Below are 114,106 nucleotides of genomic sequence, written 5' to 3' on the forward strand. Positions count from 1 at the left end.
CCATTATCCTAAGAAAACCAGTCCGTGCTATACCATGTACTAAAATGACCCGTCAATTCAAAGTGCTTTAAATGTAGGTTGTGGAGATTTAATACACCATATTTAATTCAGTTCATGTTGAATCAGGATATGAAAAACATTTTTATCATTTACACCTCGCGAAGCAGCTTACATGAAAAAAAACTTGAGCTTAAATCTGGCTGACCAGCTGATCTTTTACTCAAAGTGTCATGGATGGAACATTTACCTACCCACATTTATGTTCTAAGAAATGTCTAAAAAATTACACTTCTGGTGTTTTATCTTTTGTTTATCGTGATGTACTTCTCTTCAGCAAAAACTAACTATATACTCTTCTTCCATAATTAGTTTTAAATTATAAGATTCATTAACTCTCTATTCGACTAAGTAAAAAATCCTGGAGAACCGCATGAGTGATTCACTTAAGGCATTAAACAATATTCGTACGCTGCGTGCTCAGGCCCGTGAGTTGCAGCTTTCAGACCTTGAAGAAATGCTGGAGAAGTTCAGTGTTGTTGTGTCTGAACGTCGTGAAGAAAGCCAGGCAAGTGAAGCAGCCGTTCGTGAAAAAGAAGAAAAACTGGCAAAGTATCGTGAGCTCCTTCTTAGCGATGGTATCGACCCAAATGAATTATTAGGTTCACTGCAGCCTTCAGGTAAAACACGTACCAAGCGTGCTCCTCGCCCAGCTAAATACAAATACATTGAAGATGGACAGGAAAAGCAGTGGACTGGTCAGGGGCGAACGCCGGCGGTGATCAAGGCCGCTCTGGACAGTGGTAAATCTCTCGAAGATTTCCTGATCTAAATTAATTCAATAGCTACACCACCAATCAGTATCAGCAAGCACTTAGGAAGTGGGCATATTCGCCCACTTCTCATGAGTATTCAGAGCTACCTTGCTAACTTGCATGCTTTCAATCAAACGCTTCTTACATTTTACGTTCTTATTAGGATAATTACCGTCTTTACTGTCAACCCATGACACTGTAATGTTCTGGAATAAATTGTACTAACTAACAATAATTGCAGAAATGTGTCGGTGATTCACCATGAATACTTTGCTCTCATCGCTAAGATTGCCTTCTCCATTTGAGCAGGTGAAATCTTTAAGCCCCCTGCAGGCAGATCTCATAAAGACGATTGCTTTAACTGCGATGTTAGCTGATCACATTAATACGATTCTGTTGAACGGCCGAAGCGCATTTTTATATGCTTTTGGCCATGCAGCATTCCCATTATTCACCATTCTGTGGGCGGTTAATTTACCGACAGACGCTGAAAAGCTGCGTAAAAGAGCTCAACGACTATGGCTGTGGGCCGTTGCTACTCAGCCTGTGTTCTGGCTGGCTTTTATGATGAATGGGCAATCATGGCTAGCTCTTAATATCCTTTTTGCGTACGCGGGGTGCACTCAACTCCTAAGTTGGTCAGCGCGCTGGGGAATGAGTGGAGTTATGGCAGGAATAGCCTTACTGCTGCTATTGGCGTGGCCACTTACGCCGGCTAGCTATGGCATTCCCGGTTTAGTCTTCTGCCTACTTTGTATGTTCGTGGGAAGTGTAATCGAAGCTGAAGGAAGTCGTTTAGTGCTCGCGCTTGTTTTTATGGCGATGGGATGGCTTAACATGCCACCTATCGTTACTGGTTGGTGGGAAGATGCCATCGTCTATGACTTTCTTCCCACTTTAGTGGTGCCCTTACTTGTCATTGGCGCCGTATCCGCACTACCTAGAGCTTCAGGAACACGGCTGTGGCCACGTCGCTTCTTCTACCATGCATATGCAGGACATCTTACTTTACTCGGAATATTAGCTGTTCTCCCCATGAACAGGTGAAATGATCCAATAGCAGTAGTTAGCAAATCTTTTACTAATCCGACAAACGGCCTCTTAGCGAGTTCAATCTATCGATAAGCACCCAGTTCAATGTATCGCGCAGCTGGAAGTTGGCGACTTCACTGATCGCTACCGATAAAGCCATGCACTGATCGCACAGCTCAGCATCGCTAACATCTTGCGGGTCATATTGGAAAACAGGAAAGCAGAGAGAAGTTTGGGTATCATTGCCCGTAACCATAGCGTTAGTTCCTCTAACGTGGTGGTGAGACGTCTCGCTGGTGTTGCATCACTGGCGAGGCGTCGACTTTTGAAGTCAGAAGTTGTCGTGTGGTAAAGTAACCCACATAAACTATGATGATTTTACCGGTGTACAATGTCAATCAAAAAACAACCATCTGAGCAATATCAGGTACGCCTTGCCAAAGAATTGAGAGAGCAGATCGAAAACGAAGCACGTAAGGATGGTGACTCAAGTATTGCTGCCTGGATTAAAAGAATCGTACGTAAAGAGCTCATTAGTCGAGGCATCGATCCGCAAGGATAAGTGCTTTGCTCTTCCTCGTTCATAAAACAATGCCGCAGTAAAAAGCAGTTTATAGTTACAACATTCATTGCACTACTAATAACACCACTCTCATCGAGTTCAGAGCCACCTTTAACCAACTAGCCACATTAATAGTCAATCATCTAAAGTTCTGTCTTTTCGCAATTCCAAATCTAACTGCTGATTTCTATTAAGAGAGCGATCCTCATGAACAACTTTAACGATTTCGTTCTGATAGGGACGTAACCCAATATTCATAGGCTTCTGATTATCCTGATTTTTACTCCGCTGATCCATACTTAGCACTGTTTCAAACTGAACCCGGCTCTCGTTAGCTCGATTTTCACTCGCCGCTTTTTCGATAGCCTTCTTCTCTTGCCTAATACGCGCTTGTTCCTCAGGTGAAAGTAGCGGAATAGGATCGGACGATTTCGAGTCTTCAGTGACGATAGTGTCCTTCCTAAGATCAACTTCTCCATTTAGCAATTTATCGAGTTGCCATGGTGTGCCCTCCCCTGATAAGCGAATCAAGATACCGCTGCTTGAATTCGCGATCGCTTGAGCAAAAGCTTCTTTGAATGTTGTAACTACAATGACTTTACCATCATTGCTTTTTTGTATGCCGGCAAAGCGCCCCGCTTTACGGCCGACGATTCTGGACTCATTTTCTAAACTGAGTTGATTCCCCTCTTGCTTCACTTGAATAAGCAATGCGCCAGCAGTGTGACCATTTTCATCCCAAAGAGGGAAAGCCATATGAGGTGCAGGATACTTTGCGGATGAGCGAACAAATTTCCCTTTGAAATCCCCTGTAATGCCCAATGACTTGAGCAATGATCTTCCCAGTCCGGTTTCAGCTGCCGGTAATGCATGTCCTAAAATGTCCGTACCGACATCACTAGCGCGATCATCCGTGGCTTGCAGAAGGTCATGCGCGCTCATTCGCTGGATTTGTTCATCAATAAACTTGACCCATTTATCTTTATTGTCGGTGTACACCTGCAGGTGCTCTCGTGGACGAGACGTAGCAACGTAAGCATTTTGTTTAGTGGCCAGCATAGCTCTTTTGCCGAATGTACCCTGCATCGCTATCGTATACCGTGGGCTTGCTCCCTGGCTGCCATGGGTAGTCACCGCATAAGCTAAATCGATACGCTGATCATGTAGGTCTTTGGCTGGATGAATCACACGTGATGCATTCCCGGATTTCAGAGTTAAGCTGCCATCTGTTCCAATTTTATCAAGTTCCCAAAGGCTGTTAGCAATGTAGCCTCGGTCAATATCCGTAGCAGCGAAACGAAGACGATCACCTTCACTCAAGGCAAGTTGTTTTGGTTTCCAAAGTGATATGTCGACAGTGCTATTTTCAAATACAGACAAGTGCCGTTGCTGATCACCTGACTGAAGTGTGACAGTGCCTTCTTTGTGGTGTATTTCGTGTATTTTCCAGAACTCGTTGTCGATGAAGGCATAGTTACTCAACTGCTTCTGCCAGCCTGTGGTCGCACGCAGGGTTTCCTTCCTCGTGGATACGGGTTCTAGAACCTGAAGTGTCACTTCATTTTTCCCCGTTTCACCGGCTTGATGTCGCATGTTATGGATGAGCTGATTAACAATTCTCCTGTCATCATTGGTCTGTACAACGATCAATGTATCCCGCTGCGCTCCTGCAGTGCGCCCGCTGTAATCACGCGCAATGGCTTCAAGAGGATCGTCTGGCGCATTTCCCGAAGACTTTTCATCCTTATATACGGGGCTCCTCTCCACCTCAGAAGGTTGTGTAATTTCCATAACCGATGCTGCAGGCTGCCAGGCGTCCTCTTTTCTTGGCACGGTAGACGGGCCTACGTTTTCCGCTTGCTGCAGCGCCATCCGATACTGTCCTGCGATCATGCTATACACCACACCGCGTAGTTTCGGTGTTTGTCGCACAATGTCCTTCATCACAGCGATGTCGATAGGGCTGCGCTGTTGCTGCATGCTGAATGGAACTCCAGATTCTGGTGAAGTCAGTTGGTCTTTATCACCAAGGCTTACTGCACGCCCTCCGCCTGCCGCTATCATCTGATAGGCTTCGGCCATATCCCGGTTACCAATCATCGAACTTTCATCGATCAAAAATACCCGTCCAGAGTACCGGTTAATCTGGCCATCATGATGTTTCTGACGCTCTTCAGACAAAAAAGAGGCAAGAGTTTGTGCTTTAACGCCCACTGCCTGCATTTCCAGTACGGCTCTATGAGTGGGTGCCAAACCGGTGATTTCAGGGCGGTCTTTACGTGGGAGGGTTTCGATGGCGCCTAATAGTGCTTTCAGCTGAGTAGTTTTGCCTACGCCAGCAGAGCCCTGTATAGCGATAAAGCGGTCGCGACTTTGAAGAACAAGCTCTGTTGATTTACGTTGTCCGGGAGTCAAACTATCCAACGCAGATTCAGGTATCTGGGCCAACAATGGCTTAACGGCTTCCTTACCTTCAACGATATGACGAATAATACTTCGTTCAAGCTCATAGCTTGCCCGCGGAACCAGTAAGTTACTCCCTACGCCCATTACAACCGGTAATTTAATCAGATCACCTACTGCTACCTGACGCTTTATCTCCCTCTGCATAAGTGAAACATCTTGTTCTGGAGCAATAAACGCTGAGGCTTCAAGTAATGCTGCAGAAGAAAAAACCATACCAGAGCGATGTTTTCCTTGAGCAATCTCTGCACCCAACCGTACTGCTTTTTGCGCCGGCGTATGCAAGGATGTTTGTTGTTTTTGAATGGCCTGACTGAGCTTGTCTTTGCCTGCGGTATCTTTTACCTGTGAGCTTGCCATCCGCCAAACTGGGCTGTTTGCCAACCGTGTTTCAGCACGTTCCTTATCCATGGCTGTGTATAGCGTTATATGTTCACCGCTTCGCGCGAGCTGGTTTAAAATCGCGTCATTCATATCACTGCGCGTTAGTGCAGCTAAAATATGGGCTGTATCACCCACGCTGCTACCGAGGCTTTCAACATAGCCATGTTTAAGTTTCAAAGCTTGATTGATTTTTAGCTTTGTCGTCGTCCGCCCAAGGCGTAGACTGATCTCCTTTTCGTTTAACGAACTGACTCTTACCTCATATCCCGCTTTCAGCTGTCCATTTGCTTCGCGACTGGTGACGTTGAGACGGTCACCCACTGCTACTGCGAGTTTCTCGACCTGGAATAGGCTCCAGCTGGCATCAAGCTGACTGATTTTGATGCCTTCACGATGACCTTTCTCACCGATCAGGGTTAGGCTATTGGTTTCAGCGCCTACACGATGAATAGTCCAGCGATCCGTCCTTTTTTGATCGCTATTCCAATGCTCAAGCACCATTCCTTCTTTATAATTTTCGCGTAATCGTCGAGTTTTATTGGTCAACCATACCGGTGATAGCCCATTAATGATTACCTCATTACCAAGGAGTCCACGCTGATGCAGAGCACTTCGGATCTCATTATTAAGGTGCTGTCTTTCACGCACACCATTAACCTGTGCAACCACTCTCTCGCCTGCTTCGCTACGCTTGACGTAATCTTCTGCTAATTTGCTAAACCTGACACGTTTATCAGGCTCCGTAATTAATCTGACATCGACCTTTCGATTGCCTTCCCAGCGATAGGAAGTGACCTTGGACGCCTTCAACGCATCGAGAGCATTACCTGTACCTTGTCGCTTGCCTGTGTCGAAGAAGATCAGCTGTGCTGACTGCTTCCGCGCTTCATCAAGTAACACGAGCGCATCTTTAAGGTTTAGCTTCTCAGCCTGTTCGATGATGATCGTGCTCTGTACCGGCGGAGCAAATCCAGTTCGCCATTCATTGCGCGATACGATTCGATCGCTTAGCTCCCGGTCTTGCTTCAGCCACTGCTCACTCTTATGATCGGCAGCTAGCACCCAAAACTGCCTGCCCATATCATTGGCCATCGAAGCCAGTTCAGAAACTTGTACCCGTATTGCTGTGGCACCGGCGCCATTTCCTTCGAGAATAGCCAGCGACGGACGATCTTTTCTCAAAGCTGAGACTGGTCGGCTCCATTTATCAGGTGACGATCGTGTTTCTGAAGTAAAGTTGACGACTCGATGCTTGCCCGCCAAATCTTGCGCCAAATGCCCAATAGTTAGCTCATTTAGCAGGTGGATATCCGACGTAAAAATACCTTTTTCTTTATCCAGCGGTATTAGCCGGTTTTGTTCAATCGCAACATCAATTCCAACACGGATCCTACGGAAAATACCCGGTTTTGCATCCAACTGAGCGGCCGTCTTTGCCACTAAATCAGAAAAAGTAAAACGTACTTTGTCGTCGCTCAGAATTGAAATGGCACGACTCACTGCATCACCAATGGTCAAGGGATGATCCACGGAAGGTGACACCCCACTCCCCGGTGACCGTTCTGTAACGGGCTGTTGCAACCATGACGGTTTTAAAGCATCTGCAAACAGTTGCGTTTCCATTTCATCACGGAGCTGCTTATCGTCCGCACTCTTTCGATAGGCATTGGCATCGAACTTATGAGTGATTAGACGCGACTGCCATTCGGCAAGTAACTGGGCAGGATCTACGACTTTTTTGTCTTTACGGGTATCGAGAGCCGCAATATCGCGAGACTTTAAGGAGGCATCCTTAGCCACTGCGTCATTGATAACCTGAGAGCGCTGAGAAAATGGTTCTGTAGGTACACCGACAAGTTCCCACAATCCATTCTTCCCTGACTCTTGGGTGTCATAACCCATCGCCTGAACAGAACGGCGCAGTGTCTGCCGATAGATATTGCCCAATACAATCTGATTCGCTAAAACGGCTTCCGAGAACCCACCACGGTTTTTGGTGTCGGAAGCTAGTGCGCGCCATCCGTTGTGTGTTTTTGTTGCGTTAGCAATTAACACGTGGGAATGCAGCTGAGGATCAAGATCACGAGAAGTATCGTGATTAAAAATCGCACCAATTACGTTGCCAGTTAGCTCGATTTTCGTGACACTGTCACGCGTTATGCGCGCGCTGGCCAAGTCTTGCACCTCTTTAAGAGCTATAGACACGGCTTTGTTATGCGCTTCAATCAATCTTCGATCGCCCCCTACCAGAGCCATGATAGAAATGCTCTTAGGCGCTGAAAACGTCAAATCATAACCGGCTCGATGTGTCTCCTTACCCTCAACCTTGCGAGATAGTGAGCTACCATCCGGGAGGCGCCCCAGCAGAATCTCGGTCAGCACTTTACTATCAACTGAACCCTGTAGACCCAACTCCTCAGCTCCTTTTCCTTCCCAGCGGGAATCCAGGTTACCGAGCAGGTAATAATTATCTTTGTCGCTGTAATAATGGGCAGCGCTCTTAGCCGACTTAACAGCACTGAAGGACATCACAGAGTGAAATCACCCAGGTCTTGGTCGCGTTCACCCCGACGGTGATTAATATTGACCTCTTCCTTCCGAACGGCATCACGTGTCTGCTGTTCGTCAACGTAGAGTTGATAATCGCTTTGCAGGATCTCAGTATCAGCAAGAATTAAAGGAGTTGGCACATCAGTGATTTTCAACTCCTCTGATCTGCCACCAGCAGGGGCTGTGGCATTTTCAGAGGTGGAAACTTGCTTACGGCCAGAAGATTGTGATGGTTTTCGATCGCTACTGTCAGAGACTGGCAATGCATTTCGTAAAGGATCATTAGATCCTGTGACATCGAGAGTGGTAGGAGAGGACGTCGTTACTGCAGTATGTCCGTCAAAAAGCGCGCGCCATTGAGACTCCTCTTCTACTCTCTTCACAATCTCAAGTTCAATTTGTTCGTCCAGACTCTCCTGCACTATTCGGGGAACAAACTCCTCGGCGACGGCTTTCCGAGAGACATACTTCAATGACATCTTGATCACCGGGTAGTCCCCAGGCAATGTTATATAACATCCAAGGTTGTCGAGCTTCATTACATCGGTATAACTGGCAACGCTGATGCGTTTTTCGTCCTTACCAAAGCTAACCCCATCACGAACTTCATCATTACCAAAGCTCGTTTGTTCGTTAAATCTCTTTAGAACGGTTTCGCCCAACTCCTTCTCAACAAACTTAGCTACCGCAGCACTAGGCGATCGGAAGAAAAACTTTGTGTTCATCAAGTCAAACATCGCTTCAGCTGCTTTAGGTCCGTAGATCTCTTCGAGCTGCGGATAGCTTTGAAACCCCAGACCAAAACAACCACCAAATTTCCTCATTTCAGCGATAGCGTCAGGGAGGGTGGTTAACTTGTGTAGTGACCGTAATTCGTCGATCCAAATCCAGACGCGTCGGTTGAGGTTTTCCCCCATCGACATGAGGTTGTTTGCAGCAATCGATAACCACATTGAGATAACCGGCTTGAGGGACTCGTGATATTGCTGATTAGACGTGATGAACAGCCAGCCATTTTTTCCGTCATCGTTTACTTCCTGCATCCATTTACGGATCGTAAATTTAGGCTTTCCGCTCTTCTCTATGCCCTGCAAATACCGTAACGCCTTTACATAATTGGTCAGCACACTGCGAATTGAGATAGCAGTCTTTTCAATCTTGCCGTCCACCAGCGTGGAAGCTGGCGTGCCAGCAAGCAACTCACGAAGCTGATCAAGATTTATCGCCAACAGCGTACGCAGAAGCTTGTTATAACTTCGGTTAGGATCATCGCGTAATCTGTTAGTGCCTTCAGCGAAAATCGTGCGGGAAGACCCTTGCCAAAAGGGGTCTTCAGATGCCCCCATCGGTATAAGCGTATTAGCCGCGGTCTCCAAATCAGATAACGCCGGGCACTCTTCCCACAAATCCCAATATGCGCATCGTTTGTCGAAGGGATTGAGCAACTCGTCGATCGCAGGATCATAAAATTCGCGAACAAATGTGCAGCCTTTGTCATAGAGAATAACCATGTCTCCGCGTTCACGGCACTGTTCAAGGAATTTGCGAATAAGTTGCGACTTACCAGTACCAACAGAGCCATGCATAGCGAAATTCTGGATTTCACTGCCCTTAATCATAGGCAGCTTATCAATTCGTATGTCGGAAGCATGGCCTCGCTTCTTCATGAGTCGAGCAATGGCTTGAGGTTCCTCAGATAAGATCCTACCCCCCGTAACTTCATCCTCACGTTGTTTCTTGCCTTTGTATCCCAGATACCAGAAAAAAAAGACGGCAAGGCTAATAACAGACACTAGCCCAATATTGAAACATATGAAGAGCTCTTGCCTAAGCAACTGGCCACAGTAGATGGTATAGGGATCATTTATTATCTGGTCGGTCGTATAACTAAGCTTCTTTCCATAATACTCCAAATGGTAAACAGGCTTTTTCACCATGTGGCTTTGCAGCGGATGTAGAGAAACTGAATACCAATAAAACAGACCATTCTTGATGTTTTGCAAAGTCATGCGAATAAAAAGCATAGATGTTGTGATAAAAAATAGAAAAATAACAAGATAATAAGTGAGAATATTGTTTATTTGGAGAAACATCCGCCAACGCATGAATGTGACTTGGCCACCCTGCGTCACGTCACGGGCCTTAAAGCTCATATTCTGCTCCTTCAGATACAATTGAATCCGCACATGCTGCTGCAGGTGCGGTAAACTTATACAAATAAAATCAATTCAGAATTAACGGGTGGCTTTTATCTTTACGCCAGTCATCCACAATGATTTTTAGCGCAGCCAGTTTGTAACGAGAAAGATCAATTCTGAGCAGAAAAGCTAAAATGCAAAATGAACAGATCTGGCTGATGCTAGCTATCAAGGGGGACATACCATTGAAGTATACTATTACAGGGATAATAATTAAGTTCAATATCAGCCATACCGCACTATAGCTAACTACTTTACGAATAACAAAACGTAACAGACAGGATTTCTGTCTAACAGGCACCGGCAAAGAAAGATAACTAACACGATAGTGTATTAGCGTACCTGCAATAAGCAAACTCGCAGTACAACTTACCATCAGTGCAAAATAAGCATCATTCTGCCAAATCTCATTTCTTGACATAACATCAGGAAGAATAGTGAACACTTGCACTAAATTAAGCATTATTAAAAGAAATACAGATGGCCAGATAACCAATCGCAACGATGGCACTACGAATTTTTCCGAGCTTAACGTTGAACGGATGAAAATAAGTTCTTCGTCTAAGTCCACTTGCAACATTTTAATCCTCCTTGCTATCACTTTTTATTTTTGACCTTTCACTGACGCCTAACTCGTCCCTTCCAAAAGAATTAACGCTAGCATTAGCCGTATCGTTTGTTGATTTAAACTTCTCATTGGATTTAATATACGCATCACGTTGTAACAAACTATCATGTTTTAGCTTGGAAGAATTAGCCGTGATTTTTTCTTTGATGAGGTCGGTTTTATTATTGCTTGACCTGACACTTTCAACAACTCTATTGATATTATCATCCCGAATATTTTCATTTCTTGATCGGGATTCAATTTCTTCTTGACCGAGCTCGTATAAAGCATCTGTATCATATGGTTTAGAAATCCCAATCATATTTTCACCTAGACTCAACCTCTGCTGTGTAAAATCACCTTCTACCCTTGCTCGCAGCTTCTCTTCCATAAATTGATTTGCTAGTTCTTCTCTTTCTCGACGATTTGAACCGTTTTGTGTATTTGTCAAAATACGCTCAGCATCATTTGGTCGCTGGCGTTCGACGTAATCAACAAACTCTTGGGAGTAATTACTTTGTGTATTGGCACTTAAAATCTCTGAAGCAGAGGCCATCTCGCTATATTCATGGCTACGACCTCGACTGGAGGTGTACTGCTGATACTGGCTATCCGCCTTACTGAGAGTAGCCCCTATCTGTTCAAGCTCAGAGTTAGCAGTGTTCTCGGAGAAGTTACCGCTGTGACTGGTACGGTATGCCTGTATTTGATCCATACCCTGTTTAAAGTCCATCGCATCCTGACTATTATGATCTGCAGTGTGGTCACGGTTTGACGCCATTCCATTACTTGTCGTATCACTAGCGCCATTGTCTGCTGTTCTATCAAGTCGGAGATGCACGTCCCCTTTGGCACTAGCTCCCGTTAAAAGCTGCCCTGCTTTCCCCAATACAGATTTGGAGCTATCCATCCCAATCGACATACCTGCACCGATAACTCCACGAATATTGGAACCCTTACTGTGCAATTCACCCCAAGCCTGCGACTCACTGATATTGTTGCGCTGCGCATAGCTTTTCGACGCCGAGAGCATCTGGTTGATTGCCTGGCTTTCTGAAGTCGTTTGCGAGTCATCAGCAGTGGATGACATGGTCGCGCTATTACCGTGCTGCTGAGAGTATTGTCTTGCCAGGTTATAGCCGCTGTTTACGCTCTGGTTGTACCCCTGTAAGGCATTTTCAGCCTGAACATCACTTTCGCGCGCGAGGCGCTGTGCGGCACTGCTGGCGGTTTTGCTGAAGTTGATATCTGTTGCCAGCTTGGACATGGCCGGCGCTGTGTTATAGACCGTGTTGCCGTCGCCGGTTATGGTTTTGGTCGCCCCACTACCGACCTGCGTGATCATCTGGCCCGAAGCAAAACTGCTATTGGTGTCCCACTTATGCCCCTGAACATTATCAGTCTGCATATTGTTAAATGCCCAGGTTCCATCCACCGCCTGCGAAGAGGACTGTGCAGAAGCGCTCTGTAGTGCTGAGCCTAAATAACTTCCCGCTTGAGACATCACTTTATGCAATCCAATGACAATGCCGGCAGCTAAAAAGGGAATGGATAATGCCAGCCACCCTGCGGTGGTACCGATATCCGAATACTGCTGCTGAACCAGAGATAGATTAGAGAGTGTGACAGGCAGATTGCTGGTTTGAGCTTGCAGATAATGATTCATCGCATCGTTGAGGATGGCGAATAACAGTGGCCAGCTCTGCAGATAGGCGATGGTGTAAACATACCCTTTCAGCACTTCGAGCGTCAGGGCACTGATTGTTGCCATCGCAATGACAATAGGAAACAAGCCAATCAGTACACCCGTTAACACCGTTTGCATGATGGGCAGCGTTTTCGTAGCAATATCTGCCGAGGTTGCCTGGCTCATACGTAGTTTTGCATAGGATGTTTCAGCAGACAGATTAACTAAACTCGCGGTGTCGCCGCTGCGTGAAGCAAAGCTGGGGATCCCCTTGCGCAATGCATTAAGCGTGACGTTCTTCTTCATGATGTCACTGGCACTTTGCCCTGCAGCATAGAAGTAGCCGTAACTATTGCCTAACAGCTCGCCAAATAGTGGTGCGGCATCCGCGCGGTGACCAAAAATCTGCCTGACATAATAGGCATACGTTATCCCACCCGGATTTGTATCAGTGGTGATCACTCGGTGAAGTTGTGCTGCTGCCCATTGGCAGGTCCGAAAGTCTCCTTGCTCATCATAAATACCTCGAAGGGGGCTGGGGGAGGAGAATATGAGCGCGTAGGGATCCGAGGCATTCATCAGCTCATGAAGCGTATATTTTTGATTGAGCAGGATGTCACCCACTACACAATTCTGCACATAATCGGAGAACATGCCGGTGATCTGTGGATTAGTAGAAAGGAAGTCGGTGCTTCGTCCCATAAGATGGGCTCCGAACAGCATGCCGGTCTTGCCATATGCCATTGCATCCGGCTGATGAAAGATGGCTTCATAGCCTACTACCAGCGCATGCCCAACTGAGGTAATCAGACTAAAAGGCATGGCGATGCCAACCGGTACGTTATCCACTTGGTAGACAACTGTTGGTTGTGACAAATCGATTATCTGTACGGGCCGTTTTACGCTGACAAGAATGCTGGTAATCAGTACCAGGGCACCAGCCCACTTCACAAACGTCAGCAGATCTTTGCCTCGCACGTACGTCATCGCTGCAACCATCACAGACATCGTAGCGGCCATTTTTAGAATAGATGCCCAATCTTCGGTCTGGAAGAAAGCCGCGACAGCATTCAGGGAACCCCGGAACCAACTGCCACCGGTGACGGTATAGATCGTATCCATACTCACCCCTTAAACCGGTAGTTGTCTTGGTAACGTGTCAGCAGATTGCTGGATACCTGTTGACGCATATAGCTCATCTGCCGATCAACCACCTGCAGCGCATCCTGTTGTATCTGCACCTGAGCCTGCATGATGGAAATATTCTGGCTAGCTGTATTTAGACTCTCCTGGAGGACTTCCATTGCAGGCTGAGGGTAATTGCTGCTCGCCAGCATCACCCGCGCCTGCTGAATCATCTCCTGCATGTACTGCATCAGAATGTCGTAGCTGATGTAGTCAGCTAACTGAATCAACAACGTGGTCGCCACCCCCAGGGACTGAGGATCAACCATGTATTTCAATACCGGTACTTTGGTTGCGGCAATAAAGCCTTTTTCTGCTTCGCTTAAGGGTGCGTCAGAAACCGCTTTGCTCTGGATGCTGGTCAGAAGCTTTCGTACCTGACCGTTAAGCGAATTGATTTCGCTGATGCTGACTTCTGCCAATACCGGTTTAAGGCATGCGTCGTTACTATCACAGTGGTAAATGCGTGCACGGCCACCGTTCATCATGGCGCGCAGAATATCCTGATTAGTCGTAAGTGGGGTCAGCGGCTGGATGTTGCCTTCTTGGTTAAAGATCAGCGTACCGGTCAAACTCATGGCGAATTCTTTCAGCTCACGGTTACCGTCAAACAACCGGTTCTTGCTCAGTGAAAGCCAGATCAAGTTCTTGTTTTTGAGCACCTGATCCTGCCACTTTTCGCCCGCGCGATCGGTAACGCTACCTAACTGACCGCCGACCGTACACCCCTGGCGGGATGCTGCCCAGTCAGCAAACATATTGCTTTCCCCGGCGATATCCTGACACACCTTCTGCTGTGACACTTGGGTACGTGGCCACAGTCCCCCCACAATGCCCTGAGCTGCCTGGCATGAAGACATATTGGCGCTATTGATATCTGAGGCCATCTTCTGGAGAAAGTCTTTCGCCTGCTTCAGCTCTGGGACCGTGGTCTGTAATGCCAGGTCGAAGAAATAACCTGCAGCATTACCCATTATCTGTTTAACGTAGCGCTGAAAATTTTCGCCATTAATGAATGAGAACGAGCCGAGGTAGGCATCAATCCCCCCGCAGCCCGCATTTATGTCAGGTAATGCCAGCGAAACCAGCTGGATCTGCCTGACCGAGCTGCGCATATACAACGATCCCCCACTGGCATAGCCCGCAGCCTGACCTTGCCACACATGAGGTGTAGTGGTGTTGCTCGCAAATCCCAACTTATTGAAGAAGTCGTTCATGTCGTTGTTCAGATCTGCGTACGCCAACGAAGAAAGCTGGCACATCAGCAATAAAAATGATGCTCCAACATGTGGTCTTCGGATATTCATCAGCGTAAACCTCCCTTGACCGCCACCTGAAGTACATCATCCAAGCGACTTAAAAAGCTCGATTGGTTGCCCTGCAGCAAGGGGAATGTGGTCAACGTGTTGACGTTAACCAGAAAGGTCGTGGGCGTTGCGATAGGTATAGATTGACCAAAAAAGCGCGCTAAAACTTCTGGCGTTGGGGTTAGGGGATACGGGAAGGTATGATCACCCTTACCATCCAGTGAGTATGAGAGAAGACTAATACCAATTCTGTTTGCCATCTCCTGAATCATTGGATCATATTGATGGCAGAAACTGCAGGTTGAGCTTAGAAAAACGACCACCTTCCAGTTATAAAGATTGATACGAGTTCCGTTACTCAACGTTAGCCAGCGGATGTGCGATGGTAACTGAAGCATGTGTATGTGCGTAGCTGCTTTATGAGCTTCCAGATCAGCGATATCCTGCCAAGTTGTTGCATGACAAATCACAGGTAACATCCAGTACAACGCCACTGCTTTTGCTGAAACATGCCTTTCCATCGTCATGCCATCCTTCCTTAGAAATTGGGTTTAAAGTCCGTTGCTACATAAAGAAATCGCTTTGCCAAATCGTCCTGTGAAATAAATCCATAGGCCAGCGGCCGAACATCGCTTGCTTTAGGATCCACCAGGATTAGCGCAGGAAAGAAAGAGACACCCAGACGCTCTGCCTGCCCCCGGTCGAGGCGCGTTTGCGGGAGTAAGTCGCTCACCCTGCCGTCTACTGATATGGGGATAAATGAAATGGCGTGAGCACGGGTGAACTCTTTGACGACACCCACAAGCTGAGCATCAACGGCTTCGTTACCGCGGTAGAACATGAGCACGCCGTAGCGTCTGGCGATCTCTCTAATGCCTTCAGCTTGTTGTTTCAGGTCGGCCGCCTGCTGTAACCTGGCTGTACCGTTGTAATGACTGTGCTTGAGGTTGTAATCGAGTTCGGGGTAAACCAGCATGCTTTGCTGAGCGACCATACTGAACTGACTGGCCTGAGTGGTCCAAAAATCCTGTAGACGTTTGAAGTGCGCGAAATGCTCGACCGTTGGCTCCATGATCGCCGTCGATAGCGCCTCTTTTGTCTGCTGCTGAAGCAATTCCATACGTTGTGAGGGCGATAATGGAGGCTGAGATGTTATGGCCGGCTCAGGTTCATCTTCAGCTAGTTGCAGTTCGTTGTACCAGTGCCATCCTTCAGATTCGGTGGGGTCAAATATAGGGCTCGCCATAGCAGGTAGCGGCATAACCAGTGCGATTAGTAGGGAGACTCTGTTCATCGACGAGCCTCGCTTAACCGACGCTGAATTTCTTCCCGGGCCTTCTCAATCAATTGATTGTCAGCGGGTATGTCACTACCCGAATCCAGATCCTGATAAAAGTTTTTGAAGTCCAGCGCATCAAACTTTATGCGCTGTAATTCATCTACGGTTATGCCGCGGCAATCGGGGTTCTTAGCACCGCCAAAACCAATGCCCAGCTGCCAATGTCTTCCCTGCTGCTGAATAATTTGCGCTAGTTTGGAATCGAACTGGCAGAAGCCTCGTTTTTTCTGCAGGCAAACGCCAAGCACTCTTTTGTCGCAGTACTCACCTACCTCTACAGTGAGTTTACGTTCGCGCGCCTGCCCTAGCGCCTTTTCAGCAGAACTGCAATGGGCCAGACCGGCATCACTCCCCCAACCGCTGCTCTTACAGCAGTCATTGAAACCGGCTGTCGCTTTACGACAGGACTGCTTCTGGCCGGAGAAAGCCTTAACATCGAGACTATTAAGCTCAGCCACATCTTCGCCAGCTGCAGCTACTGCGGCCAGTTGGGAAAGTGCCTTTTGAAAACTGTCGCTGTTACCTGCTTCGGTTTGTGCGCATGAACCGTCGCTACAGAAAAACTGCCCACCACATATCATGCCTTCTGAACTGATAATGGTTTCACAGGAGTAGATAACGTTTTCGTGCAGGCAAAGCCCTTCATCAAAGAATGAGCAAGTTTTTGTGGCAAGGGTACAGGCCGGATTATCAGAAAAAGATCCACAGCTCCCTTCACTGGCATTTTGAGTACGATAGGTGTTGGTGTACTGCCAGCAATCGCTAAAAATGTGGTATACCACCCCATCCAAAACCACATCACGATAGCCGCCAGCTTCTGAGCAAATACTACCCACTAGCCTGGTACCATGCTCCTGAGATAGTGCGCAAGGCTCACTCCAGTTGATCACCGGCTTACGAATAGTGCGCACCATATCCACAGCTACGGTAAAGCGGGCAATGATCCGTCCGTTGGCAATATGGCTTATCAAGCCTTCTCTACCCTGATTATGATGGCCATCAGTGTTGTACCTAACGAGAAGTGAGATCACCTGCCCTGCGTTAAGGTTTTGTACTGGAGTAATAAGTGCACCGGAGTAATTGACCTTGGTGCGAACGGTCTGCCCGAACACGTTGAGTGAATAATCTAATCGGTCGCCATGATATTTTGGGTCAGCAGGGAACAGAAACTCCCACTTGCCGACAGCCACACCGATCGTCCCGTTATTGGGCACGTGAAAATCATATTGTATCCAATAGTTATCGATGCGTTTCGCACTTACAGCTCGAGGATCAAGCTGCCACTCCGTTCGATAGTTTTCACTGGCCTCTTCAGTGGTTACATAAGCCGATCGCGTGCACGTACGCATCACGTTTACATCGCGATCGCACGTGTGACGACTAATGATGGTTCTGCGCATTTGCGAAGGCGTACACCCATCGAAGTCGCCGCCGGTGATGCCTTCAGCATCTCGCTGTTGATCAAAACCAGCAGAGATAAAGGGGGCTCCTACTGAGATGGGCTCTTTGGGGTTATTCAGAATAGAGGCGGTTATGGCTTGCCCTACCTCACTTTCCTGCAGCGCTCTATTGCCGGCATCATCCATATTATTGCCTGGCGCCGTAATTCCGCCGTAAAGCTGTCTCTCGGGTGGGTTGGGGGTGTAACCAGGTAAGATGGCGCCAGGTTGCATTCCTGAAATTGCTGTTGTTCCCTGCGCTTTTATATCGGAGGCAAAACGGCTACCGCTGTCGTAGTTGTCGTTAGCACAAAGCCCCAAGGGTAAAAAACTCAATAGCATCAAGAATCGCTGACTATGCATCATTGCGCCTCTCCTGCTTCACTCAGGATGGCTGAAGCAATCTCAGCGCAATCACCTTCTTCGGCAACTTTACGCAGCATCTGCTCAAGGCTGAAGTTGCCAGCAATGTGGTCATTATGTTCGCCACAGGTAACCACCAAGGCAGGTACCGCAGTGATTCCATACTGTCTGAACGCGGTCGGGTCGATCTGCACACCGCCGCGTTTGTCGTCTTTCACCAGGTCATACATGGCACTCGCCGTTTCTTTCAGCGAATTATTCACTAACCCGCGTACCGTTGCCGGCACTTGAAATCGCGACGAGTCCATGAGCAATGTTTTCAAGCCGGCAGCGGGAATAGAAAATGAGATGAAATAACGTGCCCTAGGCTTCGGCTTTGGTTCATCCAACGTCAGTCCCAAGCGCTGCGCCTGCATCTGAGCTATAAATCCCCGTTCACTCTGCCCCAGCCTATCCATGTACTCTGGTCCCACCATGAGTGAAGGAGACTGACTGAGAGCCTGATTACGTTGCTCAGTAAGCTGACCAATAAATGGCTGAAGACCAGCTTCAGCACCCGGCTCAGTTCCGCTTAGCATCACACCCATTACGACAGTGAAGATCCTTTTCATTTCGTGCTCCTTAGAAAACGCAGTTCCGTTTGCGCCACAGCAGATAACCAAAGTTCTTACGGCTATTAGGTGCATTGTGTCCCACCTCCCAGCGCATAACGGTGCGTCCAAAGGGATGGCATGCCGCTACGTCAGGAAACATGTTCACCATTTGATAGCGCCAGCGCTCTTTGGGAAGGATCGGAGATGGATACTCAAAACACACTGCGGTATCAACGCCGATGGTGTTCATCACCATCCCTTGCCGATGCAGCTTGTAGGCCATGCGCTCAGAGAGCAAAACGGATGACTGGAGTGGGCTGAACTCGTTCGATGTCCAGCCGGTAAATGGGTACATCGAACCCTGAGATCCGGCACACCAGAACAAAGCGTCAATGGGTTTGTGAAAGGCGCTGGCTATTGCATCTGCAGCGCAAGCACCTTGAGCGAGGACGTTGTTAAACAACATCGCTTCAGGCGTGAGGATCAGTGCCAGCGAGCTATCATTCCACATGGGATCAAGTTCAGAGAGATAGCCAATGTCCATATCACCTCCGCCCTGCTTACAGCTGGCCGATGTGAGAATGTTGATCCAATACATCAGCGGATATTTGTACCAGTGCACATGGTAGAAAGCGCCGGCGGCTGTTTTGTCGCTTTGCCCCGCAGTGCCGGTCCCAATGCGATTCCCTGCATCAATAGTGAACCCGCCGAGGTTTACCATGCAGTATGGCGAACGGGTAACGTCCGTCATCGCCACAGGCTCCCAGTAGCCAATCGCCATTCCTATACGGTAGAAAATCCCCATCGGGCATATCTGGATTGGGCTGGCAGGGTTGCTGGTATCGGGCGCTGAACCGGCAGAAACAGCAACGCTTCCGATCGAAATTGGGAAAATGCACTCCCAACAAACATCAGTGACAGGATTAACAAAACGCCCCTGACACTCAACATGTGCTCCACTCTCTGCAGCGCTGACGCTTCCGGCCGGGATGAACAGCAGCCCAATAAGCAAAAACATCTTCATTCACGCTGCTCCATGGCAAACTCATCGACCTTGAGGCGAAGTCCATCACTATCTGCAACCACCCGTGCAGGTACCGCTCTCAAACCAAATCGTTTACTCATAACCCCTTGCTGATCAAAATAAACACGCATGCTGAGCACTTTGCTGGCTTCGCGGGTATTACCTTTTACCAGGATAACTTTCGGCAAGGTTGTCGTTGGCGATTGGGCTTTTATCCAAAGTAGCTGTCGCGGATCATCAGCATTAATAAAGTACAGCGTTTGATTAAACGGTACGCTCGAGAGTGGATTAATTCGCTGCCCGGCGTGCGCGAAAATGCGACCACGGTGATCAGCGATATCACCTGAGACGGTGAATGTGGGATCAACGAACCAGGTGCGATCTTGTTCAGCCGTCACTAATTCATTGACTGGTGTGGGGCGCAGGCTGTTTGCAAGCATCTTCTGTTTAAACTCTTCCTGATGCCTGGCCAGTTCACCGTTCTCTTCCATCGCACGCAGTCGTGACTGGAATGTCTGCAATAAGTCGGGTTCATGAATAGGGTAAACATCTCCCCAAGTACCCAATTCCTTTGCATTGATTCCAGAACAAACCAGCACACTGGTCAGCAATAGGTTTCGTCTATTCATTGCTACTATCCCGCATGCGAGCCGCAATTGACTGCTGAATGGCTGGCGTAATGTCATCCGCGCCAGATATCACCGCCGGCTTTACCAGCACCAACGCATGATGGTTAAACTGATACTCACGCAGACTGTCTTCCAAAGCGCGATTGAAGCGTTTAGATACGTTCTCTTTCTGCTCTGAGCTCAGGGGGCGTTGTACGCTTTGATCGATAAAGGCATCCACCGTTCCTTTCATATCAAACACCACAAAATGAGGTTGGTTGAGCTGGATTAACAGCAAGGCGACCGCCGCATTCAATGTGATTAAAAATGTGCAGACCACTGCGACCGGTACGATACAACGGGCACGGCGTTTACTTCGTGCATGTGAAGGCTTTGCTTTAAAGCAATCATCGGCCAAGCCTGCAGGCAGGTTGGTGGCTACGCGCTCATATGCCATGATTGCAACTCCTCCATTTCATCAGGGAAGTTGCGACAGGCCAGCTCCCAAACCGCGTCATGAATATCTGCACCTTGCTCACGCCTTGCCTGGATATACTCATAATCCACGCCTTTTGAACTGAACATCGCGCGACTCAGCGGATCGACAAAAAGTCGATGATAGGAACAGGTGTCGTTAATGCGCAGCATGAAGGAGCTGAACCATTGGTCTTTGGCATCGCCAAAACGTGATATGACCTCACGCTGCATCTCTGTGAACTGATCGGGGCGATTTTGGTTGTACTGTTTGAATTCAGAGGTGTCCTGCTTCAGGACTACCTTGAAGGCAGAGTTCCCCCAAGCAGCTCGAGCGGCGGGACTTGCGTCATCCGCATCAAAGTCCTTAATGTTCTGACTGATGGTGATAAAAGATCCAAGATGACGACGCACAGTGCGATATCCAGTTTCAATGAAACCACCGACTTTGGCATTCTTGAAGTTGAGTAATTTCCAGCCTTCATCTATCGCGCAGCACTTTTTCTGACTGCGTGGACTGCGATACATCTTGTCTTCGATGTAGATAATTAGAGAAAACATCACTGCTGCAAGGAGCGCGGGCTTATCCTGTAACCCTCCCAGTTCCAGTACCACCAGCCTTGCATCTTCTTTTAGTGAGGGATCATCGCTATTGAAGTAATCGCCATAGATCCCCCACGTACAATATTTGCCGAGCAATTTAACGATCTCATCCATCCGGCCATAAATGCGTTCCGATCCTGAAGTTCGTGTAGCCTGACTGGCAGACTGAAGGTACTCAACTACATCATCAATTCGGGCACGGTTGCGCTTACTTTGCCAGGCAGCCAGCACCGCCTCGAGCAAAAGGTCCTCATGCACTTCATCAAGGCTTCCATTAGGGCTGGCGAGCACCGCCAGCTGGTCACGGATCCTTTCGCCGGATTCACTGATATCGCTGATGTTGGCAAAAGGGTTGAACTTCAGCGTACGGCCATCAAGATAAGTGCCGCCCATATTCTCGCAGAACGACTTATATCCATCGCCCATATCAAATACCCAAACGATCCCCTTGGCATCCAGCACACTTCGCAGAATCGGCTGCACGAGACCAGTCTTACCCGCACCTGACGTTCCGGTAACCGCCATGTTGTAATTGGTGTTCCCCATGCCGGTGCCATAGATATCGATGAATGCGAGCTGATTGCGATAAGAAGGCGCCAACAGACCGCCGCTGCATAAGCGATTGTCAGCAATGATCGGTGTCAGGTTAACGACTTGAGTGCTCTCTGCTCTGCAGGTCGCGCCTGTCATACGCAGGTCTTCCCATAAACCTTCAGCAGCCATGAAGGGAAACATCGCCAACCAATTGCGCATCTGCATATATTTTGAGGCAAACAGTGTCAGACCATTTTTCTTAAATGTGTTCACCACCTGTTGCTCGCAGACAAGGGCGGCTTCATCGTTATCATCACAAAACGTAGTAATGTTGAAGTAGAAGCGCACCAGACAGGTTTCATTGCTATTGAGCCGCTCGCGCACCTCTTTCCACTCTGCCGCGGTTCGTACTACGCCAGGGAAAAGCTTGGCGTAGGGGGAATTTGCCTTTTTGTCCGCATCCATATATTTCGCCGTCGCTTCACGCTGCGAGCTAACCTGCGCTTCAGCCATCATGGTGAAGGTGATAATAAAGGGCTGAGAAATGGTGAGGTCGGGATTCAGAAGATTGCTGATGTTGTCTCCGCCCTGCCAAAGCATGAACAGATCCGGTTCGTTTTCCATCATAAAACTCATTACGCGCGCTTTCGTTGGCGCCTGTCCTGGCGGGTTAAGGCCAACAAATATGCCATCAGGTGAAATGCGGAAATCGATCGTGCGGTCAACACACTGAGTATTAAGTTGTCCCCACCTATCAACATTCACATTCTCCCGATACAGCTGGCCTGTTTGAGGATTCACCAGTTCATTGATGAGCGTAATGAACGCATCTTGCTCCACCAAACGCGTAACGATTTTTGCTGAATCAAGCGTGGCGCGGATCACTTTGAGCAAATGGGACATCTCAGTAAGATGCGTCTGCCGATTACGCTTAGCCTTTTCACCAAAGGAGATAAAAAGCCGGTAATTACGAAGCGTCATCGGTAGGTTAGTAGGGCTATCGAATTGCGTCTGTGCTGCTCGCAGGTAATAAGCACGCGTTATGCGGTTAAAATTATCGGCCTCTTTGCCCTGCCAACGGAAATCGCGAATGCCCGCCTCAACCATGTCACCGACTGTCTGGCTGGACATCAGATGAAAGGTGATTGGCACATTTCGCGGTACTTTACTTTTAATAAGGTCTTCAAGAACTTGCACAATATGCTCATTGGCACCAATAAGCGGTTGCGCCTCCAGCATAAAACCGATCGTGTTTTGATTAATGAACATACCGGTATCCCGATCGTAATGACGGTACGGCAACAGACTACTGAGTTGAGGGAATTGCATCTCTCCCAGCACTTTGTTCGCTGCAGCAGCACCGTCAGGCATCGTAATGCCTGCAATCAAACGATTAATGGTATCGGTGATATTCATGGTCACCTCAATTAATCACTGCCGACAATTGCCAGCGAGGGTGAGAGGCAACTAAAGAGATGCGGCCTGGTTGATGCAATGCGTCATCGACATCGACATAGGGTGCAATCCACACATTGATGACTGAGGCAGGTGTCCTAATCGGAAGGACTTCACTTGCTGCCTCACACAACAATAGCCGGCAACGTTGATGTCGTGGCGATACTGTATCCAGCTTGCTCTGTGTGAGAGACACCCCTGCATTTGGTATAGCGGTGATCGGGGACAAAAATGATTTCCACTCACGTTTCTCATTATTGGATACTGCTGTCTTCACTTCCGCTCGCTTTGCAGGATCAACCAGGAGTGGCAATGCGGTTACAGCCGGCTTTACTGATGGACTCTCCGTTTCAGCACGAGCACGCTCGTTGGCCTGCTCCATCGTCATGCATGAATCGCTGGTTGAAGCATCACATTCGAATTCACTGTGCGTGCCCGCGCAGCCCGCAAGAAACATTACTGATGCACAGAGTGCCGATATGGCCAGCGCTCTCTTCGCATTCTCGATATTTTTTATGCCAATGACGTTGTCCCTTCTTCCCATTATTCATTCCCTCGACTTCTGTTTTGATGACGTTTTTATGGATTAACCAGCTCGCCTAACTTCATATTTCTGACGTCCTGCAGCGCCTTACGGCCGCTATCAGATAGAGTTTGTGAGATATCCGCTCGGGTGGTATTTCCGGCAACTTTAGCGGCTTGAATTTCCGCCAACGTCTGCAACTGGAATCCATCCTGAAATACCACTGTGACCTTATTTCCTGCACCGATGGGGATGACTTCGTGATACTGCTCGGCGCGTTTGATGTAATAGTCACTTAATGTTTGAGCAGCTTTACTTGCGCCGCCGCCCAAGCCTCCGCTCAAAACATCTGATGCACTCGTACTTGCCGTAGCGCCAAGCCCAACAGTCGGTGTTGAAACTTTTTCAATGCCAGTGCCAATACCATCCAGAAAACCCGCGGCGCCGGCCAGACCAAGAATTTTTCCGTTACGCATCACCACACGCCCTTTAATGCCGTTCTTACCCATAAAACTGACATGTCCTTTCACCGCCATATCGATATCGCCGCCCGGCAAGCTACAACTAAGACGGCGTGTGCGTACCTCTGCGCGCTCGCTGGAAACATCGCCATAACCTTCAGCGGTGACAAAGCAGCTACGAAGATCAGCAGTTTTATCGTTTGGCATGTGTACCAAGCCTGTTAAGCGAAATTGCATCGGTGCTGTATCCTGCTTCCCTGTCACTGCGGCGTTGGCATCAGCACCTTCAATAACCAGTGCATTGGCAAAGCTGCCGGAAAGGATGTATGGCAATGAGGGTGTAGATCTGGCCTGATAAACGAATGGAGTCGAGTCCATGCCTACGGTAGGGGCTGTTGGCACATATTGAGTTTGAATTGCATCCGGATCACTGAGCCCGGCGTAAGGATTAGCGGAATAAACACCCGATGTATTGAGGTTTTGCATTCCCGGCCTGGGTTCTCCTTCAGGTACACCCACGGGACCACTGAGCAATGTGTCCAATTGATTTTGAAGAAGTGCTTTTTCATCCTCGAGCGCTTTTATGCGTTCAAGATCTTCCCTACGCCCTTTGCTCAGCTGAAGAAGTTCCCGGCGAATACCATCAATCTCTTTGCTCATAGCAGCATTGTTAAGCTGATTTTGCATTACTGCACTGCGCTGTAATTTGTCACTAAAATCAGCGTCAACCACACCCGTGAGATCAGGAATGGGTTCTTTAGGTTCCGGCTTACGAGCGGGCTCCTTTTTGAAAGAGTAATTTGAAACCCACAACCCCGCGCTAACGAGCCCCACCGTACCTAAGCAGATAGCGACAGCCAGTGCGATTTGCCTCCTCTTGGCTACTGTGTTCACGTTAGCCATTGTTATCGCTCATGGATGTGACGACGATTAAGGTGACAGTACCGCCACCGATGAGTTCTTTACCTGCGGAGGTGAACATCACTGAGCGAACACCGCGTTCCCAATAATCTTGCTCTTGAAGTTGAACAGGGAACGACGTGGGATTATTAAGCTTCCAGTGAGTTACTTTGAGGTATGTACCCTGCCAAACTGCCGATGGCGTTGCTTGTAAATCTGCGGGTGTTTTGAGGAAAGCATCATGTGTGGTCACATTGGCATAACCTGGCGGTAATTTACCAACAAAGGCAGCTTGATTGAGGGCTATCAGCAGCTTTTCATAAGGCTGTGAAGTTTCCCATTCAGGTAATTGTGACTGTGATTTTCGCGCGGCACCAGCAAGTAGATAAGTTTGCCCCGCTAGCGCAGCAGGTGCGACCTGAAGTGAATACGTTTGACCTGATTCTGTCTCAAGAAATATGGTGAAGGGCTCGGTCTGAACCGTCGATATGAACGCCCCACCTGCATCACTGTTCCGCTTATCCATAAGCATTCCTTTGGTTGTCGTTACGCGGGTTATGCGGTCACCCGATATTTCAAAATAATTGGGGTTGGAGTTGCTGATCCGGACACTCATCTGCTTGCCAGGAGCAATAGCGATTTCAACCGGTTTTGCTGAAGAGGCATCGGCTGTGAACGCTAAGACATACAGCGAATACAGAAGGCTATTTTTCATTTTCGACCTCAGTAAAACTGGTGAGCCATGTATGGCCATCAACATGTTCATACCTGAGGGCAAAACGCTTAGGCTCGATGGAATTTTTACGGCTGCCTATCCACGTTGTGAGATCCCCACGGATATCTATCAGTCCCGCGTTGGGATACACACGAATAGATGTCGCTGAAAAGAGGGTATCAACATCGGTTTTAACGATGACTTCCGCCTCTCGAGCAAGCTTCAGTTTCATATCTGGTTGTGCGCCCGGCCGGACAAAAGAGAGCAGAAGTTGGTGCTGCATCTCAATAGTGCCCGGTGACACATTTAACCTAAGCGCAATAAGCGCTATGGCATACATTTCCAAATAACTCACGGATGCAAAATTATCCGCAATTGCAAACGGTGCTTTAAAGCCCATGGGAATAACTAGGGTCTTTTGTTCATGTCGTAAAGTGCGGTTGTCATAGATCAGCATCATAATTGCAGCCATCATCAGAACAAGAAACACCAACAAAATTAAATATCCGACGGCAATGATCTTGGTGGAAGAGTATTTAGCGGTATAACGCATCGGTTAATAGACCTCACTTTATCCATTGCCTAAAACTTGAGTCAGGCAAAATTTTGAATACCGTCTTTGAATTTAACCATGGCAAATACCAATACATTAGATTGTAGAGCCACATACTGCCTTTACCTCTTTTGGCAGAACGGATAACAAACCAGACGACAGCCGCCGAGATGATGCCGAAAAGATTTTTTTGCGACATCAGCCCCCATCCCACTAATAAAAGAACAGGAATAGCTTCATCAACGGGCATCCCAAAAAATCGGCTTTGTTCAGATAATGTTTTAGGGAAACGATATCTGTCTAGCTTGTTATCCATTTTTTAACCTATGACACCGAATGCAACATTGAGGTATACGACCAGAATTACAAAACCCAGGAGCATGAGTATGTTTTTAGTTTTCACATAAAGGAACATACCCATAAACACCTCACCGATTAGTATTGAGGTGGAAATAAATGAGCCCTGACCAAAAGTATCATTTACCACTTCCTTGCCGGACTCCAAAAGATCGTCCGCGTCAGACACGCCCATCAAAATTAGTGAGACAACAACTGCTGCAAGTATCACCTCTATACTTTTCGATATTTTGTCTGAATTTGTCTCTACACTCATTACTCTCTTGGAATTGAAACTTATTGCAGGTTGACGCCTAATTGAATCACTCATCACAATTTCCTTATGCGTAGCACGTCCGTTCCAGAATGAACTTTCGGACCAATCAATTGATATGGAGAACGCTAGTTACGAATTGATATAAAATCACCACACTTAACTCATCGTAATTACAGCCTCCTTGATTACAGCTGCATTTCCACATGGAATAGAGCTGGTGCTACGTATTATTCTTTTTCCTATGATGAGTGACAGCACACCTATTGAACAATTTATTTAAAACTTTGTTATAAGCCACAGAGTATTTTATCTTTCCTGGATATAAGAAACGGTGGCTGGTATAAACTTGTGAAGCTTAAGTTGTAAGGTCTTACTTAAAAGGGCATTGAAATCCTCAGCACAAAATTTTTCCATGACCACTGTCAGGACCTTTCCCAGATGTCTTGGCGTCACATTAAGGTTTTTAGCAACCTCCTCCCTTCTGTAACCCATGATGAGTGGCCATATAAGATCCCACTCCCTCAAGGTACAGACATCATAAGGTGACTTAATTTTTAAGTCAGCATCAGTTAATTTGACGGATTCGTATTTCCCTGGATACATGATTACCATCTCATATTCAGCGCAATGCCATAAAACGCCTTCAATTTTACTTGCGCCGTCCTGAAAGTATCTAAGGTTAATTCGACACAGTGACCTTTGTAATGTGGATGGTGATATCACAGGTAGGATAATACTTTCCTCCTGCCTTTTAACCTTTACTTCTGATTCAAGCTTGAAAATTTTTGACTTGTTCTGATTAAATGAAATGTGCAGTTGCTCAAGTTTTGTGCCTGACATAAGAGTACGTCTGCTTACCCCTAACCATTTACTAAACGCTTTATTTGTATATTGAATAGCACCTTGATTATCGCGGAAGCTCCATCCATCCCGGGAATCATCTACGATAAATTTGAAAAAAGCATTTAGATCTGCACTGCAATTATTCTGCAGTTGTAAGTGGGAAGTTTCTCCATGTGCTTTCATTTAATCCTCCTGGATTAATCGTGATTACATTCTTTGATTACATCTTCGCTAAGTAAGAATTATTTTCGACACGGTTATGAAAAATCATTAATTTGTGGATAAATACTATGTATTGATAGGATCTTACATGAAGTTTCTCAATAGCATTCGAGACTATGCTCAAACATTCAGCGATGTCATTTCAATCTTCATCATTTTGAAACAGCGCGCTAATTATGTTATTCGCCTCAGCTTCCGCATTTTCTTTGATCTTAGCCAAATCAAAAAGAACGTTATCACTGAGCCCTGGTAATAATTTAAGAGCTGCGAGAGACTTAGCTGAATAAAGTTTTGTTAACACACAGACACTTAGCAGCGTCTTATTGAATTCTGTTTGATCAAATGGCTCGCCATTTTCTTCACGCTGGAGTTGATACACGCGTAATCCAAGACCTGCGAGCATATTTGTGATACTTGATACATTGACTTCGTTTGCAGACGCGCCCTCCTTCTTACGCTGCTCTACTATTTCGAGGATTTTATCAAACAGTTCACTGTTTAAAAAAGTTTGTACTCTAGGCATATTATCCGTCCTTTATTAGTTGTTCTACTAATTTGTAGGACACAACTATTAGCATACTTAATTGCTGCCTACAATATACTCTGCGATAGATTACGTGCTTGTTAACATCATGCTAATTAAAGAAATAGTGCATTTGGAGACGGGGTATACTCTTTTAAGATTCTGTTAACACTCTTATAAGAGTATAAATTCACGCTCCGATTCTATAAAAAACAACTTACTCTTTCCATTGCATTGATTTTACAGGCCATGACTGCAAGATTACATCTTGCGAGGGGTGTGGTGCCCTTTTCACAAAGGGCAGGACATGTCCAATTGAGGTCGGATTAACTCGCGAATAAGAGTCAGCGCATAATTTTAAAAAAATGCACTGACCCAGTAATTAATCGGGCCGCGGCTTAGCCCGATTAACATATTAATTACAAGTATTCATGCTCAGCGAAGGAAACAGCATCATTTCCGGCAACGATTATGTGATCCAGCACCTTAATATCCAGTACTGCAAGCGTGGAAATAATACGTTGCGTCATTGTCATATCAGCGGCGGAGGGTTGTGCATTTCCGCTCGGGTGATTATGACTGATGATCACTGCATCAGCATTCAGCTTAAGGGCTTGCCTGGCGATCTCACGCGGATGAACATTTATCAACGTTAAGGTGCCGAGGAAAAGCTCGCTGTAGGAAATAAATTCCCGGTGCGCGTTGAGGTAAATAACGGAAAACACCTCCCTTTCCTGCGCGGCTAACTTCGTTTTAAGATACTCCTTTGCGATATGTGCAGACTTGAACTCAGTGCCTTTCTGATACTTGAATTCAATCACGCGATTAGCCTCCTGCATAACAGCTTGCATAGAAGCATTTTTGAATTTCCCATCATCGGCGATGGTATACAACTTACTGTAAAATCTTTTACCGCTCATAATGTCATTCCTTTTTTAATCGGCTGATTTAGCCGGGTTCCTTAGTCAATGGCGCGGAAAATCTGCACGGCTTCGGGTAACGTTAACGCGAAGTTTTTCAAGCAAACATACTTCTCATTGAGAGAGTGGATAATGGGATCATCTGCGTTATTCTCGTAGGCAATCCAGGCAACATGGTTGAATGCAAATAACATTGCCGTTATACCGACTGCCTGAGCAGTCATCTCGCCTTGATAATAATTTGATGAAATTTGGACGGTTATTCCCTCCTCTGTGAGAGGAAAGACATATCCGCTTAAAACAGTGTCGGTACCTGCCGCCATCACATGATGAAAGCGCCAGTAACCGCCTGACCAATTACGGGTATGTTGACGCATCCAGAAATAAAGATAATCCTGGGCCAACATATAATATTTCCCGTACATACCAGGGAAGAAACGCTCCTTCTCACTATCGTCAACTTGTTGGGTTATCAGTTGACCTAAAAAAGATGTTTCTTGAGTTTCGCTTGTCGCGGTTTTTCCGTTTGACTGTGACATGTCCTGACTCCTTTCTGTGTTAAGTGATGTTTCTTTGAGAACCTCGCCGCAACAGCAGAATTGACACGCGGGGAGCAGGCCCCGAACAAGGGGAAACGGCAAAGCCGCAGCCCGAAGGGACCGGGTGCAGCCGTTTAGCTTGCGACCCTTGTGCGAGGCCGCCCGTGTGTCATATTCCTGCGCGGTGAGGTACTCAGAGAAACGGCAACGCAGGTAGGTGAGGAGATGCACAGTCATTGAACGGCGAAGACGTTCAACCCTTAGCGGCCACGTCTGTTGGTGGCCAGTGAAAGCGCTGGCGCCAGCCAGCTGCAGGTATTGGCCTCAGCCATCAGACCCTAGCCAAAGGCCCGAAACGCATCTTTATGCGGTTCGGCGGAGCTGGCCGGCATAGCCGGTAAGCGGAGTTGGGCTGACGACCCCGCTTGCGGGGGAGCCGAAGGGGGCCATAAGGAAAGTGAAGTGGGTTAACGTCAGAGAGTTGTGAAGATTATTTTTTTAAAAAACGTTCAATGGCTGAAGAAAGCTTGGTGCTTACTAAATCACTGTCGTTTTTATGTTGCCATACTTGGTAGCTATGAATGACTTCACATATAACTAACACTGATCCTACCAACAGCGATATTCAGCCCCGGTAAAAATCTACCGCAGCAGTGACAACCGAATGACCAAATTTGTATTCATGTGAATCGATGACATCCATAAATACCAAGATCACCAAATAGAAAATGCAGTAGAGGTAGATATATCTTTTTGCAAAGGTGCGTAGCTTTATTAAAAGAGGAATGAGTGTGTTCATTGGCTTCCTTCCAAGATGACAACGTTTGATGACGGAATTCTTCATGAAGCGACATCACGCTCTTACTTAACAAGACGCTCTACAAGAAATGTCTGCTTGAAAGATTCCTGATCGATTTAAAGATTTCATAGCCTTTGCCGATATCACCTTGGTCCTCGCTTGTGATGCGTTCTGGGTTTAGCTCTGTTTGCTATTTCCCTCCGGACTGATTACAGGCCGCTACCCAAAAAGCCATGCCTTACTCTAAAGGGAACTCATGAGATTAAAATACGCAGCACTCTTACTCGCCGTTGCCATTACAGGCTGTGATAACAAAAAAGACGTGATCGGTTGTTCATCTGAAATGACCCAGTCAGCCCTCATGGATTTATTAAAAAAATCTGCTTATGAAGGGCTCTCTGAACAGGTCGACAAATATCCTGATGTCACTAACCAGACCAAACGCAGCGCGTTAGACAAGATCAAACTGGTCATCTCTGAAATCTCTACCACCTCAAGTGACACGGGCAGCACAATGAAAACCTGTGAAGGCACTGTGACGATGACCCTGCCCGCGAACGAATACGCTCAGCTTTCTGATGCTTACAGGAAGAATTTTAACCGTAATCTGGACAAGCAAATGGAAAGCCTGTCGCTGGATAACAATGCAAACGCCTTTTCAAAACGCATCTCCTACACTGCACAGGCGACCGATGATCAGAAAAACGTTTTTGTAAAAGCGTCCTCTGAAAATCCGATATCAGTGGGTGCAGCAGCACTGACATCGCTCTCTATCATCAACCCGATCGTTGAGCAGCAGAAAATCCAGCAGGCTAAAGATGCCCAGCAACGCCAGATTGAAGCGCAACAACAGGCACAGCTCCAGGCGCAGCAACAGGCGAAGTATGATGAGGATCAGCAAATTCAGAGACAGGCACAGCTTCAGGCGCAAGAAAAAGCTGAGCAGCAGGCGCAGCAAAACACGCCACAACAAGCCTACCAGCAAAACGCTGGCAGCGTTGATCAGTCCCGAATGGCTTTTGCGAATGCCGACTCTGATTTGAATACAGCCTGGAGCACGTTAACGCCGGCGAAGAAAAAAGAGTTACTGCCTTCTCAGCGTCAGTGGATCAAAACCAAGGATGCCATGTGCGGCAAAATTTCAATGCAGGGCACAGACGCTGAAGTAAAAAAAATGGTCGACTGCCAGACGCAGATGACCCTTTCAAGAATCACTTTCTTCAGAAACCAATAACTGAAGCACCCTGCAGGCTGGTGAGCCCCGCCACTTGGGTACCAGCAAGCTGCAGGGTTAATTCTGCCATTTCTGATCAAAATAATTTATAGGACATGAAATGATTCAGGTTCGTACGTTTAAAGTTGCAGTAATTGCCTCTTTATTTGCTTCTGTAATCTTACATACAGCCTCTGCAGATCCCGACAGGGACTTTTCTGAAGTCGATTGTAATGATACGAAAGTAAGAGGGATGCTCCTCGAAACTTACAATGATATTAAGAGCAATTCAGACGATCCCACAGTGATTGATATATGACCAAACAACCTTAGCAGGCGGCATGAATAAGCTGACCTGCCACGGGACCTATGAGTTTTCAGACGGTGATAAGATCAATATGACGTACAAACTCTATAAGAACAGCATCGGTCAGTTCATCAATATGTTTGAGCCTGACACTGATAGCTAACATTTTCCGCAGCCATTCCCAGGACAAACCGTTACGCCTCTTTCTCCCGGAATCTGCCTCAGAAAGTAAGGCTGATTTGGCCGATGCCATCAGACCCCTGCCGTCAAGCCCGAAACGCGTTCGAGCGGTTCAGCGAAGTTTTACCGGCATGTCGGTTAACGAAGTCGGCCTGCCGGGGAGCCGAAGGGGCCAAAAGTACTTTCAGAACATGACCGTATAGCAGATGTGATGTATCTCAATGATTTAAATAAGCATTAATCCGCGTTTTTATTCATTGTTCAGAAGAAAGAGAACCGGAGGTAGTCTGTTTTTCCTCTACCACCAGCAATGTATGGACGGAATTGTCATCTTTTAAGGAAACAGGACAGGGAAACAGAATGCAGTCGGTAGCGGATTCCTTATCAAAACTGACGGAGAGCATAAAATTCTGACGGCAGACCATGTGCTGGACCATTTGCAGGTTGATGATTGCTACTTCGCCCTGAATAACGTGCGATTTCCTCTCACCCAGACCCTGGTAAAAAGAAATTCTGCACGTGATTACGCTGTAATTACGCCGACCCTGGAAATCTTTTTGCATCCAAAAGACTTCATATATTTCACTGACGAAAAACATAAAGATCTTGAACCTACATCCTCAATGATTATTGCAGGCTACCCTTCCAGTAAAAACGGTCTTCATGCGGACAAACCAGACTCTGTTCAGCATGTTGTTAGCCTGCTATTCAATCACTTTGAATACGATAAGGAGACTGAAGAGCTTTACTTTCATTTCGACAGTCGGAAAAAAATGGTAATCCCCTCGATGTTCGAACCCCTCAGCTTCGCGCAATCACTGCCCTATCTGAACGGCATGAGTGGCGCGCCCGTGCTGCAGATTATGCAAAACGTCAACACAGACGCACTGACCTTAAGAGTCGTGGGCATTTTCAAAGAACATCACCGGAAAAAGAGAAGGTGCTCGTTGCAAGCGCATTCGGCAAATTCTCATCCGAACTCACTGCACTCAGTACATGAGTACTCCTCCGCTCACTATCGACTCCCCCTCAAACGTAATGTTAAGGACTTAACGCATGCCCATCACTACTATCGCGCTGATTGGTGCATCTGCCGCACTTTCAGCTGCCCTTTTCAAGGACAAAGACTCCCGTGTAAAGGATGTCATTGATTTTGCTAAATCCTCCCCGGAGGATTTCCAGTCATCCGCGCACTACAACATCATCCGTAATGACATTAACGCTTACATCACTGGGATCAAGGACCCTGAATTTCATCACATATTGTTAGATGCAATGGCTTGGGGAAATAAACCCATCGGTTATTTTGGCAGACTTGAAGGCCGCCTGGAGATAAGCGACACGGGGCAGTTAAAGATTAAAAAAATGACATGGCTCCAGTCTGTCATCACTGATTTCCACAGCAATACAGGCAGTACTTCTCAGATATTCTTGGCGATATTTATCGCGGTACTGACCTTATTATCCATGGAATTTGGAGCAGCAGAAGAACAATGGATGCAGGGTGCTTCTGTCATATTCTCAGCACTGGCAGGGTTCTTACTCTTCAACTGGTTCAGCACCATTGCCGTAACCTGGAAGCAGCATGCCCATAAGCATGACCTGGCAGAATATAATTCTGTGCTGAAAAGGTATGCAGAAGAAAAACAGAGAGCAAAGGATTCTACTGTGCAGCAGGCTGTTCCAGCTGAGACTAATGCCTCCGGGATGTAGACTCCACCTGACTGCAGGGGTAATCATGAATGCAGCAAGATTAAGAAGTAAATAGCAGCACCACTGACAGCGAGGGATGAGGTTAGAAGGAATAGAGAGAGAGATTCAGCACCTTTTTTTGACCATCTGTCTTGTCGTTACCACCAGACCCCAGCCGGAAACGCATCACTTCGCGATTACGCGGAGCTTGCCAGCCTGCCGGTTAGCGAAGTTGGGCTTGACGACCCGGCAACGCCGGGGAGCCGAAGGGGGCCAGCAGGCTGTTAATGTTTTGGGTTGTGAGAAAGACAAAACAATGAAAGTAGCTATATCACAGCATAAGGCTTATCAGCAGCAGAGAGACAAGAACATACGACAGCATCACGGAGAGAGAAAGCGCAGGCGAAGGGGATGCCTGCTGCAACAGCACCGTTTTTCCCCGGCCAGCAGGGCCTCCAATTTAACGCCACAGTAACCGGTAGCCCGTGACAACCAGCACGATGCCCAGCGCCTTAATTCTGTACGATAAGACTAAACATGTCTATTAAGCCTCATGTAACGCTGCACAAGGCTAAAAGAATTCTGGATAAAAAAGGTCATCAGAGAAAAGACTTTTAAGGAGACGATTAGCATACGCTCTTTGCTTGCTTCCAGCCTTCTCTCAGAGAGTTAATACGTGATGCATTCCATAGTTCGCTGATAGTCGTCATACATAGACGAACTTTTCATCGGCTGTACCGCCCAATGAAATCGCATCCCTTGACCAATCATGATTGCGCTGCGAATTTCGTTAATAGGCTCAAACACGTGATTCGACTTCTGAAACTCCATTTGTTTGTTTCGAAGTGGAGCTGCGCCATAGATATCTCTAAACTCGTGAATAAGCATCGCTTCAAATTCGGAATAAACCTTTGAGGCGTTTCTTGCCCGAGGGAAGCAGTAGCCGATGAGAAATTCCCGCTCGCCTTGCAGGTCCCCGAGATCCACTAGCCAGTTCTTGTGTTGAGTAATGCGTTGTTCAAAATTTCCTTCACCTATATACACCGTAGGGGAAATGCCGCGCGGGTATTGAATGGCAAATAGGCCATTTAGCCTGATGACATAAACGCACCGTTTAAGATCCTGCGGCTTTACACCTCTGCGTTGCAATTCAGGCAGAACATCCTTTCCCCATGTCTGACGGCAATTCCAGTTCAGCCAGTCCCACTCAATTTGTACAGTTGCCACTTCTTAACTCCTTGTCTTTATTCTTTAGTTATCGGCGCCTGGCGCTCACAGTGGACGTTGTAAGCGCTATTTAGAGTTAGCGGATATTTTTCCAGTTCCAGACAGGCGATACGATTCACATTGATAAACTCCTGCCAGCTGTACGTCTGCTGATAATTGAGCAGAAACTGCTTGTCGACCTGGCAAACGATCGGACGGGTGTCATAGATCGTACAAAGCCGATTCTGGTCATCGTAGTGACGGCAGGCACCGTCACCCCGGTCGAGAAACTGCGTTTCTTGCGCGAGTGAAACCAGGCGGCAGCAGGCACCGCATTGGTTACAGGGAAACGCTGGGGAGAGCGTCATAATGAATTCAGCCAGTTTCTGACCGAATCCGTGTTACCCGCCTCAAACGGTAGGGCAATGTTGCGTTGTTCTACCTCATTACGCAGAAGCAGCCCGCGTTCTATTTCGTTATTAACTGCTTCAAGCTGCAGCGAGAAGGACATAAGCTCACTGGCGTTTATGGCAAATTCCAGCGAGGTCAGTTCTAGTATAAAGCGGTCTAACTCAGTGTTAACCTGCCGGTAGTAGTCCTCGGCATGCTGATATTTGTCTTTGAACTTATCCAGAAATGCCCACAGCTTCTGCATCATTGGGCTGTATTCCAGGAAGTAGTTCATCACCACCGTCAGCAGGCCTGTGGACAGTACTCCGCAAAATGCCGCCAGTTCCGGGCCAAAGGGAAACATCATAATTTTGGCCAGCGATTCATTAATGACCACGCCTGCCGCTACCGCAACGCCTGCGACCAGCAGCTTGCTCACCGCTTTAGCCAGTTCTCCCGGAGCGAGGTTCTGCGGGTTGAAAACCATAATTTTGAACGCCTGGATGAGGTTATTCCACATCTCACGGATCAGGCGCACCATCATCTTCTGGGTGGTAAACAAGATATTGAACAGCGTGGTAGTAACGCTCGAAAGAATGCCCCCAATCACCCCGTCCCTGAAGGTTTCAATAAACGTTCTGAACTTCGCTTTAATGCGTGCCCAGATGGCCTTCAGCACATGTCCCATGTCACTCAGCAGGTCACTGGCAACAAAGTTCTCCCTTTGACGGGCAATCATCCCCGGCAGACGATCGCGAAACTCAAACCAAACCTCAGCCAGCACCAGTCCTAACATCTGGCGGGTGCCCATCCTCAGGCCATTGTTCATAGATGCTAACGCAACGCTTTTGGCAAATTTACTGCTGGTATAGTAAGCATGATTCACTGTGTCTTCGTACTGCTTGCGCGCTTTCTCATCGGCTTCGCGCATGCGGTCAAAATCGGCGCTGGCTTTGTTCTCAAGCGAAGTAAGACGCTTTTGTTCCTTATCCGTGAGCGATGGCTGGCTGCGCAACGCCGCAATTTCCTGCTGATTTGCGTAGTAGTCGGCACTCAACTTTTCCACGAAAGCATCCATTTTTTTGGCGCCTTTAGCTTTGTTGAGTGTCTCATTGGTATGGGTAAGGTTACTCGCATCATTTGCAAGATCAGGCCCGTTCAAATCAGACAGAACTCGGCCTGGATCGTCATGTACCTCTTTTGCGGCTTTAATATGGTCAAGGTTGGTCTTCGCGTTGTGCGCGAAGGTCTCACCGGTGTAGGTGTCTATCAGCGTGCCCGCTTCCCGCTTTGCTTTGCCTTCGCGGTTAATGGCAATGTAGTTCTCATGATGGTGATACGCCGTCGAATTGTAATCGCCGCGGTTCGCGTACTTCTCACGTTCTTTATCAGTTGCGTATACCTGATGACGAGCGTTATGGATCGTGTCGACGTCCCCGCCGACTTTATCTTTAATAAGTAGAAAATCGAGCCCAAAAGAGGTGGCGAGGCTCTTCACCACCGTCTGATGCAGCTCCTCACCCCAGTCGAACGTTTTAGTTACGGTTGTCATATGCGAATCCGGATCAGGCAAATTTGCCGGAGAAATCGGCATCTGCATCCCGCAGTGCTTTGTCCAGTGCTGCGGTGTTCAACACGTTAATGCCGTTTTCGTCGGTTTTAAGCTGGATGACTCCTTCCTCAATGACCGCTTTGCTTTTGACATCGGTTACTGGCTCAAACAGCGGGGTGGTGATGATACTGGTCATGATGGCAGCCAGCATGTAGCCATTCTGAATGAGGGCCACACACTCATCGCTCTCTTGCTCGGTAATATTCCCGGCATGACGAGCCATGACTCTGGCATGCATCGCTTTTAGCGGATCGAGATAGCGGGTGGTGAAAGTGCCATGCATCCGCTCAAGTGACTGGTAAATGGAGTCCACGTATTTATTGACACGATTGAGGTGCGCTTCCGCCTTGTCCATTTTATCGATAGCATCGTTAATTTGGCGTGATACTTCTTTGGCATTCTCCAGTGCTTTGGTCGCATGAGAATTATATGCCCAGCCTGCAATCAGTATCAGTGGTGCCACAACTGCGCCGCCAAGCACCATCGCGCCACCGGCCATTCCCCAACCGCCCGCTGCCAGCGAACCGCCGCCGATGGCAGCCATGGTGGCGTTGTATGCCGCCGCGCCAGAAAGCGCAGCTATAGGCGTACCGGTTGAAGCTGCAGCAAAGGCCATTACTCCGCTATAAACGGCAAATCCTGCCGCCGCCCCGGAAGCGCCTGCACCTACTACAGTACTGAGGTATTCGGTGGCAGAAATGGCAAGACGCTCAATGCTGTTAAGCTTGTGTTCAGGGATCTTTAGCTCAATCTCCTGATGGTTAGCTTTCGAAATAGCTTTCAGCAACTCTTTGGCAAGCAGGTGAAATTCTTTGAATTCGCTTCCGATTTGCAGCTCTTTTTTACCAAGCTTTTCAAGTTTAACGGAAGAAATCTCATTCGCTTTATCAAAAATCTCTTTGCGATTTTTGTAGCGACTTTCGGCGCGATTATGAACATCTTCCGCTTCCGATTTTTTCTGATAGCCATCATAGGCTTTTTTGCCGCCTAAGGCGGTAGCGATGGCAGCGCCACCAAGAATAATTAACGGTATTGGCATATTAAATCTTCCTAATGTTAAAACGTGAATTCCGGTACCCCGCCCCTTTTAAGGGCAGGAAAATTTGCGTGTGTTGCCTTCGTGCATGACCTTTTAGAGGCCTGCCTCCACCCCAGATTAGCAATCTGTTAATGTGCATATCGGCTCGTTGAGAAATACCATTAGTTAATAAAACTAAACAGACAGGTGAGTTTTCTGGGGTGTGATACCTAATTATTGGTGGGGTGCGTGAAGTTTGATTAATGGTGAGCAACCAGCATAAAGCGGGATGAACACCCCCGGCGTGGCACCAAAAGAACATCGGGGAATTATTAGATGTGGCGAACACGCGGGCCGTGGCCCGCTGCTCTGGTCCTTGCGTGCCAGTAAGCCGAAGCGTCCTGTTTGAGGGCTGAACGTCGCAGGGTGCAAAAAGCGCGTGAGTATCTTAGAGTAACGGAAGACGCTGTAGGAATTTGATGCTGAATAAGGAGCGGTATTGAAGCTTTTCGATTATCTGAAGATGGTGTGTCCGGACCTGACGCCAGAAAACACAAAAGTGCACCTGCCGCAGATGAACGAATACAGAGAGGATCCGCTGGTTAAATATAGGGAAGAGACGTTTGATGACTGGCAGTGCTGGCAAAAACGGCTGGAATTCAGCCGCCAGCATGTCGTTTCGCTAATAAGGGTGCCGGGCACAGAAACATGGCTGTTTGCCGGTGCTTTTCGTCAGGTTGGTAATGAGGGCAAGCAACCATATCCCGGCCGCAAGGAGCTGTATTACCACTACAACCTTCTGAAGATCCCTGAGACTGAAGAATACGCCGGGCGCATGTATGTCAGCTTTAAAAATTCCGCCCGCAAATTTATTCGTCTGGGGGAAAGTATTAAGGACGAACTGAGTGTCAGCGCAATCTCCCCCGTGCGACTGAGCTTTGGAGAATTCCCCGGCTACCGTAAAGTCGTTCTGAGCTTAAGCAGCATTGGTGCAATAGTCCGTCTTGGGAATCGGTTTTCATCATGGCAGACCGCCCTCTCTGTTGTTAAAGGCATTTACGTATTAACCGATCGAGACGGCGGTAAACTCTATGTGTGGAAAGCCGACGGTAACGAAGGTATCTGGGGCCGGTGGGAGTATTATTTTGGTTCAGGTCATGGCGGTAACGTCGGCCTCAAAGAGGCATTCGGGACCGAAGATCCTAACCGGCTCCAGAACATTACCTTCGCCATTCTCGAAATCATGGATCCCAATGCTGGAAAGGATGAAATTGACAGCAGGGAAACACATTGGAAGAAAATACTGCTATCACGTGAATTTGGTCACAACCGGAACTGATAAAAATGGCAGTGCGGCCATTAGCACTACGTGTTCTGCCCAAGCACCCAAAGGGTGCCCATAAGCTTAAAAGCGAGCAGAGCAAAAATAATTAGCCCCCTCAAGTCATAGCTTGCAAACCAGTCAACGTTACCTGAATGCATGTCCGAATCATTCAGTGCATTAATTACCCTATGCAGGGCGTCTATTCGCATAGCACAACTCCATAATGGAACATTCGATATACCTCCGGCCGAATTCAGCCGTTGATCACAGACTACCCTCATATTTTTTCGGCCGAAGCGATTTGCCGGAATGAATGACGTTTATTTTTGAGAATTTAACGCTGCCAGTTCAATTAATAATCGCCCTAATCAGGCATGATCGCCAAAGATGTCATTTACAGAAGGATAATGAGTCTCTACAGTCTTGAGACGAAATCGGTGTGAAAAATCTGTATCATTCGCTCAGCGTTTTGCCAGCTTTTTAAGCCTGTGGCTACGTTTGTCCATATCATTCTGATATTCCCTTTCGAGCTGGGCATGGATTTACGCATCCTCATGTGAAGCCGGTTTGACTATCGCTTTCCAGTGATAAATATCTTCACGACGGGGTTTCTACGCGCCATTAACTTCAGCGTCTAATTTCGCGCGTAAATCGTCGAAAATTTTTCGTTGTTCATGAGCCTTTCCTTATTCATCACTAACTCCTCAAGCAGCATCTTTTCGTTGCTTAGAGCCAGCTTAAATTCTGACAGTGCTTTCTGTTTGACACTGGCAACCGTCACATACCGGTCAAGTGCGGCCACGCCGTCCGCAACTGCACCAAGGTGCTGATAAAATTTTTTTGGGCGCAGCGGCCTTTTCCGGACGGGGCGGGTGTATCGCGGTGTCGTGACAAGCGCCGCTTTGACATGCGTATTGGCTTTATCGGGCGTAATGAACACTGTCTTCGCGGGAATGCGCAACACCAAGAAGCCTTCATCGACAGAAAATGCATCGCGAATACGATTACGCTCCTTCTGTTCCGGGACGAGTGCCATGCTACAACGTCAATCTCAATGACCTGCTGCCCATTGGCAAGGAAATCAAGCCGGTAGGACCACACCTTTACCTGCATCTCAAGCGTTAAGGCAGACGAATGAAATTTTCCGCTGTCAGGCTTGAGAACATAAGCCATGACTATCGCCTGAAGAAACTGATCTTATGCAGCGGACTCACACACGGCACAAAACGTTTTAAGCCCGTCATTATTCTCTGCCCGGACGTCACGCCAGCTTGTTGGCGGAGGAACCGAAACGACGATAGATGCTTTGAAATCCTCAATGATAATCCATAAGAACCAACAGATGATCACCAGCATGATGGGAAATAAAATACTGACCGGTACCAGTACGGCGATAATTCCGGCTCGGTGCCAGATTGTTTTTTAATTCGTCTTCACACATGTTCCTGGATATAAGAAAGTACCACGCTCAATTAAGGTCCAGATGTATATTTACTTCACATAGCGATTAGCAAAATTTATGATTCGATAACACCTGTCTGAAGCAAACAGCAGAAAGAATATTATGCCCCGATTTCACTTTGACAGGGGGGTTGTGGAGTAAAGTTTGAGGCTCATTTCAGGTATATCGCTGGTTGAACACCGCCGATGGCCTCACGGACCATAAAACGAATAATACCTTAAATTTGCCCCTATTCTTCCCCTGATGTCCGCTTGAAGTGCATTGAACGCCCTTTTTTTAAATCTGAGTAAAAATGTTCGTCCTTCTACCAGTCTTATTAAATTGCTCTAAAATTGATTGTTTGATTAAATACCAAAAGATAAGAAAAAGAGCTGGAGGAGATGTTTTTCACTTGGGAATGGCATGATTTTGAAGACAAAACTACCACTAACGAGCCAGATGAAGTTGATGAATATACGGCTATGATCCAATGCCTCAAGTTAAAGCCATTCGATAATTTTGGACTGGAAGTGCAGCTGATTGAAGATTTTATACTATAGGTTTCGTGAAAATTGACCGGCTTGATACCTTGAATATTTTTTCTGAGGGTGTATTTGTAAATGGAAAAGCCTTGGTTCTTCCCAAAAGTGATGCATGGATTGTTACTTTCGATCTCGCAGCAGGTGACAATGATTACGGTCATGTACAGCTGGGGATTAGCCCTTGCACGATTAGCCCAGAAGAGCCAGAACCCCACAGAGAGCTATCCAGACGGGTTAGCGTGCGTTTCTTTAATCTTTTTTCGAAGATCTTAATAAGCTCCGGTTGCCAGAGATGTTGTAGGTGGGGCAATTTGTCCTAAATACGTGATGCTGCGATAGATAAAACGGTCCTGATGAAGTATCCGTAGTTGACGCAGTAATGACCGGCAAACTGACGTGCTTTCCAAAGAGATGTCTCGTTGGCTGCTGATTGCTCTTGTAACGGCACTCGCTTTAAGCCGCTATAAAACGGTGCACTTTGGAAGTATTCGCGACCATGCGTAAGCACGATGTTGGCATACTGGCGTTTGTACTCTTCGGTCAACACCGCCGTTACCCGCAACGGGTACATGTCACGGTAATCAAACCACTTTGCATTAAACAGATCTGCTTAGCCTTTGCAGCGAGAAAAACCGGTGTTTCTGGCGACCCACTTATCCATGACGGCCGAATCCCATTCTTCTATGAATCCGTACTGGTCATCGTTGCCTAAGCATCGATACAAAAAGCAGCTATAGTAGGTATCTGGTTAGTAATCAGTGAGGGTATGATAGCTAGTTACCAATCTTTTTGAAAGCTGCGAATGTAGGTGGGTTGTGGATAAGAAGGCTGGTCAATGGTCTTTAAGAAGCCTGCTTCCGTATATTTTATATATAGGTCTTATTATTTTATACAGAAGCAGGTGGCTATCAATCCTCAGTAATTTCGTTTTTATTGGCTTCTAAGCTACTTTTATCAAGCATTTTGATTTGTTTAGAAATAGCCGCTGCATACATCATCCTTTTTTGAACATCAGGCACATCAGCTATATCTATCAGATGCAGTGTTTGCTTAATGTTTTCGCTTAAGATATTACCAGAGACAGCCTCAATAAATGTTTTAGTATGTATAACCAAATACCCCATGAGAGCAAAAAATGTTCTGGTATTATAGTTGTTTGGCGCCCTTAAAACTTCAAAAAGGATCGGATATACCCCAAAGCCCAACCAAATAAGCGTTCCAAAAATAAATCCAACAGCGCTCCGAACAGGGTAATTGAAAAAGAGCACGCTTAAAGCCTTATTAATCCACCGAGTTGAAGTTTCTTTGTTCACTGAAAGACACCTCCAAGATTTGGAGATGGAATTTTTTCCTCCCCTTCAACGATTGGCTTAAACACTTTTCGTTTTGAGCCTCCACCACCGTTTAGATCGAAATCATCTTTATTTTTTTCAATGTATTGCAATAACTGTGTTGCCTCAAATTTATTTGCCCCAAAATAACCCATTTCAACTCTATATGTCAGAATCTTTTCTTTTACCAAGAGTATTAAATAAAACGCGGCAGGAGCTAAGCAAACAAGCTGTTCTTTAGGTGCAAGAAAGTAGGCCAATCCTGCCACCAGAATAATTGTGAAAATAGAAATATTCTTGGCTAGAGACAACTCCTTTCTTTTTTTGACTAAAAACATCTGAGTGACTGTGTGATTCTTCAACCCGTCCGTAACCTCAGCTTCCATTTTCGACTCAGCTTCACTGATCTTTCTTTCAATATCGACCCGTGCATTCATAGCTTGTACGTAGCTTATGAACTCATTAGAAGAATATACAATTGATTCGCCATGATGTTTGTGGTGAAGATCTAAAAGCAATTTCTTGGTGCTCTGATTGACTTCCTTACCAGTGGATTCATCATGAATTATTTTTGCCAACTGTCTTTCTACTTTTCTCATCAAAATAATTTGATGTTTAGGCTTCACTCTGCGAGATGTGTATAAGATGTCGATATTGTCATTTATATCCCTCTCAATTTCTTTAGTTTTCTTGTTTGATTTTGACTCATAAAGTGAGGCAACAAGCGCCCCCAGACCAGCACAAATGCTAGTCAAAAAAGATCCTTCTTGAAATTGCTTGGGTAAGAATATGAATGCCAAAACAAATAAAACACAACCAACTATTAGAGCAACTGATAATTTTCGTTTGACTGAGGTTTTAGACATTTTCAACCTTTCCTTATAAAAAAGTAACGGCAGTTCACTGCCGTTGTAATTAACTCTTTCCCATCAACTTACGCTTAATCTCTTCGGTGCGGAATGAAACGTCACTTGCTGTCACAGACTCGGTGTTCAACTTGATAGCCGCCTCAATGTCCGTTGGTTCGCTCTCTGACAGCTTTATAATGGCAGCGCGGATAACATCTGAACGTTTGAACTTATCGAACCGTGGTATTACGGTCAGCATATCGCTCAGTTCGATATACTCATCTTCCATCGACATAGTGCGAGACTGAATCTTGCTTTTGCCACGCGGAGGACGCCCCTGTGGCTTCACAGGAGCACGAAGTGGTGCTGATGGTTCGTTGCTGCTTTGAATCTGGTGCTTTTGGTAGCGTTACACGCTTAGCCAAATCGCCCATACCCTTCGCCATTATTTACTCTCCATGCTAAGCAGGTAATCAACCAGCTCTATGATTTCAGCTTCGGCTGTCTGATCGCGCTAAGCACCGGTCATTTCGAAGATATTGCGGCCAGATTCTTCCGCGTCATCGTACACATTGCGAGTGTAGAGATTCACCGGCACTGGCTCGATGCCAAAGGATTCAAGAACGCCTTTTGCATTGATGGTGCGCTGAGCCTGGTTTGGGAGAGATGGGCATTGGTTCATCACACCTACAGTCCGAACCTCGTGGTTGGTGTTACGCACATTGTCCAAGGTTACGAAACGATTTAATTTCACGACGCTTAAGGCGGAATGGCATAAGAATGATGTTGGCCATTTGCATAGCTGGCGTTGGATTTCGAAGTCGAAACCACCTGCGTCGATTACTACAAAATCATAGCGCTGGCTGACAGCGATGATGTGCTTCACGATGTCATTTTCAACGAACTCAAACGGGATTAGAGCTAGGTCGTCATTTTCACGGCGCTCTTCAGCCCAACCTGCAGTTGTCATCTATTCATCAATGTCGGTCAGATGGCACTTGAACTTCTTTTTCAGCTCCAACCCACCGGCCACTTGTTGGGCAACCGTGGATTTATTAGGGCCACCTTTGGTTCCACCAATTACAATGATCGTAGCAATTGTTGTTTTCTTGTTAAGCGAAATAATTATTATGTGAAAACAAGTTATTTTCTTATGTGCCTATTAGCGTAATGCTGATCGGTCGCGGTGTAAAGGCCAGCTAGCAGGCAATAAAATGATTTTTGCCAATAAAAAACCCGCCTAAACGGGTTATTCATTTTGATACGATTAGAACTATGTGGCGGCAGCTCTTAATTTCAAAGGGGTAGTTCTTCCACCTTGATAACTGAAATTGGTGAAGGTGGGGGATTGCAGTACTCAAGTCCCACGGTATGAAACCTCGAACACCAATGGCAAGATCATCAAGTTCTTCTACATACTTCTGAGCAGTACAATCATAAATATCTACTCTGCCAGCAACATCTCGTATAGTCCCGGCCCATAAAGCCGCGCCGAACTCGGTTTGAGTGTTGTCACAAATAAGATGGCCATATATTTGAACCAATTGTCGATAGATCTGACCGGCCAGACCTGCACCAGATTTCTCAGGGTCAACATAGGCACCGCGAATCTGTTTGCCAGATGCTTGCAGTTGGTTCTGGTCTAGGAAAACAAAGTCATCGTAAGCAAAGCGGGCTACTATAACGCTATTATCTTCGTCTTCCATTCCAAGCTCAATGATGGCCTTGACCACATCTTCATCACTTACTTCATCTTCACGGAATTCATCAATTTGTTCTTCGATAAATTCAGGTGAATGAAAGGCTAGTTCATAGACAACGGCTATGTTTTTGTAATCGGCTTTATCGTAAGTGGTTTCAACAATACGGTAGATTACCGTATCATCTGGGATGATAAAATCATGAGTTCTAGAATGAAAAAACCCGCCTGACAGAGACGGGGCTTTAGATAAGTCTTTAGCGTAATTTCCGCTGATTAAAGAAGGTGCCATTCCTTTTTGCTATCCTGGGTCTTATCTTCACTAAAGAAAATTTGTGCAGAAAATGTATCCTTCATGAAAGAAGCAACAGACTTCTCGATTAAGTGAAGAATCTCATCATTCAAGCACAGATTTGGATATTGTTTTTTAGGCTTCACCGTAAAGCGTAACTTGTCACCGCGTATTGCTAGCTCAGCAAGCGGTTTAACAACTTCTGTATCTTGTGCGCGTTTAACATCACTCAACAAAGTTACGATGAAATGCTGAGAATCTTTGTGGGTACGGCTAAGCATTCTGCGCACTTCTACAGTGTCAGGAAACAGTGAACGCGGCTCAATAGTATCGATCACTCGCGTGTTGTCGAGAATCGTATGAATTGAACGCTGGCTCTTTGCTCTAGCTTCGCTATGTAACATTCTATCCCACCTTAGCCTGGACACCCATGTGTCGCTTGGCAAATGCTCCACCCATGTGGAACCAATCAAGTCGGTTGACGACATCGTCAACTGTTCACTAAATCTACGTCATATATGACTTTTCCGCAAACAGATTATTCAACCTTTGGTTGAGACTTTCCTTACTGCCAGTAGGGAAAACGGCGCCCCCTTCTCTAGCTTTCGCCCCCAGAAAGCGGGGCTGCGCTCGCGGAAATACCCGCAGACCTTATCCGCATTGGAGAACAGGAATTCCAGTAGCCCTTTCCTGTATCTTACGTAACGGTGGGCTTCAGTATGTGTTCAAACCACGTGCGTGACGACACGCCGTTGCCCGTTACGCTGTCAAGCAGCTGGCGCCTTAGGACTTCCGTATCTTCTGATGCATGCCTGATAACTTCCTGACTCTCCGCTTTAGTCAGCATGTTACCTGGCGATGAGAATGCAAAGTAATAGCTCCAATAAACGGGACTAGCCAGCCGGCGGCGGGTCGTTGCTTCCTCTTCGTCGCGCTTGCTCACCGGACCGAACGCTACGGCCTTGTCATCGATACTTCCCAGTACTCCCGGCAGCCAGAGTCCTAGTGACCACGGTGAGCGCGCAGCCTGAGTAGTGAATTGCGCTAGCGCGAGGTTCAGTTTCTGTCAAAGATTTTGCTTTCCCTTATCAGCCAGCGTGGCATCTCCCGTTTTTTCGATGGCGCGCTCTGACAGGAAGTGATCAGCCCAATCGTAAAGCTACGGATTGGTCACGCGTATCAACTGCAGCAGGCACTGGTCCGGGAACCAGACGTAGTCCTCCACGCTGGGGGAACGGAAACGAACGGCGCTGGCGGCCTGGAATACCTCACGCGGCGCGGCCAGCGCCTCGCCGGAGACATCGGCCGCCCGCGTAAGAGTGGCTGCGGTTTTCGCGTCCGGTCCGGTACCGTGGACGTCACAATTGATTTGCAGAGCATCCTCATTAAAATGCCGCCTCGATGTAAAGGCTTCCGGACAAGGCAGGCTGAACCAAAGCGGCACGATTTTCAGCAGGTACTGATGGCCGTCCTGCACGCCCAGCCCCTGCTGAACGGCGTGGGCCAGGACGTCGCTTTCGTAGCACATGACGTAGCGAAAGCGTGAAAAATCTGTCACCGATCGCACCAAACGCAGCGTCTCCACCGCCTGCGCGGGCTCCAGCCGGTCAAGATCGTTGATAACGACGATGAACGTCAGCCCGAGTGCATCAAGCCGCGATTCTATATCGCCGCGCAGATCGGCGGCCGTTTTGCCGCGCGCGTTGAGGTCAAGCTTCGCCAGCGCGTCCAAGCCCTTTGCAGTGAGCGTAAATCCCGGCACGACGTTTCCGGCCAGATCTGCCAGAGACGCCAAGTGGCCGGAGGTCTGCTGCACGTACTTCAGCAACTCCATTGCCGCACCGGCGTTACGACTTTAGGTGAAGCGCCTCTATGTAATGGTTGACTAGTCCTACCATAGGTTAACACTTATCAGCCTTAAAACGCCCAATGAACTTCATTGGGCGTTTAGTATTTTACTGACAGGTGTGGCCGCTGCGTATTGTAAATATCCACTGATATATCTGTGTGATCGAATCCTGTTGTAATAACAACTCATATAGAATGAAACGTCTTTTTTCGCTTCTTCTGCACTCCAGTGCAATTTCCGTGGTATCCATTCTGTTTTCAGGCTTCGGAACAGCCTTCACGTCACTGCGTTATCCCAGCAGTTACCTTTCCGACTCATACTCGCGGTCATTCGATATCTGGAGCACGTCGCCCGATAAGAGTAACTGCTGTACTGAGTACCCTGATCCGAGTGGAGCAGGATATCCGAGGGCCGCCCACGGCTTTTCCAGCCCATAATTACGACATCCTGCGTCAGCTGACTATCAGCAATCGTAGAAAATGCCCACCCAACTACGTTACGGGCATACAAATCCAGCACAACGGCAAGGTAAAACCATCCCTTCTCCGTTTTCAGAAAGGTAATGTCACCACACCAGACCTTGTCAAGTTTTGTCACATTGAAGCACCGACAAGGACATTGTCTGCCATCATCGATGCCTGTTCACATACACGATAACTATGCCTGCGCGGCTACCGGCTGATAAGTGCTGCTTCCTTCATAAGCTTAATAGCTTTATAACGCCCCACGATCTTTCCTTCCTGCTTCAGCATTGATGACAACTTGCGTGCTCCGGCAGAGCATCGGCTCATCTGGTGAAGTTCTGTTGTAATGCGACGCAAAGCATCGCGCTCAGCGTTCTCTTTTTGCAGCTGTTGGACTCCCAGCACCACGCAGAGTTCTTTATGCAGTATGGCCCGCTTAATGCAGTGATGAATGTCAGGATTTTGTGGAGTCCGATATCAGCAAAGCCGTAGCTTTTGTTAATATGTCTTTATCCCGTTCAAGTCGAAGAATTCGTTATTCAAGTTGGCGTATCTGCTGTTGATCTAGCGTGAGCGGTGTCGCTGAAGGAGAGATTGTCAAACCGGGCTCTGCCAGCAGTTGCCTGACCCAGTGGTGGATGGCAGTGGGGCCGACATAAATGGTCTTACAGGTTTGTTGTGTGGTGTAACCATGATCAAGCACGAGTTCAGCACATTCACGCTTAACCTCGGGTGTAGACGTTCTTCCACTCATAAGGTCATCTCTCTGATTAGTGAACTTATAACCTTTGAACGTGTCCGCATCTATTAGACCACTACACCGGCGGGTGGTCGCGTTAAGTTGAACACCTGCAACCGCACTTGCAGCGACACGGCTGACCTTGGCGGTGGCTTTCAGGACGTAATGGGGCATTTTCTCCCGTGCGACTACATTAGTTGGTACACATGGCAGGCAATGGACCTGCAACAGAGAACTATCAATCAGCGTTGAGTCTTCGGTTAGATCGGTCAGCCACCATATGTATGGCACTTTGAGCTGGTACGGTTGCTCCAAGTTGAGCTAATTGTGCAGGGTTTGAACGTTCATACCTGCAAATTCTGCCAGCTTCGCCATGTTGTGGCGCTACGCGAAGGTCCGATAGGCTTCATTGAAATGGGGATGTTTTGATATGCGAAAGTCAAACATAGTTAGTTGTTCCGTGGGGCCTCAAAATGGAACTAGTTAACAGTCACGTTGCAACCTGATAGTGGTTCTACGTACAAAGCAACGATGTTAATCATTATCTTTACACGCTTCTTATTTTTACGAAGGAGGTAACGAGGCTACCGACCACCTGCAAGCATGTCGTTTATGGTGTCAACAGGGAGCCCAGTTAACTTGCTTTAGCGTTCAATTATGACGTGCAATGTGTTCAGAGTGATTGAAATATTTGGGGTCATGATGCAACATTTCTCATTGGCTTGTGGTAAGCCGTTTATAATCGTGACAAGTCCCCAAATGGTAAAAGAGGTGATACTGGGATCGCATGAAATGCCAACATCGAAGCACCCAAGTGAGATCAAAATAAATCCCAACCTGGGTGGCAAAGCTCCGATTGAAAGATTAGTAGAGGCGTGTTGTTTTACAACACGACAGGCATTAGGGAATCACCTAGATGTATCAAAAAGCACATTGGCTAACAGGTATATGCGGGAAACGTTCCCTGTTGACTGGATAATCCAATGCGCCCTCGAAACTGGTGTATCTCTCAAGTGGTTAACCACCGGGCAGGGTCTTAAGCAAAGCTCGAAAACATCAACTACTTAAAAGCTGGCGCGGTTTTCTTTCACTGCAGGCAAATTGGTTGAAGATGGTTCTTGCGTATTTGACGCAACATTTCTTCCCACCAATCTTTCATCTCCGATGGTTATTCGTTATGGCCGTACCACATACATCTGTGATCAAAAATTCACAGAAGCGTTATATGGGCAGTGTTTGATCAATATTGATGGGGCCTGTACCGTTAGACTGATTACAAGGCTGCCGAAAGGCATGATTGAAGTTTCTACTGCAGATAGTAATTTTGAGTGTGCTTTTTTCAGATATAGAAGTTATTGATTGTATAATAAGCACAATATTTTCACACTGATTTGGTAAAAGGATTTAGAAATGGATTTGTTTATTGTTGTAGTTTTGCTGTTGGCCATACTCGCCCCCATCCTTGCTGTCATTATGCTCAAGAAGAGCAGACAACATAAGATCGAGATCGAGGCGCTCCATCATCATAAGATAGCTCTTTCGAATGAATTGAGTGAAAGCCAAGAACATTTAGCAAACGCTATACGAGAGCACTCAGAGCTGGAGGGAAGAGCAGCTCCCTTGTGGCAATATGAAGAACTGCATAGTGCGGTTCTGGAGGCAGAAAAGACGATAAAAACAGCAGGCTCGATTGCTAAAACCACAGTGAATGAAGCACAACTTAAAGCATCGAACATAATTTTTGAAGCAAATAGCCAAGCTCGTCTAACGATAAGTAATGCCAACAACGAAGCAGTTATAATAACTAAAGATGCTCGCGATGCTCGTTTAAAAGCTAGGGAACGATTGGATAACGCCAACATCAGGACCAATGAGCTAATCTCCAATGCTAATGATAATGCAATGAAAATAGTCGCTGATGCTGAGAGCAGGGCAAAAGAAATCGCCGGTTCAGCATATGAAGCGAAAGAATTTGCAGAAACCTACCAAGCTGTAGCTAAGTCAATGAAAAATAAAATTCAAGGATACGGGGATGAATGGATTGTTCCAAACCGAAGCGTTCTAGATGAACTTGCAGAGAATTATGAATTTACTGACGCAGGCAGAGAACTCCAGAAAGCCAGAGAGTTAACAAAATCTCTTATTAAAACGAGCAAAGCTGCAAGTTGTGATTATGTCGAACCTAATAGACGTAATACTGCAATAAAATTTGTATTAGATGCGTTCAACGGAAAAGTTGATAGTACGCTTTCTAAAATCAAGCATAACAATTACGGTATACTTTCCCAAGAAATTAAAGACGCATTTCAACTTGTCAATTATAACGGTTCAGCTTTTAGGTCTGCTAAGATCACTGATATATACTTACAAGCTCGACTCAATGAACTTAAATGGGGCGTTGCAGTTAATGAAATTATGCTCGAAGAAAAAGAAGAACAAAGGCGCATCAAAGAGCAGTTGCGCGAAGAAGAAAAAGCACGTAGAGAATACGAAAAAGCGATAAAAGAAGCCGAAAAAGAAGAGAGAACAATTCAGCAGGCTATAGACAAGGCTATTAAAGAGTTAACGCTTGCAGGTGAAGAGCAAAAACTCGCTCTCGAGCAGAAACTGGCTGAATTACAAATTAAATTCGAAGAGGCTGAGGCCAAAAACCAGCGTGCTATTTCGATGGCTCAGCAAACACGCTCAGGCCATGTCTATGTTATCAGTAATATAGGTTCGTTCGGTGAGGATGTTTATAAAATTGGTATGACGCGTCGCCTTGAACCTCTAGACCGTGTTCGTGAACTGGGTGATGCCAGTGTTCCATTCGCTTTTGATGTCCATGCAATGATCTACAGTGATGATGCACCATCATTAGAGAATCACTTGCATAAAGTATTTAATGAAAAACAGGTTAACAAGGTCAATTCTCGGAAAGAATTCTTTAATGTTTGCATTAAGGATATTAAATCAAGTGTAGCCAATATGAATATCGATGCGCATTGGACGATGTTTGCCGATGCAAAAGAATATAGAGAATCTATCGCAATTAAGAATGAGCGCACAGCAGCGCAGGCTGCAAATGAAGAACTCGTAGTTGCATGACATAGGTAATTTCACGTAATCATACATTCAAAAATGTTTATAAACACAGTTAAATTTAGCCCTCAGACATGAGGGCTTTTTTATGGCAGTACGTAAACTCGTCACTAGAAAATGGATTTGCGAAAGTTACCCCGCCGGGCGCAGTGTGCGTAACGGTTCGCTACCAAAGCCGAAGCGCTGGGCCTCGAGCGTCACATGACCGTTGAGGCAGAGGCTAAGCCCTGGATAAGTGCATCGGTAGACTGTCGGACTCTGAAAGACGTGGCTGTAATCTGGTCCAAATTGCACGGCAAATCCCTAACCGCTGATGAGCATTTTTACGACAAGCTGGTACTAATGGTCGATGCACTCAGAAACTCTAGTGCTACTGATCTCAGCTCGAAATTGTTCGCGCATTACCATGATAAACGCCTGACAGGTGAAATATACTTTAGCGAGAAGTGGACAAAAGGGGCAAGCCCGGTACCATCATTCTTGAGCAAAGCAATCTGAGCTGAGTCTTTAGCAAGCTGGCACGTCTGTGAGAACGGGCTGCGTCTAACCTACGGATAACATGCGCAAATACACCATTACAGAAAAGGAAATTGCCTGGCTGACGTATCAGCAAATAACTGAATTACTCTACGACTGCAATCGCCAAAGCACCCTTCTCAATTTGGATGTCAAAATCTGCTTGAGTATTGGAACACGTTTGCGCGAAGCGGTGAACCTCAACCGCTCCCGGGTCACAAAGCACCGAATCAGCTTCGTCAGGACCAAATGCAAAAAGGACCGTAGCATTCCAATCAGTAAAGAGTTGTACGAGGAAATCATTACCCTGGACAGTTTCAGGTTCTATACGGACTGCTACTTCCAGTTTATGTCGGTGATAGAGAAAACCTCGATAGTGCTCCCACGTGGGCAATAAAGCCACGTTCTGCGCTATACGTTCGCAGCGTACTTGATAATGTCGGGAGGCAATATTCCTACTCTGCAGCGCAGCGCATCCTTGGTCACCACGATATCAAACTGCCCATGCGCTATATGCACTTTGCTCAAGAACACCTTGAAAATGCATTACATCTCAATCCACTCGTCATGATGACATAGGGATAAGAGTAATAAAATTCTTGTGATTCCAGTAAAAGAAAATGATAGCATCAGACAACATTAAGCATCTCATCTTGAGTATTTTCTTTATTGGTATTAATAATAAATATGTATAAAATAAAGACTATTAATTTCTTAATCTTAATGTTGACAGCCATTTTATCCTTTTGCACCTTTTCAAAAGGAAGCAATGTACATGTTAATGGGTATTTTCGCAATAATGGAACCTATGTACAGCCTCACTATCGATCTGCGCCAGATCATAATTTTTATAATAACTGGAGCACAAAAGGTAATACTAATCCATACACTGGGGAAATGGGCACGAAGGAATCTCCCACCAACTCATACTCTTACCAGCATTCGGGCACTTCAACTAATACTCTCAATGGATCTCGCACTACCCTAAAAAATTCGCCGTCCCAAAATTCACTTTCGCCTGCCAAACAATATGAATATACAGGCGAAAATTATATGGAAATCCAAAAAATAAAAGATGTTCAACGAGCATTGTATTGGAAACAGAAAGGTTACAATTTTGATCCCAGTTATACAACCAGCTTTATGATGGATCAAAAAGTTAAAGATATTGAGAGAGCGCGCTATTGGAAATCACAAGGCTATGACTTTGACGCGAACTATACGACAAGCTTCATGATGGATCAAAAAGTTAAGGATATACAAAGAGCTAATTATTGGAAAAACAAAGGATACAACTTCAACTCTGATTACATGACTAGCTTCATGATGGATCAAAAAGTTAAAGATATTCAGAGAGCGGCATATTGGAAAGCTAAGGGGGTAGAATTTAATCCAGACTATATGACCGACTTTATGATGGATATGGAAGCAAAGAATAGAGGTTTTCATTAGTAACACTCAGTGGCGGCAGCGGTTGGCAACGCCCAGTAATTGCTACTCCTCACCACTAACCTAACTTATTGATTAACTTGTAACTCATTGTTTTAAACAACCCGTTTTCATAAATGTATTTAAAGATGGTACATCCTGTAAGAAATATCGACAAAGGGCAATATAAATCAGTCCACGGAAAGAGATAGTAAGCATAACAAAATTTTCTTCAGCCATGCTGACAATAGCTAAGCCGAAATTTATGATGATTTTCATATCGTTTTATATACAAAATTGAACCTATGCTAAATACGTCAGATAATTTGCTGGATGATCATTACTTATCCCCGTTCTTTACTCTAAGCGGGCCGTTACCTCGCCCGCTTAAAGCCAAAAGCGGAAGTAGCTCTCAACAATTTGTATTGATCATCAGTGAGCAGGTCACACCGCCCCTTATCAAACTTTGAGTTAGAATGACTAACCTCATCAATAGCTCACATATTCCCGGGTAGCTGCCAATAACGTATATCTAACGTCGGGAGAACCATGTGTCTTTTATAATTTCATAATGCCCTTTTATCCTTATTGGCGCCTCTACTTGCATTTTTACAGTTCCTCCATTAAAGACAGAACTATTTCAGATATAAGCAAAATTGTGTGCTGAATAGAGCACACAACAGAAGGTGCAAAGTGAATTATCTTCAATGACTAAAATCCAGCATATGTTTTAGAACAGCCCAATCATTTGTACAGAAGAGGAAACAATCCGACAGCCATTATACCGCACGATATAACCTGAAGCAGGCCAACAAAAAACGCCAGACTTCCCAGGATAGTAATCTTTCTGCGCAAAATGAACGTCAGGCCAGAGAGCACGGCGCTAAAGAAGATCATTTTAAGTATGTAAGCCAGCGGCACTAATGATGCGTGTCCAAACTTTACGCCCGCCATTCCCATAAGCCCAATTAACAGCCCACCACAAAATCCCCATCCCCAGAAAGTCATAGACAAACTGAACTGCCCTGTAACCAACTTTTTCAACACAACCAGATCCCTCCTGTCATAGCCTTTACTTAAGTTTGAACCCTCTGACTATCTCATCGCAGATTTATCGTTTTTCCCAAATGAATCTATCAAACATTTCAGCGTTCAGACCTGAGGCCAAGCTAAAGACTCACTATCCGGGATATTGGCTCCGGTATCATTAGAAGACTCATCGGCTCTAACTAAGTCATGTTTAATGATGTTCAGAAACGGATTCAGAACGATGGATTTTTCAGATGGTATTATCAGTCTATCGGCTTCAGAACAAAATAATTTAGTAGTAAACCGATCCAGTCTTGTTCAGTGGCCAATCCACACGTGCAGATGCTAGGACCATCTCAGCTGTCAGTGCTGACTCTTTTTTCAACATTCAGGCGCTGCGAGGTTCTTATTACTAATCTGATCGCCGGTTAGCGTTGTCGGCTTACGGCCAGGCATATAGAGGAGTGTGTCCAGTTGCCATTGAGAACGATGAATCAAACAGACCTTCGCATATATTTTAAGTGCCAGAATTAGGTGTTTCTCCCCGACATTACTCACCTAATTACCTACATGTTAACCTAATCATCGGCGAGACCGATAATGAGCTGCATGAGCTGCGAATAAATATGGAGAACGTATGAGGGATATGACGGAACTCATTGACCAGCACAGATCTGGTTGGATGACATTACAGCAAGATCTTAAAGGCGCAACGAATCGCTATGATGTGCTTCCCAGTGATCCGGAGCTCGCAGCAGCTGCATTGCTACAACTCCAGGTGACGACGTTTTCCTCCTTGGGAGCTGTTATATACGAAACAGGCGGCATCCTGATCGATGATGGGTGGTTGCGAATTTTAGGCTCAGGTCACCCCAAACTTCCACGTTCTCTTGCTTCCGGGACACAATCGTTAACAACAGGTCAGGCGTTCAACGCGCTCTTAATTGCTGATGATGTATCCGGTGGTTTTTTTGCACTTAACGGCGGAGAATTTGGAAAAAATACAGGCGACGTATATTACTTTGCTCCCGATTCTCTTGAATGGGAGAGCCTTGACACCAACTATTCAGGTTTCCTGAGCTGGGCTTTAACTGGCGATTTAGAGCGGTTCTACGAAAGCGTGCGCTGGAAAGAATGGCGTGAAGATACATCCCTGATGAGTAGCGATGCCATGTACTCCTTTTATCCTTTTCTGTGGACCGAGCATCAATTAGCTGCAGAACAGCGGTCACGCGCTGTGGTGCCTGTCAGTGAGCAATGGTTACTCTGCCAGCAAATGCAAAATCATTTAAATAATGCGCAGGGCAATTAACCTTAATTCATGAATGCAAACCCTGCGATACCTCCCTCATTCATCTCTCACAATACCTGAGAAGGTATAATGCCAGAAGCCGATAATTAACTTTTTAATGTAAGAAATTCAACGGGGACCGCTTCGGTTAACCAGACATTATTTTCAGCCTGGAAAAATTTAAATCCTTGCTGATACATTCGCCGAGATTCAATTTGCAAAACTACGGGTTTGCCGTAGCGCTGGCCAACATCAATGGCCGTCGTGGTTTCGCGAGATAAATGTACGTGGTGGCGTGATCCTGAAATCAACCCCTGTTGAAAAATAGGTTCAAGGAAGCGTGTTGCAGTCCCGTGAAACAGGAATTCTGGCGGTTCGTTTTCCGTATGCTGGAGATTTACGTCTGGTGCTGAGTGCCCCTGCGCGGCTCGAATACTCAAGCCATCCCCGGAGAGGGTGAACCGTTTCTTATCACTACTATTTACGACTGTCTGAATCAGTGCTTGGTCAAGTATGCGACCTTCTTTCGCTGCACCACTAATCAAAGCGTTGATGTCCGCCCAGCCTTCAGCATCGAGCTGCAAGCCTATAGCGTGAGGTTCATGGCGCAGGATATAGCTCAGAAATTTGCTCGTTTCATCCAGTTTTTTGTTATTCATGTTCAACCTGCATGATTCTTCAATTTTAATTAATCAGCCGCAGTCTTTTTTACTTATAGGAAAAGGTAGCCAAGATTTATTCATTTTGTTCAGATACTGACACCCTCAGCGCGTAATGGCTTATCGCAAGCAATAGATTACTCAACGCTAATCCTTAGTGTCTAGCGAATTAGTACCGCTGGGCTGTTGTCGTCACGGTACTTAAATGCCGGGAGCAAAGCTCAGATTCTTCTCCCACTGATAAAAACCTGATTTCAGAGAGTCAAGTTGCTATCACGTGGCAGGTTGTAGGACTTAACCTGCAATATTTTTAGCCAACACAGCCTGAAGCTTATGAACATTCGTGCCCTTGCTAAATTTCTTAACAATAGGCTCATGCAAGCCTGATACCCATATTTTCAAGTCTGCATCAAGGTCAAGGGTTCCTGCCGATTCAACTGCAAAGTTCGTGATTGAACGGTAAGGAATTGACCGGTACTCAACCTTGCGTCCTGTAATACCTTGCTTATCTATTAGCAGTACACGCCGATTGGTAAGCAGGATATGGTCACGAATGAGCTTGTAAGCCAATTCAACGTTCTCAGATTCACCAAGGATCTCACCAAACAATTCACACGACTCAGCTGCACTGACCTCACCTGCGTTACCTATTAACCCACCAAATATGCCCATTTCGTCCTCCTATGACGCGTTTTCGTGCAACTATCTTATCTCTGAAGATCGGATAGTCGTGTGTGTCAGTAATCTGCTATGGCTCACGATAACGATAGCTACTTTAAACGCTCAGCAGGCGTTTTCCAGTTAACTAATCGTTCAAGCGCGCTCGCTCCATCTACAAAACTTTTTGCCGCTTCGAGGCGACTTAACAAGAGTTCCTGGTCAGCGACATCAAGCTTCAGAATATCGGCTTTCGCCTCCACAAAGAACTGTTCAACAAGCTTGTCCGCGCGCCATTGAATCATCAACGCATTTAGCTCAGCGATGCTCTCTTTGACTGCATTCTGCTGCCTTCTAATTTGCTCTTGTTTTTCATTTTCACGTATCAATATCTCACGCTCTATGAGCCATTCTTCATGACGTTTTTTCTCTTGAGCAATTGCCTCCCTAATTATTGGGACAGCTTTGAAAATCGCATCTACTATGTTGGGAATCTGGCTTACCAGACCACTTTTTTTGGATTGCACAAATTCGGCTACCCATCCTTCAATATCGTAGGGCGAATAGAGTTGCAGTTTGAATCGTCCGCAAGGCAGGTCCTTCTTTAAGTGGTAATCATTGCGAGATGGATTCTTACCCCGTGCCCACTGGATCAACTTTTCATCAGGAATATAGCGATTACCTACCTTCCTGGCATAGACATACTCAGCAATTTCTACCAGAGAAAAACCAATACAAATATCATCAACGACAACCACACTCGCATTGGACGGCTTCCAAAGTGAAGGATATAAGAAAATACGGTTATGCCCATTAGCAGCAGAGATATCTCGCCTATGAATCGCCTCACGACCTTCAGAAAACCTGATTTGCAGCCCCTTCTTTTCCAAAGCAGCAAACAACTTGAGTAAGAACATCTTTGCGTTATCAAATGCATCGACAGAAACGTTGATGTCGAGTAATTTGCGCTTAGTTGGCCGATAATACCCAAGTTCTGTAACTGGGCCAGCCAATAAAATCTCTTTTGTGGCTTCGAGGATTTGAGCGCCACTACTGACAGGAACATCCTTAATTCGCTTAACTCGTTTACCTGCCGGCTTGGTTGGATAATCACTGGTAACCCTACGGTCTTCAATCGCAGATTTACTTAAGGGTTCTTCCTCTTTCATTAGTGGTGGAAGCGGAGGCACGGCCGGAGCGTTACCTTTAAGAACAGCACGCCAATATCCTTGTAATGGCCTTGGTATCCTTGCTTTAACACATTCATTAATAATCCATTGCTCATTAACCTGATAATGCTTTGCAAGTTTATACAGAGGTTGTGACCAGACCAGTTTATAGAGTGACGACCTATTTTTAGGAAACATTGTTCGTATCTCAATGATGGGATATCGATAAAGTATCTAACTTCAAAACAGCCATTTCTTTGCGCAGCGTGTCCACTTTGTAGTGATTTACTGAATTTAGTCACCTGAACAGAGATGATATGCTCACCTCAGAACAACACTGGTGTCCCAATGAAAAGAGGAAGCTTCAGTGCAGAGTTCAAATGCGAATCCGCTCAACTGGTCTTTAACCAGAATTAAACCGTTGTAGATGCGGCCATAGCTAAGGATGTTACTCTTTCTACCATGACGCGATGGGTAAATCAGTTGTGTGATGAGCGACAGGGAAAAATGCCAAAAGCCTCCCCTAACCTGGAAAAGATCGAAATACGTTAGCTGCATAAAAATTTTCATCATGCTGAAATAGATAGCGAAATACTAAAAAAACTACCGCGCTCATGCCTCAGCTTCCTGAACAGTTCTCGATAATAAGGATACTCAGAGCGCACTATCCTGTAGCCACACTCTGCCACGAGTTTGGGGTTCATCGCAGCAGCTATGAATACTGGAAAAATCATCCTGAAAAGTCTGGCGGAAGGCGGTGTTTATTACACAGTAAGCTTCTTGAGCTGCATAACATCAGCCATGGCTCTGCTGGCGCAAGAAGTATAACGACCATGGCAACGGTGAGAGGCTTCCGGATGGGACGATGGCTTGCTGCAAGGCTCATGAAAGGGCTGGGGCTTGTGAGTTGCCAACAACCCACTCACCGGTAGTACGCAGCGGTGATGAACACGTAGCTATCCCGAATCACTCTGAGCGTCAGTTTGTAGTGACTGAGCCTAATCAGGTGTGGTGTGGCGGCGTGACTTAAATCTGGGCAGTCAAACGCTGGGCTTTCCTTGCCGTTGTTCTCGACATATTCGCAAGGAAACCGGTGTGATGAGCAATGTCGATTTCCCAGGAGAGCAGGCTGACTATTATCGCCTGCGGTAACCCTTATTCCCACCATTTACAGTACCTGTTTTAAGCAAGCCGTGATGATGATATCGATTCTGGATGGTTCCGCCAAAAAGACGGATGGTTGTGACACAGGATGAAGGCTGCGGCGTTATACTTCAGTGCAAAACGCATAATTTCACGCGGATGGACACTAACGCATGCGATTGAGCCGTAAAAAATCTCCTCATAAACCAGCAACTGGTGCTGGTTATTGAGGAACTCCACCGCAATCATTTCACGTTTGCGCCCGGCAAGCTTCGCCCGGAAATAATCGACAGATGCCGTGGATGAGGTGAAAGCGGTTCCGGTGGAATAGCGGTAATCATTAGCCAGCTCGGCTTCTGCCAGGATCTGGCTATTGGTTCTCTCACTGGGCTCACTTTTGAAGTAAGGTTTGATGCTTGCTGGTCAATTCGTTCGCCTGCGAATAACACCTTCCAAAATACAAATAGAGAGGGAAAAGCCGCACAAGATGCTGATCAAAGATGGTGTCGTACTTAAGAGCTATTGCGAATGCGGCTGTCCTGCCTTCCGTAACATGCATACTGTAATCAGCCTCTGTAGCGGAACTGCCATGCGTTTTATCGCAAAGTCCGTCTGGAATATTGGGCTTATCTCCAACGCCGAAGAACGTGTACCCCTGCGGAATATGATCGACTACATTTTCAAGTAATTGTGTTTTACTGCCGAGGGGGAGCCGCAGAGACTTTTTCTGGGGTAAAAACAATCCTGATTTTATAGCCTTTAATGCTTTTCCTTGAATCAATGCTTCGCTAGGTCGGAATTTGATTGTCTCAGAAGCACCGTTAGCTGAAGCAGGTTTGACTAGTGAGATACTCAGTTTTTCAGCCGGGATATTAGCTGGATTTTCTACTGTTACAGTTAGAAAAGGCTCGGCATCACCAACCCAGTAAGCCATCTCTACATTAGATACCGACAGCTCTGTAGGATTCGTTGCTATCAGATACCTTTCCTGATAAAGCGAAAGTCTGTCACGATTTTTCTCACGAGGAGCAGGTGGAGGAGAAAAATGATAACTATTGACCTGCATACCAATACTCTGCACGTTGTTCTGGTAATTCCCCAGATATTTAATTGACAGATTGTATTGATTACCACTTCCTGTGTTGTTATTAAATATTCCGTCAGGGCCATTGTTAGACTGTGATGTCATTAGTTTCGTGCTGCCCATAGCAACACAGCTGATGCTCGAAATGACACTGCAGATAATTACTCTTAAGATCTCATTTTTGATTGACATTGTTAATCTGAACTCCCGATCCCGAATTATTGTTAAAAGTTCCACCATTGCCATTATTGCTTTGATTAAATACCTGGGCAGGAGGACGGGAAGAGAAGTTAATGATTAGCACTGCGCCAATACTTATTACCACAATAACAGCACACAACTTTAGCTTAAGTGCTTTGTTGTTAATCCTCATTGCTCCTGTAATAGCTAAAACAAATATTAATGCCACAACACCATAGGCAGACTCCGTGTGCTTGGCTAATTCGTCTAAAAAAACCATAAGCATCCCTATATAATAATTTAAGTAAAGAACCGGATTATTGTTATTAACCGTTCTGGAAACAGCACCCAAAACCAGAGAGTATCATAACATTGTTATGCACTTCATTAGCGGCAATAAAGATCCTATCTTAACGTTCGGCGATTGTCTGCTATAAAAAAGTTCAATTGCATCTACATAGCGTACAAATCGATGACCATGGTTCTGACTGGACAGTAACTCAAATTGAGGCGCATAGACGCTGACGGCCACCAGCAATTGGATTTTTGAGCAGGTTTACCGGCAAATTTGAATAGAACTTTCACCGCAAGCGATATTTTCATTGATTGAGACGTGACTTGATTAGATGTAATTAGTTAGCAAATGATGCTTAACTGCATGCAGAGACCTGAACGTCCGTTTTTCGCTGTGAGTTCAACCGATAGATGCAACACACTTATTGAACCGCTCTAAAGGGGAAAGGCTGGCCATTTTCATACATTTTTCACGTGCTGTCCGTGTTATTGAAATAGGCACGCTTAAAGGTTATAGCATCATATGGATGGCCAGAGCATTACTACCGCATGGAATCGTCATGACTATTGAATTCAACGAACACCATGGAGATGTTGCTCGTCAGAATATAAAAAATGCGGTACTGGCTGAGCGCGTTGTGTTGCATACCGGGGCTGCACTAGATGTCTTACCGACACTTGAGGCCCCCTTTGACATGATTTTTATCGATGCCGATAAAGTGAATAACCCACGCTATCTTGAATGGGCTATCAAACTCTCTAAACAGGGGACTGTTATTATGGGGGATAACACGGTACGCGGTGGCGGTGTAATCGGCTCCAGTAGTGAAGATCTTAACGTAAAAGGCATGAGAGAGTTTGTTCAGATGATATCTGAAGATGAGCGGCTCGATGCTACAGCAATACAGACTGTTGGTGAGAAAGGATGGGATGGTTTCGTCATGGCCATCGTCAAAGCCCGGTAATTTTTTTCCTTATCTATTCTGGCATACTTATCTGAACAGATAAGGAATTTGTTGTAGCTGTTAAAACATATTTTACGAGCTGGACGATGTAGCATCAAGCGGGTTCTGGCTTGATGTTACATCGTCAGCAGACAAGCCGTTTTAACGGCGCGGCAGTGTTATCAGGCACACTGAATTAAAAATATTTTGAAATCACTATTTCTTTCAGACATTATTATGGGCTTAGACTAATAAAGGAGAGGAATAATGGAGTGGCCTGAAGAATTTTGTAAACGCGGTCAAGATATTCGTGAAGAAGCTTTCAAGCAGTTTGAGGTTCGCGCAGTTACCAAAACCACTCTGCTTCCAAATCAACGACGCTTTGCTTACCACGGACAACTTTTAGATAACGAATACTACTATTTCATTTTCACTGATCGAAAGACAGGTGAAGAAGGTTCATTCTATTGTGGTGGGACTGCTGCTGATGGCTGGTTAAGTATCAACGGACAGAAATCTTCCGATATAATGTCATATAATCCACTAAATGTTGCAAGTCAGACATCGAGCACTTCTGGGGGAAGGTCTCAAACTAATCCCAGCATAGTACTAAACAAAGACGATCTTAAAAGAAAAAAACTCATACACATTTTGCAAACCTTTATTGCACTGACGGATAATACTCAGGACGACTCAACAGTCATTAAGCTTCTTCATAAACACATAAATCTAAGAACCGTTCCTCTTGATATCGGACATGTTAGAGGCGTGAATACCACTTTCGCCAGTATTTTTAAAAATGGACGGCTAAAGGATTATTTTTACTCTAGAACTTATACTCAATTCGTAGTCAGAAGCGGTATTCCCATCAAGCCAATTGACGTCAAAGAGTTTAACGACTTGATTATTACCACCGCAAATGATTCTAAAATACATCCATATACAAAACCGGCTTCGTTCTAATTTCTTTAATATAATTATTAACACTAATGGGCAACGGTACGGATAAATGATTCCAAATCAATCATCCCTACTTCGATTGAAGCGCTTCCCAGCTTAGGTCGAAACGCAGGAGGTACTTTCGCAGTCGATCTGCGTCGTTTGGTTGCTTCTTTTGTTGTCTCGAGATGGCGAAGAGCTTACGGCCAGCATCTGAAAGAGAGGCTGAACGCCTGCACACCTCAATAACCGTCTCTAATTGCTTTCTATCGAACAAATCAACCTCATGCTCGATGGGCAGTGCCATTGCCGGACCTTCCTCTGGATGCCAGCTTGCTTGCAGGCGACCTATCTCTTCGTTCACCAACAGCATTGTTATACGTCCGTTTTCAGCCAAAGTCGCCATGCGCGCCACGCTGGCTCCAAGTTCACGAAAGTTGCCACGCCATGCAGCGTCGCCTGAGCAAGCAAATCCTAAATATCGGATACGCGCATCTTTATCAAAGCGAACCTGACTCTGCTGACTGCGCATGAATTGTTGAAGCTCGTATTCGACGTTAGGCTCGATGTCCTCACGGCGCTCGGCAAGGCCGGGCAATCTAAACGTCCACATATTTATACGTGCGTATAAATCTTCCCTAAACCGCCCTTCACTCACCCACTGACGCATATCCCGATGCGTTCCCGCAATTAACTGAAAATCACTACCGACTTCGCGATCAGCACCTAGCGGGAAAAAGCGCTTTTCTTCGATCGCCCGTAGCAGCATGGCTTGTTCATCGAGTCCCAACTCCGCTATTTCATCCAGGAACAGGATACCGCCATCAGCTTCACGCAATAACCCTGTACGTGCGACCTGAGCACCAGTAAAAGCGCCTTTCACATGACCAAACAGAGTCGACATGGCATTGTCGCCACGCAAGGTAGCGCAGTTCACCGCCACAAACTTACCTTTAACCTGATGGCGTGACTGTCGTAGCTGAAATATGCGCTCTGCCATAAACGATTTACCGGCACCGGTTGGACCTGTTAACAACATGGGAGCACTTGAGCGTTGTGCTACGCGTTCAATCTGTTCAATCAGGGCGTTATAGGTAGGATTACGGGTTTCAATGCCGGATTTTAGAAATGATACCGAACTATGCTGCTCTTTCTGAAAGCGGCTGGTTAACGTAGCGTAGCGACTGAGGTCCAAATCAATGATCGAGTAAACGCCTTGCGGAGCCACCTCACCCTTTTGGCCCGGTCCTGTCTGCAACAGGCTCGCTGGCAAGTAATGTGCTTCTGTTAGCAGAAACCAACAGATCTGAGCCACATGAGTACCGGTGGTAATGTGCACCAGATATTCCTCGTTCTCCGTATCGAAACAATAGCTCGTTGCGAAATCAAGGAAAGCACTATAGACCTCTTCAAAATCCCACGGATCAGTGAGGCTCACAGGATGCGATATAACTTTCGTCTGAGGGGAGACCTCTTCAATATCCTCTGCCAAACGCTCAGCAAGATTGATATCGCGAGGCTGGTACAACAGTTCGAAGCGATCAATAGGTAAATCATCATGCTGACAAAGCGCCACACTAGGTCGCCATTTGGTCCAACGATTCTGGCGTTTGCCTCGGCGGTCAAGTTGAGTACCGAGCACACCAATCACGACCCGCTTTTTCACAATTTATCCTATGAGATAAAATCTTATTTATTAAGATAATTTTAAAGACTCCCGCATTGCACTGCAACCTATGCCAATATTAAAATAAACGAATAAAATCATTTACATAACCAACATCAAAAAATAAATAACTTTTTGGCACGCATTTCGCAATATAGATGACATCACATTGATTAAAAGAAGAAAAAAATGAAACCTCAATTTGAAGTACTGAATTCTTTATCCGGCGCGCCGATAAAAATGTGGACACAGGGCGTGCCAGTGGAACCGGAGGCAAGGCAGCAGTTGCTTAATACCGCCAGCATGCCTTTTATCTATAAACATATGGCGGTGATGCCCGATGTTCATCTGGGAAAGGGCTCAACGATTGGCAGTGTCATCCCGACACGTGGCGCCATTATTCCTGCCGCGGTGGGAGTCGACATTGGTTGCGGCATGATCGCCGTGCGCACATCTCTGGCCGCTGGCGATCTCCCAGACAACCTGCTGGCTTGCGCAACGCCATTGAGCAAGCCGTGCCACATGGCCGCACCAATACCCGTAGCAAGCGTGATAAAGGCGCATGGAACAACACGCCTGATGACGTCAACGCGCACTGGGCGCAACTGGCACCCCGGTTTAAGCAATTGTCGGATCGATATCCTCAGCTGTTAAAAACCAACAACCACCAACATCTGGGTACGCTGGGAACGGGCAACCACTTTATTGAGATCTGCCTCGATCAGGCAGACAGAGTGTGGGTGATGCTGCATAGCGGATCGCGGGGCGTCGGTAATGCTATTGGTACCCTGTTCATCGCGCTGGCTCAAAAGGACATGCAGCAGCATATTTCCAATCTTCCAGACCGCAACCTGGCTTATTTCAGTGAAGGCAGCCGACATTATGAGGATTATCTGGAAGCTGTAGGTTGGGCTCAGGATTTCGCGCACCACAACCGTGAGGTCATGATGGATCGCGTACTGGCGGCTATGGCCGATTGCATCACCAAACCGTTTGCCACCCATCAGGAAGCGGTTAACTGCCACCACAACTATGTGCAGCAGGAGCAACACTTTGGTGAACAGATTTTGGTTACGCGTAAAGGCGCGGTATCCGCGCAAAAGGGACAGATGGGCATCATTCCCGGTTCGATGGGGGCAAAAAGTTTCATCGTGCGCGGCTTGGGCAATGAGGAAAGCTTCTGCTCTTGCAGTCACGGTGCGGGCCGCACCATGAGCCGCACCGCAGCCAAAAATCGCTTCACTCTTGAAGACCAGATACGCGCGACCGCCCATGTTGAATGCCGTAAAGATCGGGACGTCATAGATGAGATACCGATGGCTTACAAAGATATTGATGCCGTGATGGCCGCGCAATCTTCACTGGTGGAGATCGTTCACACGCTGCGCCAGGTGGTATGTGTTAAAGGATAAAAAGGACAACAGGATGAACATAACAACAGGATTACACGGTGTCGATGAAGCAATGCGCGAGCGCGTTTGCGACGCTCTGAAGCAGATAGAGGCAGATTATGAGGTCCGCGTGCTTTATGCCTGTGAATCAGGCAGCCGCGGCTGGGGCTTTGCCTCCCCGGACAGTGACTATTATGTGCGCTTTCTCTATGTGCACAAACCTGAATGGTATCTGCGCGTCGATACACAGCGTGACGTTATCGAAAAACCGATTGATGCCGAACTGGACGTTTGCGGCTGGGAGTGGCGAAAAGCGCTGGGCCTGTTAAAGCGGGCTAACCCGACACTTGTCGACTGGCTGGATTCGCCCATCATTTACCGCCAGAACGATAAGGTCATGGCCCGCGTGAACGACGTGAGCGATTTTTTCTTTTCACCGGATCGCGCACGCTGGCACTACCGGTCTATGGCACTCAAAAACTTTCGCCAGTATCTGCAGGGCGATGAGGTCAGGCTGAAGAAGTACTTCTATGTGCTGCGCCCCTTGCTGGCAGTACGTTGGATAGAAGCAGGTAAAGGTGCGCCCCCGATGCGCTTCGATCAGTTGCTCCAGGGAACGGTTCAGGATGGGCCGTTATTGAACGACATCGCAGCGTTGCTAGCAGCCAAGCAGCGCGCCGGTGAAGCGCAGTTTGGCCCGCGCCGACCGTTGCTCCAAGCGTTCATTGAGGGTGAACTGGCACGGACCGTTACCGTCCTCGCACCTTCACATGACAAACGCAACGATGCGCTGCTGGATACACTTTTATTTGAAACAGTGCTGGGGAATTCGCTTAACAGGGAACAGATATGAAAAGCTGGTTAAAAAAGTTATTGGGAAAAAAACCTCAGCATACCTTTCCGGTCGTATGGGATGTACAGCTGCCATCAATATATGCACGCCTTGAACAAACCTATGATCAGCCACAACCGCTGGCTTGGGACAACAACCTGCTGGAGTGCCAACCGTTAGGTGATTCTGACGAAGCATTCTGGTCGCCGGGTGCGCTGGAAGGCACGATGGTTTATCACTTCGGCATAGGCAGCGACGGGCCGGGTGCTGACGAAATCCTGACTGCATTGCAACTGGCGCTGGCTAAGCCAGGCGTGAAAACATTCCAGGAACTGTATGCGCTTATTACACAGGACTCACCACTGCATTACATTGATGATCTGCTGAGAGCTATCACCGAAGCTCGTGGACTTCCTGCTGACAGGCTATATGAGCTGGTACTGATGCTGTGCACCCAGAGCCCAGATCGTAATGCGGTAAAGTTTGCCATGGCGATCATCGCGTTCTTCCCGCAACAGCGCAGTGTAGAGATATTGCGTGTGCTGGCTCGACATGACGAATTTACACTCTATGCCGTCGTGGCATTACGCTCCATGGTAGAGCCGGAGCAATATCCGGATATCTGGTTCGCCATGGCTAAACGGGTTAACGGATGGGGTCGTATTCATCTCATGGAGCGGATGCCAGAAATAATGGATGCAACGGTGCGCAACTGGCTGTTGCGCGAGGGTTTCTCAAATTCCGTTATGAACGAGTACACCGCGGTAAATTGTGCAGTCCGTGGGGGGCTGGTAGAAGCGCTTGCAACGGAACATGATGACGCCCTTCTGTTAGGTGCTGCTGAAATTCTGTATGCACTCTTGAATGAAGGCCCTGTTCCCGGCATGTCGGTCTATGAGGATGGTGCAGAGGCGAGCTTGCGTTATCTGCAAAACGTACAAGCCTATCAACCTGCTCATCCTCAGCATTACCTCACCGCCAAACGTATTGGTGAGTGGGCGCAAAACGAGGCATCGCTTGATACAACACATTCGTCTCAGCTGGCGGGTATGAGCGCAGAGGTAATGACATTAAATATCTGGGATGACGTTGTAGCTCAGGCTCTGGCGGATGAAGAAGGCTATGCATTTAATCTGGCGATTGAAGTTAGCCGTGATCGGAATGAGGATCCCTTTCCAAAGCTATTTGCACGTCAGCGTGATAAACCCGACGCGACGCTCTGGTATCAGCTGATGCAAACAGACGATACGCACCAGGCAATACAGGTGTGCAACCTGGCCGAGTCGCAATTTGACCTCAAGGAAATGGGGAGTGGACCGACATTGAGTAGCGGCATGGGACCGCGATGGAATGCTGAACGCCAACTGGATTCGGTTCTGCAGGAATTAAAGCGCTTCCCTGAAATGGGATGGCCATTGCTTGAGTCAGCACTGCGGAGCCCTGTGGTAAGAAACCGACAAATGGCTATTAATGCTCTTGAGACATGGTCGCCTGATAGCCTTTCAGTCCATCGTCAATATCTTGAGGATTGCGCTAAACATGAACCTCATGAGGAGGTGCAGCAGCGACTGCTGAGTCTTAAGGGGCGGACCGAATAAGACCTAATGACAGCGTTAAACCCGTCAAAAGCGGGTTCAGCTCGCTATTAAAACGTATCTTCCTGATCGGCCTGATGGCAGCCCGCGGCTAAGTACAATACATGCGAAGAATTAGCTCTTTTAGTCTAACCATGACTGATATCAGTGATAGTGAGTACGCTTTAATTTTTCAAGCAGTACTCTGGCGAGCGCGTCCTCTTTCTCTCTCAACAATTGACGAGCGACTCCCTGTGACGGGGATTCTATTCCCAGCTGATTTAAAAAATACTCCCACTCACGCACTTCCTGCAGTAACTCTGCCGCTGATGCATCCAGGGTTTCTTGATTATCATTCGATAGCACGATACTTTTGGGATCCTTCATTAATTACGCCCTTCCATGACTATTTTCTAAGTGAAAGCGAAGTATTATGTCAATAAACGTCTATTTGCCACCGCTTTTGTTATATTCAACACCAAACTATTTTTTTAAGATAGCTTGATTAGTTCATTATTAAATCTTGCCCAACCAGCATAAATAAAAGAGTAAATCTATCTATTTTTCTATCTATCGCTTAATTTATATTCATAAAAGCGCGAAATGTGCACCAAGACTAGTCCCAAACAGTCACTCAACAGACTTTACCCCTTTTAAAGGTCAAACCATCTAATCAGGCTGACTCAAAAATTATTGTATAAACAGTTTCTCTCGCCTATGTATGGCTCATATTGTCGCTATCAGCGTCAATTGAATTTGGGCATATCCTTAAGCCCTAAAACGACTCATTATTACACTAACGTGATTTATGAAATTGCCTTACAAATCACGTATACACTGAATTCATTCATCCTGACTTTTATTAGGTCTATCATCAAACTCTGCTTTTCCTTGTGCTTTTCGATATGCTATAAATCCATAATAAAAAATCAGAATGATTCCGAAAGCAGACATAACTGAGAACCCCGCCACAATAGATGTAATCACCTCTGGCCCACCCTCTCCCCACCAGTCAGGACTGATGTAAAACAGATATCCATAACCTAAAGAGGCAGGGATTGTCAGAAAATAATACAAGCGCATTGGTTAATTAACTTTCCTAAAAACAATAGCTCCACCAATCACATAAAATATTACTGTATAAATCACTCCAATAAATAGATCCATTTTATAACATTATCATTAGTATAAGCTGCCCTATTAATCTAAAGTATTATTTATTTAAATACAAAAAATTAGAAAATTTCCTGCAGAACTACTTTTTCCTTCTTCACAAGTTGCGTACCACGTCCCATGGGCTCATAGCTGCTGGGAGCCCGTTACGATGAAGCTTGTTTTTACATGCTCCCTGTTGGTTCACAAAGAATGCTGATAGCAACGCCGCCCCCCCTTGATTAAGGATAACGTTGCATTGACCCATTGAACTCACAGCTCATAGCGGACCTTGTCTAAGACGCACTTCTGCTTTGTGCCAGAAGCGGACGTTTCAAGTTTAAACATGGGCAGGTAAAAGTCTTTATTAGTCCGGTATACACACCCGGATACGGTGCCCGTCGGGATCTAACGCAACGAACGTCTTGCCAAAAACAGCCTGCCTGGGCTCCTGTTCTATCTGCACACCGCTTTCTAACCACTGCTGATATAGTGCATCAACTTCCTTAATATCTTTAACCATAAAACTCAGCTCAGTTCGGTTACCTTCACCGCAGGATGCAAAGTCACTCGACGTTGTTGACCATAGTCCGAGGTTCAGGCCATTTTTGAAGGAAAAAGCCGCCCATGTTGGAAACATTACATCTGGTTCTTTATTAAATAGCTTTTGGTAAAATCCGCTGCTAGTGATTGGGTTATCAACATAAAGAATGATCAGGTTAGGAATCATGAGTGTTACTCGTCAAAAAGAAAGAGACTTCACTATCGCAGGGAGCATTGACAGAACATGTCAGCATCAGGACCGAAGCGTGCAGAGCGCCTACTCAATCTTTTACAGATTTTATATCAGCATCGATATCCGGTAAGCGGAAACTGGCTTGCTAAAGAACTCTCCGTCAGCCTTCGCACGCTTTACCGTGATATTTGCGCACTACGTGCTCAGGGAGCTGACATTCAGGGAGAAGCCGGGACGGGGTTTATCCTCTCACGAAGCCATCATTTGCCACCTATGATGTTTACCCCTGAGCAACTCGACGCACTGGCGCTCGGATTGCGCTGGGTATCAGCATATGGTGACGCAGGTATCGCAAAAGCAGCTTCTGAGGTTACGGGTAAGATCCGGCAAGGTCTGCCCGCAAAGTTAAAGACGCTGTTTGATGAATCGACACAATTAGTTGGAAGAACTCAGGTTGCCCATCACAATTTTGAAAATCTGAACTCTCTTCGAAGCGCCATCAGGAGGAGACATAAAATCCGGACTGGCTATACAGACAGGCTGGGTAATGTGAGTGAAAGAACGATATGGCCTTTCGCCTTAGGTTACTTCTCTGGTGATATTGTGCTTGCGGCATGGTGTGAAAAACGTAATGCCTTCCGCCATTTCGACGTAACTCGATTAACATTTCTTCAGCTTGTGCCTGAAAGTTATCCCCATTCCCGTCATAGCTTACTCCAAATGTGGCGCAGTGCGGGTCTGGATAACACAATTCCCGGGCGTGCCTGAACTGAGTGCCATTGTTCCAGGATATTCAGGCCTGCCCATATTTATGAATATGTCCGCTCTTCGCTCACAGCAGACCTTGCCACGCGAGCATGTCCGCTCAGTGCCAAAGGCGGACGTTAGTTTAATTGCGGTATGTTAGTTTACAGAGAGAACGTCTACGGGATATCAAGCTGTGGCACTATGCTTGCAGCGTATATGGCGTCAGAAACAAAGTATGACAACAATTGAAAACGCGTTAATTTTTACCTTTTGATCGGGTATCCAAAGAGAAGATTCAAATGAAAGAAGCTGAAAAAGCAGCAGCAGGATTGCTGTACGATGCAAACTATGATGTTGATTTACTTAAGCAACGAGATGATGCCAAGCTGAAAATTTATACTTTCAACCATACGGCATTTACGGAAAAGGAAAAAAGAGAGGAGATCCTAATCAGTCTGCTTGGGAAGCTCGGGGAAAACTTTGTCATTGAAGGGCCTTTCTACTGTGACTATGGGTATAACATCGAAATCGGTGACAATTTCTACGCTAATGTGAATTTTACAATTCTTGACGGGGCGAAAGTTCGAATTGGTAACAACGTGTTTATTGCTCCGAACGTGGGAATCTACACAGCCGGTCATACTCTTGATTCCAGACGCAGAAATCAGGGGCTTGAATATGCTCTTCCTGTAACGATCGGGGATGATGTATGGATCGGTGCCGGGGTCAATATCCTGCCAGGTGTCAGAATAGGAAAGGGTAGCGTAATTGGTGCGGGTGCAGTGGTGCTTAAAGATGTGCCTGAAGGTGTGCTTGTCGCCGGAAATCCCGCCAGAATCATAAGAGCAATAACGGATGCAGATGAAAGACACTATAGCTAAAATCTGTATTCGACCGACAGTAGTGTAATCAGGTTGCTGTCAATATTACATTTCAGGGCTTAGCGAGCTTAAATCGTTCGATCCTCTCTCCCGGTAAACATTGAGCGTAATTTTGACTGATTTCCAATATTCAGATATTCATTACTCATAAGTAAAGATTTCGGACATAGCGCCAGGATAAGAAAAAATTAATGCAAAAACAGGCACGATGACTGCTCATTATCTGTGCTCACATCAGTAAAATTAACAGAGTTGGTATTTACCGTTGATGACCGCCTTCCTTTCTAAAAACCTTGTCCTCGCTGTGAAGATGGGATGCTTCAGGTGTCTGGCTGAGTGAGCGACATTGGTAATCCAGGCTTCTTAACTCATTCCGCAACTTCACCACAGCTCTGATTATAAAGTGGCACTAGAACAGCCACTTTTAGGCAGATCAAGCCCGACAGAGGAAAAAACTCTGAATGCCTGTCCTGCAGGCAAAAATAATTTAAATCCGCGGCTCTTCCAGGGTGACAACATCGGGCAGATACATGACTATCTTCCGTCCGTTGTGCGCAATACGCATCATGTTTTCAGTCTCTATTTCCGGCTGACTGCTCTGGAGTCTCACGCACTGACTGCGGTGTTTTCCCCGTCCACATCAGGAATGCGCGGGAAAAGGAGTTGGCATCCTCAAACCCCAGCAGGAATGATATTTCCGCACCTGACATGTTGGTATTCCGGAGATAGTGAACGGCCAGAGATTCCCGGACGCTATCAAGGACCTGTTGAAAAGACGTTCCTTCATCCTGCAGCCTGCGTTGCAGTGTGCGCGTGCTGACCGCCAGTTTCTGGCTAACGGAGTGCATGGACGCCTCCCCTGCGGGTAGCATTTCCAGCAAAATGGAGTGCACTCTTTCTGACGTGCTGGCCATCTTGTCCAGATCAGCCAGCCTCTGGCGCAGGGAGGGCTCAAAAAACTGCCACATCTTGTGATTTTCTGTCAGGAAGGGGCGCTGCATGTCTTCATTCAGGAAAACAATTGTCGTTATTTCACTGGCTGTAACCGGCGTACCAAAAAATTGCCCGTAGGCCGGATCATCGATATTTATTTTATCCGACGTCCACGGCAGGCTGACGCTGACAGGCATCACGTGCGTGCGCGTCGCCAGACGTATCAGCTGGGTAAAAAAGACCAGTTTAAAAATCAGGAAAACTTCCGGTGGTCGTCGGGTTTTATCGATGAAGTCCAGAATGACTGAAGTCTGGGTAGCATGCTGTTCTGCCCTGATTATCATGGGGGCTATCAGACGCACGTACTTAGCCATCCTTTCCAGGGCACCGATCATGTTCGCGCTGCACAGCGAGGCAAACAGCTCCGGATCAAACCAGTCGGATGACATTACCTTTGCAATCTGCAGTGCTACAGGCACGTCCGGACACCGGGAGAGGCCCTCGGCCTCAATGGCTTTCCACAGCTTAAAGAAATCCTCAGGATTCAGACGAACGTTTTGGCGTGCAAAGAGATCGCCTGGCAGCTGTGCGCGGCGCAGTACGGGAGAGGCCTGCACTCCCGCATCCTGCATAAGAAGGCGCCAGCCCGGCCAGATGGAATAGTCCTGCACGTTAATATTTCGTTGTTTAGGCAAATCAGTGTTCTCACTATTCATGTACACAGTCTAGGGTGCCGATCATGCCACCTCAATAGCGAAATGCGCCAGTTTAACTTTATCAATATTGGCGCATTTCGCTTTCAACATGGCGTGTTTCGCTAGTGTGCCATCGAGATGCCCGGTGCAGAATGGTTCTCAGACACCAGAAATTACACCAGGGTAAACACAATGAAAAAAACGATTCTGATTACCGGTGCCTCATCAGGTTTTGGCCTGATGCTGGCGAACAAACTTCACCGGGAGGGGTTCACCGTCATTGGCACCAGCCGCAGTCCGGAAAAGTATTTGGAAAAGGTGCCCTTTAAGCTTCTGCGCCTCGACCTTGATGATGAGAACTCTGTTGAATCGTTCACCCGCGAACTTTTTGCATACACGAAGCAACTGGATGTGCTCATCAATAACGCAGGCTTTATGGTAACCGGCATTGCCGAAGAGACCCCGGTCGAGGTGGGGCGCAGACAGTTTGAAACGAATTTCTGGGGTACCGTCCGGGTAACTAACGCCCTGCTGCCAAACTTCCGCCGGCAGAAACGCGGACAGATTATCACCGTCAGTTCGATTGTTGGCCTGATCGGGCCCCCAAACCTTTCCTATTACACGGCTTCAAAACACGCGGTTGAGGGCTACTTCAAGTCCCTGCGTTTTGAGCTCGACCAGTTCAATATTAAGGTCAACATGGTTGAACCTGTTTGGTTCAAAACAAACCTTAGTGAGAATGCCGTGTCACCAGATGGTCATCATATCCCCGATTATGACGCGTATCGCACCCGGGTCCGGGCCGCTACGCAGAAAGGCATCGATGAAGCAGAATCGCCCGATGCGGTGGTGTCGACCATTATGCGCCTTATCCAGACGAAGGAGCCAAAGTTTAGTAATCCGGTGGGCAAAATGGCCGGGATGATCCTCTTCCTGCAGAGCTATGCGCCAAAAATGTTTGAAGGTTCAATTCTCAAAAGCGTAAAGACTGCAAAGTGAAAACAACCCGGTCTCATTCTGACTGAATAAATGCCCTATTTTCTCTCACAGAGGAGCACACCATGGCCCGACCTGATATCAGCCCCGATGAAGGCACTATAACCGGCAAGCCGCATGAAGCCGCTCTGGCGGGGCTCAAAGAATGGCACCGCATTGCTGAACACCGCGACTGAAAAGCCTCCCAGGACTGCTGGCAAAGAATGTCGTATTCGGTAATCCGGCCTCTGCTGATATCTACCGTGGCAGTCAGCCCATGGTCGCGATACTCGAAGCCGTTTTCAGCGTAATGCAGGACTTCACTTACCTGCGTCACTTCAGCAGCAACGCTGGCTTTGTCCTGGAGTTCAGTGCGCAAGTAGACGAGGAGCACCTATTTGGTGTTGACCTGATTGAGTTCGATCAGAGCGGGAAAATTACCGATTTCATGGTCATGATGCGTCCGGCTGATGTGGTACACAATCTATCTGCAAAAGCGGCTCAGCATCTTGCCATCGCACACCTGCCCTGAGAATTAAAAAAGCGAGCGATTATCACTTTTAAGACCCTTTCTGGAGATGAAATGAAAACATTCCTGTGTAAATGGATCCCACCGCGCCCGGACTTTCTGGCAACGATGTCGGATGACGAAAAAAGGTGGATGGGGCAGCATGGCGCCTTCCAGAATGACCTTCTCGATGAGGGCGTCATCATCGCGCACGGACCGGTCATTGACGACAACGGCGGATATGGAGTGTCAATTTACAGAATTGCGGATCAGGAAGATATTGCTGATTTCACCTCGCAGGATCCCATTGTCAAAAATGGTGTGGGACATTACGAGCATTTCACCATGCTTCACGTAACGTCAAAATTTTGATTTAAAGTCTATCTCATGAGGAATCAGCATTGAAAATCCAAAATTCCGTTGCTCTGGTGACCGGCTCAAACAGAGGACTGGGGGCTGCATTTGTGCGCGCTTTACTCGCGGCCAGCGCGAGTAAGGTCTACGCTGCCGCGCGTGATTGCAAAAGCATTACCGAACCCGGTGTTGTGCCGGTCAGCCTGGATGTCACACGCCCGGAACAAATCAGCGCGCTGGCGCAGGAGCTAGGTGACGTAAACCTGCTGATTAACAATGCTGGGATTGGAGGGGCGGGTTCCGTTCTTTCCCCTGACTCACTGACGTTACTTCACAATCAGTTCGAAACCAATGCGGTCGGTCCACTCCGCATGGCTCAGGCCTTTGCTCCGCTTCTGGCCAGGCACGACAGTAGCGCGATCATCAACGTTATTTCAGCTTTAAGCTGGGCAACATTGCCCGGTATTACGGGTACCTACAGTGCTTCCAAGGCCGCTGCATGGGCACTGAGTAATGCAATGCGACAGGAACTGAAAGCGCAGGGAACGGACGTCCTTTCGCTGCACGTTGCTTTCATAGATACGGATATGGCGCGTGGCGTTCCCGGTGAGAAAGCGTCTCCTGATGAGATTGCCCGCATGACCCTGTCCGCGCTGGAAGCCGGAGAATCAGAGCTTCTGGCAGACAAAGTGACGGAAAGCGTGCACGCCGGGCTGACATCTCACCCGCCTATGTATCTTGGCATGATGGGTTAACCTCATATTTTCAGGCGTTCTGCCAGCGGAACGTAACCATACAGAACGGAAACCGGGAAGTTCAGAGAGCGGAATATTTCTGTGCTTTCCTTTCAGAGGAAATGCTTTGCAGCTTCTGAAAATGCAGATGGACGTTTATGGTGCTTTTCTTCCAGGCACCGCCTTCGCCCGGCGGGATGAGCATGACATCTTTATTGCTTCATCGGGGTGGGATCGCTTTTCCGAGAAGACATTGGTGACTGGGTTCTACAACATTCCTGTCAGTCGTGAGTGTGGCAGACCGATAAAGCCTGCAGCCGGTGAGGCATGACCCGGCAGGTTTAAAGCGAATTTTCCGGATACTGCATAATCCTGCAGCAGTGACAACCGGGTACAGGAAGCATCAATGGAGACAGACCCTGAATATGATTGAATCGATCGAATCAGCAGGCGCTGCCTGGATAAATCAGCCGCGCATCAGCTGCCTAGCGGAAGGACGACTGCAACTGACCACTGAACCTCATACTGACTTCTGGGAGCAGACATACTATGGGTTTCGCCGTCATACCGGGCATGCTTTTGGGTACAGTATTGACGGTGACTTTACGTTGCAGGTGAAAGTGCAGGCTGACTTCAGGCATCTGTACGATCAGGCTGGAATATTTCTGAAAGATGACGATCAGAATTGGGTTAAAGCCGGCATAGAGTTTAATGACAGTCAGCCCGCCATCGGCTGCGTGGTGACAAGAACATTGTCAGACTGGTCAACGGGAATATTTCCAGGTACTCCAGAAATTTTCTGGATGCGGGCCACGCTGCACAACAAGTCGCTGAGAATACAGTATTCTGCCGACGGGCTGACCTGGCCTTTGCTCAGGCTCTGTCACTGGCCGGGGACAGAAAGGCGGTTTGTGGGAGTGATGGCCTGCACGCCTGAAAGAGAGGGGCTTGAGGTTGAATTCAGTGAATTTTCGATACGTTCTCCCCTCGGCAGAGCGCTGCACGATCTTACGTAAGCCCGGCGAATGCGAAGCTGTGTCATGCGTATGTCTGCACTCTTACAGCCGCTGAGGCAGATTGGAACTAACTGCTCATGTATGGACAATCAGCTGAAACTACAAAATCTTTTAGTGAATGAAGTCAAAAATGCATCTTCTGTGTTCTGTATATAAAAAGTTTGATCAACCCGATACCGGTAAGCTGCTGTTAAGAATAATGCTGGGTGGAATTTTAATTTTTCATGGTGCCCACAAACTGATTTACGGTATTGATGAGGTCCGTGAGATGCTGGCGGCATCCGGCCTGCCTGCATTCTTAGGCTACGGTGTTTATGCCGGCGAACTGGTTGCCCCAGTGCTGCTCCTGGCTGGGATTCTGACGAGGGCGGCTGCACTTTTCATAATGATTAACATGGTTTTTGCGTGGTACCTGGGGGATGCCCCTGAGACCCTGCATCTTGACGCTCAGGGCGGATTGATGATTGAAGGTCTCCTGTTTTACTTTTTCTCAGCCATTGCTGTCATATTTCTGGGGGCAGGAAAATATGCCGTTATAAAGAACAGTTAATCATTTATAATCAGTATTAGAGAAAAAACGCCACATGCAGTATAGCTGGCAGTGATCGCAGTAAATTTTTAGACGGCAGGTTTTTTTAAAAAACCTGTCGCCTTATCCGAGTCAATCATGCAGCAATCCTCTTCGGTCACTGTCTGCATTCATAGCGTCGCGTTAACGTTTTATGCCCTCGGGATTTTCCCCGAATTTGATTCATCGTCAGTGGAGTTTTTCTTCTTGCTTTTACAGCGTTCAAAATCGCGAGTTAGAAAATATCATTCTGACATTAAGCTTATGTCCGCTTTTCGCTGTGAGTTCAACTGATGGATGCAACACATTGGTTAAAACGCTCTGCGGGTGATTCATAGTCTAACGTTTTTCTCGGTCTTTCGTTGAGCTGTCTGGCAACGCTGTTTAGTCTTTCTTGGCTGTGAACCGATAAGTCAGTTCCTTTTGGAAAATACTGCCTAAGCAATCTGTTTGTATTTTCATTGGAGCCGCGTTGCCAGGGGGATTGAGGATCGCAGAAGTAAACTTGGATATCTGTGGCTACAGTAAACCGGGTGTGGCTGGTCATTTCAGCGCCCCGGTCCCATGTTAATGTTTTATATAGCTCTGCAGGTAATTCCCGGGCTTGTTTGATGAGTGCAGATATAACCGTTATGGTCTTGTTGTCCCTGATCCTGGCCAGCATAACAAAACGGGAATGACGTTCTACGAGGGTGACGATATAGGAGTTTTTAGAGCCCTGGATCAGGTCACCTTCCCAGTGACCTGGTATGGCTCTGTCAGCGGCTTCAGGTGGTCTTTCGCTGATAGAGATTGTATTCGGGATTGACCCTAATCCCTTCCCTTTAAGCGATGATGTTCTGGATCTACGCACGACTCTTCCGCTTCTGAGGCATTGCTGCAGTTCTTTTTTTAATGCACCCCGGGTTTGTATAAAAAGCGTTTTATATATCGTTTCGTGTGACACATGCATTTCCTGATTATCCGGATAACAGCGTTTCAGCCAACCGGCGATTTGTTCCGGCGACCAGTCCTGATGCATCTTCTCTGCGATGATTTTACACAGTGTGGGTCTTTCAATTAGCTTGCAAGGTTTTGGTCTCAGAGCATTTTCCCAGGCAGCAGTATCCGCTTTTGATGCACGGTATTGTTTTGCACCACCGTGCCTCTTGATCTCCCGGCTAATCGTTGAGGGGGCTCTCGATAGTTTGTTAGCGATCGCCCTGATGCTGATTTTTGCTACCAGCGCTCTGGAGATTTCCTCTCTTTCATCAAGTGAAAGCGCTAACGGATGCCGCTTTCGGACAGGGGGGCGGTATCCACCAGTCTGGTGGATAGTGGGCATAATAGAAGAATGATATCTGTCGAACATTCTGGCGATATCATGCAGGGAATCACCTTGCTTATATCTGTCCCAGATAATCGCCTTCTGCTCTGGCGTGTAGTTAATCCGAGTTCTTCGTTTCATGGCAACGCCCCCCTTGATTAAGGATAGCGTTGCATCGACCCATTGAACTCACAGCTCATAGCGGACCTGGCATGCGCTTCTGCTTCGTGCCAGAAGCGGACTTCGCACTTTAAAGATGATTACAGCGGCGCCTTAGACGCCGCCGAAGGATATTAACGCGTGAGGAAAAGAGCCGAGGTCCAGATACGCGACTGGTCTTTCTGTCTCGCACTAATGAACAGAGCATGCTCTGATTTTGCAGGCAGATTGAGTTCTGAAAGCAGTACATCACCCCGGAGGTCACGCGGCAGCGGCTGTTCTGTCACCAGTTCGATCTCGACCTGCAGCTCAGTACCCGCCAGCGTAAAAGTCTCTTTACCTGATAACAGAAGGGCTTTGCCATCAATCTCAGCGTCAAAAACGGGTGCCCATGAATGAGGTTGAGCCGTAAGCGGATCGCCCACTTTGATGTAGCTGCTTATCTCCAAATGTACACGTACCTTTGCCCCGTGCAGCCCACCCGTGCTGACTGTTACCGCGTCACTGTCTCCATTGGTGTCTGTCCGCAAGCCAATCTGCGTATGGCTCTCTCGCCAAACGGTCTGTTCAGGATGGTCAGCGCCGGTCAGGGAAAAGCCACTGATGGGCGTCCCGGTGACGTCAATATGCCCTGTCCAGCACGCACCGCGATAACGGTCTTTAATACGTGCGCCACTCAGGCGAACACGGAACTGTCGCTGAGAACGGCCCAGTTCCGCGTGCAAATCCCGGTGCCACACCTCTTTTTCACCGTCATAAAGCGTTATAGCTTCCCAGCCGGCATCGCCTAACAGGCGATAGCTCAGCGCATCAACTGAACTGTATGCAGCCACGTCACCCATCAGCGCATTGCCGGCCCGCAGTTCGGCATAGCTGCGTTCACCCGTGGTGGCAAACGTGTGGCGGGCACGCAGCGCGGTCGCCACGCCCTTACGGTCAAAACGTTCGGCCAGTACGCCGGTCAGTCCACCACGTGAACCGAATACCGCCGTGGCGGGCACTCCTCCGCCGCAGCGTCCCTGGTGCTCATCACTGTTAGCCGTCGCGCCCAACCGGTAACCGCGCTCCAGCGCTTCAGCGTAGACCCAGTGGAACTGTCCCCATGCAGAGCCGACTTCAATGAGTCTCTCCAGTTCAGGATGGTGCCAATCGAGGTTGCAGCGCCGCCCGCCGACGTGCGGGATAAGCAGGTGTTTGTGCGGCTCGCGCGCGTAGGCGGCATAAAGCTCGTCCAGCGGCCACGCCCCCGGTTTAATGGTGCCGGCGGTAAACTCGTTCCACTCAAAAGATCGCACCAGCCGGCCCTGATTATCAAACGGGAACTGGGGTTCATCATCTTCAAGAAACACCACGTTGTGATCGCCACCGGCACAGGTATTGCCGCACCACTCGGTACCGGAATAGCAGACAAAGCTCTCTGGCTGGTTCAGCTCATTAATCAGTTTTACCGCCTGTTTCCAGCGCGCTTCTGTAACGTTGAAGTCGTTTGCGGTATACCCCAGAATATCGAGACCGGCTACATCACGTCCGTAACTCAGGTTATACAGCGTGTCATTGGTGCCAACGGTGTCATCAGAATGCACATGGAGATCGGCATACAGCGGGCGCAGGCCCGTCGCAGTCTCTTCGGCCGTGACCCACGCTTTACCCTCGAGCGGCGGGAGTGCATCCAGCGTCGCGCTGATAGACCACTCTCCAGCAGAAAGCTGCAAATCACTAATGCGCGCAATCGCCCAGCCCAGCCCGGCCAGCCGGAAGTCATGGTGCTGCGTTTCCCCTTCTGAGGAGGTCAGTGCCAGCCGTCCCGACAGCGGTAGTTCTCGGCAGGTATTACCCCAACTGTCATCCAGCCGGATGATGGCGGAGAACGGTGTATGAGGCGCCAGTAGCCGGGGGGCAATGACGGAAAGGGACGCCGGGGCACCGGCTACGATATCCAGCAGCGTGTCCCCCGGCACTTCAGCAAATTTTGAGCTGCCCAGCGGGTCGACAAACAGACGGAAACGGAAATCTTTCTCGACAAAACTCTGTACGCGGGTCCCGCCTCCGCCCCGACGGCGATCGCCGAGACGGATAATGATTTTATCTCCAGGGTTAATGTAGCCATCGACGATATCAATCAGAATCGCCTTCTGGAACGGTCGCTCATGCCCTTTCTGGTCGAAGCGCACTTTCAGGTGCTGCACAGTGGCAGGGCTCTGCCCCGGCAACAGGGGGCCTGCCTGATACTCGGCGCTGATATAGTTCGCAGCAGCGGGGTTGCTGGTCTGAAAGAGCGCCCAGTCCGAGTAAAATTTAAAGGCAAGCTTCAGCCATGCGCCATCAGCGAGGCCGCTGGCACCCACGGTATACTCCAGCTGGATCTCTTCCCAGGCACCTGCCGTTAGCTGACAGTGTGAACTGGTGACGCTGCCCAGAAACGGGCGCGCTTTATTCTGCTCATACAGGCCTTTTGGCGCGATGTAATCGCCTGCATCACGAATATCAAACTGACTCACATTAACCTCACACAATTATTGGGCACGCCAGCGCTGGTAGCGCTGCTCGATGCGACGAAACACAAGATTTTCCATCAGCCAGGCAATGAGCCCGATCAGGCAGATTCCCAACAGCACCTGGCTGCTGTTACCCGTCTGGCCGCCCATCGCCACCATCCAGCCAATGCCCTGAGAGGCTCCCAGCATTTCAGCCGCCACCAGTGCGCGCCACGCCTGGCTGAATCCAATACGCAGCGCGGCAGTGATAAACGGTAATGAGCTCGGCAGATAGATATAAAGCAGTAACTGAGCCGGGCGGGCACCCAGCGAGCGCGCCGCGCGCACTTCCCCGCCGCGAATGCCCTGGATCCCCTCCTGAATGGTCAGACACATCGGGAAAAGCGCGGCGATAACAATCACCACCACGATAGAGACGATGCCCAGACCAAAAATAAGCAGCATAAGCGGTGCCCACGCAATGGGGGGGATGGCCATAAACAGGCTGTTCAGCGGCGAGAGAAAATCCCTGAACCGATCGGACAGCCCTGCGCTGACGCCCAGGATCAGCGCCAGCATTACGGCGATAACGAACCCGGCGAACTCCTCCAGCAGGCTCGACCCAAGCTGAGCCCATATGGATCCGTCACTGAACCAGCGCACGGCTTCATGCCACACATCCCAAGGTTGCGGCAGCACGTAAGAAGGATAGTGGCTGGCGACAATCATCCAGACAACCAGCAGAGCGGGCAGCGACGCCCAACCCCAGTTTGGCGTTAACTTCACTGCGTGATCCCTGCTTTTTTCAGCCACTGCGTATCAACAAATTCATTCAGCGCAGGGGCTTTCTGCATGTAGCCGAGCGACCGGGAATCCTTCATCAGCTGTTCAAAGAACGCCCCATCCTTCTGCGTCAGTGACACTGACCACTGAATGCGTTTACGCGCCTCTTCTACCACTGCATCCGGCGGCAGCGTTTTGCCGTCTGCGGTTTTGATGGACTGCAGCTTAAACGCGTCGGCCATAATCCGATCCGCTTCTGTCGGGTGCTGGTTGATGAAATCCACCGCCTTCTGATGGGCGCGGATGATTTTCACCGCGTCGTCCGGACGGTCCTTTAAGGTCTCCGGGAGTGCCATCAGCACATACCACGGATAACCCGGCTGAACCTTATTCACGTCGAGCAGCACTTTTGCATCACCGCGCAGCAGCACTTCGCTGACAAAAGGCTCCCAGGTAAAGGCAGCATCCACCACACCCTGCTGCAATGCAGCAGGCATGTTGCCGGGTGGCATACTCAGCACCTGCACGTCTTTATCCGCGATTAACCCGGCATGCTGCTGCAGCACGACTCCGCGCAGCAGAACGTCCATCCCGCTGCCTTTTTTCACCCCTGCGATACGTTTGCCTTTCAGGTCAGCCAGGGTTGAAATGCCACTTTTTGCCGGAACGATCAGCGCGGCCTGCCCGCTGTTCACTTTGGCAATGATTTGTCCCTTCAGCCCGCGAGAGAACCATTGAAAAACCGGCGTCGCACCGATGTAAGCTGCATCCAGCTCGTGCGCGGCCAGCGCCTGACTGATAACCGGCCCGTCGCCAAAGGACTTCAGCTCGACGTTCAACCCTTCCTGTTTATAAAAACCTTCTTTTTCTGCAATCAACGCCGGTGCGTTTGCCAGCGCATAAACCCAGCCAATGCGCAGCGGCTGTGAGTCCGCTGCGTCAGCCGCGTTAAATAAAACCCCTGATATCAGCACAGCAAGAAATAATTTACCCATTTGACGATCCGTTTTATTAGAGTGAGTGACTGTGGGACTGCTGCATCACGTCTGTAATACGCTTCAGTAATTCATTGCGATACGCAGCAAAAGCCGGAAGCTGCCGCGTCTCCAGATTGCTGCGCGGACGCGGCAGAGAAATGGTGAGTTCGCTGTGCACCCCGCCCGGAGCACGATTCAGGACGATGACGCGATCGGCCAGGAAGACGGCTTCTTCAATGTCGTGCGTGATAAATACGGTGGTCTGGCCGATGGCAGACCAGAGGCGCAACGTCTCTTCGTTCATATCACCGCGGGTGATGGCATCAAGGGCAGCGAACGGCTCATCCATCAGCAATACGTCAGGATCCAGTGCCATCGCACGCGCCAGCGACACGCGCTGCTGCATTCCCCCGGACATCTGATGCGGAAACTGATGGGCGGCATGCGCCAGCCCCACCCGCTGCAGATAAGACAGCGCGCGATCGCGCTGGGAAGCAACGTCCTCGCGTTTCTGCATGCGCAGGCCGAACCGGACGTTCTCCAGCGCGCTCAGCCAGCCAAAGAGTTGCGGCTGCTGAAACACGTAACCCAGCTGGTTGTTCTCGGGCGTGGTCCGCTGCCCGTTAATTTTAACGGCCCCCTCTTCCGGCTCAGTGAATCCCGCCAGCAGGTTAAGCAGAGTGCTCTTGCCGCAGCCGGAAGGCCCCAGCAGCACGACAAATTCGCCATGCCGTGCATGGAAACTGAAATTGCGGAACACTGGTGCGCTCCCGGGGTAACGAAAAGTGATATTGTCTACCGCCAGGGCGGATGACGCAGAAGTTGTCATGCTGGACATCACGTGTAAGTCAATTAAGATGTGGTTATAATACGTATTAATACAAGCTGGTCTAAGATCGCTTCTGACTAAACTAGATCCGAACGGAATACGAGAGACGGAACCTGAATGACACTGGTGCGTGAAAACATGACATCGCTGTACCGGCAGATTGCCGATACGCTACAGCAGGAAATTGCAGCCGGCCACTATCAGCCAAGCGGCAAGCTGCCCTCTGAATCTGCGCTGGAAGAACGTTTTTCTGTCAGCAGGGTCACGGTCCGGCTTGCGCTTAAGTCTCTCACTGAGCAGGGTATTGTTGAGCGGAAACAGGGGAAAGGCACTTACGTGTCAGGTAAAAAAGTAGCGCACGGTATCAACGTTATGCGCAGCTTTCATGAGTCTCTTAAGCAGCAGGGGCTGAACGCGAGTATGCGTCTGCTGGCTAAAGAGCAGATTCCTACTCCCGAGCCGTTCCTCACCCTGTTTGAAATGGCCCGGTCTCTGACCTTTATTTCACGGTTGCACCTGGTGGATAACGAGCCGATTGCCTTGGGTTACAGCCATTTTCTTGCTTTCCCTCATGCGCTTAGCTGGGAAGAGACAGAGCAGGAACCCACCTGGGTTTTGCTGGAAAAAGCCACCCAGAATGCGATAAGCCGTTCTGATATCGCCATCCGGCTGGACTTTGCTGATAAGGCACTTGCCGAAGTACTGGGCATCGCTAAAAACTCGCCGCTCTTCCTTCTTGAGAGGACATCCTGGTTTGAAAACGGTCAGTGTGCGGAAAACTCTCGCTTCTTCATTCGCCCTGAACGTTACGAATTTACATTGAGCAATGGATGAAAATTTGCAGGCCTGTACGGTAACCGCCGGAATCTCTACCAGAACACGTAAAGTTAAAATCCTATGTCGGCGCCATTGTAAATACGTGACCGGGGCCAAATATGGTCTGCTGTTCGCTCACAGCCGCCTGTCATGTCTGCTTAACAAATGGCCTTAACGTAGGATATTTTCCGTTTTCCAAGCGGACCCCGCCAAGAGCGGACGTCAGTATCAGGCACCGGAAAAGGACATTCCGGCGCTTTAAGTAAGAGGCCAAAAGTTTGAGTAAGGCATACATGTCTTTAACTGAGACAATGGAAAGCGTCTTTTGAAAAACTTTCCGTTATCTACCCAACCACATAAAGCCATGCCATTTTCACATTCGAGCACAACCATTGTATTTCTTCTTTTTCGACGCCGAACAATTGTGCCCACTTCCATCATGTTGATGCCTGTCTGGAGAGGCCTTTCCCATCTTCATGTCTTTTTAAGAGCACCGATCTGACAATAAATTCGTTACACCTTTTGAGTTCGTCAATTTCGGGCTGAATTTTCCCGTAAACTCGCATCCCTTCCAGCATCATAAAAATGCTTATTGCCATTGTTCGTGGTCTTTCATCGCACCGAAAGAGCTGCTGCGACTGACCTCTGCATAATATTTTTTCCAACTGATTGATTATTGAATTGAATTTATGATGAACCTTACTTTTTATCTCTGCATCACCCGGTAGAAGTTCACTGGCCGCGGCAATCGTAAAACAACCTTTTTCTCCATCAGGAGAAGATGATAAAAGCGCTACAAATTCTAACGTTTCACGCAATGCCTTTTCTGGAGATAACTCCGCATCGCGTTCTGCTGCTCTGGAAATACCTTCATCCATGTATTGCTGTAAGGCCGCCAGATAGATTGCGCGTTTATCAGGGTAAAGATTATAGATACTGGCGCTTGCAAGACCAGAGGCTTTCATAAGATCTGACATCGATGTTGCCCGGTATCCTTTTTGCCAGAAGCATTCCAGCGCGGTATTGAGAAATGTTTCAGGGTCGAATTCTCGGGGTCTGCCAACAGATGCTTTCATTTAATCCTCCAGAAGTGAGAACTGATTGTAGATCGATCAATCTACAATTAAAAGCACCTTCTCAGATTTAACTAGCAAACTTGTCCAAGCTGCAAAGATGGATGAGAATATGTCTGCTGATCGCTCACAGCAGACCTTGCTACGCGCGCATGTCCGCTCTGTGCCAAAAGCGGACATTACATAGCATCCGTTATTTCCAGAGCATCAGGCATATTTACTAACTGGATAAGCTCTGGCTTGCGTAAAATACGCACATAGTTCAGAATGAATGATCGTTCATTCACTGTTGTTTTTATAGCTATCTGAACGGGCAGCCTGATTCCTTCAGGATAGAAGCCGCTGTGCAAGGTAATGCTTAAAGACAATGAAACTAGGCAGGTAATGTATGGCTAAAACTACTCTTCGACTTTCTTTTCCACAGTGGCAGGGCGGAAACAATCCCCCCTATCATCTTGGTTCCCTTCTTCTCTCTTTCCTTGCTCCTGAAGCGAAAGGGCCTGTAGAGGAAGTCCCTGTTGCCGAACCCGGCATTCATGCGCTGACCGAAGTAGACGGCATTACCGGCAAGCCTCAGATCATCGGACAGCTAAATGATGCTGCCGTACTGATAGAAAAACATGATCCTGATGCCCTTGTCGTTTTGGGGGGCGACTGTCTGGTATCTCTTGCACCATTTGCACATCTGCTCAAAAAATACGGTGACAAGCTGGGCGTGCTCTGGATCGATTCTCACCCTGATGTTCAGACAGCTGAACAGTATCCGAATGCCCATGCCCACGTGCTGGGCGCGCTTATAGGCACCGGTGACAAGGATTTAGTGTCTCACGTCACGCGCAAGCTTTCTCCTTCAAAAATCATGATAGCCGGTATTCATGACCCGCTGGCTTATGAAAGCGATTATCTGTCCAGTCACAATATTGCGACATCAGCCCCTGAACAGGTTAAAGCCGGCGCGCACGACGTGCTGGAGTGGATCGCCCGTGAAAAAATTGAGTATCTGGCCATTCACCTCGATCTTGACGTGCTGGACCCGTCCCTGTTTCGCTCAGTCCTGTTTGCCCGCCCTGGCCGGGGAGAGCATGACTTTGGGGATGTGGCCGAAGGCAAACTGACCATTGAAGATGTGCTTCAGCTGATCAATCAGGCAACTTCCGCGGCGGAACCCGTTGGGCTGACACTGGCGGAACATATGCCGTGGGATATGGTAAACCTCAAAAATATGCTCAGCGAATTGCCCCTGCTGAAATAACCTGAACGGAAGGGACCTGCAAACGGTCCCTTCATTCTGCGTCATTCTCCTCTGAGCCCCGGTTAAAACGCCGAACCATCCGGCAACTAATATACAGTAGCGAAAATCCGGGCAGGGAAGCTTGCCATTGGCATACGCGGCGGAACGGCGGTCAGATAAGCATCCTTGCCCTTAACCGCACCTATGTTCGTCATATCTTCTGCAATAATGATGTTGTTCCTGAGCAGAATATCATGTACCGGCGTGGTTTCAGTATGGTCATAGTCATCTATCAGCACTGCGTCTATGCCAACCAGGACGACACCGTGTCTTACCAGCCATTCAGCGGCCTGCGTTGAGACATAGGGCGAATTTTTGCTGTAAGCTTGCTTGCCAAAATACCTGTCCTGCCCGGTATGCAGGAGGACGGCTTTTCCATTTACCTCTTTACCCTGAAAGTCCGCTACCTCATACGCACGCCGGCCTGCCGCCTTTTCCACCACAATAACCGGCAGGTTCACCAGCTTGCTGAGGGGGTAGTCCGCTATTTTTCCACCCTTGTCACTCATATGAAAGGGCGCATCAATGTATGTGCCGGAAATGCCGAGAAGCTTAATGCCGTCAATGATCGATCCGCTCGGGTTCCGGCCCCCTTTCGTATACAGCTCTACCTCGCTCAGCCCGGGATAGGTTTCCATGTTTTCTTGGATGGGATGATTCAGCTCTACGTACTCCTTTACCGCAGGCAGCACCACGGCGTTCGCCGCTGTGGTGGCCAGAGTTGCCAGCGCGCACAGTGTCGTCACACTGAACAGGAACATTCTTTTGCCTTTCTGTTTTGACATCATGACCTCTCAGGATTTTACCGGAGCAACCAGCGCCCGGCGTCGGAATTTCATTTCAGCAACCACAATGGAAGCCACTATCAGGCCGGAGGCCGCCAGCTCAGTTGAGGTAATGGCAGCGCCAAAAAAGAGCGCAGAGGTGAGCACGGAGGCCACAGGCACAAGGGCGACCGTCATGCCAGCCGTCGAGGCGGGTATGCGCCAGATGCCGTGAAAAAAGAAGATGTACGGAAGAGCCCAGACCGTAAGGCCGTAGTAGATCAGGATCAGAATCTGACTTTGGGTCAGTGACGTCAGGGAAAAGCTGCGCAGCTCAGGCAGTGCAAGCGGTACGGACAGGACTGCGCCAACCAGACAGACGCCGGTTGCCATCGTAAGCGGCTTAAGCTCGCTAGACAGCTTTTGCGCAAAAATAATCACTGCAGACGTTGAGAGAGTAGACAGCGTCAGGAAAAGCAGGCCGGAAAGAGAGTTTTGACCTGTCCCCCCGCCTGATTGAGGCAGCGTCATGACGATTACGCTGATCACCGCAAGGAAAACTGAGACCAGCGACTTCATCTGCATTTTTTCTTTAAGAAACAAAGCAGACAGAACGAGGACTACCGCTGGCGCCACGCTTGTGATGACCGAGGCCGCTACTGCCGTTGTCGTCGGCAGTCCGTACAGCAGGAACACGGTAAACAGAACCGCGCCGAACAGGGCCTGCACGCTGATGGCGGTCCAGTCGCGGAGCGGGACGGTTAGCCAGTTAGTTCTGTCAATCAAGAGCGACAGGGGGAACAGCGCCACCACTGCAATCAGGAACGTCACCAGAGTGAATGACCACGTGGGGATACTTTCCATCGCTTCTTTGGCGACCGGGTAGCTGATGCCAATCAGGATATAGCACATGGCTACGCAGATAACGCCAGAGTGTTTACGCAACATATTGACCTGCCTTAAAAATGCGGGAGACATCCGGTTTACGAACGTCTTGCCGCCTGAAAAGTTTATTCGTCCAATGACAGGGAAAGGCTTCCTGGCGGATTAAGGTACAGCCAGGCACATCGTGCGGCACGGCTGGCTTATACAACCTGCGCCCCTAAAATGAATGATCATTCATTCATTGGGCCAGCTGCATTCTGTCAGTGGCTCCTCTTTACAGGCCAATATGAATTTCTTATGACTCATGTTAACAACCACACCCCCACCGCATTTCGCGCAGGGATAGCCGTACTCTCCCTGACACTGGGCGTTTTCGCCACTGTTACGGCTGAGTTTTTACCGGTCGGCATCCTGCCCGAGGTGGCTGCAGGCTTTAATATCACCGAAGGCCATGCTGGAATGATGATTACCGTTCCAGGCATACTGGCCGCCCTGGCTGCGCCGGGCGTCATGCTGGCCGCAGGCAGAGCGGACAGGCGGAGCGTGCTGCTATTTCTTTCGTTTCTTCTGCTTGTATCCTGCGGCGTGGCGGCCTGGGCTCCTTCTTTCAGTGTCCTGCTGATAAGCCGTGCAATGGTGGGCCTGTGTCTGGGCGCTTTCTGGGCCACGGCGCTGGCTGTTGCAGGCAGGCTTACCACGCCTGAAAAAGCGCACAAGGCCACCGCCACGGTATTTGCCGGCGTAACGGCAGCCATGATCCTGGGAGTACCGTTCGGCACGTTTACAGCCGGTCTTTTTTCCTGGCGAGGGGCTTTTATCTCGACCGGCCTGGTCTCGGCGGCAGCATTTCTGATGCAGCTGATTGCCCTGCCTTCCCTGCCTGCCGGAAAGGGCATGAAGCTGTCAGGTATCGCTGACTATCTGAAACTGCAGACGGCAAGAAAGAGCAAAGCGCTGATATTTCTTATCTTCGGGGCTCACTTCGCCACCTATACGTATCTGGCCCCCCTCCTGCAGCAGGCGGGTATCAGCTCTGATACCGTCACCTGGATTCTGGTTGGCTACGGCATTGCCGGGCTTGCTTCGAATTTTGTTGCCTCTGCCTTTATCAGTCGTCAGCTCACGGCTACTTTTACTACGGTGCTGATGCTGCTGATGGTTTCACTGGCTACGCTGCCCCAGATGACATCCTGGCCGGTGGGGATCACCCTTATGGTCATGGTATGGGGGCTGGCCTGGGGAGCTATGCCGCTGTGTATGAATATCTGGAACCAGAGGGCATCTAGCGGACATGAGGAGGCGAGCTCGGCCATGTTCACCTTCACCATACAGGTGGCGATTGCGGCCGGAGGAAAACTGGTAGACACGCTGGGCCTGCCGGCGGGTTATCACATCGCAGCTGCCCGCGTTCTGGTTAGCGCGCTTATTCTGCTGGCATACCGACCGCAGAATAAAGCCGCGAAGGTCGAAATACGGTAACCCTGGAAGGCAGCCTTTGAGTCAGGGCTACCGGCCTGACCGGTAGCCCTGACTCTGGCCCAGGAAATGAAAGCACGTTAAAGTGCCGGTATGAATCTAATTTAGAAGGCCGCCATGTTAAAGGACACCGAAACCTATCATAAGCTGATTATCGCCGCCGCCGCCTGCTTCGCTGAAAAAGGCTTCAGTGCTACCAGCGTGCGGGAAATCTCCACGCGCGCTGGTATTAGCCAGGGCGCTATGTACACCTATTTTAAAAGCAAGGATGAGCTTATTCGGGCCATTGTTCTGGAGGAGCAGAATTCGGCCCTAGAGGCGCATGATGAACCTTACTCGGGTTCGCATTTTGAACGCCTGTGCAAACAGGTCGCTTCCTGTATAAGCGACGTGGGTTATCCGGTCACTCATCATCTCTGGGTTGAAATAATGGCAGAGTCTGCCCGGAATCCGGATCTGAAGAAGACTTTTATTTCCAGCGACAAAATTATGCGGCAGAGCATCGCGGGAATTATTGAGAAAGGTATAGCCGCTGGCGAATTTCGTCGTGAGCTTAACCCCGAAGAAGTCACCATCATACTGTTTGCGTTTATTGACGGACTGATTGCCCGCAAGGCGATCAACCCCGATTTCTCCTTCAGTAGGGATGTGCCAGCTTTCCCGGACCTGATGGTAAAAATACTCTGTCAGGTATCCTGACAGCTTTTCTCCCAACACAACGGCCCGGGTGCTGGGCCGGCTGAACAATTCAGCTGCAGCCATCGCGAAGCGGTCAGAACTCCTGCCGAGTCGGGCGAAGCACGATTTCATTAATGTCTACATCCGCAGGCTGTTCAATCGCAAACGCAATGGCCCGCGCTACCGACGAGGCCGGGATAGCCTGTTTGTAGAACGCCAGGACATTTTCGGCGGCCGTGCCGGTCGTGGAGTATTTTAAATCACTCTCCACCGCACCGGGTTCAATACAGGTGACGCGGATGTTGCCTCCTGTCTCCTGACGCAGACCATCCGATATGGCTCTGACCGCAAATTTCGTTCCGGAGTAAACCGTGCCTCCAGGCGCAAAGACTTTGATGCCCGCCACTGAACTCAGGTTAATGATATGTCCGCTCTCCTGAGCCTGAAAGCGCGGGAGCGCGGCGGCAATACCATAAAGTGTACCTTTCAGGTTGACGTCGATCATGGCATCCCATTCGTCAGTATTCACTTCTAACATAGGGCGAATCGGCATCAGACCGGCGTTATTAATCAGAACGTCCAGTTGGCCGAAATCGCTAACCACCTCTGCGACTACGGCTTCAAACTGATGCTTATCGGTAACATCCAGCTGATAGCCGCGGGCGACATGACCGCCGCCGGTAATTTCCTGTACAACCTCATCCGTCTTTGACTGTCTGCGTGCCGCAACGGCGATTTTTGCGCCCCGCATCGCCAGTAGTCGAGCAACTTCAGCACCAATACCCGAATTACCGCCGGTGATTAGAATGACTTTGCCTTCGATACCGTTATTCATGTGTATTTTCCTTAATTGCTGACGTTGCTGGTTGGTAAACAGGATAATCAGTAAAACCTTCCTCTGAACCACCGTAGAGACGAGCGGCGTTTAGCGCGTTAAGCGGCCAGCCATTGGCAATACGTGCCGGTAAGTCAGGGTTCGCCACAAAGGGTCTGCCAAACGCAATCAGATCGGCATAATTGTTGCGGATCATTTTTTCTGCACGCTCTGCCGTGTAACGTCCGGCATAAATGATGCGGCCACTGAACACACGGCGTATCTCACGACGGAAGGCCTCTGGCATATCCGGTGCGTTGTCCCAGTCCGCTTCAGCAATTGAAACGTAGGCAACGCCTGCGCTTTCGAGGACTTTCACCGCTTCCACGTAGGTCGTATGCGGATCGCTTTCTACCAGACCGATATAAACGCGATCTTCGTCGGTACTGGTAAATAACGGGGTGAATCGTACACCGAGGCGATTGGCACCTACAGCCGCACTGACAGCGTGCACAATTTCGCGCAGGAACCGCAGCCGGTTTTCGAGTGAGCCGCCGTAAGCATCCTGACGATGATTGGAATGTTCAGAAATAAACTGATTCACCAGGTAGCCGTTGGCGGCATGGATTTCCACACCATCAAAGCCCGCACGAATCGCGTTTCTGGCAGCCTGGACGTAAATCTCCACCAGTTCCTGAATGTCCGCGATTCCCAGTTCACGCGGCGCGGAGGGTGAAACGAGAGTCCCGGTCCCTGGCCCAGTTTCAATAAATGCCTTAACTTTTTCAGCCTGAATGGCCGACGGTGCCAGCGGTGCGCCATTTTCAGGCTGCAGGGACGAATGAGAAACGCGGCCAACGTGCCAGAGCTGGGCGAATATCACACCTCCGCTGGCGTGCACGGCATCCGTGACTTTTTGCCATCCCTCAATCTGCGCTTCGCTGTAAATGCCCGGTGTCCAGGCATAACCCTGACCGCGCGGTTCAATCTGGGTCCCTTCGCTGACCATAAAACCCGCGCCGGCGCGTTGCTGATAATATTCAGCCATCAGGCCGGTTGGCAGATCGCCAGGCTGAGCGCTGCGCTGTCGGGTCAGTGGAGGGAAAACAATCCTGTTTTTCAGGGTATATGGACCCAGGTTTATGGGATGAAACAGCGCTTCGTATTGCATTTCTATTCTCCAGTATCTCTGTAAAAATTATATTAGACCGGTCGGCTATTAAAGGCGTAAACATAGGCGATCGGCTATTTTCATCTATTCAATCGATCAGCAATTTAACCAGTCAACTATTAAACTTCGGGTAATTTTCCTGTGATGAAGATTTTCAGCCAGACCGCAGAGTAATTCCGGGCATGCCTTTTCGAACCCTTCATGCGGGTGAGTCCCGATGACACTTGCCAGCTCAGGTGATATAGCCCACTTGCTTAATTCCGGCACTGACGCCTCATGCTTACTTGTAAATTTCTGCCGTGCCGTAAAGATAATTGCGACCACCGGCAGAAACCACGCGATAGGATCCGGCACCTTCGGCTGTTGCTTTAGCATCAAGTCGGTTTATCAGTTCACTCAGATTGCTTCCGGCAGCCGAGGCTGAGATGACGCCGATACGTTGCTCGCCAGCAGGCTGATCCTGAACCTGATTAGCGGCAAATACAGGTAACGAAGCGGCAGAGATGGCGAACAGTGCAACAGCTTTAGTCATGTTTTTCATAATATTTTCCTTTCAGTCAGTTAAACAGATTTACGTAGTAGAGAGAATTTTTTGGCCGGGACCTCTTATAGGCTCCGGCGTTCAGTTACGAACATTTAGTGCGACAAACTCTGTGCTGCCTCTTCAATCACGGCCGCAATCTTACCGGACTGTGAGGCATAAATTGCGTGGTTACCTTTCAGTTCGGTCATCTTGCTGCCGGCACGCTCGGCCATAAAACGTTCCAGCTGCGGGTTGATCGCGCGGTCTTCGGTCGCTACCACAGCCCAGCTCGGTTTATGCTTCCACGCCGGCTCGCCAGCCGTCGCACTGAAGGCCGCCACCGCTGGCATGACCTGAGACTGTGCCAGCAGCGCGGTCTCTTTTTCCGGCAGATCGGCGGCAAAATCGGCGTGGAACGACTCAGGTTTCAGGTAGAGAAAATGATCGTCCGTTTCAGCAATCGAATGCGCGGCGGGCGGGTATTTTTTGGCAAGGCTCAGCAGCGAGTCCCCTTTTTCCGGCTGCATCGCCGCGATGTAGACAAGCCCTGCCACCGACGGGTCATTACCCGCATCACTGATAATCATGCCGCCGTAGCTGTGTCCGACCAGCAGCGTTTTGCCGCTCTGCATTTTCAGTACGCGTTTTGTCGCGGCCACGTCATCTGCCAGAGAGGTCTGCGGCTCCTGAACAATCGACACCTTGTAGCCCTTTTTATGCAGGATGCGGGCGATCGGGTTCCAGCCAGAGCCATCAACGAAAGCCCCGTGGACCAGAACGATATTTTTTACCGGCTCGGCCAGCGATGACTGAGCATAGACAGAGAGAACCAGGCTTAAAGCTGCAGAAGCGACAGTTTTCTTGAACATTTTTTATCTCACTTTCTTAAACAGGTTTAGTTTGCTGTACCGGTAGCTGAGAGAGTTGCCGGGAAACCTCCCTCAGCCGTCCGGAGTCATTTCACTGTGCCAGCTGTTTGATCAGCTGCGCTGCGGTTGCTGCTGATGAGGTCGGGTTCTGACCGGTGATCAAAAGACCATCCGTAACCACATAAGAGCTCCAGTCCGCGCCTTTGGAATAAATACCGCCTTTCGCAATCAGTTCATCCTCGACCAAGAACGGCACCACGTGGGTCAGGCCTACCGCCTCTTCTTCAGTGTTAGTGAAGCCGGTGACCTTGCGTCCTTCGACCAGCGGTCTGCCTTCCGGCGTTTTCACGTGACGCAGTACGCCAGGGGCATGGCAGACGAACGCCACGTTTTTAGAGGCGGCAAAGAAAGATTCAATCAGCGCGATGGAGTCCTTATCTTCCGCCAGGTCCCACAGCGGACCGTGGCCTCCAGGATAAAACACGGTGTCAAAATCGGCCTGAGACACACTGTCGAGGCGGACGGTGGTTGCCAGCTGCGCCATGGCGTCAGTATCGGCTTCAAAGCGGTGCGTAAGCTCGGTCTGGAAGTCCGGCTCGTTGCTTTTAGGATCCAGCGGTGGGTTACCACCCTTTGGTGAGGCCAGCACGATTTCTGCACCAGCGTCCTTAAAGGCGTAGTAAGGAGCGGCCAGCTCTTCGAGCCAGAAGCCGGTTTTACGGCCGGTGTTGCCCAGCGTGTCGTGTGAGGTCAGTACCATTAAAACTTTCATTGTCATTCTCCGGTATGTCGATATGTGAAATTAAATTAGACCAGTCGTCTATAGACTTGCTGCACTGCCTGTCTTGGTGTTGACGGTTGCTTTGCTTAAACCTGACGGCTATGCAACTGCCCCGATTTTAAACATCCCGTCAGACCTGACAGTTGCCGTGAAACCAAACTAACATCAATTAGACCGGTCGTCTACAAAGGTTGCATGTCATGTTCAGATTTCTTTTTAATACAATTCTGACGCAGAACGGCTCAGCTATTTTCATAGTTGCATCAGAACATTAAGCAAGCTGCGTCATACAGACGAAACATCGTTGTCGCGTATTTAGTCCAGCTCATTTGCCCAGACAGCCTGCGCATTCGTGAATTCGCGCAGCCCGAAGTGGGACAGCTCACGGCCATAACCACTTTTTTTCACGCCGCCGACAGGAATGCGGGCATTAGTGGCAGAAAAACCGTTAATGAACACGCCGCCCGTTTCAAGACGCCGGGCCATCCGCTGTCCACGCTTGATATCCGCCGTCCAGAGGTTACCACCCAGACCATAATCGCTGTTGTTTGCCAGTTCTATGGCGTGCTCAGCACTATCCGCCACCGTGATAGCCGCAACGGGACCAAAGGTTTCCTCGTCAAAAGCGGCCATACCCGGTACCACGTTACCCAGCACCGTAGGCGCGTAGAAATTACCGCTTCCTTCCAGTTTGTGTCCGCCCAGCAGGAGCGTTGCCCCGGCTTCAAGCGTACGCTCAACCTGATGATGAAGCTCATCGCGCAGGTCCTTTCTGGCCATTGGGCCAACGCGGGTTTGGGGATCCATCGGATCACCGACTTTCAGCTGGCTGACTGCAGCGATAAATTTTTGCGTAAACGCCTCCGCGATGGGCGCTTCCAGGATAAACCTTTTTGCCGCCAGGCAGACCTGACCTGCGTTCTGGAAGCGGGCTTCAACGGCGGCACGCACTGCCTGATCGATATCCGCATCTGCAAGAACAATAAAAGCATCTGAACCCCCCAGCTCAAGCAGACTCTTTTTCAGCGCTCTGCCCGCAATAGCCGCTACGGCAGATCCTGCTCGCATGCTTCCCGTCAGGGTTACTGCGGCGACACGGTCATCTTCAATGACGCGGGCCACCGTATCATTGTCCGTCACCAGGTTGGCAAACAGGCCTGCAGGAAAACCTGCGCTTTCATAAGCATCCTGCAGGGCATAGGCCGATCCCATGACATTAGGAGCATGCTTGAGAATAAAACCGTTGCCGGAGAGCATGATGGGGCCGGATGCGCGGATAACCTGCCATAGCGGGAAGTTCCAGGGCATCACCGCCAGGATTGATCCCACCGGCAAATATGAGACATACACCTGGTCGCCGTTATCGACGGACACCGGTTCGTCAGCCAGCACTGACGGGCCGTTGTCTGCAACCCAGTCTAAAGTGGCCGCGCATTTCTCGACTTCCCCACGGGCTGCTGAGAAGGTTTTGCCCATCTCAGAGGTGATCAGCCCAGCCAGTAAATCAGCGCGTTCGCGCAGAATCTGCGACAGACGGCGGTAAGCCGTAACGCGTTCGCGTAAAGGGGTGGCGCGCCAGAGGCGAAACGCGGCCGCATTCTGTTCCAGCAGCGCTTCCACTTCCTCTGTGGTCTGGTAGGCATAATTAGCAATGAGTTCATCAGTCGCCGGATTGCGTGATACCGCAAAGGTGATGTCAGATGAAGCTGGATTAGCAGAGTGAGTTGTCATTTTGAAGCCTCCTGAGTGATGGGTGCAGCATGATTGTGCTGCCTTGAATCCATCTTAAGCGTGCCTAAAAATCTCAGGAAGGCGTGTTGTTATCCTATTACTGATGGTCACTGGCAACATGTCTGGGGATGTAGGTTACCAGTGAAAGATCGGGTCGGCCCTCTGGCGTCAGGGCGACATAGGTGAATTCAATGTGTCCTGAGGTGGGATGTGCCAGCCTTTTATTTCCTTCACTCATGCCCAGCACGTCAGTATCCTGCCACCACTCCCGAAATTCAGGTGACTGCTCGCTCAGTTCATCGATCAGGGCGTCGAAATGCGCTTTATTCTGCGCCCGTGCCCGCGATGCACGGAATACGGAAATCATTCCGCGCGCCATCTGCTCCCAGTCCAGAATCAGCGTACGGTAAGGCTGGTAGAGAAACAGCAGACGGAGTGTATTTCGTTCGTGCGGTTGCAGTGAACTGTAATCAATGAAAAGGTCAGCGATGGCGTCATTCCACGCGAGAATATCCAGACGGGCATTGCGCACGTATGCAGGGATTGGATTGATGGCGCGAACCAGCATGTCGAGCCCATCGCTGACGCCCATATCCACCTGACGCGGTTCCGGTTCCTCTCGGGGTGAAAGGGCAAAAAGATGAGATGACTCAACGCGGTTTAGTCTGAGCACCTTTGCAATGCGCTGCAACGCTTCAGAAGAAGGCTTGATTTCACGACCCTGTTCCAGCCAGGTGTACCAGCTGACGCTCACACCAGCCAGCATTGCTACTTCCTCACGGCGTAATCCCGGCGTGCGGCGGGTGCCCTTTGGCATGCCGAACTCTTCTGGATCCAGTCTCGCCCGGCGGCTGAGAAGAAATGCACCCAGCTCGCGACGCTGCTCCTGAGTGGTCTTTTTGACCATGATGCTAAGCCCCTGAATTAGAATATTTCACCAGCTATTTTTATATCAGCAGTTAACAGAACAAAAGGCTTTCATTAAATTTTCAATTCAGTAGAGAGACTAGCTCAGCTGGGAGAATTAACTGACAGCCATGCTCTTTAAAACGGGTGACACCCTACAGTCAGTGATTATTAAAGAATGGCAGGAGGAACATCGCTCTTGAGGCGAGACTCAAAGGTCGGTCCATAACGGGGATGTTAGATCTGATGTAATAAAATTTTCAGTTGCCATGAAAAAACGTCCGCTTCTCGCTCAAAGCAGACGTAAAGTAGCGTTACAGGGAACATACAATGTTCCCCATTAATTATCGTATCAACGTTTATTCAGGTCCGGCTGTGAGCCTTCAAAGGCCCGTGGTTCTTTTTCCCATCTGTTAATGACCAGTGGAGCAACAACGTTCCCCAGCACGTTGAGGGTCGTAGTACCGCTGTCGATGATACGGAATATACCGGCTATCAGGGCAACGGCATCAAGCGGCAGTCCCGCAGATGCCAGAGTAGCGGAGAGGATCAGAATGGCGAACCCCGGTACACCGGCCGCCCCTTTCGAGGTCAGCACCATCGTTACCACTAAAATGACCTGCTGCATCAGCGTCAGGTCAATACCGTAAAGCTGAGCGACAAATATGGTTGCCACACCGAGAAATATCGACGCGCCGTCAAGGTTAAAAGCATATCCCACGGGCACCACGAAGCTGACGATCCGTCCCGGTACGCCATAGCGCTCGAGCTTGTACATCAGCTGAGGCATCACCGCTGCAGAAGCGGCGCTTGAAAATGCCAGCACCAGTTCATGGCGAAAGTGCTTAATCAGCTTAAAAACGTTTTCGCCGATCAGCGCACAGATCCCGCCCAGCACAATCACGGCAAATAAAATCAGCCCCAGATAGACGGTGCCAATTAGCTTGAGCAGCGGCAAAAGGGAGGCAAAACCAAACGTGGACACCGTGGCACCAATCATGCCGAACACGCCAACCGGCGCGTATGCCATGACGATCGACACCACCCTGAACATGCCGTCGGATACACTCTGGAGAACGCCAAGGATCGGCGCCGTTTTGTTCCGGGGAAGGCCATTAAGCGCCAGGCCGAACAGTACGGCAAAGAACAGAACTGACAGGAGTTTGCCCTCAGAAAGCGCGACAAACAGGTTATCAGGCACGATATTCTGCAGAATAACCAGCGCGCCGCGCGCCGGCTCTATCTTCATGTGCCCGTCGCCGTGCGCCATTCCCTGAATACTGGTGCCTTCGCCGGGGGAAATAAGATTAGCCAGCACCAGTCCAAAGACGATAGCCACTCCCGTCACGGTAAAAAAATAGCCGAGTGCTTTCACGCCCATTCGCCCGAACGACCTGTTGTCACCACTTCCGGTTATGCCCAGAATCATGCAACAGAAAACAATCGGCACCACGACCATTTTCATCATTTTGATAAAAATATCGCCAAGCGGCTTGAGGATTTCGTGGCTGACCCACTGCTGATACTCGGGGTGCGTATTGAAATACCAGCCCACAACGATTCCAAGTGCAAGACCAATAACAATCTGCCACACCAGTGTTATTTTTTTCATTACGCCCTCGGTTTGAACAGGAGCTAACTCCGCCTGAATGAGACAGAAGCCACGCTAAAATAGTCGGGTGAAGGTGTGATGTGGCACGGCCTGGAGCCGTGCCGGGAAAGTTATTTCGCGAAAAGCTGACTCATATCCTTGAACGCCTTGAACTCAAGGGCGTTACCACACGGATCGAATAAAAACATGGTGGCCTGCTCGCCAACCTGTCCCTTAAAGCGGATGTAGGGTTCGATGACAAATTTAGTGTTAAAGGATCTGAGGCGTTCGGCAAGGGCCTCCCACTCCTCCCACTTCAGGATGATGCCAAAGTGCGGGACAGGTACGTCATGACCGTCGACGGAGTTGGAATGCACGCTCTCCTGCGAGGCGGTTTTAGGATGTTCGTGAATGACCAGCTGATGGCCATAAAAGTCAAAGTCCACCCACTGCTCGCTTGAGCGGCCTTCACTCAGGCCAAAGACCTCACCATAGAAATGACGCGTTGCTTTCAGGTCGTATACGGGTATCGCCAGATGGAAGGGGGAAAGGCTCATTTATGCATCCTCATTAAGAATATCCGCCGGTTTGCGGCAGGATGGATAGTTTCGGGAGGCGTAATGCTAAATGCGGATTGAGAGTCAGAAGGCTCGCCTGCATTAACATTACCGTCACAAATGAGCTTATGGATAATTTTATTTGATTAAAATCAATTTATATCTTTATATATAACAAATAAAATTTGTGAATTGTGGGCGTGATGATCCGTGAACTGAAAACGTTTCTGATGGTGGCAAAGGAAGGGACTTTTGCCGCGGCAGGCAACAAAATCGGGCTGACGCAGGCGGCCGTCAGCGCCCAGATGCAAAGGCTGGAGGCCGATTTAAATTTTCCGCTGTTTGACCGGTCGGGAAGAAACGCTCGCCTGAATCAGAAAGGCGTGCAACTGGTCTCTCAGGCGCAGGAGCTTCTCTCGCTGTATGACGGTCTGGGTGAGCGACTGAACCGGTACACCCCCGGTAAAACCATTACGATAGGCGCCATTGCCTCGGTACAGCGAACCCTGCTTCCGGATGCGTTGACGACGTTCTGCAGACAGAGTGCCGGCTGCCGCATACGCGTTATACCTGGCCTGTCGATGGACCTGATTAACCTCGTTGACGCAGGCGAAATTGATATGGCCGCAGTGCTTAAGCCCCCCTTTGCACTGACGGCGGGGCTGCAGTGGAGCACGCTGGCCCATGAACCTTTCCATCTTATCGTGCCAAAAGGTGTTGCCGGTGACGACATAGCCGCGCTGCTGAGCGCCCAACCCTTCATCCGCTACGATCGTTCGTCGTTTGGTGGGCGCCAGGTTGACCGTTTTCTTCGCGAAATGGGTCTTTCGGTCAACGAAATCTGTGAGGTGGACGAGCTTGAGGCCATCCTCAAGCTCGTCAGTAACGGCATGGGCGTTGCCCTGTTGCCCCGGACTGCCACCTGGCGGCGCTGGCCGGCGTCCGTCAGGGCAATTGGCCTCGGAGATAAGGTCTTTTACCGGGACGTGGGGCTTATTCACCGCCCGCTCGAAAACCTTGACAAGGACGTCCGGCGGATTTCTGAGCAGATTATCCTGCTGGCAAGCCGGTAAACCCGTCCGGCCACAGCCTGAACATCATGCTGACGTGATGACGCACACATGAGGTTCAGCCCTGCGGCGCACCTGGCGTCAGCAGCGACGCATCGTGCACTTCCACAGCCTCTCCGGTAGCGTAAAAGTGGCCGCCCGCAATATAGTGCAGGCTTCGCCAGTCTGCGGCTCCCCTTTCAAACTGCCAGTGTCCGTCCTTAAAAGCGCGACTGTCAGCCCAGGCCCCTTTGATCTCGCCGATGAATAAATCATAGGTCTGCTGGTTATGCTCTTCAGGAATGAGTTCGCAATACAGCCACGCCGCACATCCTGAAACCCCCGGCACATCCGCGCCGGGCAGCGCAAACAGCGATACGCCAGACTGCGTGAGCTTATGCGCTTCGCAGGCCAGCGAATGCGAGCCGAGGAAATGCACGAGTGATGCCTGGGCTGCCACCGGCACCTGAATCACAAACGAACGACTTTTTTCAATCAGCTCTCGTGTGTATGCGGTTTTGTCCAGCACGACGGTCAGCCGTGCCGGATCGTAATCCAGCGCGCAGACCCATGACGCCGCCATGACGTTGTCCGTTCCGTTATAGCGCGCTGAGACCAGCGTCGCCGGCCCGTGATTTATCAGCCTGTAGGCTTTTGCCGGCTCGACAGGCACGATGTGTTCATTCATTTCCGGACTCCGTTGAGCTGCTACTGGTTTTCAAGGTAGGCAGCGAGGCTGAGGTGGCCTGACTTTATCAGCGCCAGCACGCTCGCTTCCATTGCCTGCACATCGCTGCGGGATCGGGACTCAAAAACTGCCTGCCATACGATGACCGTTTCGTCGCGATCGCTCAGTGGAATAAGGCTGACCGTAGCCACATAGTCATCAACGGCCAGCGGCGCTTCAATAAAGCGATACGAGAAGGCCCGCTTACCTGCATCCAGCATGAGGAGCTCTTCGCGCAGGACGTCGCCGTTTTCAAGTACCAGCCGGCGCCGGCAGCCCGGGCGACCGTCGGGCTCATTATCTTCGATTTCGCTGCTGCAGATAGCAGGATGCCAGTCGCTGATGCGTCCGAACTGGCTGAGCGTCTGCCATACGCGGTCCGCACGGGCGTTAACCACGGCATTTAAGTTCACTTCTGACATTACGGTTCCTTCTTATCATTCATCTTCAGAAAATTATCCTGCAGAATTTATTTCACCTGCAGAAACAATGTGAATGCCCGGCCTGGGTGGCGTCACCGCTCTGAGGAGATGGCGGGCTATGTCTTCAGCCGGGCAGAGCTGCCAGCTGCGTGGCAGAACCGGCGATAAGAGCCTGAGCACCTGCTTCAGCGCCGTTTCACCCGGGCGGAATTCAGCCCGTTCGCCGGCAATAACGCCGGGGCGGACCAGCGTCAGTGAGGTAAAACCTTCGAGCCTCAGCGCCTGTTCAAGCTCCCCCTTCACCCGGTTATAAAAGAATCGGGAGCGGGCATTTGCGCCGGTCGCCGAGGTCAGCGCGAACGCAGAGGCGCCGCCATTACGCGCCAGCCGGGCAAACCTCAGAGGATAGTCATAATCAACCCGCCGGAATGCCTCCCTGCTGCCGGCTCTGGCAATGGTGGTGCCGAGCGTACAGATAACCGCGTCAACTCGCCATTCCAGAGCGTCAGCGTCGGGTGCGTCAAAGTCGATCAGGGGATTAATAAGCCGGGGATGGCCTGTGGCGCACCATGCGAGAGGTTTTCGCGTCGGCGCAATGACGGTACCGATGTGCGGGCTGGACATCGCCTGCTGCAGGACATGACTGCCCACGAGCCCCGTTGCGCCGAGCAGTAGCAGCCGCATATCCGGATCTGAATCAGCGGACCTGCCCATCTCAGCGTTCCGCCATCAGCTGAACCGTCTTTCGTACCGGCACCTCACCGTCGGTCAGCTCAATGATGACACGGCTGACGCGGGGCTGAGCGATAATTTCAGCCAGCGTGGCCGCCACGTTATCCCGGGTGACCTCCCCGTAAGGTATGGCCAGCCCGGCGCGGACATATCCTGAACCTTTGTCATCCAGCAACAGGCCGGGACGCAGGATGACCCAGTCCAGCGAGCTTGCTGCCAGCAAGACTTCTGCCTGCTTTTTCACCCGCATATAGTTTTCAAACGAGGCCGAGGTGGATTCATTTCTTGAGGCCTCCGGAAAGGCCGAAACCAGCAGGAAGCGCGAAATGCCAGCCAGCGCGGCTGCCTCTGCGGCCGTCTTAAGCCCTTCTCCATCAATGGCGCTCGTCATTTCCGGGCCACCTTTGCCGCCGGCACCGGCTGAGAAGACCACCACATCGCAGCCTCTCATCATGGTCGCCAGGGCGGCGGCATCCAGCTCCGTCAGGCTCCCGCTGACGGGCTTTGCTCCCTGCAGACGAATTAACTGCGCCTGCTCCGGCTGACGGTGCAGCGCATGAACAGCGTGCCCTTTTTCCGTAAGAATTCTGGCCAGGCGCCGGCCCACCTTGCCTGCGCCGCCGATAATAAACACTGTACTCATGGATAACTCCTTTGCGTGACCTGTTTTTTGCTAAAAAACTGCCGCCAGTCAGCCCGTAAACTGGTGATAGACTTTCGCAATCACCTGCCAGCGACCGTCGATGCGGATGAGGGTCAGGTAGTCGTTATAGTCGGCGCCGATAGCATCCTTTTCCATGTCCACGCGCACCACCGCCGTGGTCGGGGTGATGGCCAGCACATCCAGATGCGTTTCAATCTCTGGCGCACTGCCGTTTTCACGGACAAATTTATACAGGTTGTCGACAGACCCTCCCAGCAGTTCACCGTCAGTAAAGCCGTACATGACGGCGTCCTTGTGAAACGCTTCTGCCACCGTTTCGGCGCAGCCTTTTTTCAGGCCGTCAACGTAGCGACGCGCCGTGTCGAGAACGGCCTCATAGGCAGAAACAGGGACGGTTTTGATATTCTGGCTCATGTTTTTTCCTCTCTGGGTTTTGCCGCGTCTGGCGGTCAGACGCGACGGGTGAAGGGTGAATGACTGATGTCAGGAAGCGGCGTGGGTATGGTAAATTTTGCTCACTACGGTCCAGCGCCCGTTGACCTTCAGCAGGTTGAAAAAGTCCGTGAATCGAAAGCCCGAAATATCATCGGTATCGACGCGCGCGCTTGCCGCGGTGCCTGCGATATCTACGTGCACGATAGCGGCCTGCGCTTCCGGGGATGGGCGGAAAGCGGTATCGATGGTGTCGAAAAGTCCCTGAATAGGACCGCCGGTGAGGTTTGCATCGCCGTCAACGCCAAAGATGGTGGCCTGCTCACTGAACGCGGGCTTCATTATTTCGCTTTTGGCCTGCTTTCCACCTTCGTTGTACTGGCTTAGCACTTCCACGATGGCGTTGTATTCCTGAACATAAGTTACGTCGGTCATTTCATCTGTCTCCGGTTTTGTTGTGGCGGGTATCCGCAGGGATGCCCGTAATTCGCTTGAACATCTTGTTTATGACGAACAGCAGCATCAGTCCCGCCGCAACGGCGGCCATGCCGGTCAGCACATCAGCGCGCTGTAAAACGTCTCTGACGCTGAAACCGCCGTGCAGAAGCACCTGTAAGTCAGAAATAACGCTTCCGGCAGCGGCATAAACATACGTGCCGGGGATCAGTCCAGCCACCGTCGCTGTCGCATATTTTCTGAACGATACGCCGCTGATCCCCAGCGCGTAGTTCAGCGGCGCGAAGGGCAGAATGGAGCTCAGACGCAGCAGCAGGATCAGCAGCAGGGCATTGTTCTGCGACAGTGAAAGCAGGCTGTTTAGGTAGCGGTGGCGGCTGGCGGCGCGCGACGCTGCCGGAAATAACTGGCTTTTGCTGATGCAGAAAGCGATCAGTGCGGAGGTGGTACCCGCCAGCAGAGCCAGCGCAGTTCCGCCCGCCGCGCCAAACAGCCACCCTGACAGCGCGGTCAGCAGGGAAGCCGGGAAAAACATCAGCGTCACGGCGACAAAAATAACGAAGTACAGCACTACCCCCGCCGCGCCGGCGGACTGCAGATAGTGGCTGAGGGAAAACGCAAGATCTGACATGTGCCTCATGTATTTATGTAGTAATCACTATGTAATGTTATTATTGTATAGTGATCGCTATGTAATGTGTCAAGAGAATGATTTTATGCCCGACGTGAAGACGAAAAATTCAGAAGTCAGCAGTGAAAAGCCCAAAGGGCGGCCGCGCAGCTTTGATCGCGACAGGGCCCTGATCAGGGCGCTGGATATCTTCTGGCGTAAAGGCTTTGAGCCCGCCTCAGTTGCCGAGCTCTGCGCTGCGATGGAAATTAATCCGCCGAGCCTGTACTCCGCCTTCGGTAATAAGGCAAAACTTTTCATGGAGGCCGTGAGCTATTACGAAAGGGTCTACTGGAAATCAACCTGGGAGCGGCTTGAAGAAGAGCCCGATATTACCCGGGCGATTGATAACTTCTTCAGTGAAGCGGCAGACATTCTGCTTTCCCCTTCAGCACCCTGCGGCTGCATGGTGGTGCTTGCGGCCATCAATGTCTCTCAGGAGTCCGCTGACGTCGTTGAAGCGGTCAGCGAGCTCAGGCAGGAAGGAAAAGATCTGTTTGAAAAGCGTCTGCGCAGGGCTGTCACGGAGAAGCAGCTGCCATCTGATACCGGTACCGCCGCACTGGCTACCGTTCTGAATACGCTTTTGGAGGGCATGTCTATCGAGGCCAAAGACGGGGCCACGCCGGAAAGCCTGAGCGCAACCGGGCAGTTTGCGTCTCGATTGCTGCCACGTGAAAAATTCTGATCGCACAAAATGCAACCTGCGAAACTAGACGACCGGTCAGTTTTATCGTTATGCTATCCGGACTATGAAAAAACAAACGGCTAACGTGCGTCAGCACATCATTGATGTTGCCCGGACGCTTATTACACATAAAGGCTATAGCGCCGTCGGTCTGGCTGAGATTGTCAAAGCCGCTGGCGTGCCTAAAGGTTCGTTCTATTACTACTTCCAATCCAAGGAAGAGTTCGCTGAAGCTCTGCTGGAAAATTACTTCACCCACTACCTTACTCAGGTTGAAGAGCAGCTGCGCGGCAGCGAACCGGCCAGAGAGCGCCTGCTGCGCTACTTTGCATTCTGGAAGGTCACACAGGGTGCCGATCTGCCTGAAAGCAAGTGCCTGGTCGTTAAGCTTGGGGCAGAAGTCTGCGATCAGTACGACAGCATGCGAAGCGTTCTGGCAAGCGGAACCCGTGAAATTATCCTTCGGATCACGGCGTGCATACATCAGGGGCAGAGTGATGGCTCACTGCCGTCCGAAGTGGACGCAGAGGCCCTTGCTGAAGAGCTTTACCAGCTCTGGCTGGGTGCGTCCCTGATGGCAAAAATTCACACGCCTGATCAGGCGTTTGATAAAGCAATGAGTGCAACAAAGCGGCTGCTCGCGTAGCCGCGTTTTTTTCTACCAATTTACTAGTCGACCGGTCAACTATTTAGGAGTAACTATGACTGATAACAGTACCCGTACAGATCTCTTTTCCCCTGTGGGAATGGGAAGCCTTCAGCTTGCCAACCGTATCGTTATGGCGCCTGTTACCCGCAGCCGTTACGGCGAAGATGGCGTACCTGATGAGCTACATGCAACCTACTACGCCCAGCGTGCCAGCGCCGGCCTGATTATTTCTGAAGCCACGAATATCTCAGCTCAGGGCCGTGGATATGCGGCTACGCCGGGGATCTGGAGCGAAAATCAGGTTGCCGGCTGGAAAAAAGTCACCGATGCCGTTCACGCGCAAGGCGGGAAAATCGTCTGTCAGCTCTGGCACGTGGGCCGTTTTTCAAGTGTTGAACTGCAGCCTGACGGCGAGCGTCCTGTCGCTCCCTCTGCAATCAAGGCCGAAGGCCAGACCTATACCGTTAATGGCTTCGTACCGGTATCGACGCCACGCGCGCTCGAAACCGACGAGATCCCAGGCATTATTGAGCAGTATAAGTGTGCCGCAGAAAATGCCCTGCGCGCAGGTTTTGACGGCGTGGAAGTGCACTCTGCAAACAGCTATCTGCTCGATCAGTTCCTGCGCGACTCAACCAATCATCGTACCGACGCCTACGGCGGCTCTATAGAAAACCGCGCGCGCCTGACGCTGGAAGTCACTGAAGCGATCGTCAACATCTGGGGCAATGACCGCGTAGGCATCCGCCTGTCACCGGTAACGCCTGACGCAGGCAACACGCCGCCGGACAGCAACGTGATGGCGATGTATGGCTATCTCATCCAGCAACTTAACCGTTTTAATCTGGCATACCTGCACTTCGTTGAGGGTGCCACGGCAACGTCGCGTGACGTGCCTGCCGACGTGGATATGGATGCGCTGAGCGCGCTGTTCAGCGGTCCGTTCATCGGTAACAACAACTATGACCTCGAAATGGCGATCAGCCGCCGTAATGCAGGGATCATCGATGCCGTTGCCTTTGGCCGCCTGTTTATTTCCAACCCGGATCTGGTTAAGCGTCTGCGTTATGGCGCCGAGCTGACCATCGCGCCTAAGGAAGCCTACTACGGCGGCGGCGCTAAAGGTTACACCGACTGGCCGGAAGCGAATTACTGATAAATACAACCGGCGGGATCTGCCCGCCGCCTGTACCTCATCCCAAAGGATAAGAATATGAATCATCTGCAGAACAAAACCGCTGTAATTACTGGTGCGTCATCGGGCATTGGCGCCGCGACCGCGCTGGAACTTGCACGTCATGGTGTGAATATCGTAGCCGCAGCACTGGATCAGACCGGCCTCGATAAGCTGGTAAAGGATATTGAGTCCGCTGGCGGCCATGCTTCCGGTCTGGTGACGGATGTGACTCGTCTTGAAGACACCCAGGCGCTGGTAAAGCATGCTACCGATACCTTCGGTAACGTTGATATCCTGATTAACAACGCCGGGCTGATGCTCTTTTCAGCCTGGAGTGACATCGCGTGGGACGACTGGAACAAAATGGTCGACGTCAACATCAAGGGCTATCTGAACGCCATTGCGTCGGTACTCCCGGTTATGCTCAGCAAAAGTGACGGCCAGATCCTGAATATGGCTTCTGTGGCAGGCCACCAGGTTGACGCCGGCGCGGGTGTGTACAGTTCGACCAAATTCTTTGTTCACGCCATGACAGAATCAATGCGTAAAGACCTGGGCGTGAATAAAGGCATCCGGGTCAATACCATCAGTCCTGGCGTTATTAACACAGGATGGGCTGATAAAGTGAGCGATCCGGAAGGGCGTAAGGTGGCGCAGGAGCTGACAAAAATTGCTATCAGCCCGCAGGATGTGGCAAATGCGGTGGTCTATGCACTTAACCAGCCCAGAAACGTGACCGTTAACGATCTCATCGTGTCCCCTACTAAGCAGAACTGGTAAATCAACAATGGCAGCCGGCTGGCTGCCACTTCATCTCTGAAATAAAAGACGTCAGCCTATCGTCGTCATACCGACGCGATCTGCAAGGCTCTAATTCCAGCCAGATAGACATCATTTTCCAGCACCCTGCGCATCTCGCCGCATAAGTCCGGTTTGCAGTTAAAAGAGGCTGACCAGACAACATGCGTGTGTCCCGGAGTGCAGGTTGGCAGCAGCTGAATGGTGGAGAGATAATTTTCAACAGGCAGAGGTGCTGTTTCAAAGGAATAGGTCAGCAGGTATGCTTTGCTGTCTTTTCGGATTAATTTTTCGGTTCCCGTGGCTCCGTTTACAAGGGTTACGCGGCGAACGGCTCCTACCACATCTTCTGTGCAACCCTCTTCGAACTCACTGCTGACTACGGCAGGATGCCATGCTGACAGAGCGTGAAACTTTTCAATAATGTCCCAGACTTCTTCAATATTGCGCGGTATAACCAGCGATGCGACAGTGCTTTCCATGATTCTCTCTTCAATTTGATTACGACCACAAATCTTTTTGTATCGGTCACTATGTAATATATTTAATTTTTAGTGATCGATACATAATAAGTCAACTGGATTGTGTCTCAGCCAGAAACTTTGAGTACTCACAAATGCTGATTTACTGATGATTAATTAACTCAGACCTGATAACTATCTACAACACTACGTCCGCTTTTCGCTCATAGCGGATTTCACGAGGCTGCAGCGACCTATGCGCAGCCGTTACGTTGTCTAATTGCATGCGGATGAAGGGATTACAGTGGTTTACAGTTAAATTTTCTTTCCCTGACGACTGTTCCTCAACCTCGCCTTTTGCTAGCCTATGTGGCTGGACTTCTTCCAGCCGCATTAGCGTTGCCGGTTAAGGAGTTTTCATGTCGCCTTTCAACAAACACCGTCCCTTCATTTCCCTTTCTCGTCGTCAGCGTCGTAAAAAAGTCATCGAGCTTAAAAACCGTATCTATCGTGGACGTCAGCGTTGTGGCGGGATAGGTCAACAGGATGAAACCAGCGCATGCCACCAGCATCAGCGGCCGTCGTCCCCATCTATCAGACTAGTAGCCCGTGATTGGCATGTAAGTAGCGACGCTCAGTAAGCCCAGCGTGGTGATGAGATAAGAATCAGTACGGCTGTAGTGCAGATGCGTAGACAAATAGCCGGGCATAAAGGATTGCAGCACCCAGCTGCTGACCGCTTTGATCACGACGAAACCGGTACAAAACAGCAACGCCGACAATGAGGTTTTCAAGGAAGCGCGCAGTGGCGATTTTTCGATTTTGCCGGTGGCTTTTAACTTGTGAAATTCAGCCGAATCTTCCATGTTGCGGCGCATATATAACCCACCCAATCCGAGCGGTGCTGCGAGCAGGAAAGGAATGCGCCATCCCCAGTCATTCATTGCCGTCTCACCCAACCAATAGGTCAACAGCAGCACCAGTCCAGAGCCGCAAACAAACGCCATGAAACTGAAGTTCTCACTCCAGCAGGTAAGCGTGGCGCGACGATGCGGCTCAGCGCTTTCTGCCAGATAGGTAATTACGCCGGAACTCTCACCACCTGCGGCGAATCCTTGTACTAATCGAGTCATCACCAACAGCACCGGTGCGACAATTCCCACCTGATGCCAGGTCGGCAGAATGCCCATCACAAATGTAGATATTGAGGTGATGACAATTACCGTCACCAACACTTTGCGTCGTCCCAGACGATCGCCCATGGAACCGAAAAAGAAGCCGCCCAGCGGACGCATTAAAAAGCCGGATCCAAATACAGCAAAAGATTTCAGAAGTGCGGTAGCAGGGTCAGAACTGACAAAGAAGTTGCTGGCAATAATCGCCGCTAGGGTGCCGTATAAGCCAAAATCGAACCACTCGATAAAATGACCAATCCCGGCTGCCATCATGATTTTGGCAGTACGCTTTGGCGGATTATTGGTTTTTGTCGCCACGTACTCACCGCCATACTGACGGGTTGAATTCTCCATACGACCTCCAGAGGGTAAATGTCGCGCCATGGGGAGGCGCGTCATGTCTTGGAAGTTAGCGTATGAATTTTGATGGGATGTTGCGCCGGCGATGAGAGATAGCGTGAAGCTAATCAAAGAACAAATCCGGTAATTGCTTCACATAGTGAAGCAGAGAAGAGTTCCCTTACAAAGTGCTCAATTTAAACCGTGATTATAGTTATCAGACCAAGCCATTACGTATAATCCCAAAGCTTTGCCTATGCTGCCGGCGGTTTTTTCAATGCGTATATGTCATGTCAGCCCCCAAAAAAACCGAAATGAAACAGATGGTGTCAGCACATATCTCCTCGTCATTGAAACAGCGCTAAACGAGCTATCCTTCAATAAGGAGGAACAACCTATGTGTGGAAGATTTACACAGTTCCAGAACAGAGATGCCTATTTTGATGCCCTTGGTGTAGCCGATAGTGACTACATCCATGATCCTGAACCTATCGGGAGATACAACGTTGCACCAGGCACAAACGTGCTGCTGTTAAATATGCGCAACGGACAAATCCAACTTGATCCTGTGTACTGGGGGTATGGTCCTGAATGGTGGGACAAACAGCCGCTAATTAACGCACGAGGCGAAACGGCTGCAAGTAGCAGGATGTTTAAACCGTTATGGCATCTTGGCCGCGCCGTAGTGCCAGCTGATGGTTGGTTTGAATGGAAGCGAAGTGGCAGCAAAAAGCAGCCCTATTTCATCTATCACAAACAACGAGAGCCCCTCTTCTTCGCCGCCATTGGCAAAGCCCCCTTCCATGAGCAGCATGGCCATGAAGGATTTCTGATTATCACATCAGCCAGTAATGAAGGGATGGTTGATATTCACGATCGAAGACCTCTCGTTCTGACTGCATCTGCAGTCATGGAATGGCTGCAACCGGATACATCGCCAGAACGGGCGGAAGAAATTGCTCAGGAAGCAGCATTACCTGAAGAGGATTTCGAATGGCACGCGGTTAGCACTAAAGTCGGCAGTCCCCATAATCAAGGCAAAGAACTGATTGCCGCGGAAAAAGATTCAATCGTATAAATGTTTTACAGCGGAATGTAAGATATGCAGAGCATGTCTGCGCTTGGTTAACATATGTGCCTGTGACGTTAAAATATAGTCAGTCAAAGCCAACTAAATTTTACAGAACTCAACGTCATGTTATTACCTCATGAGTACATAGTGATCCCCGCAGCTAAAGGGCGCACCATGTAATAGGGTAACAATCGCAAAGCGGAAGCAGCTGATTTAGACGTATGGTTACTACTATGAATAGTTATCTAAGTTTTCAAGGAAGTGAGTTCGACCATACCCTTACGTTAGCAAACTGGAATTTAGAACTATTACGGGACGCCGATTAAATGTGTCAGATCACTAAGCGAGAAAACAATGTATTCAGTTTAGCAGTATGTGCATTGACTAAAGAACATTGAGTTCAGCATTTTATAATTTCTGATATTGATGTTTATTAAGACATTTTAAGCGCAGACGCGAAAAAGGCCGCCCATAGGGCGACCTCTTCCGGCACTTCCTTTTGCGACCATCTGTTATTTATAAAGCTCAGCGGTCATGTGAACAACATTGCCGTTGCTTGCTTCAAGAATTTTATACTGCTGACCCTGTTGCTGAGCCTGTGCAGCGATTTTCGCTTCTGCACCATCAAGTGTCAGGGAAGTAGCTGTAACGCTTTGTGCGAAGCTCGCTGCTGACATCAGTGAAAGAGCGGCTACAGCGGCGATAGACATTGCTTTGATAGTTTTCATGGTCATATTCCTTAGTTTGTATGGTTGAAAGCTGCTGTGCTTTCGATGGAATGATCATACCCATGGTTACTATTTCATGATTAACAATAAATGCTGGTATTGTGATCGTGCTAACTATTGCGCTGATAGGCATAACTTATAAATACGCCTCTAAGCACAACTATAATGAGTGACCCTCACAGATCATTCCCGGAGGATTGATGTAGCGCCCTCCACTCGTTGCACGCCTGCTTTCTTATGTTCGATCAGGATTGAAATCTCATACCATACGATGGCATGACAAGGAGATAATCCCTGGCCCAATGCTTCAAGTAAATGCCTCAGACAGCTCCTGGACGGTTTTGGTGATAGTGACCGAAGTTAAAGAGATGTCGTTATCATCAGTCGCCACATATCTGGGTAAACAAAGCGAATGGACTGAAGATGTGCTGCTATTGGGTATGCGCGAGCACTATCCTGAGAATGAACTCAACTTTATGGTGGGCACCATCCATCACATCAATCGCACTGATGCTGAGCACTGATGATTAGAAGTTTCCAAAGTGGTCAGTTTAAGTTTAAAGCTATGAGGATGAGAAAATGCTATTGGATAAACTGAAAGCTTTGGAATGTAGCCTTCATGGTGAGAAACGTCATGATCGCAACTGGTTAGAACAACGACTTCATCCTGATTTTTGTGAGATCACACGCTCGGGAATATCGGTTAATCGTGCTGAGACGATAGCATCGTTAGTTCAGGAAAGAGTTGCCCCTATCATTATCAGCGATAATTTTCAGCTCATTACCACGACAGAAGGCAGCGCGATACTGCATTACAGAACGTTTGAGAGTAACGGCGCCAAAGCTTCACTACGCGCGTCATGCTGGGTGCACTCATCAGGAGATGGCTGGATGCTAATTTTCCATCAAGGTACGCCTGCAGCAGGATCTACATAAGGCAAGCTTCCATGGAACACACAAAGGTAGTTTTGTACTTAGATGATTATTTCAGGAAAAGAAAATCAACTGCCACCATCAAACCGACAATGAGTGCGACAAAAGCCGCCCCTGTTGCGAAGGCATGTTCTGTATCCTGCCCTTCCTGCCGTAGGTCACGAAACCGAACAAGCGCCGATTTCTCGTTGGCTGCAGTAACTTCCTCAAACTGTTTGTGATAGCCCTGAACGTTAAGTGAAGTGGCACGAGTCGCGTCAGATCGGTCGAGCACAATGATGTTCTCACCCTTCTTATACAAGCAGTAATCAGGCATTCATTGCTCCT

The 114,106-nt window shown here is 48.8% G+C and carries 113 protein-coding genes and 8 pseudogenes; 40 read left to right on the plus strand and 81 right to left on the minus strand.

The window, feature by feature from the left end; genetic code table 11:
* Window positions 1-430: 430 nt before the first annotated feature.
* The 3 genes from K5Y32_RS21825 to K5Y32_RS21835 all read left to right on the plus strand — a co-directional run bounded on the left by K5Y32_RS21825 (window position 431) and on the right by K5Y32_RS21835 (window position 2,406).
* On the plus strand, window positions 431-829 hold the full coding sequence (locus tag K5Y32_RS21825; protein ID WP_222185783.1) for an H-NS family nucleoid-associated regulatory protein: 399 nt from the start codon (window positions 431-433) through the stop codon (window positions 827-829).
* A gap of 244 nt (window positions 830-1,073) precedes the next feature.
* The gene (locus K5Y32_RS21830; protein ID WP_222185784.1) at window positions 1,074-1,859 is read left to right on the plus strand and encodes a TraX family protein; all 786 of its coding nucleotides are present in this window, start codon (window positions 1,074-1,076) and stop codon (window positions 1,857-1,859) included.
* A gap of 376 nt (window positions 1,860-2,235) precedes the next feature.
* The gene (locus K5Y32_RS21835; RefSeq protein ID WP_222185785.1) at window positions 2,236-2,406 is read left to right on the plus strand and encodes a hypothetical protein; all 171 of its coding nucleotides are present in this window, start codon (window positions 2,236-2,238) and stop codon (window positions 2,404-2,406) included.
* Between the two features lie 135 nt (window positions 2,407-2,541).
* Here the strand turns inward: K5Y32_RS21835 and traI are convergent, their stop codons facing one another.
* From traI to K5Y32_RS21955, 24 genes are all read right to left on the minus strand, one after another.
* Window positions 2,542-7,782, minus strand: a complete 5,241-nt coding sequence (gene traI / locus K5Y32_RS21840; protein ID WP_222185786.1) for a conjugative transfer relaxase/helicase TraI — start codon at window positions 7,780-7,782, stop codon at window positions 2,542-2,544.
* Window positions 7,782-9,956 carry a type IV conjugative transfer system coupling protein TraD gene (traD, locus tag K5Y32_RS21845; protein WP_222185787.1) on the minus strand — a complete coding sequence of 725 codons (2,175 nt, stop codon included), beginning with the start codon at window positions 9,954-9,956 and terminating at the stop codon, window positions 7,782-7,784. The genes traI and traD overlap by 1 nt, the downstream gene beginning before the upstream one ends.
* Window positions 9,957-10,026: 70 nt before the next feature.
* Window positions 10,027-10,581 carry a hypothetical protein gene (locus K5Y32_RS21850; RefSeq protein ID WP_222185788.1) on the minus strand — a complete coding sequence of 185 codons (555 nt, stop codon included), beginning with the start codon at window positions 10,579-10,581 and terminating at the stop codon, window positions 10,027-10,029.
* A gap of 1 nt (window position 10,582) precedes the next feature.
* Window positions 10,583-13,417, minus strand: a complete 2,835-nt coding sequence (gene traG, locus K5Y32_RS21855) for a conjugal transfer mating-pair stabilization protein TraG (RefSeq protein WP_222185789.1) — start codon at window positions 13,415-13,417, stop codon at window positions 10,583-10,585.
* 2 nt (window positions 13,418-13,419) lie between these two features.
* A complete protein-coding gene (gene traH, locus K5Y32_RS21860; RefSeq protein ID WP_222185790.1) occupies window positions 13,420-14,787 on the minus strand; it encodes a conjugal transfer pilus assembly protein TraH in 1,368 nt (455 codons plus the stop codon).
* Window positions 14,787-15,314, minus strand: a complete 528-nt coding sequence (gene traF, locus K5Y32_RS21865) for a conjugal transfer protein TraF (RefSeq protein WP_222185791.1) — start codon at window positions 15,312-15,314, stop codon at window positions 14,787-14,789. Before traF (K5Y32_RS21865) ends, traH begins: the two co-directional genes overlap by 1 nt.
* Window positions 15,315-15,325: 11 nt before the next feature.
* Window positions 15,326-16,081, minus strand: a complete 756-nt coding sequence (gene traF / locus K5Y32_RS21870; protein WP_222185792.1) for a type-F conjugative transfer system pilin assembly protein TraF — start codon at window positions 16,079-16,081, stop codon at window positions 15,326-15,328.
* Window positions 16,078-17,931: a type-F conjugative transfer system mating-pair stabilization protein TraN gene (gene traN, locus K5Y32_RS21875; RefSeq protein WP_222185793.1), complete on the minus strand. Its 1,854-nt coding sequence runs from the start codon at window positions 17,929-17,931 to the stop codon at window positions 16,078-16,080. Before traN ends, traF (K5Y32_RS21870) begins: the two co-directional genes overlap by 4 nt.
* Entirely contained in the window at window positions 17,928-18,539 is a 612-nt protein-coding gene (gene trbC, locus K5Y32_RS21880) for a type-F conjugative transfer system pilin assembly protein TrbC (protein WP_222185794.1), read from the minus strand. Before trbC ends, traN begins: the two co-directional genes overlap by 4 nt.
* 10 nt (window positions 18,540-18,549) lie before the next feature.
* Entirely contained in the window at window positions 18,550-19,545 is a 996-nt protein-coding gene (gene traU / locus K5Y32_RS21885) for a conjugal transfer pilus assembly protein TraU (protein ID WP_222185795.1), read from the minus strand.
* A complete protein-coding gene (traW, locus tag K5Y32_RS21890) occupies window positions 19,542-20,174 on the minus strand; it encodes a type-F conjugative transfer system protein TraW (RefSeq protein ID WP_222185796.1) in 633 nt (210 codons plus the stop codon). The genes traU and traW overlap by 4 nt, the downstream gene beginning before the upstream one ends.
* A complete protein-coding gene (trbI, locus tag K5Y32_RS21895; RefSeq protein WP_222185797.1) occupies window positions 20,167-20,610 on the minus strand; it encodes a type-F conjugative transfer system protein TrbI in 444 nt (147 codons plus the stop codon). Before trbI ends, traW begins: the two co-directional genes overlap by 8 nt.
* The gene (gene traC, locus K5Y32_RS21900; RefSeq protein ID WP_222185798.1) at window positions 20,592-23,180 is read right to left on the minus strand and encodes a type IV secretion system protein TraC; all 2,589 of its coding nucleotides are present in this window, start codon (window positions 23,178-23,180) and stop codon (window positions 20,592-20,594) included. Before traC ends, trbI begins: the two co-directional genes overlap by 19 nt.
* A gap of 7 nt (window positions 23,181-23,187) precedes the next feature.
* A complete protein-coding gene (gene traV / locus K5Y32_RS21905; protein ID WP_222185799.1) occupies window positions 23,188-23,763 on the minus strand; it encodes a type IV conjugative transfer system lipoprotein TraV in 576 nt (191 codons plus the stop codon).
* Between the two features lie 35 nt (window positions 23,764-23,798).
* On the minus strand, window positions 23,799-25,106 hold the full coding sequence (traB, locus tag K5Y32_RS21910; protein WP_222185800.1) for an F-type conjugal transfer pilus assembly protein TraB: 1,308 nt from the start codon (window positions 25,104-25,106) through the stop codon (window positions 23,799-23,801).
* Window positions 25,099-25,818 carry a type-F conjugative transfer system secretin TraK gene (gene traK, locus K5Y32_RS21915; protein ID WP_222185801.1) on the minus strand — a complete coding sequence of 240 codons (720 nt, stop codon included), beginning with the start codon at window positions 25,816-25,818 and terminating at the stop codon, window positions 25,099-25,101. The genes traB and traK overlap by 8 nt, the downstream gene beginning before the upstream one ends.
* Complete coding sequence (gene traE / locus K5Y32_RS21920) at window positions 25,808-26,371, minus strand: type IV conjugative transfer system protein TraE (RefSeq protein ID WP_222185802.1); 564 nt, start codon at window positions 26,369-26,371, stop codon at window positions 25,808-25,810. Before traE ends, traK begins: the two co-directional genes overlap by 11 nt.
* Window positions 26,372-26,384: 13 nt before the next feature.
* Window positions 26,385-26,687 carry a type IV conjugative transfer system protein TraL gene (gene traL / locus K5Y32_RS21925; RefSeq protein WP_222185803.1) on the minus strand — a complete coding sequence of 101 codons (303 nt, stop codon included), beginning with the start codon at window positions 26,685-26,687 and terminating at the stop codon, window positions 26,385-26,387.
* Between the two features lie 3 nt (window positions 26,688-26,690).
* On the minus strand, window positions 26,691-27,038 hold the full coding sequence (locus K5Y32_RS21930) for a type IV conjugative transfer system pilin TraA (protein ID WP_222185804.1): 348 nt from the start codon (window positions 27,036-27,038) through the stop codon (window positions 26,691-26,693).
* Between the two features lie 252 nt (window positions 27,039-27,290).
* Window positions 27,291-28,010, minus strand: coding sequence for a PAS domain-containing protein (locus K5Y32_RS21935; protein WP_222185805.1), 720 nt, complete (start codon window positions 28,008-28,010; stop codon window positions 27,291-27,293).
* Between the two features lie 181 nt (window positions 28,011-28,191).
* Complete coding sequence (gene traM / locus K5Y32_RS21940) at window positions 28,192-28,572, minus strand: conjugal transfer relaxosome DNA-binding protein TraM (protein WP_222185806.1); 381 nt, start codon at window positions 28,570-28,572, stop codon at window positions 28,192-28,194.
* 419 nt (window positions 28,573-28,991) lie between these two features.
* Complete coding sequence (locus tag K5Y32_RS21945; RefSeq protein WP_222185807.1) at window positions 28,992-29,492, minus strand: RadC family protein; 501 nt, start codon at window positions 29,490-29,492, stop codon at window positions 28,992-28,994.
* A gap of 41 nt (window positions 29,493-29,533) precedes the next feature.
* Window positions 29,534-30,031: an antirestriction protein gene (locus K5Y32_RS21950; RefSeq protein ID WP_222185808.1), complete on the minus strand. Its 498-nt coding sequence runs from the start codon at window positions 30,029-30,031 to the stop codon at window positions 29,534-29,536.
* Window positions 30,032-30,656: 625 nt separating this feature from the next.
* A complete protein-coding gene (locus K5Y32_RS21955; protein WP_222185809.1) occupies window positions 30,657-30,830 on the minus strand; it encodes a hypothetical protein in 174 nt (57 codons plus the stop codon).
* 256 nt (window positions 30,831-31,086) lie between these two features.
* Between K5Y32_RS21955 and K5Y32_RS21960 the strand changes: the two genes are divergently transcribed.
* Window positions 31,087-32,064, plus strand: coding sequence for a hypothetical protein (locus K5Y32_RS21960; RefSeq protein WP_222185810.1), 978 nt, complete (start codon window positions 31,087-31,089; stop codon window positions 32,062-32,064).
* 100 nt (window positions 32,065-32,164) lie between these two features.
* The gene (locus K5Y32_RS21965) at window positions 32,165-32,362 is read left to right on the plus strand and encodes a hypothetical protein (RefSeq protein ID WP_222185811.1); all 198 of its coding nucleotides are present in this window, start codon (window positions 32,165-32,167) and stop codon (window positions 32,360-32,362) included.
* Between the two features lie 58 nt (window positions 32,363-32,420).
* Here the strand turns inward: K5Y32_RS21965 and K5Y32_RS21970 are convergent, their stop codons facing one another.
* Window positions 32,421-32,603, minus strand: coding sequence for a hypothetical protein (locus K5Y32_RS21970; protein WP_222185812.1), 183 nt, complete (start codon window positions 32,601-32,603; stop codon window positions 32,421-32,423).
* 352 nt (window positions 32,604-32,955) lie between these two features.
* On the opposite strand from K5Y32_RS21970, the gene K5Y32_RS25085 reads away from it, so the two are divergent.
* Both K5Y32_RS25085 and K5Y32_RS21980 read left to right on the plus strand, forming a co-directional pair.
* The gene (locus K5Y32_RS25085) at window positions 32,956-33,681 is read left to right on the plus strand and encodes a hypothetical protein (protein ID WP_370635127.1); all 726 of its coding nucleotides are present in this window, start codon (window positions 32,956-32,958) and stop codon (window positions 33,679-33,681) included.
* Complete coding sequence (locus K5Y32_RS21980) at window positions 33,587-34,243, plus strand: hypothetical protein (protein ID WP_222185814.1); 657 nt, start codon at window positions 33,587-33,589, stop codon at window positions 34,241-34,243. Before K5Y32_RS25085 ends, K5Y32_RS21980 begins: the two co-directional genes overlap by 95 nt.
* Before the next feature lie 648 nt (window positions 34,244-34,891).
* On the opposite strand, the gene K5Y32_RS21985 is transcribed toward K5Y32_RS21980, so the two are convergent.
* The 4 genes from K5Y32_RS21985 to K5Y32_RS22000 are packed head-to-tail and all read right to left on the minus strand — an operon-like array spanning window position 34,892 to window position 38,469.
* Window positions 34,892-35,449, minus strand: coding sequence for a hypothetical protein (locus K5Y32_RS21985; protein ID WP_222185815.1), 558 nt, complete (start codon window positions 35,447-35,449; stop codon window positions 34,892-34,894).
* Between the two features lie 17 nt (window positions 35,450-35,466).
* Entirely contained in the window at window positions 35,467-35,796 is a 330-nt protein-coding gene (locus K5Y32_RS21990) for a YkgJ family cysteine cluster protein (RefSeq protein ID WP_255602785.1), read from the minus strand.
* Entirely contained in the window at window positions 35,793-37,370 is a 1,578-nt protein-coding gene (locus tag K5Y32_RS21995; protein ID WP_222185816.1) for a cobalamin adenosyltransferase, read from the minus strand. The genes K5Y32_RS21990 and K5Y32_RS21995 overlap by 4 nt, the downstream gene beginning before the upstream one ends.
* A gap of 13 nt (window positions 37,371-37,383) precedes the next feature.
* Window positions 37,384-38,469 carry a chemotaxis protein gene (locus K5Y32_RS22000; RefSeq protein ID WP_222185817.1) on the minus strand — a complete coding sequence of 362 codons (1,086 nt, stop codon included), beginning with the start codon at window positions 38,467-38,469 and terminating at the stop codon, window positions 37,384-37,386.
* 478 nt (window positions 38,470-38,947) lie between these two features.
* Here K5Y32_RS22000 and K5Y32_RS22005 point away from each other — a divergent pair, with 478 nt between their 5' ends.
* Window positions 38,948-39,787: a GIY-YIG nuclease family protein gene (locus tag K5Y32_RS22005; protein ID WP_222185818.1), complete on the plus strand. Its 840-nt coding sequence runs from the start codon at window positions 38,948-38,950 to the stop codon at window positions 39,785-39,787.
* Between the two features lie 619 nt (window positions 39,788-40,406).
* On the opposite strand, the gene K5Y32_RS22010 is transcribed toward K5Y32_RS22005, so the two are convergent.
* The 13 genes and pseudogenes from K5Y32_RS22010 to K5Y32_RS24950 all read right to left on the minus strand — a co-directional run bounded on the left by K5Y32_RS22010 (window position 40,407) and on the right by K5Y32_RS24950 (window position 49,678).
* Window positions 40,407-40,808, minus strand: coding sequence for a hypothetical protein (locus tag K5Y32_RS22010; protein WP_222185819.1), 402 nt, complete (start codon window positions 40,806-40,808; stop codon window positions 40,407-40,409).
* 1,855 nt (window positions 40,809-42,663) lie between these two features.
* Window positions 42,664-43,068, minus strand: coding sequence for a hypothetical protein (locus K5Y32_RS22015; RefSeq protein ID WP_222185820.1), 405 nt, complete (start codon window positions 43,066-43,068; stop codon window positions 42,664-42,666).
* Window positions 43,065-43,952 (minus strand): hypothetical protein, encoded by an 888-nt coding sequence (locus K5Y32_RS22020; RefSeq protein WP_222185821.1) that lies wholly within the window; start codon window positions 43,950-43,952, stop codon window positions 43,065-43,067. Before K5Y32_RS22020 ends, K5Y32_RS22015 begins: the two co-directional genes overlap by 4 nt.
* 49 nt (window positions 43,953-44,001) lie before the next feature.
* Window positions 44,002-44,229, minus strand: a complete 228-nt coding sequence (locus tag K5Y32_RS24940; protein ID WP_255602786.1) for a hypothetical protein — start codon at window positions 44,227-44,229, stop codon at window positions 44,002-44,004.
* Between the two features lie 219 nt (window positions 44,230-44,448).
* Complete coding sequence (locus K5Y32_RS22030) at window positions 44,449-44,904, minus strand: hypothetical protein (RefSeq protein ID WP_255602787.1); 456 nt, start codon at window positions 44,902-44,904, stop codon at window positions 44,449-44,451.
* Between the two features lie 283 nt (window positions 44,905-45,187).
* The gene (locus K5Y32_RS22035) at window positions 45,188-45,925 is read right to left on the minus strand and encodes a hypothetical protein (protein WP_222185822.1); all 738 of its coding nucleotides are present in this window, start codon (window positions 45,923-45,925) and stop codon (window positions 45,188-45,190) included.
* On the minus strand, window positions 45,910-46,329 hold the full coding sequence (locus K5Y32_RS22040) for a hypothetical protein (RefSeq protein WP_222185823.1): 420 nt from the start codon (window positions 46,327-46,329) through the stop codon (window positions 45,910-45,912). Before K5Y32_RS22040 ends, K5Y32_RS22035 begins: the two co-directional genes overlap by 16 nt.
* A 755-nt stretch (window positions 46,330-47,084) precedes the next feature.
* Complete coding sequence (locus K5Y32_RS22045; RefSeq protein WP_222185824.1) at window positions 47,085-47,759, minus strand: P-loop NTPase fold protein; 675 nt, start codon at window positions 47,757-47,759, stop codon at window positions 47,085-47,087.
* Window positions 47,760-48,050: 291 nt separating this feature from the next.
* On the minus strand, window positions 48,051-48,371 hold the full coding sequence (locus tag K5Y32_RS25090) for a DDE-type integrase/transposase/recombinase (protein ID WP_222185825.1): 321 nt from the start codon (window positions 48,369-48,371) through the stop codon (window positions 48,051-48,053).
* A gap of 74 nt (window positions 48,372-48,445) precedes the next feature.
* On the minus strand, window positions 48,446-48,646 hold the full coding sequence (locus K5Y32_RS22055; RefSeq protein WP_222185826.1) for an IS3 family transposase: 201 nt from the start codon (window positions 48,644-48,646) through the stop codon (window positions 48,446-48,448).
* A 127-nt stretch (window positions 48,647-48,773) separates the two neighbouring features.
* The gene (locus K5Y32_RS24945) at window positions 48,774-48,992 is read right to left on the minus strand and encodes a transposase (protein WP_255602803.1); all 219 of its coding nucleotides are present in this window, start codon (window positions 48,990-48,992) and stop codon (window positions 48,774-48,776) included.
* Between the two features lie 66 nt (window positions 48,993-49,058).
* Window positions 49,059-49,424 (minus strand): annotated as a pseudogene (locus K5Y32_RS22060) (phage regulatory CII family protein); the annotation flags it as partial.
* A gap of 32 nt (window positions 49,425-49,456) precedes the next feature.
* A pseudogene (locus tag K5Y32_RS24950) lies at window positions 49,457-49,678 on the minus strand (regulator).
* 91 nt (window positions 49,679-49,769) lie between these two features.
* On the opposite strand from K5Y32_RS24950, the pseudogene K5Y32_RS22065 reads away from it, so the two are divergent.
* The 4 genes and pseudogenes from K5Y32_RS22065 (at window position 49,770) to K5Y32_RS22080 (ending at window position 54,026) form a co-directional block, all read left to right on the plus strand.
* Window positions 49,770-50,367: pseudogene (locus K5Y32_RS22065) on the plus strand (phage repressor protein CI).
* A gap of 20 nt (window positions 50,368-50,387) precedes the next feature.
* Window positions 50,388-52,064 (plus strand): DUF4041 domain-containing protein, encoded by a 1,677-nt coding sequence (locus tag K5Y32_RS22070; protein WP_222185827.1) that lies wholly within the window; start codon window positions 50,388-50,390, stop codon window positions 52,062-52,064.
* 82 nt (window positions 52,065-52,146) lie between these two features.
* Window positions 52,147-53,153: pseudogene (locus K5Y32_RS22075) on the plus strand (site-specific integrase).
* Window positions 53,154-53,627: 474 nt separating this feature from the next.
* The gene (locus K5Y32_RS22080) at window positions 53,628-54,026 is read left to right on the plus strand and encodes a hypothetical protein (protein ID WP_222185828.1); all 399 of its coding nucleotides are present in this window, start codon (window positions 53,628-53,630) and stop codon (window positions 54,024-54,026) included.
* A gap of 720 nt (window positions 54,027-54,746) precedes the next feature.
* Here the strand turns inward: K5Y32_RS22080 and K5Y32_RS22085 are convergent.
* The gene (locus K5Y32_RS22085; protein ID WP_222185829.1) at window positions 54,747-55,049 is read right to left on the minus strand and encodes a hypothetical protein; all 303 of its coding nucleotides are present in this window, start codon (window positions 55,047-55,049) and stop codon (window positions 54,747-54,749) included.
* 619 nt (window positions 55,050-55,668) lie between these two features.
* Here K5Y32_RS22085 and K5Y32_RS22090 point away from each other — a divergent pair.
* Window positions 55,669-56,343, plus strand: coding sequence for a DUF2625 family protein (locus tag K5Y32_RS22090; protein ID WP_222185830.1), 675 nt, complete (start codon window positions 55,669-55,671; stop codon window positions 56,341-56,343).
* An 86-nt stretch (window positions 56,344-56,429) separates the two neighbouring features.
* Here the strand turns inward: K5Y32_RS22090 and K5Y32_RS22095 are convergent, their stop codons facing one another.
* The 3 genes from K5Y32_RS22095 to K5Y32_RS22105 all read right to left on the minus strand — a co-directional run bounded on the left by K5Y32_RS22095 (window position 56,430) and on the right by K5Y32_RS22105 (window position 59,005).
* Entirely contained in the window at window positions 56,430-56,981 is a 552-nt protein-coding gene (locus tag K5Y32_RS22095; RefSeq protein WP_222185831.1) for an RNA 2'-phosphotransferase, read from the minus strand.
* Window positions 56,982-57,275: 294 nt separating this feature from the next.
* Window positions 57,276-57,653: a PH domain-containing protein gene (locus K5Y32_RS22100; RefSeq protein WP_222185832.1), complete on the minus strand. Its 378-nt coding sequence runs from the start codon at window positions 57,651-57,653 to the stop codon at window positions 57,276-57,278.
* A gap of 98 nt (window positions 57,654-57,751) precedes the next feature.
* Window positions 57,752-59,005 carry a hypothetical protein gene (locus K5Y32_RS22105; RefSeq protein ID WP_222185833.1) on the minus strand — a complete coding sequence of 418 codons (1,254 nt, stop codon included), beginning with the start codon at window positions 59,003-59,005 and terminating at the stop codon, window positions 57,752-57,754.
* Between the two features lie 150 nt (window positions 59,006-59,155).
* On the opposite strand from K5Y32_RS22105, the pseudogene K5Y32_RS22110 reads away from it, so the two are divergent.
* Window positions 59,156-59,903: pseudogene (locus K5Y32_RS22110) on the plus strand (transposase); the annotation flags it as partial.
* 86 nt (window positions 59,904-59,989) lie between these two features.
* Here K5Y32_RS22110 and K5Y32_RS25095 read toward each other — a convergent pair.
* From K5Y32_RS25095 to K5Y32_RS22125, 3 genes are read right to left on the minus strand one after another with little or no spacing between them, the layout of a single operon-like run.
* On the minus strand, window positions 59,990-60,364 hold the full coding sequence (locus K5Y32_RS25095) for a JAB domain-containing protein (protein WP_222185936.1): 375 nt from the start codon (window positions 60,362-60,364) through the stop codon (window positions 59,990-59,992).
* Entirely contained in the window at window positions 60,342-61,226 is an 885-nt protein-coding gene (locus tag K5Y32_RS22120) for a hypothetical protein (protein WP_222185834.1), read from the minus strand. The genes K5Y32_RS25095 and K5Y32_RS22120 overlap by 23 nt, the downstream gene beginning before the upstream one ends.
* The gene (locus K5Y32_RS22125; RefSeq protein ID WP_222185835.1) at window positions 61,210-61,494 is read right to left on the minus strand and encodes a hypothetical protein; all 285 of its coding nucleotides are present in this window, start codon (window positions 61,492-61,494) and stop codon (window positions 61,210-61,212) included. Before K5Y32_RS22125 ends, K5Y32_RS22120 begins: the two co-directional genes overlap by 17 nt.
* 454 nt (window positions 61,495-61,948) lie before the next feature.
* Here K5Y32_RS22125 and K5Y32_RS22130 point away from each other — a divergent pair.
* Both K5Y32_RS22130 and K5Y32_RS22135 read left to right on the plus strand, forming a co-directional pair.
* Window positions 61,949-62,473: pseudogene (locus tag K5Y32_RS22130) on the plus strand (O-methyltransferase); the annotation flags it as partial.
* Between the two features lie 246 nt (window positions 62,474-62,719).
* Entirely contained in the window at window positions 62,720-63,415 is a 696-nt protein-coding gene (locus tag K5Y32_RS22135) for a hypothetical protein (RefSeq protein WP_222185836.1), read from the plus strand.
* A gap of 67 nt (window positions 63,416-63,482) precedes the next feature.
* Here the strand turns inward: K5Y32_RS22135 and rtcR are convergent, their stop codons facing one another.
* Window positions 63,483-65,060: an RNA repair transcriptional activator RtcR gene (gene rtcR, locus K5Y32_RS22140; RefSeq protein ID WP_370635133.1), complete on the minus strand. Its 1,578-nt coding sequence runs from the start codon at window positions 65,058-65,060 to the stop codon at window positions 63,483-63,485.
* Between the two features lie 186 nt (window positions 65,061-65,246).
* Between rtcR and K5Y32_RS22145 the strand changes: the two are divergent.
* The 3 genes and pseudogenes from K5Y32_RS22145 (at window position 65,247) to K5Y32_RS22155 (ending at window position 68,878) form a co-directional block, all read left to right on the plus strand.
* Window positions 65,247-66,469 (plus strand): annotated as a pseudogene (locus K5Y32_RS22145) (RtcB family protein).
* A gap of 13 nt (window positions 66,470-66,482) precedes the next feature.
* Window positions 66,483-67,301 (plus strand): nucleotidyltransferase domain-containing protein, encoded by an 819-nt coding sequence (locus tag K5Y32_RS22150; RefSeq protein ID WP_222185838.1) that lies wholly within the window; start codon window positions 66,483-66,485, stop codon window positions 67,299-67,301.
* Window positions 67,298-68,878, plus strand: coding sequence for a hypothetical protein (locus K5Y32_RS22155; RefSeq protein ID WP_222185839.1), 1,581 nt, complete (start codon window positions 67,298-67,300; stop codon window positions 68,876-68,878). Before K5Y32_RS22150 ends, K5Y32_RS22155 begins: the two co-directional genes overlap by 4 nt.
* A 141-nt stretch (window positions 68,879-69,019) precedes the next feature.
* Here the strand turns inward: K5Y32_RS22155 and K5Y32_RS22160 are convergent, their stop codons facing one another.
* Together K5Y32_RS22160 and K5Y32_RS22165 are read right to left on the minus strand one after the other, a co-directional pair.
* The gene (locus K5Y32_RS22160; RefSeq protein ID WP_222185840.1) at window positions 69,020-69,241 is read right to left on the minus strand and encodes a hypothetical protein; all 222 of its coding nucleotides are present in this window, start codon (window positions 69,239-69,241) and stop codon (window positions 69,020-69,022) included.
* A gap of 1,132 nt (window positions 69,242-70,373) precedes the next feature.
* Window positions 70,374-70,736, minus strand: coding sequence for a VOC family protein (locus tag K5Y32_RS22165; RefSeq protein WP_222185841.1), 363 nt, complete (start codon window positions 70,734-70,736; stop codon window positions 70,374-70,376).
* Window positions 70,737-70,793: 57 nt separating this feature from the next.
* On the opposite strand from K5Y32_RS22165, the gene K5Y32_RS22170 reads away from it, so the two are divergent.
* Window positions 70,794-71,510, plus strand: a complete 717-nt coding sequence (locus K5Y32_RS22170; RefSeq protein ID WP_222185842.1) for a YafY family protein — start codon at window positions 70,794-70,796, stop codon at window positions 71,508-71,510.
* Window positions 71,511-71,788: 278 nt separating this feature from the next.
* Window positions 71,789-72,370 (plus strand): sugar O-acetyltransferase, encoded by a 582-nt coding sequence (locus K5Y32_RS22175; RefSeq protein WP_222185843.1) that lies wholly within the window; start codon window positions 71,789-71,791, stop codon window positions 72,368-72,370.
* 572 nt (window positions 72,371-72,942) lie between these two features.
* Here K5Y32_RS22175 and K5Y32_RS22180 read toward each other — a convergent pair.
* Window positions 72,943-74,019, minus strand: coding sequence for an AraC family transcriptional regulator (locus K5Y32_RS22180; RefSeq protein ID WP_255602789.1), 1,077 nt, complete (start codon window positions 74,017-74,019; stop codon window positions 72,943-72,945).
* Between the two features lie 171 nt (window positions 74,020-74,190).
* On the opposite strand from K5Y32_RS22180, the gene K5Y32_RS22185 reads away from it, so the two are divergent.
* From K5Y32_RS22185 to K5Y32_RS22215, 7 genes are all read left to right on the plus strand, one after another.
* The gene (locus K5Y32_RS22185; protein ID WP_222185844.1) at window positions 74,191-74,997 is read left to right on the plus strand and encodes an SDR family NAD(P)-dependent oxidoreductase; all 807 of its coding nucleotides are present in this window, start codon (window positions 74,191-74,193) and stop codon (window positions 74,995-74,997) included.
* Between the two features lie 253 nt (window positions 74,998-75,250).
* Window positions 75,251-75,505: a hypothetical protein gene (locus tag K5Y32_RS24955; RefSeq protein ID WP_255602790.1), complete on the plus strand. Its 255-nt coding sequence runs from the start codon at window positions 75,251-75,253 to the stop codon at window positions 75,503-75,505.
* A gap of 51 nt (window positions 75,506-75,556) precedes the next feature.
* Window positions 75,557-75,853, plus strand: coding sequence for a YciI family protein (locus K5Y32_RS22195; protein ID WP_222185845.1), 297 nt, complete (start codon window positions 75,557-75,559; stop codon window positions 75,851-75,853).
* A gap of 29 nt (window positions 75,854-75,882) precedes the next feature.
* Window positions 75,883-76,590 carry an SDR family oxidoreductase gene (locus tag K5Y32_RS22200; RefSeq protein ID WP_222185846.1) on the plus strand — a complete coding sequence of 236 codons (708 nt, stop codon included), beginning with the start codon at window positions 75,883-75,885 and terminating at the stop codon, window positions 76,588-76,590.
* A 106-nt stretch (window positions 76,591-76,696) separates the two neighbouring features.
* Window positions 76,697-76,900: a hypothetical protein gene (locus K5Y32_RS22205; RefSeq protein ID WP_222185847.1), complete on the plus strand. Its 204-nt coding sequence runs from the start codon at window positions 76,697-76,699 to the stop codon at window positions 76,898-76,900.
* Window positions 76,901-76,988: 88 nt separating this feature from the next.
* On the plus strand, window positions 76,989-77,585 hold the full coding sequence (locus tag K5Y32_RS22210; RefSeq protein ID WP_370635134.1) for a DUF1349 domain-containing protein: 597 nt from the start codon (window positions 76,989-76,991) through the stop codon (window positions 77,583-77,585).
* Window positions 77,586-77,715: 130 nt separating this feature from the next.
* On the plus strand, window positions 77,716-78,135 hold the full coding sequence (locus K5Y32_RS22215; protein ID WP_222185849.1) for a DoxX family protein: 420 nt from the start codon (window positions 77,716-77,718) through the stop codon (window positions 78,133-78,135).
* A 304-nt stretch (window positions 78,136-78,439) separates the two neighbouring features.
* On the opposite strand, the gene K5Y32_RS22220 is transcribed toward K5Y32_RS22215, so the two are convergent.
* The 5 genes from K5Y32_RS22220 to K5Y32_RS22240 all read right to left on the minus strand — a co-directional run bounded on the left by K5Y32_RS22220 (window position 78,440) and on the right by K5Y32_RS22240 (window position 84,612).
* Window positions 78,440-79,600 carry an IS30 family transposase gene (locus tag K5Y32_RS22220; RefSeq protein WP_110868471.1) on the minus strand — a complete coding sequence of 387 codons (1,161 nt, stop codon included), beginning with the start codon at window positions 79,598-79,600 and terminating at the stop codon, window positions 78,440-78,442.
* A 152-nt stretch (window positions 79,601-79,752) separates the two neighbouring features.
* Window positions 79,753-82,116 (minus strand): hypothetical protein, encoded by a 2,364-nt coding sequence (locus K5Y32_RS22225; protein ID WP_370635128.1) that lies wholly within the window; start codon window positions 82,114-82,116, stop codon window positions 79,753-79,755.
* 15 nt (window positions 82,117-82,131) lie between these two features.
* On the minus strand, window positions 82,132-82,878 hold the full coding sequence (locus tag K5Y32_RS22230; RefSeq protein ID WP_222185851.1) for an ABC transporter permease: 747 nt from the start codon (window positions 82,876-82,878) through the stop codon (window positions 82,132-82,134).
* The gene (locus K5Y32_RS22235) at window positions 82,875-83,870 is read right to left on the minus strand and encodes an ABC transporter substrate-binding protein (protein WP_222185852.1); all 996 of its coding nucleotides are present in this window, start codon (window positions 83,868-83,870) and stop codon (window positions 82,875-82,877) included. Before K5Y32_RS22235 ends, K5Y32_RS22230 begins: the two co-directional genes overlap by 4 nt.
* A gap of 16 nt (window positions 83,871-83,886) precedes the next feature.
* Entirely contained in the window at window positions 83,887-84,612 is a 726-nt protein-coding gene (locus K5Y32_RS22240; RefSeq protein WP_370635129.1) for an ABC transporter ATP-binding protein, read from the minus strand.
* A gap of 186 nt (window positions 84,613-84,798) precedes the next feature.
* Between K5Y32_RS22240 and K5Y32_RS22245 the strand changes: the two genes are divergently transcribed.
* Complete coding sequence (locus tag K5Y32_RS22245) at window positions 84,799-85,515, plus strand: GntR family transcriptional regulator (protein ID WP_222185854.1); 717 nt, start codon at window positions 84,799-84,801, stop codon at window positions 85,513-85,515.
* 419 nt (window positions 85,516-85,934) lie between these two features.
* Here the strand turns inward: K5Y32_RS22245 and K5Y32_RS22250 are convergent, their stop codons facing one another.
* Complete coding sequence (locus K5Y32_RS22250) at window positions 85,935-86,573, minus strand: TetR/AcrR family transcriptional regulator (RefSeq protein WP_222185855.1); 639 nt, start codon at window positions 86,571-86,573, stop codon at window positions 85,935-85,937.
* A 385-nt stretch (window positions 86,574-86,958) separates the two neighbouring features.
* Between K5Y32_RS22250 and K5Y32_RS22255 the strand changes: the two genes are divergently transcribed.
* Window positions 86,959-87,822 carry an arginase family protein gene (locus K5Y32_RS22255; RefSeq protein ID WP_222185856.1) on the plus strand — a complete coding sequence of 288 codons (864 nt, stop codon included), beginning with the start codon at window positions 86,959-86,961 and terminating at the stop codon, window positions 87,820-87,822.
* A gap of 86 nt (window positions 87,823-87,908) precedes the next feature.
* Here K5Y32_RS22255 and K5Y32_RS22260 read toward each other — a convergent pair whose 3' ends face one another.
* Together K5Y32_RS22260 and K5Y32_RS22265 are read right to left on the minus strand one after the other, a co-directional pair.
* Window positions 87,909-88,649, minus strand: a complete 741-nt coding sequence (locus K5Y32_RS22260) for a cyclase family protein (protein ID WP_255602792.1) — start codon at window positions 88,647-88,649, stop codon at window positions 87,909-87,911.
* 6 nt (window positions 88,650-88,655) lie between these two features.
* Window positions 88,656-89,573, minus strand: coding sequence for a DMT family transporter (locus K5Y32_RS22265; RefSeq protein WP_222185857.1), 918 nt, complete (start codon window positions 89,571-89,573; stop codon window positions 88,656-88,658).
* 234 nt (window positions 89,574-89,807) lie between these two features.
* Here K5Y32_RS22265 and K5Y32_RS22270 point away from each other — a divergent pair, with 234 nt between their 5' ends.
* On the plus strand, window positions 89,808-90,989 hold the full coding sequence (locus K5Y32_RS22270) for an MFS transporter (RefSeq protein ID WP_222185858.1): 1,182 nt from the start codon (window positions 89,808-89,810) through the stop codon (window positions 90,987-90,989).
* 114 nt (window positions 90,990-91,103) lie between these two features.
* A complete protein-coding gene (locus K5Y32_RS22275; protein ID WP_222185859.1) occupies window positions 91,104-91,685 on the plus strand; it encodes a TetR/AcrR family transcriptional regulator in 582 nt (193 codons plus the stop codon).
* Between the two features lie 73 nt (window positions 91,686-91,758).
* Here the strand turns inward: K5Y32_RS22275 and K5Y32_RS22280 are convergent, their stop codons facing one another.
* From K5Y32_RS22280 to K5Y32_RS22320, 9 genes are all read right to left on the minus strand, one after another.
* Entirely contained in the window at window positions 91,759-92,499 is a 741-nt protein-coding gene (locus K5Y32_RS22280; RefSeq protein ID WP_222185860.1) for an SDR family oxidoreductase, read from the minus strand.
* On the minus strand, window positions 92,492-93,649 hold the full coding sequence (locus K5Y32_RS22285) for an alkene reductase (RefSeq protein ID WP_222185861.1): 1,158 nt from the start codon (window positions 93,647-93,649) through the stop codon (window positions 92,492-92,494). The genes K5Y32_RS22280 and K5Y32_RS22285 overlap by 8 nt, the downstream gene beginning before the upstream one ends.
* Window positions 93,650-93,929: 280 nt before the next feature.
* Complete coding sequence (locus K5Y32_RS22290) at window positions 93,930-94,190, minus strand: YdgH/BhsA/McbA-like domain containing protein (protein WP_222185862.1); 261 nt, start codon at window positions 94,188-94,190, stop codon at window positions 93,930-93,932.
* Between the two features lie 95 nt (window positions 94,191-94,285).
* A complete protein-coding gene (locus tag K5Y32_RS22295; RefSeq protein ID WP_222185863.1) occupies window positions 94,286-95,041 on the minus strand; it encodes an alpha/beta hydrolase in 756 nt (251 codons plus the stop codon).
* Window positions 95,042-95,132: 91 nt separating this feature from the next.
* Complete coding sequence (locus tag K5Y32_RS22300) at window positions 95,133-95,813, minus strand: type 1 glutamine amidotransferase domain-containing protein (protein WP_176971830.1); 681 nt, start codon at window positions 95,811-95,813, stop codon at window positions 95,133-95,135.
* A 324-nt stretch (window positions 95,814-96,137) separates the two neighbouring features.
* Window positions 96,138-97,553, minus strand: a complete 1,416-nt coding sequence (locus tag K5Y32_RS22305; RefSeq protein WP_222185864.1) for an NAD-dependent succinate-semialdehyde dehydrogenase — start codon at window positions 97,551-97,553, stop codon at window positions 96,138-96,140.
* A 97-nt stretch (window positions 97,554-97,650) separates the two neighbouring features.
* Window positions 97,651-98,460: a helix-turn-helix transcriptional regulator gene (locus tag K5Y32_RS22310; RefSeq protein ID WP_180824066.1), complete on the minus strand. Its 810-nt coding sequence runs from the start codon at window positions 98,458-98,460 to the stop codon at window positions 97,651-97,653.
* Between the two features lie 351 nt (window positions 98,461-98,811).
* Window positions 98,812-100,071, minus strand: coding sequence for a cation:dicarboxylate symporter family transporter (locus tag K5Y32_RS22315; protein WP_222185865.1), 1,260 nt, complete (start codon window positions 100,069-100,071; stop codon window positions 98,812-98,814).
* Window positions 100,072-100,181: 110 nt separating this feature from the next.
* Window positions 100,182-100,607, minus strand: coding sequence for a VOC family protein (locus K5Y32_RS22320; protein WP_222185866.1), 426 nt, complete (start codon window positions 100,605-100,607; stop codon window positions 100,182-100,184).
* Window positions 100,608-100,810: 203 nt separating this feature from the next.
* Between K5Y32_RS22320 and K5Y32_RS22325 the strand changes: the two genes are divergently transcribed.
* The gene (locus K5Y32_RS22325) at window positions 100,811-101,680 is read left to right on the plus strand and encodes a LysR substrate-binding domain-containing protein (protein WP_222185867.1); all 870 of its coding nucleotides are present in this window, start codon (window positions 100,811-100,813) and stop codon (window positions 101,678-101,680) included.
* A gap of 55 nt (window positions 101,681-101,735) precedes the next feature.
* Here the strand turns inward: K5Y32_RS22325 and K5Y32_RS22330 are convergent, their stop codons facing one another.
* The 7 genes from K5Y32_RS22330 to K5Y32_RS22360 form a co-directional block, all read right to left on the minus strand.
* Complete coding sequence (locus K5Y32_RS22330) at window positions 101,736-102,344, minus strand: flavin reductase family protein (RefSeq protein WP_222185868.1); 609 nt, start codon at window positions 102,342-102,344, stop codon at window positions 101,736-101,738.
* A gap of 20 nt (window positions 102,345-102,364) precedes the next feature.
* Entirely contained in the window at window positions 102,365-102,805 is a 441-nt protein-coding gene (locus K5Y32_RS22335; RefSeq protein WP_222185869.1) for an SRPBCC family protein, read from the minus strand.
* 33 nt (window positions 102,806-102,838) lie between these two features.
* Window positions 102,839-103,519, minus strand: a complete 681-nt coding sequence (locus K5Y32_RS22340; protein WP_255602793.1) for an NAD-dependent epimerase/dehydratase family protein — start codon at window positions 103,517-103,519, stop codon at window positions 102,839-102,841.
* 1 nt (window position 103,520) lies between these two features.
* Window positions 103,521-104,180 carry an SDR family oxidoreductase gene (locus K5Y32_RS22345; RefSeq protein WP_222185870.1) on the minus strand — a complete coding sequence of 220 codons (660 nt, stop codon included), beginning with the start codon at window positions 104,178-104,180 and terminating at the stop codon, window positions 103,521-103,523.
* A gap of 48 nt (window positions 104,181-104,228) precedes the next feature.
* On the minus strand, window positions 104,229-104,615 hold the full coding sequence (locus tag K5Y32_RS22350) for a nuclear transport factor 2 family protein (RefSeq protein ID WP_222185871.1): 387 nt from the start codon (window positions 104,613-104,615) through the stop codon (window positions 104,229-104,231).
* Between the two features lie 69 nt (window positions 104,616-104,684).
* Window positions 104,685-105,068 carry a nuclear transport factor 2 family protein gene (locus K5Y32_RS22355; RefSeq protein ID WP_222185872.1) on the minus strand — a complete coding sequence of 128 codons (384 nt, stop codon included), beginning with the start codon at window positions 105,066-105,068 and terminating at the stop codon, window positions 104,685-104,687.
* Between the two features lies 1 nt (window position 105,069).
* Window positions 105,070-105,720, minus strand: a complete 651-nt coding sequence (locus tag K5Y32_RS22360) for a TVP38/TMEM64 family protein (protein ID WP_222185873.1) — start codon at window positions 105,718-105,720, stop codon at window positions 105,070-105,072.
* A gap of 85 nt (window positions 105,721-105,805) precedes the next feature.
* Between K5Y32_RS22360 and K5Y32_RS22365 the strand changes: the two genes are divergently transcribed.
* From K5Y32_RS22365 to K5Y32_RS22380, 4 genes are all read left to right on the plus strand, one after another.
* Window positions 105,806-106,447, plus strand: a complete 642-nt coding sequence (locus K5Y32_RS22365; RefSeq protein WP_222185874.1) for a TetR/AcrR family transcriptional regulator — start codon at window positions 105,806-105,808, stop codon at window positions 106,445-106,447.
* Between the two features lie 64 nt (window positions 106,448-106,511).
* Entirely contained in the window at window positions 106,512-107,093 is a 582-nt protein-coding gene (locus K5Y32_RS22370) for a TetR/AcrR family transcriptional regulator (RefSeq protein WP_222185875.1), read from the plus strand.
* A gap of 55 nt (window positions 107,094-107,148) precedes the next feature.
* On the plus strand, window positions 107,149-108,252 hold the full coding sequence (locus K5Y32_RS22375) for an alkene reductase (RefSeq protein WP_222185876.1): 1,104 nt from the start codon (window positions 107,149-107,151) through the stop codon (window positions 108,250-108,252).
* Window positions 108,253-108,309: 57 nt separating this feature from the next.
* On the plus strand, window positions 108,310-109,053 hold the full coding sequence (locus K5Y32_RS22380) for an SDR family oxidoreductase (RefSeq protein WP_222185877.1): 744 nt from the start codon (window positions 108,310-108,312) through the stop codon (window positions 109,051-109,053).
* A 65-nt stretch (window positions 109,054-109,118) separates the two neighbouring features.
* Here K5Y32_RS22380 and K5Y32_RS22385 read toward each other — a convergent pair whose 3' ends face one another.
* Together K5Y32_RS22385 and K5Y32_RS22390 are read right to left on the minus strand one after the other, a co-directional pair.
* Window positions 109,119-109,553, minus strand: coding sequence for an SRPBCC family protein (locus K5Y32_RS22385; protein ID WP_222185878.1), 435 nt, complete (start codon window positions 109,551-109,553; stop codon window positions 109,119-109,121).
* Between the two features lie 482 nt (window positions 109,554-110,035).
* Window positions 110,036-110,980, minus strand: a pseudogene (locus K5Y32_RS22390) (MFS transporter); the annotation flags it as partial.
* A 463-nt stretch (window positions 110,981-111,443) separates the two neighbouring features.
* Here K5Y32_RS22390 and K5Y32_RS22395 point away from each other — a divergent pair.
* Window positions 111,444-112,124, plus strand: coding sequence for an SOS response-associated peptidase family protein (locus K5Y32_RS22395; RefSeq protein WP_222185941.1), 681 nt, complete (start codon window positions 111,444-111,446; stop codon window positions 112,122-112,124).
* Window positions 112,125-112,630: 506 nt separating this feature from the next.
* Here K5Y32_RS22395 and K5Y32_RS22400 read toward each other — a convergent pair.
* On the minus strand, window positions 112,631-112,846 hold the full coding sequence (locus K5Y32_RS22400; protein WP_101761856.1) for a YdgH/BhsA/McbA-like domain containing protein: 216 nt from the start codon (window positions 112,844-112,846) through the stop codon (window positions 112,631-112,633).
* A 251-nt stretch (window positions 112,847-113,097) separates the two neighbouring features.
* Between K5Y32_RS22400 and K5Y32_RS25100 the strand changes: the two genes are divergently transcribed.
* Complete coding sequence (locus K5Y32_RS25100; protein ID WP_370635130.1) at window positions 113,098-113,370, plus strand: hypothetical protein; 273 nt, start codon at window positions 113,098-113,100, stop codon at window positions 113,368-113,370.
* A gap of 55 nt (window positions 113,371-113,425) precedes the next feature.
* Window positions 113,426-113,782, plus strand: coding sequence for a DUF4440 domain-containing protein (locus tag K5Y32_RS22410; RefSeq protein WP_222185879.1), 357 nt, complete (start codon window positions 113,426-113,428; stop codon window positions 113,780-113,782).
* A gap of 46 nt (window positions 113,783-113,828) precedes the next feature.
* Here K5Y32_RS22410 and K5Y32_RS22415 read toward each other — a convergent pair whose 3' ends face one another.
* The gene (locus tag K5Y32_RS22415) at window positions 113,829-114,095 is read right to left on the minus strand and encodes a hypothetical protein (protein ID WP_222185880.1); all 267 of its coding nucleotides are present in this window, start codon (window positions 114,093-114,095) and stop codon (window positions 113,829-113,831) included.
* Window positions 114,096-114,106: the final 11 nt, after the last annotated feature.

Source organism: Pantoea sp. DY-15 (genome assembly GCF_019795935.1).
Classification (GTDB): Bacteria; Pseudomonadota; Gammaproteobacteria; order Enterobacterales; family Enterobacteriaceae; genus Pantoea; species Pantoea leporis.

What these genes read in the sequence shown, in the direction of transcription:
- K5Y32_RS21825 (WP_222185783.1), top strand. Translation starts at nt 431, where the DNA reads ATGAGTGATTCACTTAAGGCATTAAACAATATTCGTACGCTGCGTGCT.
- K5Y32_RS21830 (WP_222185784.1), top strand. Translation starts at nt 1,074, where the DNA reads ATGAATACTTTGCTCTCATCGCTAAGATTGCCTTCTCCATTTGAGCAG.
- K5Y32_RS21835 (WP_222185785.1), top strand. Translation starts at nt 2,236, where the DNA reads ATGTCAATCAAAAAACAACCATCTGAGCAATATCAGGTACGCCTTGCC.
- traI (WP_222185786.1), bottom strand. Translation starts at nt 7,782, where the DNA reads ATGTCCTTCAGTGCTGTTAAGTCGGCTAAGAGCGCTGCCCATTATTAC.
- traD (WP_222185787.1), bottom strand. Translation starts at nt 9,956, where the DNA reads ATGAGCTTTAAGGCCCGTGACGTGACGCAGGGTGGCCAAGTCACATTC.
- K5Y32_RS21850 (WP_222185788.1), bottom strand. Translation starts at nt 10,581, where the DNA reads ATGTTGCAAGTGGACTTAGACGAAGAACTTATTTTCATCCGTTCAACG.
- traG (WP_222185789.1), bottom strand. Translation starts at nt 13,417, where the DNA reads ATGGATACGATCTATACCGTCACCGGTGGCAGTTGGTTCCGGGGTTCC.
- traH (WP_222185790.1), bottom strand. Translation starts at nt 14,787, where the DNA reads ATGAATATCCGAAGACCACATGTTGGAGCATCATTTTTATTGCTGATG.
- traF (WP_222185791.1), bottom strand. Translation starts at nt 15,314, where the DNA reads ATGACGATGGAAAGGCATGTTTCAGCAAAAGCAGTGGCGTTGTACTGG.
- traF (WP_222185792.1), bottom strand. Translation starts at nt 16,081, where the DNA reads ATGAACAGAGTCTCCCTACTAATCGCACTGGTTATGCCGCTACCTGCT.
- traN (WP_222185793.1), bottom strand. Translation starts at nt 17,931, where the DNA reads ATGATGCATAGTCAGCGATTCTTGATGCTATTGAGTTTTTTACCCTTG.
- trbC (WP_222185794.1), bottom strand. Translation starts at nt 18,539, where the DNA reads ATGAAAAGGATCTTCACTGTCGTAATGGGTGTGATGCTAAGCGGAACT.
- traU (WP_222185795.1), bottom strand. Translation starts at nt 19,545, where the DNA reads ATGAAGATGTTTTTGCTTATTGGGCTGCTGTTCATCCCGGCCGGAAGC.
- traW (WP_222185796.1), bottom strand. Translation starts at nt 20,174, where the DNA reads ATGAATAGACGAAACCTATTGCTGACCAGTGTGCTGGTTTGTTCTGGA.
- trbI (WP_222185797.1), bottom strand. Translation starts at nt 20,610, where the DNA reads ATGGCATATGAGCGCGTAGCCACCAACCTGCCTGCAGGCTTGGCCGAT.
- traC (WP_222185798.1), bottom strand. Translation starts at nt 23,180, where the DNA reads ATGAATATCACCGATACCATTAATCGTTTGATTGCAGGCATTACGATG.
- traV (WP_222185799.1), bottom strand. Translation starts at nt 23,763, where the DNA reads ATGGGAAGAAGGGACAACGTCATTGGCATAAAAAATATCGAGAATGCG.
- traB (WP_222185800.1), bottom strand. Translation starts at nt 25,106, where the DNA reads ATGGCTAACGTGAACACAGTAGCCAAGAGGAGGCAAATCGCACTGGCT.
- traK (WP_222185801.1), bottom strand. Translation starts at nt 25,818, where the DNA reads ATGAAAAATAGCCTTCTGTATTCGCTGTATGTCTTAGCGTTCACAGCC.
- traE (WP_222185802.1), bottom strand. Translation starts at nt 26,371, where the DNA reads ATGCGTTATACCGCTAAATACTCTTCCACCAAGATCATTGCCGTCGGA.
- traL (WP_222185803.1), bottom strand. Translation starts at nt 26,687, where the DNA reads ATGGATAACAAGCTAGACAGATATCGTTTCCCTAAAACATTATCTGAA.
- K5Y32_RS21930 (WP_222185804.1), bottom strand. Translation starts at nt 27,038, where the DNA reads ATGAGTGATTCAATTAGGCGTCAACCTGCAATAAGTTTCAATTCCAAG.
- K5Y32_RS21935 (WP_222185805.1), bottom strand. Translation starts at nt 28,010, where the DNA reads ATGAAAGCACATGGAGAAACTTCCCACTTACAACTGCAGAATAATTGC.
- traM (WP_222185806.1), bottom strand. Translation starts at nt 28,572, where the DNA reads ATGCCTAGAGTACAAACTTTTTTAAACAGTGAACTGTTTGATAAAATC.
- K5Y32_RS21945 (WP_222185807.1), bottom strand. Translation starts at nt 29,492, where the DNA reads ATGAGCGGTAAAAGATTTTACAGTAAGTTGTATACCATCGCCGATGAT.
- K5Y32_RS21950 (WP_222185808.1), bottom strand. Translation starts at nt 30,031, where the DNA reads ATGTCACAGTCAAACGGAAAAACCGCGACAAGCGAAACTCAAGAAACA.
- K5Y32_RS21955 (WP_222185809.1), bottom strand. Translation starts at nt 30,830, where the DNA reads ATGAACACACTCATTCCTCTTTTAATAAAGCTACGCACCTTTGCAAAA.
- K5Y32_RS21960 (WP_222185810.1), top strand. Translation starts at nt 31,087, where the DNA reads ATGAGATTAAAATACGCAGCACTCTTACTCGCCGTTGCCATTACAGGC.
- K5Y32_RS21965 (WP_222185811.1), top strand. Translation starts at nt 32,165, where the DNA reads ATGATTCAGGTTCGTACGTTTAAAGTTGCAGTAATTGCCTCTTTATTT.
- K5Y32_RS21970 (WP_222185812.1), bottom strand. Translation starts at nt 32,603, where the DNA reads ATGGCATCGGCCAAATCAGCCTTACTTTCTGAGGCAGATTCCGGGAGA.
- K5Y32_RS21980 (WP_222185814.1), top strand. Translation starts at nt 33,587, where the DNA reads ATGCCCATCACTACTATCGCGCTGATTGGTGCATCTGCCGCACTTTCA.
- K5Y32_RS21990 (WP_255602785.1), bottom strand. Translation starts at nt 35,796, where the DNA reads ATGACGCTCTCCCCAGCGTTTCCCTGTAACCAATGCGGTGCCTGCTGC.
- K5Y32_RS21995 (WP_222185816.1), bottom strand. Translation starts at nt 37,370, where the DNA reads ATGACAACCGTAACTAAAACGTTCGACTGGGGTGAGGAGCTGCATCAG.
- K5Y32_RS22000 (WP_222185817.1), bottom strand. Translation starts at nt 38,469, where the DNA reads ATGCCAATACCGTTAATTATTCTTGGTGGCGCTGCCATCGCTACCGCC.
- K5Y32_RS22010 (WP_222185819.1), bottom strand. Translation starts at nt 40,808, where the DNA reads ATGGCACTCGTCCCGGAACAGAAGGAGCGTAATCGTATTCGCGATGCA.
- K5Y32_RS22020 (WP_222185821.1), bottom strand. Translation starts at nt 43,952, where the DNA reads ATGTCTAAAACCTCAGTCAAACGAAAATTATCAGTTGCTCTAATAGTT.
- K5Y32_RS24940 (WP_255602786.1), bottom strand. Translation starts at nt 44,229, where the DNA reads ATGTCGATGGAAGATGAGTATATCGAACTGAGCGATATGCTGACCGTA.
- K5Y32_RS22030 (WP_255602787.1), bottom strand. Translation starts at nt 44,904, where the DNA reads ATGACAACTGCAGGTTGGGCTGAAGAGCGCCGTGAAAATGACGACCTA.
- K5Y32_RS22035 (WP_222185822.1), bottom strand. Translation starts at nt 45,925, where the DNA reads ATGGCACCTTCTTTAATCAGCGGAAATTACGCTAAAGACTTATCTAAA.
- K5Y32_RS22040 (WP_222185823.1), bottom strand. Translation starts at nt 46,329, where the DNA reads ATGTTACATAGCGAAGCTAGAGCAAAGAGCCAGCGTTCAATTCATACG.
- K5Y32_RS22045 (WP_222185824.1), bottom strand. Translation starts at nt 47,759, where the DNA reads ATGGAGTTGCTGAAGTACGTGCAGCAGACCTCCGGCCACTTGGCGTCT.
- K5Y32_RS24945 (WP_255602803.1), bottom strand. Translation starts at nt 48,992, where the DNA reads ATGAGTGGAAGAACGTCTACACCCGAGGTTAAGCGTGAATGTGCTGAA.
- K5Y32_RS22070 (WP_222185827.1), top strand. Translation starts at nt 50,388, where the DNA reads ATGGATTTGTTTATTGTTGTAGTTTTGCTGTTGGCCATACTCGCCCCC.
- K5Y32_RS22080 (WP_222185828.1), top strand. Translation starts at nt 53,628, where the DNA reads ATGGAAATCCAAAAAATAAAAGATGTTCAACGAGCATTGTATTGGAAA.
- K5Y32_RS22090 (WP_222185830.1), top strand. Translation starts at nt 55,669, where the DNA reads ATGAGGGATATGACGGAACTCATTGACCAGCACAGATCTGGTTGGATG.
- K5Y32_RS22095 (WP_222185831.1), bottom strand. Translation starts at nt 56,981, where the DNA reads ATGAATAACAAAAAACTGGATGAAACGAGCAAATTTCTGAGCTATATC.
- K5Y32_RS22100 (WP_222185832.1), bottom strand. Translation starts at nt 57,653, where the DNA reads ATGGGCATATTTGGTGGGTTAATAGGTAACGCAGGTGAGGTCAGTGCA.
- K5Y32_RS22105 (WP_222185833.1), bottom strand. Translation starts at nt 59,005, where the DNA reads ATGTTTCCTAAAAATAGGTCGTCACTCTATAAACTGGTCTGGTCACAA.
- K5Y32_RS22120 (WP_222185834.1), bottom strand. Translation starts at nt 61,226, where the DNA reads ATGTCAATCAAAAATGAGATCTTAAGAGTAATTATCTGCAGTGTCATT.
- K5Y32_RS22125 (WP_222185835.1), bottom strand. Translation starts at nt 61,494, where the DNA reads ATGGTTTTTTTAGACGAATTAGCCAAGCACACGGAGTCTGCCTATGGT.
- K5Y32_RS22135 (WP_222185836.1), top strand. Translation starts at nt 62,720, where the DNA reads ATGGAGTGGCCTGAAGAATTTTGTAAACGCGGTCAAGATATTCGTGAA.
- K5Y32_RS22150 (WP_222185838.1), top strand. Translation starts at nt 66,483, where the DNA reads ATGAACATAACAACAGGATTACACGGTGTCGATGAAGCAATGCGCGAG.
- K5Y32_RS22155 (WP_222185839.1), top strand. Translation starts at nt 67,298, where the DNA reads ATGAAAAGCTGGTTAAAAAAGTTATTGGGAAAAAAACCTCAGCATACC.
- K5Y32_RS22160 (WP_222185840.1), bottom strand. Translation starts at nt 69,241, where the DNA reads ATGAAGGATCCCAAAAGTATCGTGCTATCGAATGATAATCAAGAAACC.
- K5Y32_RS22165 (WP_222185841.1), bottom strand. Translation starts at nt 70,736, where the DNA reads ATGATTCCTAACCTGATCATTCTTTATGTTGATAACCCAATCACTAGC.
- K5Y32_RS22170 (WP_222185842.1), top strand. Translation starts at nt 70,794, where the DNA reads ATGTCAGCATCAGGACCGAAGCGTGCAGAGCGCCTACTCAATCTTTTA.
- K5Y32_RS22175 (WP_222185843.1), top strand. Translation starts at nt 71,789, where the DNA reads ATGAAAGAAGCTGAAAAAGCAGCAGCAGGATTGCTGTACGATGCAAAC.
- K5Y32_RS22180 (WP_255602789.1), bottom strand. Translation starts at nt 74,019, where the DNA reads ATGAATAGTGAGAACACTGATTTGCCTAAACAACGAAATATTAACGTG.
- K5Y32_RS22185 (WP_222185844.1), top strand. Translation starts at nt 74,191, where the DNA reads ATGAAAAAAACGATTCTGATTACCGGTGCCTCATCAGGTTTTGGCCTG.
- K5Y32_RS24955 (WP_255602790.1), top strand. Translation starts at nt 75,251, where the DNA reads ATGGTCGCGATACTCGAAGCCGTTTTCAGCGTAATGCAGGACTTCACT.
- K5Y32_RS22195 (WP_222185845.1), top strand. Translation starts at nt 75,557, where the DNA reads ATGAAAACATTCCTGTGTAAATGGATCCCACCGCGCCCGGACTTTCTG.
- K5Y32_RS22215 (WP_222185849.1), top strand. Translation starts at nt 77,716, where the DNA reads ATGCATCTTCTGTGTTCTGTATATAAAAAGTTTGATCAACCCGATACC.
- K5Y32_RS22220 (WP_110868471.1), bottom strand. Translation starts at nt 79,600, where the DNA reads ATGAAACGAAGAACTCGGATTAACTACACGCCAGAGCAGAAGGCGATT.
- K5Y32_RS22235 (WP_222185852.1), bottom strand. Translation starts at nt 83,870, where the DNA reads ATGGGTAAATTATTTCTTGCTGTGCTGATATCAGGGGTTTTATTTAAC.
- K5Y32_RS22245 (WP_222185854.1), top strand. Translation starts at nt 84,799, where the DNA reads ATGACACTGGTGCGTGAAAACATGACATCGCTGTACCGGCAGATTGCC.
- K5Y32_RS22250 (WP_222185855.1), bottom strand. Translation starts at nt 86,573, where the DNA reads ATGAAAGCATCTGTTGGCAGACCCCGAGAATTCGACCCTGAAACATTT.
- K5Y32_RS22255 (WP_222185856.1), top strand. Translation starts at nt 86,959, where the DNA reads ATGGCTAAAACTACTCTTCGACTTTCTTTTCCACAGTGGCAGGGCGGA.
- K5Y32_RS22260 (WP_255602792.1), bottom strand. Translation starts at nt 88,649, where the DNA reads ATGATGTCAAAACAGAAAGGCAAAAGAATGTTCCTGTTCAGTGTGACG.
- K5Y32_RS22265 (WP_222185857.1), bottom strand. Translation starts at nt 89,573, where the DNA reads ATGTTGCGTAAACACTCTGGCGTTATCTGCGTAGCCATGTGCTATATC.
- K5Y32_RS22270 (WP_222185858.1), top strand. Translation starts at nt 89,808, where the DNA reads ATGACTCATGTTAACAACCACACCCCCACCGCATTTCGCGCAGGGATA.
- K5Y32_RS22275 (WP_222185859.1), top strand. Translation starts at nt 91,104, where the DNA reads ATGTTAAAGGACACCGAAACCTATCATAAGCTGATTATCGCCGCCGCC.
- K5Y32_RS22280 (WP_222185860.1), bottom strand. Translation starts at nt 92,499, where the DNA reads ATGAATAACGGTATCGAAGGCAAAGTCATTCTAATCACCGGCGGTAAT.
- K5Y32_RS22285 (WP_222185861.1), bottom strand. Translation starts at nt 93,649, where the DNA reads ATGCAATACGAAGCGCTGTTTCATCCCATAAACCTGGGTCCATATACC.
- K5Y32_RS22290 (WP_222185862.1), bottom strand. Translation starts at nt 94,190, where the DNA reads ATGAAAAACATGACTAAAGCTGTTGCACTGTTCGCCATCTCTGCCGCT.
- K5Y32_RS22295 (WP_222185863.1), bottom strand. Translation starts at nt 95,041, where the DNA reads ATGTTCAAGAAAACTGTCGCTTCTGCAGCTTTAAGCCTGGTTCTCTCT.
- K5Y32_RS22300 (WP_176971830.1), bottom strand. Translation starts at nt 95,813, where the DNA reads ATGAAAGTTTTAATGGTACTGACCTCACACGACACGCTGGGCAACACC.
- K5Y32_RS22305 (WP_222185864.1), bottom strand. Translation starts at nt 97,553, where the DNA reads ATGACAACTCACTCTGCTAATCCAGCTTCATCTGACATCACCTTTGCG.
- K5Y32_RS22310 (WP_180824066.1), bottom strand. Translation starts at nt 98,460, where the DNA reads ATGGTCAAAAAGACCACTCAGGAGCAGCGTCGCGAGCTGGGTGCATTT.
- K5Y32_RS22315 (WP_222185865.1), bottom strand. Translation starts at nt 100,071, where the DNA reads ATGAAAAAAATAACACTGGTGTGGCAGATTGTTATTGGTCTTGCACTT.
- K5Y32_RS22320 (WP_222185866.1), bottom strand. Translation starts at nt 100,607, where the DNA reads ATGAGCCTTTCCCCCTTCCATCTGGCGATACCCGTATACGACCTGAAA.
- K5Y32_RS22325 (WP_222185867.1), top strand. Translation starts at nt 100,811, where the DNA reads ATGATCCGTGAACTGAAAACGTTTCTGATGGTGGCAAAGGAAGGGACT.
- K5Y32_RS22330 (WP_222185868.1), bottom strand. Translation starts at nt 102,344, where the DNA reads ATGAATGAACACATCGTGCCTGTCGAGCCGGCAAAAGCCTACAGGCTG.
- K5Y32_RS22335 (WP_222185869.1), bottom strand. Translation starts at nt 102,805, where the DNA reads ATGTCAGAAGTGAACTTAAATGCCGTGGTTAACGCCCGTGCGGACCGC.
- K5Y32_RS22340 (WP_255602793.1), bottom strand. Translation starts at nt 103,519, where the DNA reads ATGGGCAGGTCCGCTGATTCAGATCCGGATATGCGGCTGCTACTGCTC.
- K5Y32_RS22345 (WP_222185870.1), bottom strand. Translation starts at nt 104,180, where the DNA reads ATGAGTACAGTGTTTATTATCGGCGGCGCAGGCAAGGTGGGCCGGCGC.
- K5Y32_RS22350 (WP_222185871.1), bottom strand. Translation starts at nt 104,615, where the DNA reads ATGAGCCAGAATATCAAAACCGTCCCTGTTTCTGCCTATGAGGCCGTT.
- K5Y32_RS22355 (WP_222185872.1), bottom strand. Translation starts at nt 105,068, where the DNA reads ATGACCGACGTAACTTATGTTCAGGAATACAACGCCATCGTGGAAGTG.
- K5Y32_RS22360 (WP_222185873.1), bottom strand. Translation starts at nt 105,720, where the DNA reads ATGTCAGATCTTGCGTTTTCCCTCAGCCACTATCTGCAGTCCGCCGGC.
- K5Y32_RS22365 (WP_222185874.1), top strand. Translation starts at nt 105,806, where the DNA reads ATGCCCGACGTGAAGACGAAAAATTCAGAAGTCAGCAGTGAAAAGCCC.
- K5Y32_RS22370 (WP_222185875.1), top strand. Translation starts at nt 106,512, where the DNA reads ATGAAAAAACAAACGGCTAACGTGCGTCAGCACATCATTGATGTTGCC.
- K5Y32_RS22375 (WP_222185876.1), top strand. Translation starts at nt 107,149, where the DNA reads ATGACTGATAACAGTACCCGTACAGATCTCTTTTCCCCTGTGGGAATG.
- K5Y32_RS22380 (WP_222185877.1), top strand. Translation starts at nt 108,310, where the DNA reads ATGAATCATCTGCAGAACAAAACCGCTGTAATTACTGGTGCGTCATCG.
- K5Y32_RS22385 (WP_222185878.1), bottom strand. Translation starts at nt 109,553, where the DNA reads ATGGAAAGCACTGTCGCATCGCTGGTTATACCGCGCAATATTGAAGAA.
- K5Y32_RS22395 (WP_222185941.1), top strand. Translation starts at nt 111,444, where the DNA reads ATGTGTGGAAGATTTACACAGTTCCAGAACAGAGATGCCTATTTTGAT.
- K5Y32_RS22400 (WP_101761856.1), bottom strand. Translation starts at nt 112,846, where the DNA reads ATGAAAACTATCAAAGCAATGTCTATCGCCGCTGTAGCCGCTCTTTCA.
- K5Y32_RS22410 (WP_222185879.1), top strand. Translation starts at nt 113,426, where the DNA reads ATGCTATTGGATAAACTGAAAGCTTTGGAATGTAGCCTTCATGGTGAG.
- K5Y32_RS22415 (WP_222185880.1), bottom strand. Translation starts at nt 114,095, where the DNA reads ATGCCTGATTACTGCTTGTATAAGAAGGGTGAGAACATCATTGTGCTC.